The following is a 110,435-nucleotide window of genomic DNA, read 5'->3' as shown; positions in this document are numbered from 1 at the left end:
TCTGCTCGTATGCGGCCAGCAACGCGTCGTCGGCTTCGGGCGAATGCTCGTCGTCCTCGTCGTCCGCGGTCTCGGCTTCAGCTTCTTCGTCGTGGAGACAATCGAGATCGGACGACACTTCGACGCAGAGAGCGCGGATGTCCTTTAGCGAGTCGGTGGCGGCGGCGATTGCAGCTAGGCGTTCTGGGGTCATGCAAGAGGTCCTTTTGCGTTGATGACACTCCCCACGTAATCCGAAAAAACCCGATTCCAAGCGATTGCCCCCAGGAACCGAAAATTATTATGTGTCTGAATTGTTTTGTGAATTTTCATTGTCTTATAAGGCAATAAAAATTCACATGTTCGGATGGCCTGGGGACGTCCGGCTCCTATGCTCTCCATTTGCCCCCAACGATGGGGATCAACTGCATGCTCCCGTCGGGATGCTCGATGCCGAACGAATGCCCCCAGGTGTTAGGCCGCGAGCGTACGGCGGTTCGTCAATGATGTTTCCGAGGCGCACGAGCTGGCGGTGGTTTTCGACACCGTGATTGTCTGCGCGGCGAAATCTAACCCAGACCTTTGCGATTGGTGTTGGAGCCGCGGGCACCGCTGGAACCCTGATCGCCGTGACAGTGATAGAAGTACCTGAAAAGGCACAGAGGGATATCGAGGCTCGACATCCGGAATTCGGCGTCGGACCTGGCGGTCTTCAGGGCATATTCCAATATGTTGAATGCCTTGTCGCCGCGTTCCATGGCTTCGACCTGACGCCTACGGTCTCACGCTGCACACCTACCGCATGCGGAACCAGCTCGTTCCAGGCGAGGTCGCGGTGAAATGCCTGAAGCAGGAGATCGTGGTCTGCGAGAAGCGGGATGACGTTCCGGGCTTCAAACGGCTGATGGTCCAGACAGACGCGAAGCGGAAACGCCAGTCGTTCACCCGTTCCGACGACACGATGACCATGGGCGAGGCCAAAGCTCTCCTGAACATGACCTACGAGACGACATTCATCCTCGTTAAGGAAGGCCATATGGGCGAGGTGGATCGTAGTCCACGCCAGGTCCTGATCTCGAGGAAGGCGGTCGAGGACTTCGCGGCCGGTCATGCCAAGGCACCGGATTTCGGTCACGGCATGGGCATCTCGGGACACGCTGTGACGTGGAAGATGCAGCGCGAAGGCGTGCAGCCTGTCGTCAAGTTCGCCAATGGCGGCAAGCACGTCGACACGGTTTTCCGCCGGGCCGATGTCATGCGGGTCTATGGACTGAAAGCGGACCAGACGGTCCTCGAGGATGCCAGAGTCGACCGTTTCTGGCAAATCATCGTTCCCGAGGTGGCGAAGACCTGCCCATACCTGATCTTTCCGCCGAAGCTTCCGCCGTCAGGCCAGCGTCTGGAACTCCAATCGGGGGATGTCGGCGCATTTCGAGTTCGATCCCTGCCTCGGGGAAATCCACATCAACCTCAGCGCCAGGGGCGAGAAGCATAGGTTCTGGTTCGATCTCAAAACGGAGGACTACGTCACCGCGATAAAGGGCATGCTCGAAGTCTTCGAACGGATGGTGAAGGAGGCCACGGAGCGGCAGAACGCGAAGACGCGGGAGTGGTGGAAGAAGCGGAAGACGACGTAGATAGCAACGGCCTGTAAGGGCTCTTGCCTCGTCCGTTCAGCGGCGAGCACGCTTTCTCCGCCGTTTACGCCGTGACACATTTGGCGCGCCACCTCTTACAGGTGGCTGTGCAATCATCGGTGGCTTCGGCTTCCAGCCGATTGGAAGCGAGGCTATCGTGGGACGAAAATCCCGTTCAAGGCTCGATGTCCAGGTGTCCGCTCGGAGTGCAGAGAGCACCTGGGAAGCCACGTGGCGTTTTAGCGCTTCCCTACGAGCATAAACCTCCCACGGGTTCAGAAAGTGTCCCTTCATCCAGTGATGAAAATATTGTTGGTCGGCCGACGACATGTCTCGGAGAAGGATTTCCATAGCGACAACCCACCTTGGTCCAAGATGCCGAATGAGGCTCCTCGCCAAGATGCTCATCGCTCGTTCTCGACGAAGACGATCCTTGATGCGGTCTTCCAGGGACGCGTTGATGAACTCCCGCACCACGCCGATATGCGATTGGTAGTCCGCGCCTGCGTCACCGATATACCTAGCGATACCCTTGAGAGCTCTTAGCTCGTTGCTCGGGTCCTGTAAGACGACCTCAATCAGCGTCCTGGCGTCCACGGCGACGGTACCATGCCGCAATGCCGCAAGATCAGCGCAAACCGTAGCGTATCTTCCGGGCTCCATCACACCCGTTTCCTTGGCGTACAAAAGCACTGATTGAAGCCAAACGCCCTTCACGTTTACCGCCTGCGAGGCAAACTGGCGATATGACAGGTCTTCGGACAGTAACACGCGTTGCCCCGTGCAGAGGAAGATGGGGTCCATGACCCGCTCGCCACAAAGCTCGAGGATTGTTTCCTCAAGTGAATGTAGGAAGTTAGGCGCGATCGAAGGGACGACGGTACATGTGCGCTTGATCTTTGCGATCTGTTGCTCAACATACTGGATACGAGCATCGACAGTCGCCGCGTCCCGTTCATCTTTAAAAGTCTCACCACCGCGATGAACGAGCGACAGTGAAGATCGACTATCGAAATCGTCAAAGCCTCTGAACGTAATCAGGTCGTCAAGTGTGGACTGGGCAATGGAAACCGGTCCGAGAAGGCTCTCGATAATGTCGAAGATGTCCAGCGTTGCCGCTGTCCAGGCTGCGTATGAATCCAAGACGGTTCCGCGACGGCCGCAGTTTTCAATTACGTTGAACGCGGTCGCACGCTCGGGGTAAGTCCCGAGACAACACCTGATGTCATGATCAAGGTCTCGAATACCGAACGCGTACGCTATCGGGTTCTCGTGGAAAAGACCGGCGGCGAGTTGCATCGGTATGCCAATTTTAGTGTGGAGATCGACGGCCTTTTCGCCACGCTCGCTTAGGAGACGCACCTGCTCGAGAACCGGGCTGATGTCATCGTCTTTCATCGTTAAAGAGAACAGGCCGTTTGCCGTCGGAAATTTCGTCTGAAAGTTTTCGAGAACGTCGTGGAAGGCGTGGACGTACCGGTGTTTGATTTCCGCTACCGTCCAGGATAGGCCGTTTCCGAACGCCTGGGGAACGGAAACCAGCTCACCGACCGTTTTGCCGTGTGCTGCCTCAACGAGGGGATGGCTGCTATCCAGGTAACCCGCCGTAACATCATTCGTACCTTCTTCGAACACGAAGGCGAAGTCCTTGTCGTCTTCGCCCGAAAGTCGAACCCAAGTACCGACCTCGACCGATGTGACCTCGATCAGCGTGCCGAAGTCGTTGGACATGAACACGAGAGACGCATAGGCCAGGTTGACTTCCGCATCGTTCGGGTTTGCACGCAAAACGGGGTAGGCCAGAGCAAAAGCATCCGCAAGCCGTCCAGCCCGTCGAAGTTCGTGCGCGATGGACATCTTCTCCATCGGCGACCCTTCCAATTCCCCAATATCGTACCTCGCGAGCAAAGGTGCGATTTCGGGTTCGCGGTTTGATCGACGGAGCGTCATTGCCAGCATGCTCAGCAACTGGAAATTCGGCGAGGTCTCCAGCTCGCTCCGGAAAATAAGCTCGGCGGCGGGAAGATCACCGAGGTTGAACCGCATGATGCCCTCAAGGTAGCGGTAGCGCCGCGACATCCTGATCTCAGTGGCTAGCGCCCCGAAAAATTCTACCGCTCGCTCTTTGATCGGCCGTTCCTGGACAAGAGCAGAGGAGAGCATTCTCATTTCTTCGTTGTCTTGGTCGGTCGCGATATACCCGTACAATAGCGAGGCGGCGTCGCTCCAAAGTTCGTTTCTAAGAGCATACGAAGCTGCCATCAGCCTCCCAGAGACATGACTGTCCTCATCGATCTCCGAGAGGACATTTTTCCATGCCTTCAGGGCGAACTGAGGATGCTCCTTGCGGCCGCAGAATTGCGCGACAAGCACGCTCGCCCTTATGTCATGGTGGGCCGCGTCGACCAACGCTGCCAACGAAGGTCCGCATTCGTCGTTTGGCTTCTGATCCAGATGAGCCAGCTTGACGGCGATCTGACAAAGGAAGATTTCAGGTTCCGGGTAATTCGCATCATCTGGATCGAAGCCTGCAAGCCCCTTCCAGTCTGCGCGGGCAACCGCCGACTGTATCGTCAGAAGGTTTTTAATGGGGCCGTTGGCAACCTTAGGCAGGATTTCGAGACTGATCGGGTCCCCGGCCTCCATCGCGGTAACCGCCGCGCGCAGGATGAAGTCGTCGTCCAGGTTGTCGAGTGTCAAAGCGTGTCTGACAGTGCCCATCGCAGACCGGAAATCCCCCAGCGCACGGTACGCGAGGATCAAGTTGCCACACAAGGCGATGTCGCCTTCATCGAAATTTCCTTCGGCCTCCTTTTCGGATTCCCAAAGGTCGGCGAGATTCCTCGCAGCGTCTTCAAGCCGCCCCCTATCCGCGAGCGTGAGCGCCGCATGGCTCAGAATGCCGCTATCGTCGACTATTTCTTCAAGGGTGGCTTCGGCTGCCAATTGGCGTGCGCGAGGTTCGTCGGCAAACTGTCGGGCTAATCCCCACGCGGTCGCACGCCATGTCTTATCTCGCCTTGCACGTTGGTAAATCGCAAGCGCGATCTGAACGCCAGCGGTTTCGATGTCCTTCTCGGGAACGAGTGTTAGGGGGTCGTCTTGGAAATCAGTATAGCGGGCTGCTTGGATGACATGCGATGATAGCATCGGGTCGGCCACGGGCGATTGGAGGTTTATCTTTCCCATTTCGAGGACCGTCTCGAAGTCTTCCTGAAGAAGAAGCGCGAGCGCACGATTGGAAATCGCTTTCGGCTCCGTCGGCGCATGCTCGTACGCCTCCAGCAACCACTTAACCCCTTCAGCTGGTTCGTTTAGGTTCAGGTGACACGCACCGATGTTTGCCTTGATCCTGAAAAGTATTCTGCCGCTGGCCTTCTCGCGAACTCGATCAAGCAAGCGCGTGAAGTTCGCCAGGGCCGCGGTCCAGTGACCATCCGATCCGCCATCTCGATAACCGTCGATCTCGGCATCGAGATGTTCCTCTACCGCGAGTGCTAGCTCAGTCGTCGAGTCCCCAACGCCGTGAGAAGCGACCAGTGAGCGAATATCTTCCGTCGCTTGCGCCAGCAAGTCTCTGGTTTCCGTGCTCACATTCCTGACTTCCGTGACAATCAGGGCGGTGGCGCTCACATCCGCGCGCAGACCCCGCCCGAAAAGACCGTAGCTGTCGTCGAACGCAAGCATTGTGTCTTCATGTCTGCCTACCTCGTCGCAAATGGAGTTCCATCCCCAAATCACAAACTGGATTTGGTTGTCCTTTTCGGCCTCCTCGATGCTCATTTCCATCGCGAGCCTCTGCAGCTTCGTGTCGGTGGGTGAAGTCGTGAGGATGTGAAACTCTACGAGTTTAGGTCTAAATTTGAGGGCTTCCTTGAACTCCTTTTTGACTTCGGTGACAGTCAGTTCGGCGTGACCGCTCTTGAGCTTACACTGGACGCCTACGCCCTTTCGAACATCCCCATCTTTGATGCCACGGATGTCTACGCCGTTCTGTCGCTGGCCGTTCCTGCCAAACCTTTGTAGGTTCCTGTCTCCAAGCCTGTGCTCCCACCAGACCGCACACTTGCGCTCGAAGTCTTGGAAGTTATCGGGCTTGTCGATCTGGGTACGGGTCGTCGCGCTCATGTCGTCCTTCGAAATACCACTCCTGACGCACTTCGGTGGCAACGGCTTGATTGTGCCCGAAGAAATATAGTTGTGCCAACCGGAGTTCCTTCTATGTTCCGGATGTCCACAACTGGATTGTGCAATCGACTAGGATTTCGCGTGGCAAGAAATGCCATGGCCCAAGGCAACAGCGCAGATGAAAGAAATAGAGGCCGCGGTATGTCGATGAAGTTGGCCCCCGATCACGTAAGAAGGTGGGTCGGCAGTTAAGCTCGAACGCTAAATTCGCCCGCGGTTATTATTTTAGCGGCCACCAGTTCGATACAATCGATGCTCCTCGCGCACCTTATCATCCGCCAGCCTCATTTGCGCCATCGATACTGTTCTCTGCCCGACCCAAACTTTCGGCAACAGATTGATCACGGGTTCCTCTGGACCATTGTAGACGACTTCGCTTTCGAGGCTTCCGAGATCGAACACGAGTGCCATTTGCGTTCGCGCAGTCGCTCCAGCTCCGGCACCGCGCCGACCATGGCGGGGTACTTGGTGTCCATCAGCCTGTACAGGATCGCGGCCTGCGTTTGTCGGCGTGGAACTAGGAAGGCGGACGGTTGCACGTCATCTAGGTCCATGAATTCGGAAAGCCCGATCTCAACCATCCAGTCGGCAAGTTCGGACGCGCGCTTTGACGTCCCCATGTCCTGATCCCTGAAGACAGCGACTTTGCGTCGGCCTTCCGCAAGCCGGGCTTCCTCACGCCGCCTCTTGTAGTCGGCGAGTTTTGCGACCCTGGCTTTCAAGGCGGCACTCTGCAGGACCTCCCGCGGCGCAAGGTCCAAGACTACCTCGTCAAGGCTGTCGAGTGCATGCGCCCAGTAACCCGAGACGTCGATCTCCAGGCCATCCACGTCCATGCCCACCAGCTTTTCCATTTTCTCCGGTGGGCAACCGTGGGTGTTCTTGATCTCGAGGAAAAGCCGGCGGCCGTCAGGTGTCACGGCGATGATGTCCGGGACAAGCTCTCCCACGGCGATCTCGAGGTGTATGTCCGTGAGATCGATGGAGCGGCGGGGTCACGACAATGCGTTTGCGTCGAGGTCGGCTACCCAGGTCTCTGGCAGGGTGATCCGGCTGTGGCGGGCAATGATCTACTTGCCGAGGATGTGGAGCGCGGTCTCGCCCGCCGTGGCGCATTTCGCCGTGACCTCGTCGGGCTGGTGCGCGAAATGATGACGATTCTGGTCGCCCGTTCTTGGCGACCAGAGCGCGCCCGCATCCGTAGCAGACGGAATCGTAACGGAGGCCGTTCGCAACCTGTGAAATGTGCCGCCGTGATCCGTCAACGGCATCTTTGGCTACGAGGACAGTGCCGTCATCGCAGGCAGTCAGGTCGGCGAGAATTATGCTCTTTGCCATCAGCGCCTTGAACCACGTCTAGGGAGGGAAGCTAGCCCGGAATTCGCATCGCCGGAAGACATACGCTAGCGGTGATGTTCACCAGCTCACACATAAACGGTTCACCTCGGACGTCGCCGGTTGAATTCCTGGGCACACTGGTTGAAGGTCGGGTATTGTCCGCTTGTCCCACAGTAGATCGCTATGCATAGGTTGTGATTGATGTCGAAACGTCCGCTTCTTTCTAAGTCGATCGTCGAACTCGAGGCGATGTACGAAGCCAGTGGCACAGACAAAAAAACAGCTGACCTTCTTAGCGCGGAGTTGAACCACCGAACTACGCAGAAGGCTGCGGCACTCAAGCAGCGCATCGCCAGCGACCAAGGCAAAAACAACTCGCCCATACCGAAAGCAAAGACGACACCGACGGAAACGCCGAGGTCGTCGCCGCCATCTAAGCGCCTGGAGCCTACACCAGTAAGGGCCGCATCGCCGACCAGGCCCGTTGCGTCGCGCCCAATCGAGATGCCGCCAATCACGAACAGAGCTACCGATATTCTCAGCGCCTGGACGGCTCTGGAGGTGCTTTCCCCACAGGGCTTCAAAAAGGAAAAGGACATTGTCGGCAGAGACACTTCCGCACTGGCAATGTTCGAGAAGACCAAACTGCCATGGGAGATCAGCGAAACCTCCCGTCCGGGAAAGCGCCTGTATTTCGAACTCTACCTCGGCACCATCGCCATGGCCCCGGCCGTCAAAGAACTGTTGAAGGTGTACTCAGACCCCAGACCTGAGATGCCGACGATCAAAGGCTTCAGCCCGATAGCCAGCGTGATACTGGACAAGGAAGGAAGGCCTCTCGAGGAAGACGAAAGCGCCTGCATATCCAGTTTTGCGTGGGGCGTGCCAGTGGCGCTGAGGGGCGATCTTAGGAAGCTTGCGGACTGGCCACGGCAACAGCAGCCTCTAACGAAGGCCTTCAGGGAAAAGCTGATATCGCGCGATCGAGACAATGAAATTGAACCCCTTACCAAGGGCCATATTCAGAACCTCTACGCCTGGCTCGTCCAGGCTCTTGATCTTGGGACACAGGAAACCAAGGCGCCATATTTTGCCGTCAAACGCTTCGAGTGGATGTTCAGCAAAGTACCGCCTGAGCCGAGCATCATGAACTCCTTCTACCTAGAGGATTTGGAGGTCGCGCGATCTCTTGCCGCTAGAGACGCGATGCCGAAAAGTCTCTCCTATTACCTCGGTACCCGTTCGCCGAGGACCCGTACAGACTTGTTAGAAGATGTCGTCGGCCTACAGGACTTGCTCCAGCCGAAGCTGACACCTGTCGGTCGCTGGCCAGGCAACGGCCGTCATCCATTGGCTTTGCTTCAGCAGGCCGCGGTCAACGCGACAGGACATGATGCCGACGGAAGACAGCAGCCGATAGTCGGCCCGCTATTCAACCAGTCTACTTTGTGCTTTCTTTCCCCGATCGATGGGGGAAAACATGGATATTGGACTAATTTTCAGAACGTCCGCCCCGCTGGACCGCAAGCACTACCTTGTCGGCAATGCGATCATATGGGGGATTGGGTTTGGGTTCGGCTTCATAGCCCGCGATACGGGGCTGATGGAGACGCAGAAATGGCCGTTAGCCGTCATCATCATTTGGGCCGTCATAGCCGCCGTCTACAGCTTGCTTTTCCGACTTCGGCGGATCGTGGACATAGGCTTTAAGAACTGGAACAGCGCGGGCTTTGCCCTGATCATCTATGCCGCGATCGCATACTTCACCGCGAAGACCTTTGGCCTCTACCCGCAGATTGCCGTTACAGGTGCATTCGAGCTTGCCTTGCTCCTACTGCCTACGGGCTGGAACATCATGAAACAGGACGGCCCGCGCCGTTATAAAGCGCGTGATCCGTTCCAGAGTTAAAGGCTCCATGCCGTCCGTCTACCACGGCCAGCCCGCCGTTGGAGAGCAAGACGAGTTCCGATGGCGGCGCAGAGAAATGATTTACGTAAGGGGGAGCCGCGATGGCGAGGGTGAAATGGCTATTGGTATTGGCGTTCGGGTTTGTTGCCTTTCCAGTCCATGCACAGCAAAATCAACGTGAGGATCAGCTACAGACATGTGAAGCTGTCTTGGGTGATAGCCCTGCCTCAACTGAGTGCGGAAAGATTTTTGCTAGGAATGCGGATTGCTGCATCCAGTATGATGCAAAGCGCCTAGCCAAACTGTGCGTCAAAATGTCGAACACTGAAAACGCACTAACTTGCTTTTCCGAAATCCATGAAGTCGGTTTTTGGAAAACGGACCTGATAGAGGAAAACGAACCTGGTCTTGGTGCTCAATATGCTGAGCAATGGAAGAAGAACGTCATGCGCGAATGCCTGAAGGAGGCTTCAAAGGCTGCTGCCCTGGACTGCGCTATCCTCCAAAAAAGCGGGACCAAGTATGTTTACGGGGAGAAAAATGCAGAGGTGGCACGTCAGGCCGCTGCAGCAGACCCCATCATGAGGTTCTGCAGGCGAGCCTTTGGCGATTACTGGGAAGGTGTAGAGCAGTGCATCACAGACCAGCGAGCGGCGAAGAAGCGGCTAGGGCAATAGGATTGTCGATGACTACCAGTCCCGCCTCTAGCTCTTTTGCGGCCACGAAGGCCGTCGAATGCGAGCGGTAGCAGATCACAGGCAAAACCCATTCGTGCATGCCTCTATCCTCTCTGTGGACGGTATCAGCCGTTTCGAGAGCGGGCGCGATTGCATGTTCGGTGTGTAAGGCGGGCATTTGACGGTATCGTGGCCCCACCGCGCCAATATTGTTCGACGTGATCCACGGCAGAGTCAGTCAGCATTTTGATTTCATTGTTGCAAATGGCGCAGGTATTCTCTTGCTCAAAAAGCTCTTTTTTTAAGGCTGTCGAAAACAGCCTTTTATTATCGAGGCCGTCGACACTCGCCATCAAGGCTTGAAGCCGCCTATTCCATGTATCAAAGGCATATTTGATTTTTTTGGAGTCACCAGTAGATTTTGTGACTGCATCGATCCACTCGCTGTCATCGAGGACATCAAGGTATTCCTCCATAATCATGTCCGCTTTCGATGAAATCTGTGCTGAATCATAGGAGGACAGAGAAGTAGAAATTACTTGAAATATAGCAGCATTGGCTTGGGCAGCCCATTCACCATTGCCGTTTCTATCGTGTTTTCTAATGCGGAACGCATTTCCGCCGAAAACCGTGTAGCAATTGCGCATCGAGCGTTTAAAGCGCTTTTCAAAATCATCGAGGTTATCCTCGCTGGTGTTTCTATAAGTCTCGAAAAAGCGGTTTAAGAAAGACTTGATTCCGGCTGTCGCCCGATCATGCTTGAGCGTATCGAATGCTAGGAACCGCAGGACAAGAGCTCTGTCGAACATTCGGTCTGAAAGGTTCCGAATGTTTACGGCATTCACGAAATCGGGTACTTTGGTAAGTTCTTGAATCTTAGTGTTAAGCTTTCCGCGATAAATACAATTACGTATTTCCATTTCGTTCAGAGACATTCCGCCCGTATTGATGCGTTCAAATGTCGTAAATTTCAAATCTTGAGGCGTATTTGAAGAGAGCTCGAACGACGTAATTACAGAATCTTCGAGTTTTTGTTGAATTTTTTTATCGAGTTGAGAAAATGTCTTTCCGTTTAACTCTGGGAAGGCTTCGAGACCCTTTAGTTTGAACTTTCCGTTAAAGAAATTAAAGATAGTTGTGAGGCGTTGAACGCCATCTATGACCTCAAGTTCTTCGTCTGGAGTTCGCGACATGAAAACAACCGGAATCGGAATTTGCATGAGAAGGGATTCAATCAGGAGCGACGGCCGCTTGCCCTTCCAGACATACTCGCGCTGCCAGTCGGGATTGAGGTTCAATCGGCCCTGCTGATGCAGTCGGTGATATTCAAACAAGGATGTATTGCGTTGGTGCATTACAGCCTGACGCTGGTTTTCAGGAAGGTCTAACCCGCCTTCATCTGACCCGCTTTCATCTACGCTATTGCTGTCCACATCATCAGTCTCGATTGAAAAGCTTGTCAATTCCTGCGGCATTTTTGCCTCGTCCTCTGAGCGTTCAGCAACTATTAATTGATCGTAGCTGCTTGCTCGCCTCTCCGCAATTACCCGGGCCGTTGTTCGAACATGAACCTCGCCAGTGTTGCGGCTACCTGCTTTCCTTCTACGACGGCCAGCCGACACCTCGCAGGATCACAATGGGTTAACCCCGCAGACCGCATTCATTTTCTTGAAGAACTTCTTTCGAAGATCGATGGAATCCGTGTCGCTCAAGACAGCGAGGTAGCCCTTGAATTCCGCCACCAATTCCTTGTGAAACTTGGTGCGGTTCACGATGATATTGCCGTCATCGAACTGCATCAGCGGGCCGCTAATGCCGACCTTCATTTTGTCGGTCGCGGCGCTATGATGGAGGGCGCACCGCCCTTGTATATAGAATTCGCTCGCTTTCGTGTCAGCAACCATGCCCTCGCCAAGGCAGGCCAGGAACGGTTGCCAAGCGCTCAGAAACCCTCTGAACAGCGATCCGCTTTGGCCATCGGTTACGCCCCGCCTAAACCCCTCAATGGTTTCGAGAACGAGGCAATCAAGTGCGAAGATCGCAAAGCCGAAAGTCGGCGGCTTGGTGTCATTGTCGATGAGGGTTTGCGCGGGCTTGATAAACCGCCCTTCTATGCGGTCCCGCAGGACATCGACGGCCTTTAGCCAGTCCTCTTGTTTCGGATTGTCGGCATTGAGGACGAGGCCGCGCCAGTCCGCGACCGTGTATCTCAGGCTGATTTGCAGACTACGGCTTTTTGTCGTGTCGCTCATGTTAATGCCGCCCTTCGCGATCCTCCGATGACGCTCTTACAGTTCGAGAATCCTAAGTTGGGCCTCAAGAATTTGTTCGCGTGGAATGTCCATCGTCTCGAATTTGTCATGCAGGTAGCGGCGGATCGTACCGCTTTCACGTTCCGCAGCGTCTAACATTTCGGGGTCTTGTTGCCCCCAACCCTTCATAATCGAGATCGAGGAAGTCAGTACACCGTCTCGAATGAATGCCTTTTGGTCGAAGTCGGGACATTCGAAAACATACCAGACAAAGAACCGCATCGCTAAACGTTTGCTTTTGTAAACGCCCTTTGTCGCCGTGTGGACGGCTAGGCATTCATCGAAGAATTTTTGCCGCGGGCGATCAGGTAGACGCTTTACGTCTAGGCCAAGGTCAAAGAGATCGCCCGAAACCCTAGCCGTGAAAAGGGACATAGCGTTCCCTTTGAGAAACCCCGTAACGTCTTCCCACAGGAGAGCGCAACCAAAAGCGAATACAGAAATAGGAGCCGCCCAGACTATTAGGGCAACTCTGTCGCTGTTGAAAAGCATGAAAAGGAATCCCCAAGCCCCGCCGATCACCAGTGCTATGCCGAGGGCTATAGAGATAAACTTTCGCATGCCCGCTCCCCTATTATCTCGCATTACATGGAAGCCATAATTGCCCCTATTTCTCTTCTGATCCACCATTCGCGAGCGGATTTGCAGTAAAAATCCATATTCCGGCCGGGATAGCAGAGACGGCGAGGGTAAGGATGCCCTGAACAACACGGCGATGGGTGAAGCCATCCCAAGACAGATACAGCGGAGCGGTCACGACCGCCGCCCCCCCTTGCGAGACAGAACGCAAGCGACTGGATTAAGCCCGCCTGTTAATATTGGCGGCAATTCGTATAAATGCCAGCGCTTATGCACCTGACCTGATCACCGCCAGGACGCGAAAGTGGCATGACGTTTGGTGCGCTGTATTGAGGGATTTGGCGGGCTGACATGGCCTGATTGTTTGCGGCAATCATTCTGTTTAAGTCGGCAGAAGACTGTTGTTGCTGCATTTGCTGAAACTGGAACATTTGAATTTGTTGATCTGTCATGGCATCGCGCCAGCCAGTGTCCTTTCCTTGTGCGTCGGAACACATGATCCTCGTTTGCGATATGCCGCGCAGATTCTTACAGGTTGGATCGCCAGCCATGTAATATCGGCCATTATAGAAATTCGGGGCGGGGCCAGAGGTGCAGCCGACCAGAGCCGCCGCCAAAATAGACATGGTAATTTTCTTCATCAATTATTGCCCACCCCACAGCTATAACGCGAAAATGGCATCAATGATCGCGGGACGCAATGCAAAGGTCAGTCGTCTTTGATCTCAACGGCTACGCGCCGACCGCGAGCGGCCGACCTTGCCGCAAAATGTCCGACGACAGCGGCTTTTCGCGTTTCGCGACGGCGCCTTAGTGAACCTGGGCGGCTTTAGGTACAAAAGCAGGATATGGGTTTCGGCAATGTCTGAGTGCCGATAACCTTCATTATAGGAACCTAGTATCTTTTACGCCATTCCGTATCTGCTTCCTGCCACTGCGCAACCCGCCGCCGCATATCTGCCCCGCATATCAATGAAACTCGATCAAGGATCGCGAACCGAGCGCCCGGGCCAGCCATATAGTCGATCGTGGTTTTGCTTTCGAGCAGTGCGGGACACAGCTTCGCGGCGTTTACGCAATCCTGCTTGATGAGGAACGCCACCATTTCGTCGTCGTGATAATTGCCATTGCCCGGCCCGTCGCGACCGTGAATGCCACCGTTGAAGATATAGCTAGTGGCCCGCATTCCCGACTTGCAACCGAGTGCTACCGTTCGCTTGTCGCCGTTTTTTACGGCCAGACCAAACCGTTCCTCGTCAATCGCGATAATCCGAAGATCGTCAGTATTCACCACGATTTGGGAGGTGTTGTCAGCGATTTTGACGGTTTCCTGATGAATGTCGCCAAGCTTGCTGACGAGCTCGCCTTGCACCTTTTCCAGCACCTGAAAACGGGAGGCGAGATAGCCAGTGTCTTTGTCTTCGGGGCCAGCGGGTTCTTGCGACAGGAAGAACAGGCTTAGCGCGGTCATTATCAAGCCGACCCCAAGCAGCCCTTTCGTTATGTCGCTGTGTCGGCCAAGGGTTGCGGCGGCGAGAAAGCCCAGGACGAGCGCGCCGATGCCCGCCATAACTCCGTAAATGTTCGACCCTGCAAGAGGCGTTGCAATGTCGTTGCAAACCCCTATCAAGCCGCCTATCGCGGTGAACGACAGGTGTTTTTCCATAGGCTGCAAGATTGCGCGCATTTGATCAGACCCCTTTTAAATCCCCAAGGTGTCGTAACAAGTGGGCGTTAGCCGATGCCTAAGAAAAAGGCTTAAAAATCAGCTCCGTCATCATCGCCACAGACCGACAAGCCCGCCTCACGCGCCGCCTCGACAAAAGCCGCCCTCGCGTCTTCGGCCGTGTCGTCCTCGCTACCGCGCAAGACGGCTTCACAGACCATAAGGGCCGTAAGATACGCCTCGCCCACGTCCGAGGCGGGCCATTTCGTCGTCAGGTAAGCCGCCAGATCGTCGACCGTGTTGAGCGGATCGGACCACCCGATTTGCACAGGGGTAATCGCCGTGCCTCTATCGATCACGCTATCAGCTTTCCGAACAGCGACCGAGGGCGGCGCAATGCCAGCCTTGCGGGCGCGTTCGATCGCATCCCTGCCGATCTCCATCAGCTTGTCGCGGTTCTCATGGGTTTTCTGTAATGGCATCACCGTCCTTGTCGATTTCCGTCCGCGATCCGTCAGGCCGATAGAGCCACCGCTTGCCGTCATAGTCGTATGCCGTCACGGAATGACACTCTGACAGGATAGTCACCTTTTGGCCCGAAGCGGACTTGCTATTGGCATCGCAAAGGTCGTTTGCTAGAAATCTCCTATGATAATACGCTCGGAAACCTCCCTCGACATTCCAGAAATCCAAACGCTTGTCGCAAACGCGTTCGAAAACGCGGCTCACAGTGACGGAACAGAAGGAGCGATTGTCGAGGCCTTGCGAGCAACAGGTGCTTTGACAATATCCCTCGTGGCAGAACGGGATGGCGTGATCTCAGGCCATATTGCCTTCTCACCGGTCGAGATCAACGGACAATCTGTCGATTGGTACGGTCTTGGGCCCGTCGCTGTAAAACCTGATCAACAGCGGCAAGGTGTTGGTACTCGACTCATTGAAGCTGGACTTGACGAGATAAAAGCACTGGGTGCGCGGGGGTGCGTTGTTCTGGGTGATCCTGCTTATTATGGTCGCTTCGGGTTTCATCCTGACGCCTCGCTCCAGTTTCCAGGCGTTCCCCAAGAGTATTTCCAACGCCTAGCTTTCTCAGATGACAAGCGTGATGGGGTGGTGCGCTATCATTCTGCATTCTACGGGGAATAGTCGCTTTTGGCGTAGCCCTGCCGAGGCCTTGGTCTGCAGTCGGCCAAACAGGTCATCTGCTTGCTCTAATAGCGGCAGGCGCACGCCGTTCAAGGAAATAGCACTACGCCTGCGGCTCTCCAACCGACAATCCTATCGAGACTTCAAAACGGCATCCCTTGATGGTTTGGCACCTTCGACCAGGATCACGTTGGGAGATGCTGACGCTTCACCCGCATTGACGATCGCGCGTGTGGGGCTGGTTGCGGATGCCATCGCGGCCCCCTTGGCATCGGTCTTGAAGGCGACGATCGGTTCCGGCTGGCCTTCGAAGAGCAGCGTGTAAGTGGTGTCCGGCTTCAGCTTGGAAACGCTGACGTCGACGATATCGATCAAACCGAGATTGCGCGAAACGATCATGCCGCTGCCCTCCATATTCTCTGCGGGCTTGAGCATGAGGGTGATGTTCTCGGGCATATCCTTTCGCGGCTCCAAGTTTTGACGGCCATCACCGCCCACAACTGCGTCGGGAACATAGATCAGGGCCTGCGGAGCTTGGCCGGAGGGGATGTGGGCGATCTTCGTCTGCTTTTCGGTGTCGATGACATCGATCGCATCGCCATTCTCCAGTCCGACATAGATACGGCTGCCGTCTCCGGAGCCCCAGATGCCATGCGGAAGCGCACCGACCGGTATGGTGGAGACCAGTTTGGCTTCATCATCGAGTGTGTAGACTTTCACGACATTCTCGCCGCCAATGGTCACGTAAGCGAGGGTGCCAGCGGGTGTCTTGGCAAAGGCCAGATGGTTTGTGATCGGGCCGGTATCGATAACACCCTTGACCTCGAGGGTTTTGGTATCGATCCGCGTTACCTTGCCGACGTCCTTGTGGGTCAGCCAGGCTTCCTTGCCGTCGGGCGTGACCTGTATGAACGGCGAGAAGGGCGACACGACCGGGATGGCAGCTAGCAGCTTTTTCGACGCCACGTCGAAGACCTGGACGACGGGGTTGAAGCTGTTTGCGACGAAGGCGCGCTTGCCGTCTGGCGCGAAGATCGTCATGCCGGGGCCACTCTCCGTCTTGATCCGATCGGTCTCCTTGAACGTCTTGGCGTCGATGACCGACAGGTAGTCTTCTCCACGCACCGTCACCCAGACATGCTTGCCATCGGGTGTGAAGAAGGCTTCGTGCGGGTTGCGGCCGATATAGGTCACACCCTTCACCTTGTTGGTCGCGGTATCGATGAAGGTCACCGAATTGGTAACGGTGGAGACAGCAACGATTGTTTTATGGTCCGGCGAGAAGCCGAGACCGTGAACATTGACCTCGCCCTTGTAGAGAGGGCTCAGGACGTTCGGCCTTGGATCACCCAGCTTGATCAGACCCAGAAGCGTGTTCGTCGAGGGATCGATGACGGAAACCGTGTTGCTGTTCTGGTCGGCGGCATAGACTCGATCCTTGGCGTCCGGAAGAGCCAGGGCGGGAGATGCTGCGAGTGCGGACATCAGAACCAGGATGGAACGTTTCATTTTACAGTCTCCAGAGGTGCGGCAGGTTGATTTCCCGACTGATCGAGCATCGCGTGCATCAGTTGAATCTCATAGGTCTGCTCGGTGATGATCGATTGAGCGAGGTTTCGAATTTGCGGGTCTTTCGTGCTGACCAGAACCGCCTTGGCCATATCGACAGCGCCCTGATGATGCGGGATCATTTGCGCCAGGAAGTCCCTGTCCGGATTTCCGGTCTCAGGAACCGACATCATGCCGGCATGCATCTTTTCCATTGCAGCCTTCATGCTTGCCGAGAACGCATCTGCTGCTTCAATCTTGCCCGCCGGTTCGGGCTGATGATGCTGGTGCTGCTGTTCTGACAAGGCGGGGCTGAGGGAACAGAGGCCTATGCCGACCGCCGTTGCGATAAGAACTGTGACTTTGGCGCGCATGAGGTCTTCCTTTCGACAATAGTGGGTAAGAACCCCTGGAGGTGGGATTCATTCCCACGTGACGGACAATCCGTGCTCACGTTCCCGTGACTGGGCTCCGGGTGCTCTGCATCGGGCCTTTCTGATCAGCCGGCTTGTGCGGCGGCGACAGCATCGGAGACCTCGTCGAAACTGCGCTTCACTTCGACCCGCTCGGCGTTGACAAAGAACGATGGCGTGCCGGCCACACCGAACTTCTGACTGGCCTCTGTCGTCGCGGCATTGAGCTTGTCCAGATAAGCCTGATCGGCAACAGCGCGATCGAAGCCCGCACGGTCGATGCCCATGCCAGCGGCGATCTCGCGCAGCACATCCTCGGCGTTTAAGGCCGAAGCAATTTCATCGGACTTCGACATAAAGGTCGATACCGTCTCATCGAATCTGTCCTGGCCCCGCGTATTCGCCAGCATGAAGATGACGGCATCCGCCGAATTTCGCACGAAGGGCCGGTAGGCGATCTTCAGCTTGCCCGGTGCCACATACGTCTCCTGCAGCTTCGGCAAGACTTTTCCATGGAAGTCGATGCAGTGACTGCAAGTCGGGGAGGAATAGACGACCAGCGTGACCGGGGCCGTCTTCACTCCAACGATACTGTCCTGGAACACAGCCGGGTTCATCAAGCCCTGCACGGGGTCGGCCTTGGCGGACCCTACACATCCCAACGCAATGCCGCCGACGATCACGGCCATAATACGAAGCGTCATATCTTCTCCTCCTCGGTTCGAGAAAAAACTCCGACATGGGCAGACGCCGGAGTGTTTCGATCATCAGTCTGCCTTGAGGCAGGGCGCGATAAAGAGCGAGCGGTCGAGTGCACCCTTGATCGTCTTGGCCGCAACCAGCAGCCACATGCAGGCAAGGGCAGTTACGAGGACCGCGCCGAAGACAGCGATCGCCGACATCGGCACCACCGTCGACAGACGAAGCGTGGCCACGGAAAACACGCCGAGCGGGAAGGTGTAGCCCCACCAGCCGATGTTGAAGGGCAGGCCCTCGCGAAGGTAGCGCAGGGTGATCAAGACGGCAGTGGCCAGCCACCAGATGCCGTAGCCCCACAGAAGTATCGCGCCCAGGAAACTGGCTCCGCCGAAGGCCGGAGCAACGCTGGCCAATCCATTGGCCGCGAGCACAGCGGGGCCGGTCTGGCTCATCACGAGAAGGCCGAGGGCTCCGGTTCCGATCGGGCCAAGCGCCAGCCAGCTCGAGGCGGCCATGTTGACATGCGGAAGCTTGTGGACGGCCATGCGCAGGAACAGGATGACCAAGACGCTCATGGCGAGCGGGACCGAACAGGCCCAAAGAACCAGGCTGGTCATCAGCACCGTCAACTGTGTCTGGGCGTCGGCGATATGGGGCAGAAGCAGACCACCGCTGACGGCCGCCACCTCGCTGGCCACGATCGGCAGCAGCCAGACTGCGGTCATCTGGTCGATCGAATGCGACTGGCGGGTGAACATCATGAACGGGATGGCGAGGCCGCAGGCAAGCGACATCGAGACGTCAATCCACCACAGCGTCGTTGCGATTGCTACCGCCGTGTCGCCGATATGCGGGATGCCGTAAATCAGAAAGCCATTGACGATCGTGGCGAGGCCCATAGGGATGCAGCCGAAGAACATCGATACGACCGAATGGGAAAAGACCCGGCTTGCCTCATGGAAATAGAGCGTCCACCTTGCAGCGTAGAGCGCCGTGCAGGTGGCGAACAGCAGGATGTTGAACAGCCAGAGCGCCTGGCCCATGGCGAACAGCCACAAATGCCCCGGGAACTGGGCGAGAGCGACAGACAGGATACCGGTGCCCATCGTGGTGGCGAACCAGTTCGGGGTAAAGTTGCGGATGATATTGCCCTGCATAGGCACATCTGCGACGTGTGTGATGGGCTTAGTGGTGGCAACAACCTGTTGCATGGCTTCTCTCCTGATTATTGAGGAGAAAATACGCGACCACGTCAATCAGTTCCAACGCATAGTTCAGGATGTTTCAATCGACATTTTCGATTGATTGAGGATTGTGGACGACGTTTCGAAGGCCTCATGCAGACGGTGACGCTGCGTTATCGAGGTATTGATCAGCGTCGGGCTCGGATGAGGCGACAGGATCACCTTGATACCGAAACTCTCGAGCAGTTCCATCGCTGCACTCGCCACCGATCCCGCGAGAATGGCAACCTCGACGTCCGGCAACAGCGGTAAGAGGCCAGAAAATTTCTCCTTGCCGTCGCGCCGCTCGCTGGCCGTGATCGACTTTCTCGTCGCACGGACCCACGGGACCGCATTCCACAGAACGATGTTATCTCTCGATATCCCGGTCTCAGCCAGCGCCTGTCGCAGGTTCTTCGCCGTGCCGGTCGGGTTATCGATTGAGACGAAGCGGCGGTGGCATTCGACCTCACTTGGCCCGGGTGTCTCGAGGAGGATCAGCAGTCTCGCATGGACGCCGCCATCGAATGGATCGAAGTTCGGTACATCCTGGCCGGATGCAAGCTGAAGGCGGTCTCGGTAGTCATTCAGTGCTCGCGTATGCGGTCTGTCGAGTGCGGCCAACCGCTCGTCGCGACGGTGCTCGTGCCAGAGTGTCTCAGGCCCGCGATAGGTCATCAGACCTCCTCTGATAGCAGCGTCTCAAACGCATCGGCTGCCTTCGAGCGATATCGTTCCTTGTGCCGGATCAGGAAGAACGGACGTGGAAGCGGAGGATGGTTGGCCTCGACCAGCATGTTGCTGTTGAGTTCTGTCTGGGCGGCACTTCGCGAGGTCAGCGTTACCCCCATGCCCGCTTCGACTGCGCCGAGCACAGCTTCATTCCCCGGCAGAACAATCGCAACATCTATGGCCTGGAGCTTCAGCTTCTCTTTGGCCATCATCGCCTCGAAGGCGAGACGCGTGCCCGACCCGGGTTCGCGCAGCACCCATGTCGCATCTGCAAAATCCGCCTTGCCCAGCTTTTTGCCTTTGGCCCAGGGATGGGTTGGTGAAACGACGATGATCATCTCGTCCGTGGCGATCACGCGTGAGGACAAGGTCGAGCGATCGATCACGCCCTCGGCCAAACCGAGCTCGACCCGCCCGGTCTCGACAGCATCCGCCACCGCCTCCGTATTGCCGATTGAGACATCAAGACCGAGACCCGGATAAAACGCATGAAACCTCGCAAGCCGTGACGGCAGCCAATAGGCACCGACGGTCTGGCTGGCCATGACCGACAGATCACCGCGTAACAAACCCGTCAAATCCTTGAGCGCGGTTTCGGCCGCCTTCGCCTCCGCGAGCACCTGAAGCGCGTGTTCGAGAAAGATCGTTCCCGCCTGGTTGAGAACGATCGAGCGTCCGATCCTGTCGAACAGCGCTACGCCATGACGTTCCTCCAGCGCGATAATTGCCGCACTGACGGCCGACTGCGTCATGTGCATCGCCTTGGCGGCTTTGGTGATGTGCTGATGGCGGGCGACTTCGGCGAAGATGCGCAACTGGTCTAGGGTCATGGGGATCGCAGTCTTGAATTCGTCCAGTCCAACAATCGAATTTTCCGAACGTTCGTTATGAATTTAAGCGATGCAAATGATGTTGCACAGTGCTGCTGAATGGCAATCGAGGGGGCATCGGTTCCTGTAATTTTGCCAATTCCCAATCCAGATGCCCGTCCTAAAAAACACCTAACGGATTACACATAAGTCGGACCCGAGATGACCGCTATTGGCGCGAAGCGGCCAAGCGGCGGCGCCATCGTTTAACTTTCGTTGTCGGCCGAGGGTAGAAATACGGAACGAACGCGCGGGGGCAGTCAGTCCCGCGCACCCTTCGGGCCGTTTCACTGCGCTCCTATGGCTACCCTTTGACCGCCCTTGTCGTGGCGCGAATTCCCGAAATCGCGGCAAGCCGCCACTATGTTGATTTCTCCGATGTGCTTCATTGTCCCATAGGGCGATCAGAAGAGATCGTGGGAACACTTGGTTTCGTGACCGTCTCCCAAGCCTCTATGCCCGCCGCGATAGCTTGGACAGACCCGATGATTATCAACACCCGCGTCAGCCACAAAAGGCCGTTTTGGACGTTGAAATTATCCTTGTGCCGCCGTTCTTCTTTCTCGTAGTCGGCAATCGTGTTGAGGGCTTTTGCCCGCATTGTGTAGCCGTGGTCGGCCTTCGCCAGGTCGTGCGAATCTGTCAGGGACGAGAGCAGGAGCGCGTAGTAGGTCATCAACGCCTCCTTATCGGTTCGATGTACCCACCGCACCGAATAGAAGTGCGTCAGCAATTGGGTGTCGCGGGCCTTATAGTTCCGATCCTTGATTGTTTCCGCGAGGATATATTTCAGGATTTTCATGCGGTCATGGCGCGGCAATGGCCGTAGATTGAAGACCTGTTGAACGATCCGATCGAGGCCTACCCGGAGGAACGGGAAACCGACGATGTATTTCCAAATGAATGATGGAACGCTGAGGCTGTAGAAGGACCAACCTCGATAATAGTGCTGAATGTAGAGCCGATATTCCCCAAAGGAGGAATATGGGATCGAGCATTCGTGAACGCAATTTTTGCCATCGTCGGACCACTTGCCTGTCAGGCCAGACGGTTGCATTTCGTTTGCAACAAACCGCATTTCGCCTTCATGGTCGAGCAGGAACACCGCATAGAAATTTGTCCATCTCCCTACCTCTCCCGAGGTTTGAAAAAGTGCGGGGGCGTTCCTCCGTAGGCCGATGTCGATCACCCGCCACATGAAATAGCGTCTAATCCTCGCCGTCAGCTTCATAATGCCCCCGCACTCGCGCTTGCCTCGCAGAAGATATAGCAGGGCGACGAGCGCGATTGCACGGGATGGTTTCACAACATGCCCGCCAAGTGCTCGATCGTCAGGACCATACTTTCACTTCATTGTCGGCCGAGGTAGAAATACGGAACGAACGGGCGGGGGCAGTCATCCCCGCTGACCCTGTGGGCCGCTTCGCTGCGCTCCTATCGCTACCCCTTTACCGCCCTTGTCGTGTCGCGAATTCACGCTTTCTCGCGCGAGGGCGGCGCTATGCTGAAGCTCCGATATGCTTCATTGTCTCAACGTCGTGGAGGTGAATATGCGGCTACTTGGTGAACGGGTTATCGGCCGCTACAGATGGCTTTTCGAGATATCGCGTGATGGTACTAGCCAGCATTTTTGCCGTGTCTCGGCACCCAGTGGGAGTGCGTGCCATGCCAGAGTTTATCTGGGGTGATACCTTTTCCCAGACCAAGTTCGCAGTCTTTTTCGCGATGTTGTTGGCGGAAATTATATCGATAACGACTTGCTCAGATCGTTGCGTATCCTTCGCATTGAAAACCCATCCATGCTCGGAGCAGTCCTTTACAAGGCTCCAAAAAAGATAACCAAAATATAGCTCGTTCTCGGCCTGAGTTGGAACCCTCAGGCTGTGAATTTCCTCGGTTGTAGGGTTGGGTCGAGCGGGAACGGACGCGGTCAAGGAAGGATCGTTTGCGATGTCCAATTTTAGAGACTCTATGCATTCCCTCATTGCTGCTGCGACTACTGGTGAGTAACCTTCTGTAGGCAGATAAAATTGCGGCCCTTCCCAGCGGAAAGTGATTGTGTCGTTAATGAGCATACGCTCAAGCAAGCTGGTGGCGTTCTCCTCACTGACGTAGCGTTCGTAGACATGGGAAGCAGCACCCGTACCTGATATGAACGTGAACTCTACGCCGATGGATTGAGTTATAAGCTTTACGTTGATGGTGTTGCTAGGGGCGGCTGGCCCGATCCCTACAAGATACCAACGATAACTGCGCCCATCGAAAACAAAATTGAACTGGTCCTTGCTTTCGTTGAGCCACTGCATGCCGCAGACTTTAGACGAAGTTAGCTGGACTGATGCGACCGTCCAGTTTCCAATCTGCTTGAGAATTGTAGCATGGGCGGCAAACGCCGAAAGCCACAGCGTGAAACCGCAGAGAAAGAGAAAACGCATCGTGGCATCCCTATTAAATCAAGTAATGCAATAAAAGACAGGCGTTAATTCTAGGTATGGCGATATAGTGAACATCGCTAAGCCTTCTGATTGCCCGCGGTCATGCCGCCATTCCTTTTGTCAGTTGTTCGAAACGACGAGGGCCAAAGCCCATGTCGGCCATTTCGATACCTACATCACGCGAACGGCCGAACGGCTCAAGCTTGCCGTGGGAATGCCCGTAGGAATGTCATGCGCCATAGTGGCTTGCGGGCCAAACTCTGTGTCCGTAGTGGGCTAGGTAAACCCGTTCCCCGACATCCTTTGTCTCGTGCGCCGGCGACGGCGGAATGTCCCATGGCAGACCCGCGAGAGCGGGTTTTAGACGGCCTCGATTATCGAGATCATGATTGCCCGTAATCAAGACCTTGCGGCCTCGCAGCGCGTGGAAGCAGTGCGCCACATACTCCGTATCATTCGACACGGCGAAGTCGCCAAGAATGAACAGGAGATCGGCCGCAGCCATGCGTGCGCTGCGGTCGATTTCGGCCTTGACGCGCAGCGCGAACAGGAGGGCGACGGGAGAGAGGTCGAGGCCGTGGCGGCCTGTCCTGATCGTGTATTCCGTTGCGTCCTTCACGATCCTCACGAACATCGAGTCGGCTTTGAACTCTTCGACAACCTCCGGTTCGATCTTCTTCTTGGAGCGGCGACGCGGCTTCTTCTCCGGCACTGGCTTCTTGGTGGCCGGGAAGAAGTCGTCGGCGGATCGGGTCGGGAGGGTGAGCTGGAGGACGGACAGGAACGCGTGAACGGCGGCCGCATCGCCTTCGCGGCTCTTCCTCAGCTGCTTCTCGGTCATGCCAGTACCGACCGCCGCCATGGCGACGATGGTGGGCATGCCGACGATGGCGACGAGGTCGTCCACGGTTTCCCGAGGGGCTACCGGATCGACGACTTCGGAGAGAGTAGGATGTCCATGAGGGGCATGCCGGGGACGCGGCTGTCGTCGAAGCCTGCGACGGGGGGACCTCGGCTACGAGGATCATCGCGCCTTCAACGTCCGGCTTGTCCGGGTCGGGGATCATCGTCCCGACGGGGGTTTCCGTGGCGATGATGATCGGGAAGGAATGCGCGTCGACATCGATCGTCGCAGGAAGGCCCGCGTAGGACCTCCTGCTCAACCCGATGCTTCTGCGTGTGCCTGGCTTCTTTTTCGCGTTGTCGTCTCAGAGAAATTCATCTGAGACGAGCCTGACAACGGGAGCTGCAAGATTCAGCGCAGGGTCCGCCGCCGGCGAAATCGGCATAAAAAAAGACCCCGAGGATGTCTCCTCGGGGTCTTGTGTCGATTACGAAGTAGCCTTGCGCGGCAAGCCAATGGCGTCGAACAAGGTATGCAGGTTCTTGACCAGCACGACCTTGTTGAACTCGACGTAAGCCTCGTTGCCGTAGTCGCCATCCAACGCCTGCACGACGAGGACCACGGACATCAGCGCTTCCTCGACCTCGTCGCGCGCCGCGACGAAGCGGTTTGCGATCTGATGCGTAGTCTCGCCACCGAGGGCGTTGAGCGTGCACGCATGGAAGAACTGCGACAACGGGTGCACCTCTTCTGCGAACTCCTGCGCAATGTCGGTGGCTTCGCCGATCGATACCAGGTTGGGCGCAACGAGCAGAGTAACGTGATCGATGATCACGGGCTCGGACTCCAGCATCGCGTCGCAGTCGCCGAGGAACTCGGTGACAACGCGATGTGCGCCCTCCATGAGATCGACGATGGCTTCGCCGATCGCCGGGTCGGAGAAGTCCAGCTTGTCAAACTGGACCGCGAGATGCGCATCAGCCTTAGCCTTGCGGGCTTCGGCCTCCGCCTTACGGCGAGCAGCGCGGTTGGGGGCTTCGTGTTCCTTGGCCATGCCAAGTCCTCCAGCCCGAACGAAGAGGTGCAAAGACATCGTCCGGGTCTTTACGAGCTAGGGTGCACCTATCTCGTGAAGGGGGTCGTAAGCCATGTAATTCGTGGCTCATCTCCTGTTGTTTTCGACACCCGGAGATTTAGTGTTGCGGAAATAAGACCAAGTTAAACCAATTGGTTAAACGAAGCTATTTACTGACGACTACAACTTTAACGACCTCGGGGCATCCCCCGGATTCAGCAGAGATATCCGGGAAAGCTAATGGATGGCGGCCGAGAAAAGAATCCGGCCGCCGTGAACATTTTCATGCCAGCTCGATCAGTCCCTCGCGCTCGTCGTCGAGGTCTTCGAGATCGTCGCCGTCGAGGTCCTCGTAGTCGTTGAGCAACGACATCGACAGCGTGGTGTCCGCCGCCTCGCCATTCGCCGCTGGTGCTCCTGCGCCGTAGACCGGATACCTAAGGCCAAGCAGGATTGACCGCGCCATGTCGAGCGCGTTTTCCGTGTCGATACGCGAACCTGATGGTTCAGGCGAAGAAGACAACCCCAGACAACAAGACACTGGGTCGATCCTCGTGGATCAATGTGGTCAGCAAAGCATCGGAAGACAAATGGTCGGCGAGGGAGGGAGAGGTTCTTCTCGATATGTTGCGCCAACTGCGCAATGGTGGCGAGGAACCTGATTTCTATGTCGTCACGCCGTTCAAGATTGTCCAGGACAGCCTTCGGGACATACTTCGACGTAGCGGCATTCTGGATGGCTGGGTCGCCGATCCTTGGGATTGGGCGGAGCAGAGGGTAGGTACCGTCCACACGGTGCAGGGTCGAGAAGCGGGTATGGTGTTCTTTGTCCTCGGCGCGCCGTTGCCCTCACAGAATGGCGCTCGGGCGTGGGCGGGTGGGCGGCCGAACCTCGTGGACGTGGCTGCTACTCGCGCGAAGACGACATTGTACGTCATTGGCAACAGGGCCAACTGGAGAACGGCAGGGTATTTCGCGACCTTAGACCGCTTCTTGCCCGATCGTCCGTCCACCTAAGTGGAATCGGACTGGTAGACTGTCTTGATTTTGGACTTAGTTGAAATCTCCAATCCTGCCGACGCTGAACACGATCTCGGGCTCACCTTCCTCGCCGACAACAGGATTGCCCTCGCGCTTCCACACGACGACACCAGCGTGGCGGCCCTCAAGTTCACGGGCCTGCTCGACGGCGGCCGCCTCGTTGGCGGCCACTCGGGGAGCGAATGCATGTACCGCTTGATCCTGGCCATCCAAGTTAAACGCTACGATGTAGACAGTGGCGAACGTGCCTGGCAATTTGAGGTCTCCTGATTGTTACGGCGGAACTCCCTCACAATCCCAGATGTTCCACTCAGTCCGGGAGCCCTGCCTCTCCGAGAGCTTTTCACCATCAAGGCGGCAGGCAGAAGGGACGTAACAAAAGCTCTGATTGACCCTATTTCCGTCCGACCGCCATTATCTCCCTGACAACCGGATCGTCATCGAGGAATTCAGGCTCGACGGTCGCACCGACCGCGTCGAAGTAGCGACTCATGAAGTTTCTGAACGAGGCCGCCAGAGCAATATCGGCGATGTTGACATCGGTAAGACCAACACCCCGCAACCGCTGTATGTCGGCTTCCGTGATCTTGGAAGCGTCGCGGGTGATCTGCTGCGCGTATGCGAGCATTTCGACCTGCTGATCGCTTAGCTCGGCGTTGCGGTAGTCCTTCCTGATCGCCAGAACCTGATCACGGCCGAGCTCGCCCGAAAGGCTGCGGAAATAGACGTGCGAGCAATAGCTCGATGGCACGTCTCCCGCCACGACGAACGTGATCAGGCGAAAATTGAGGAGGCCGAGGGAAAAGCCGTCGCGTATCTGGTGGAGCAGGTTCTCGATGGGGGCGATGACATCCGGGCGAGCGGACCAGCATTGCGTGGCCTGCATGACCTGGCCCATCGAGTTGATTTCCGCGTCGTAAAGCGCGGCGATTTCGCCCGTCGCCTCGCTTGGTTCGACCGTCTTGATGAACATCGAGTGCCTCCATGTGCCGAGCTTGCGTGAAGATACCCGAAAACCGGGAAGATGCCACAGGCTGTCCCTTGATGCCCCCGACGAGCCACCGCTTCCGCTCTCACCAGGTTCCATCGCTCGAGTTCGAGCAGGGCATCAGGCAGCAAACGATGCGGGGATGCGGACGGCTCGCGCCGCGCTATGACGTCGTTCACCAGGTCTGCGAGTTTCTGTTCCGAAACCTAAGACCCCAGAACCGCTCCCGCGGCGGCCGCGAATGCTTCGTCGGATTTCCGAAGACGTAGTTCGTGCCGGGGATGTCCCTCTGCGTAGCAGAGGGCGCAGCCATTTCCCGTCCCATGACGGCGCGCTGGCATACAGCTGGTCTGCGAGGTCTTAACCACTTCGTCCACGATGACGCAAGCGTCCGCGCCGCTTGCTTTCTTCGTAGCCATTTGGACTGATCAGGTCTGGAGGCAGGGCGTGCGGGGCTTGCGGAACGGAACCCTCCTACTGTTGAAGTACATCAACTCGCAGGTTTCAGGCGACGAGCGAAGGTCGCCGCAACGCAGCTTGCGAACGGCCAGCGGTACGTCGGACCACGTTCCCTATTGAACTCCGGCCTCCTGTGCTATTTAATGACTAATGAGTCATTAAAGAAAAACAACATGCAAAAGACCGACGTCCTCATCGCGGGTGCTGGCCCGACGGGCATTGTCCTCGCTCTCTGGCTTACCAAGCAGGGACTCAAGGTCCGGATCGTGGATAAAAGCAGCGGCCCGGGCGAAACGTCCCGCGCGATGGCGGTGCAGGCCCGTACCCTGGAGTTCTACCGCCAACTCGATATGGCCGACACCGTCGTCGCGGCTGGATACAAGACACCTGCGATGAACATGTGGGCGCGTGGAAAGCGCCAGGCACAGGTCAAACTCGCCGACGCGGGCGAGGAGATTTCGCCCTATCCCTTCGTCCTGGTGTATCCGCAGGATCGTCACGAGCGCATGTTGGTCGAGCGTCTCCAGTCGATGGGCATTGAAATCGAGCGGCAGACCGAACTGCTGTCGTTCGTAGAAAAGGGAGACCAGGTAGAGGCTGTCCTGAGACATCACGACGGCCAGGAAGAAACCTGCACCGCCACTTATCTGGCTGGATGCGACGGCGCACGCTCGCCCGTTCGCCACCAGATCGGGGGCGGTTTCGAAGGCGGCACGTACAAGCAGCTGTTCTACGTCGCCGATGTCGTCGCTCGCGGAGTCGATCCGGCTGGCGACGCGCACGTCGCGCTCGACAAATCCGACTTCGTGCTCGTGATGCCCTACGGCGAGGCCAATCAGTATCGCCTTATCGGCACGGTCCGTGGCGAGCGCGCCGAGCATCCGGAAACCCTCTCGTTCGAAGACGTGGGGCAAGAGGCGATCCGAGGCCTCGGCGTGCAGGTCGACAAGGTCAACTGGTTCTCCACATACCGCGTCCATCACCGGGTCACAGACCGTTTCCGTGTAGGCCGGGTATTCCTGCTGGGCGATGCCGCGCACGTACACAGCCCCGCAGGCGGGCAGGGGATGAACACGGGTATCCTCGACGCGATCAACCTCGCATGGAAGCTGACCGCAGTCGTCAAGGGGCAGGCCCCGGACAGCCTGCTCGACAGCTACGAGATCGAGCGCAAGGCATTCGCGCTGAAGCTCGTGGAGACGACCGACAAGATTTTCACCTTCGCGACGGCTGAAGGCGGCTTCGCCGAGTTCGTCAGGACGCGGATCGCGCCTACCTTCATCAGCGTGGCGTACCGTAGCGAAAACGTCCGCGAATACATGTTCCGTATCGTCTCCCAGACGACGCTCAGCTACGAAGGCAGTCCTCTGAGCGAAGGGAAAGCGGGCAGCGTCCAGGGCGGAGACCGACTTCCCTGGGTTTCAGTGGCGGGGGCCGACAACTACGATCCGCTACGCGAAGTCCGCTGGCAGGTCCACGTCTACGGGCAGGCCGATTCCGATCTCGTGGCATGGTGCGGTGACCACGGGGTTGCCCTACACTTATTCGAATGGCGACCGGAACACGGGAAAGCGGGTCTGGCCCGGGATGCCGCCTATCTGCTAAGGCCTGACACGTACGTCGCCATCGCGGCCTCCGACGGATCGGCGGCTCGACTGGACGGCTATCTTCGCGATCGTGGCATCGCCTTGAAACCCTAACGCTCGTTGCGGAAGCAGAGATGACCGATACGAAACCCAAATGGAGCCGCCGGAAGGAAGATCGTCCAGCGGAGATCGTGGAAGCCGCGATGGACGTATTCGTCGAACACGGCTTCGCGGGCACGAAACTGTCCGAGGTTGCAAAGAGAGCGGGTGTCGCGAAGGGCACTCTGTATCTCTATTTCGACACCAAGGAGAACCTGTTCAGGGCCACCGCCCGGCAGGCTCTCGCGGCCAACCTCGATGCGATGGAGCAGTCGTCCGCGGCGTTTAGAGGATCGGTTGCCGAGTTCGTTCCTGTCCTGCTGAAGCGCGCGGCCGGTCGCATGGGCGACGGAAGGATTCCTGGAATCGTCCGCATGGTGCTCGGCGAAAGCCGGGCCTTCCCAGACCTTGCACGCATCTGGCACGACGAGGTTGTCTCCCGTGTCCTCACCTTGCTTTCGGGGATGATCGCAAACGCGCAGGCCAGGGGAGAAATCCGCCCCGGCGATCCGAACCTGTACGCGTTCTCGGTTATCGGTCCGATGGTTCTTGGCCTTCTGTTCCACGAGTTTTTCGGACAGGATAGTCCTCACGCGCCTGACCTCGAAGCGCTTGCCGCCCAGCATTCGGAAGCAGTTCTGCGCGGGATCGTACTGTGATCCGTGCGAGCGCCCGCATCCACGGCCTCCTGGAATTTGGCGGCCACTTCGGCGGTCGCGTCGTCGATGGCCTTGTAGAGCTTGTCCAGCATCGCGCGCTCCGCCGCCTCTCTGATCTCCATGTACTTGCGTTGTTCGGGTGTCGGGATAGGGCAGCTCTCGGTCATCTCCGTGTCCTTTCTTGTCGGCCTTGGCGATCTCGGCGACCGCACTACCTCCAGCCTGGAATAGGGAGGTAGATATGAAAGTTCAGAAATTCAGCCTGTCCGATGCCAAACTTGAACGCTCTCCGGGTCAGGATGCCGATATCTTTGTCGGAAATCTGGTCGACGAGAGGCACGGCGGCCCGGTCACCATCGGTTACGGCCGCTACGCGCCGGGCCAGTCGCTTACAGAGACAATGGCCGTCCACGACACCATGATCGTCCTGGAGGGCAGGCTCTCGGTTTCCACGGGCGACGGAACCGTGACGGCAGGGGCGGGCGACATCGTCTATATGCCCAAGGGTGAGGCGGTGACGATCACCACGGAAGGCGAGGGCGCGCTGACGGCCTACGTGACCTACCCGCACTGGGCCGAGGCGCACCAGGGATGACGAAAATGCCCGCATCGCCGAAAGGCTGGACGACGCTTGCCTCGCAGTCCGACTAGAGCCAGTTCTATCTCGTAGACCAGGAAGACCAAGCGTTCGAGGCTCCCGTGGAGATCACGGCGGAAATGGAGGCGAGGTGCCTACAAGTTATGCCATCGGATATCACCGTCGACACGCAGTCCTGCCTGCAACAGCATATCCGGATCGCTATCTATGACCGAGAACCGGATTACCCGTCGGCCGCCCCGATGATCGACAAGCCGTGGACGCATGTAGAGACTGTCGAGGTTCGTTTTCCCTCGAAGAGCTTTTTGATTTCCAGTCCGTCGATGCCCGATCCTCTGCCGAACGGACCGATCTTTCTCATTGACACCGTCCCGTGTGCGATGCGGATCAGCTGGAGGGAATTCGAGGGCAGCAGGGAAGACAGCGTTCCCGTAGACCCTGACGTGATAGACATCGCGGTCTGGCCCGCCCGCCCTTCTGAAGAATGAGGTCTCATGCAAAATTCCCGGAACAGTCTGATCCTGGCTTTGGCGTTGATCGTCGCGGGTATCCTGGCCTTTTTCCTTTTTCTCTATCTCACGGGACACGATCCCGACGAGAGTCCGCTTACCCTGGTCGAGTGGGTGATCGCTGGGGTCCTGATAGGACCCGGCTTCGGTTATCTGGTCAGGTGGAGGAGAGCCAAGGACCGATAGGACGCCTGTGACGCAAGGACCGGACAGTTGCGAAGCGGCTCGTAATCGGACCGTGTCCAGCTTGACGTTAATGTCCGGTTTTGGCGCGAGGCCGCCGAAGTCACCTGTCGGCCCAAAGCGGTCACAGCTCCAAATGAGAGTCATCAGCAAAGCGGATCATCGCCCTGTTGCGGAAGAAATCGTCCTGTCGGAGGTGGGTGATTCTTCCGCTTGGCGCGGCATACGAAACAAAGCCGCAAGCGTCGATTGGGATATTCATCCAGGCTGCGATCACCAAACTCAGGGTAAAGCCATGAGTGATAACGATCTGGGTCTCGCAGTCTCGGGCCATCAAGGCATCCATAAACGGATAAACCCGATCCGCAACGTCGCGGCGTGATTCAGCGCCCTCGATATTTCCCCTATGATCGAGCCTGTTTGTGTCTGGTGCGGGGAGATACCGCTTATCCAGCCACTCCTGTGGCTGACCTTCTGCCACGCCGTAACTTAGTTCTCGCAGTGCCTCTGTCTGCGATGCAGGCAATCCGAAACGGCGTGCAATAGGTTCTGCCGTCTGAAGTGCGCGTTTTAGGTCGGATGAGAAAATCTCTATCTCGTTTTGGCCGGTGAGCGTATACAGCCTCTCAGCAATCGCTTTTGCGTCCGCTTGACCATGTTCCGTGAGGTCCGTGTCATACCAACCTCCCACCTTCTTTTCGACATGGTGGATCGACTGGGCATGTGTGACGACGAACAAATTTCTCAAAGCAATCTCCTGCTGACGAAGTTTTCTCACCCCGAACAATACAAGCGCGTGATGCGCACGTCGGCTTATCGTGCATTTGAGCCATGACGGCTAACGGCGTAAAGCGGTCCGCTGCAGTGACAAGAAACTAAGGTGATATGCTTACCGCCGCAGAGGGGAGCGCTGATGACCGCTCTCGTCAAAATTAGTGGGTGCGAGCCAACGAACGAAAGCAGCTTTGTTTGAAGGCCATTCTTCTGCCAACTGCGAATACCAGCTTGTGTCCCGCCACTGTCCCTTGACAAGCTGAGCCCGTCGCCACGTTCCCTCGTATAGGAATCCAAATCTTTCGGCGGCTCGCCGTGAGGGGAGGTTCAGAACGTTGCAACGCCACGCCACGCGGTTGAACCCCTGTCCGAAGGCATGGTCGAGCAGAATGTAAACGGCTTCCGTGGCAGCTCGTGTCCGCTGTAAACCAGGAGCAAACCAGATGCTGCCGATCTCGATGGCGGCATTACGAGGTTCGATATCGCAGTATGATAGCCAGCCGCTCGCCGTCCCGGCTTTCGGGATCACGGCGAAGAAGGGCTGATCGGCGAGAGCTGCTAGCTTCGTTACTTGTCGCCGGAAATCCTGAGGGGTCGCGAACGGGCCGTATCCCAGGTAGGTCCAGCTTTCATCAGCATTCTGAGCTGCATTCCAAAGGTCCTCAGCATGTCGCTCATCGAGCGGTACCAGCTTGACGCTTTCGCCGATATGCTCCTGCTTGCCAGGAACTACGCAAGACAGGTTAGGTCCGTCCGGTTCCCCAGGTAAATTTTCCATTCAGCCTCCAGTTCAACAAGGATGACCTACATCGCATCAGCCGAGGGCTTTGGCGATGCTCTGCAAGCTTAGTCGGCAGGAGGAAGCAAATGAGGGTTCCAGACCACGTCCCATAGATGTCCATCCGGATCACGGAAATAGCCAGCGTAGCCGCCGTAGAATGTAGTCACCGGAGCTTTAATGATCTCAGCTCCGGCTTGCGCTGCGGCGTCCATGACGGCGTCGACCTCTTCCATCGTCGAGACATTGTGGCCAATTGTAAAAGACGTTGGGCTTACAGGCTGTAAAGGCAGGCCAGTGTCATGAGCGATGTCTCCCTGCGACCAGAGAGCAAGCTTCAGACCTCCAGCTAAATCGAAGAATACGACCGCGCCATGTTCAAACTCTCGGCCTATGATGCCGTCTGTTGGTAAGCTAAGTCCATCGCGGTAAAAAGAGACAGCTCTTTCAAGATCAACAACGCCCAGCGTCAAAACGGATATTCTAGCCTTCATGCCCATGCTCCTACAGTCGGCACGCGCACCATGCACATGCCATCGTAGTCTTGGGCCGCTAGATGCCAGCGGAAGGACCCACGTTAGTGGGGGTCGGGCCAACCGTCCCGAGCCTAACCTGTTTTAGACCTTAGGAAACTAGCTTCCAAAGCTTCCATCGTCAAGGAGGTCTGCTTACGGCGCGAAGCTCTCGAGCACTATCCAGGTAACACGAGCTATTAACGCGGCATCTGGCCGTCACTTGTTGAGCTGGCATTGCAATGCAGATGTCGTCTGCTCATCGGCTGGCAGAAAAGTTTCTATCACAAGATCGGACACGGTGATGTCAACGGCCGTACCGAAAACGGTCGTCGCGCTAATGAAGGTCAGTTGTCCATACCGACTGTCAAGAATGAGAGGGATTGCAATGGCGGGCACCTCAGGGGTCGACGACGTAGTTCCTCGAAAAGGGACAGGGTAAGATTTCAGTTCGTCAAGAAGCTCTATCAGTCGGTTATCGCCACTTACATCGATGTCGTGCGAAAGCCTGCACAGAATGTGGTCACGCCAGTTATGGAAGTTGACGATGCGCGACGCTAGGCCGCCTGGATGAAACGTTAGCCGCAGAGCGTTGACCTCACCCTCCAGCAGCGATGGATCAACACCCTCTGTCAGGACGGCGACAGTGCGGTTCCGCGCCAGAATATTCCAGCCGCCGTCCAATGCCAGAGCTGGATGCGGTTGATGTGCGCACAGTATCCGGTCGACCATCTCCCGAATGTGCTTCATGTCAGGAGAAGACAGGGGCCTCTCGGAAAATTCCGGCGCGAGGCCCGACGCTACCAGCATCGCGTTTCGCTCGCGAAGCGGTATTTTCAACGGTTCGGCGAGCCGCAGAATGGTCTCCCGGCTCGGCCGCGAGCGTCCTGACTCGATGAAGCTGAGGTGACGCTGCGAGACGCCAGCATCCAGCGAAAGTTCCAGTTGGCTAAGGCGGCGACGCTTGCGCCACATCCGAAGCAGATCACCAATCGAGGGAGAATGAGCGTCCATATCCAAATGACCTCTCGATGGATCAGTTTGATTACCTCACAGGTAATCGACCCAGCCGTGTCCGTGTCCGATACTCGGCACAGCATCAAAACGGAGATAGTGGGATGACAATACCGAATCTGACAACAGAATCGATTGGAAAAGCGGTTCCGTCCCCTCACGTCAAACCAAAAAGCGGCACGCTGATCGCGCCTTCGATGACCGCCTATGCCGTCGGATTACTCCGCAACGTGCGCCTGAACGATGGGATCGTGGCTTACCTGTGCGGTATAGACGCAACACTGGAACCGTTTGGCGGGCGCTTCATCATCCACGGTGGAAGAAAGGAAATGCTGGAAGGAGCGCCATCCGATGACCTGATCGTCATCGGCTTCCCGACTATGGAGGCTGCGCGTTCCTGGTATGCTTCGCCCGCCTATCAGGCGCTGATTGGCTTCAGGACCCAGGGAGCCGAAGGAGATGTCTTCTTGATCCAGGGTGTTGACGAAGCCCACAAGGCAACCGACATCCTGAAGTAGTTGATCGAACCGGCATCGCAAAACGACGACTCGTATCTAGAGGGAGGTCGCGCTTCCGCGGCATTGCTCGATTGGGTCTGAAGTGGGCATCGGGGCGCTGTCAAAATGACGCGCACGTTGCTAGTGAGACTGGGTGTTTCTAACAGCGAATGTCAGAGCCATGTCGACACTTCCTACATTCACAACCGCTCGTCTCATGCTCAAGCCGCGTAACCTGGCGGACCTTCCCGCCTGCTTGGCAATGGATCGTGACCCGGAAGTGACGAAGTTCATTCCTGGCCCCTGGTCATACCCGGAGCGTCATAACGCATTCGTTAGAGAGCGGATCGTCACTGACTTCGGAAATGGCCTCGGTTACTGGTCTGTTTTCCAGCACGATCACCCTGAACTCTTTCTCGGGTGGATTTTGCTTACTCCCACCGACAAGACGAAATCCGAAATTGAAATCGGCTGGAGATTAAATCGAAGTGCATGGGGAAAGGGTTATGCAACTGAAGCCGCCAAGGCCATATTGGGTTACGCGATGGAAACCCTTGATCTCGATGGTGTCGTCGCAAACATTGATCATGAGAACCTCGGATCGATCCAGGTCGCTCTGAAGATCGGCATGACGGATGAAGGCTTACAGGAGGGTGACGGCGACCCTTGCCGCGTCTTCAGAGCATGGCGCAATACCTGCAAGCAGCTTTGAACAAACAACCTACAAGCGACAACAACGGCCGCAAATGGTGCAAATCTGTCTGAAATCAGCTGTCGGCCCGAAACGGGCTATCGTTGTCGGGAGCCTGAAGTCAAAAACGGCATGATATCCAAGGCATCACCCGGAAACACGGTAATATGGGGATGATCTTGAAATCGCAGCGCGGCTGCCTCAGCCGATTCCGCCTCCACGACCAAGTAGCCGCAAACGTGGTTCACGGCTTTGGCCACGCCGTCCTTCGTCACCCGCCCCGTCTTGCCCACCATGCCGCCGCGATCAAGGGTGAACGCCGAGTTACGCGCCTCCCACGCCGCCCATTGCGCGACACCCTCGGCATCGATTGCATCCTGGTCGGCCTTGGGCAAAGCGCGAAATGACGCGACGTTTGCGGGTCTCATCGTGTAAACGGCAAGAAATCGAGCAATTCGCGCTCCCTCCATCGGCCTAGATAGTGAGAGCTTACATACCGGGTGTGAAAAAGCACTCTTTCTGATCCAACGGAGAAGCTGTGGTCAGGACGACGGTTGGTTTAGTGATCCAGAGATCAAAGCCAAGGCTGATTGATGGCCTATCCATCGTCTGCTTTCCGTACGCAGGCTCCCTCTCGGTTGTGGTCAGGACGTATTGCGCTCTCCGCGCAAAAAGGTAGCATGCGCGGGCTGGGGTAGTGGGGCTATGTATTCAAGTATTCGTTCGCTCGCTTTTGGTGCGATCATTTCGATATCGTTATGCGGATCGGCGCTCGCCGATGTGGTTGTACAGCGCATTCCGTTGGACACTGGTCCGCCTGTTCTCTTGCTCAAAGGCAAGTTCACAGTATTAGACGACCCGCAGGTCCTTGCGCGGGAAGTACCGCCAGCGGCGCGAAGGTCGTGACCTTCGACAGTCCTGGCGGGAATATCGTGTCGGCCATCCTATGGAGCAAAACCTAAGGTGCATTTCCTGCACCACTTTGCTCAATTCGCGGTATACGAGCGACGCCTAAATATAGGCTAAGAGCGACAGCATGGGATGACGGGTGAGATTGTTGGCAAAGAACGCGGATCAAATTATCGATGAAATTCATAGCCTGCGAGCGACGCGGGGCGAGATTATACGTTCGCTTGTTGACGGAAGACTGTTCTTCTACAGAAAGGCCTTTACTTCGGATGATCAGTTTGAGCGCGACAGGCTGACATGGATTCTTCGGGCACATTCTGGGACGCTCGACAAGTTGGACACCTTGTTGAAGACAAAGGCTAGCCCTGAGACTTTCCAACTGCTCGCAAGTGCACGCAATCTTTTCGAGAATTTGGTCTGGATAAGATTATTCAAAGCCAACCTGGAATTCGGTCACGTCTTCTATGAGATGCTGGTTCGACAGCAGGTGGACAGTATAGAGGGCAATATTGCGCAGGTTCAAGCAGAGATTAGCCTTTTCAGGACGTGCGATGATCTGGACCGAGACATAACCGATCGGCTCATTTCTGAAACTAAGAGCGCTAACAGCGAAGAGGAACGCGCCGCAGCAACGCATTCCCAACATGAACGAAGAGAAGAGCTTGACCGCCATGTTCGCCGGTCGTTTACTTTGTACGGTGCTGCTGCGAAGTACAACGGATACAGTTATCAGACGCACCTGTTGCAAACGAAAGCTCTGCCAAAGCTGGAAGAAACCCTCGCCGAATGCCGCCGGTCGCTCTCCGATTTCGAGAAAGAAAAAGCTTCGTTGCTGAGCGGAAAACTTGCGAACGCTGCTAGCAAATGGAATTGGCGTGACAGGGCTCGCGATGTAGGCATGTTGGCCCAGTACGATTTTCTATATCGGTATACGAGCAGACTTTTGCATTCTACACCAATGAACCTGATAACGGAAAAAGGCCTGTCTGAATCAGAACACCTACTAATGCTCGACTACCTCTTCGTCACAATCAGTGATCTCTACGATGAAATCGAAGAGTTTGAGGCGCCAGGGATCGCAGACGTGTTTCTCGTTCGAACAGACGCGTGATCCGAAAAGGAACCCCGCATAGTCCGATGATGCCAAGGATATAGGCCGTTTAATGCGTACTAGAGTAGGCAGGCTTCTGTCGTCTCCTACGGCCCGATGCAGACATTCTGGCAAGCGCCCTAATGTCAGATCGCGCGTCCACTCCGGTTGTTCGGCTGCCTCGGCCGACATCCCGCGCAGACACCCGCCTCCTGCTGTTCGTGCGTGTCGTCCTTTTTCGGCGCTCTCAAGCGGTGTAAGGAGACGTGCCGCTCTGCACTTTCTTAAAAAGTCGGGATTTTGATGATTCCCTTTACGGCTGGCAGGACTTCAAGCTCCGCCGCCGGTAGTGTCACCATCACCTTTGGAGCGGTTACACGGTCTGCGAGGTTGCCCCCCAAGCCTATAATCACCTCTGCGTATCGCTCAACAAGCTCCACGGCTCTCTTGAACAGCTTAGCATCCAAAACGTTCAACTCATCCTGCGTTGCCACATCGTCTAGTGTATCTGTCGTGCTGTGCAGGACGTTGCGGAGGAGGTGGATCAATTCACGCGCCTTCGCATGGTCTTGCTCTGCACCTTCTCCTGGCTTGCAAATAATCTCTATCGCCCGATTCAAGTCGACCCTTTTGAAGGGAGAGTGTTGCTGCGGCAGAGTTTCGGCAGCTCCGCCCGCGTAGAGTACAATCACTCGCCGTTCCAGATAGCTCCGGACCTCGTCAATCGTCCCCGTTGCCTCGGGAAGCGTTATTGCCGCTGTTCCCCTGTGGCCATCGATAGGACCTATAATCTCAATGGACACGTCCCCGGTCCTAAAACCCATGGCGCGTGCAATCACGTAATGGCCTATTTCGTGCTGGGCCACGCGGCGGGCTAAGTCTTTGAGGTGGTCGGGAAGGCGTTGCTTCATAGGAATGGTTTTCCTCAAATCGTTGTAACGATGCGCGGACATGTTCGCTCAAGAATAGATGAGCATTGTGGCCAAGTGGGTGAAGATGCGTTGGCGGGCTTCGTGATATGAGATAGAGGGCATAGACGGTCTCCTGTGTCGACATTGTGTACCGGGATCAGGAGACCGTGTCCGAATGCTATTTGATCCAGCCTGCGAGACCGCCACCTACGAGTGCCACGGCCGCCAGGCCGAGGAAGAACAGCGACGCGCTTAGTAGGAATAGTGACATCGTGAACCTTGCCTCGCCGATGCCGTGCCAGTTCCGAGTCCGGGGACGCGGGGAGACTATGATCAGGCCGTCCAGCGCGCGAGGGGGGCGGGTTGAGGTAGGGATCGGGGTTGTTGGTCTCGCGGCTGTAGAGGTTATCACGTCACCCTCGTTGTTATGCTCGAACTGCTTTGGCTCGGTCATGCCCACGTCCTCACGCTCTCTTGGAGATTATCGATGACCTCCGGCCACGCTCTTCGTCTTCATCGGAATGACCTCGCCAGAGGTCGCTGTCCTCAAGTGCCTGAAGTGCTTGAAGCTCCGCAATAATATCTCCGCACGGTGACGGCGCAGGGTCAGGGCGCGCATTTCGGACTTGGAGGCTTCGAGATCGAGGTGCGCGTCCGAATTCACGGGCGACAAAGGCACTTCAACGTACCCGTCGGGAACGGTGATGGGTTTGATGTCGCCCATTTCTTTCGGTGTCGAGCGTAACCGATATTTGGCATGGCGAATGGCTTGCGTGGCAGGACTTCAGCCGATGACACGGCGCCAAGCTCGGTGTGGCCGAAGACGATGCGCCAAGTCAACGGCTTCGGTCGATCGACATAAGCGGCCAACCATTCCTCGCGGGTTTTGCTTCGAATACCACCGATCGAACACGTGGTGGACGGTCACCTTGAACTCGATGAGCAACTTTTTGAGCCACTCGTTGATGAACCTCCCGTCAGGCCGATACGCCAGGTGATTGGTCCCGGCCAGGTCGTCTTTCATTTCGTACACCCCGACGACGGTGCTGCCGTCCAAGTACTCGACCAAGACACCGCAACGAACAGTGCTAAGGAGTGCGACAATGGTCGGAGCGACAACATCCGTCACGAATTTCGTCACGTCGGCGCGTTCGTAACGGACTTCCAGTTACAGGTTCTCGTGGATTTTCTTATTCTCGGACATCAAAACATCTCTCTTGCTGGTGTCAGAGATGATTGCGTGCTCGGAAATCGCATGCCGCGGCTTCGCCGGCACGAAATCCGTAAAATGCCCGGCAACCGGTCTACCGATATTTCAGGGTCTTCAGATATTCTGCAAGTCTAGGAGAACCCATGGGCGACGTCTTGAAATTCCAGAAGCCGGAACCGCGACCGACCACGACCTCGTCCGGCTTCGGGCGTGTCGTTGCCGCCGCCATGGCACTGGCGTTCCTCGGCGGCGCTGGTGGCTATCATCTGCTCGGTGACGTCCCGATTGCCGAAGCGGCCGCCACGGTGACCAAGCCCCTGACGGCGTACGGACGCTGCGCGAGTGCTGTCCGTGTCCGATGCGTCGTCGACGGGGATACCCTATGGGTCAACGGCACCAAGATCAGGGTTGCCGATATTGATACGCCGGAGGTGTCGGAGCCGAAATGCTCGCGCGAAAAAGCCCTCGGCGAACGTGCGACGGAACGGCTGATTGAACTCGTCAATGCGGGTCCGTTTGAGATGAGGGCATGGGAAGGCCGGGATGAAGACAAGTATGGCAGGAAGCTCCGGGTTCTGATCCGCAACGGCCGAAGCCTCGGAGATATCCTAGTGTCCGAAGGCATGGCAAGGACATGGACGGGCCGACGACAGCCTTGGTGCTGATCTCAGCAGTGCATCTGAGAGAGCAGGCGCTCGAGCTTGTCGATGTCGTCGAGAGTGTCGGCACGCTCGCGGCCCGTCTCATAGCGCAGGCGGTCGAGGAGGTCGCGGACGACGGCTTCGAGGCGGTCGGCAGCGTGGCGGTCGTTGTAGCGCGGCGGGACAGGCGATGTCGTCAAAGATCAAGTCTCCGAATTTATTCACACCATGCTGAAGCACACGGTGCGTGTCGGCAAGGGCCAAACGGCGTTCGGTGTACACGATCTTCTCAAGACGCTTCTTCACGAGCGCCGTTTCGAAATCCAAGACGTTCGACTTCGGACGTCTTGGAGCGGGGCGGCTTGCTTCGTAGGCGCAAAGGCCACGAAGGTGCGGCATGACGACATCGACCTGGGCGGGCGTGTAGAGAACCAAATAGGCCTCGAGAGCGCGAGCCGTCAGAACCATGAGGTCGAGTTCTTCGTCTGGCGCGAGGTGTGTGTCGTCGAGCATGCTGTTCTCCCTGTGCCGCTTCCCATGGCGGTCTGAGACCATGTTGTGGTGTCAGCCCGCCTAACGCAAGTTGCCGCCGCGCATGAAAGCGTTGCGGAGATCGTCATCCGTCGCCGACGTTTTCGAACGGGGCTGGTCGATCCATTTCATTTCCGCCATCGCGCTGATCACTAGATCAACGACGTGGGCTTCAGGCGGCTCGTTGCGCGGTCCCTGGAATTGTCGGATTTGTCCGTAGGTGATCTCGTCGATCAGCCGAGTAGCGGTCTCGATCGTCGCCCGAGGTTGTCCGTGCTCGTCTCGAATGGAAAAATATGAATAGCCGTGTGGGTCTTCGAGTCTCCAGTCGTAGCCACCGTTGCCGATACAGTGGCGCATGCGCATGCCTTCGACGTCGAGCGCCGCGGACGACAAGAGGCGGACGAGCGAGTACCCGGCACCGAGTTCGCGCACGAAAACCTCGTCTTCAGGGCCGAGCAAGACTTCACGGCTGGGACGGCGAGGTCCAGAGTTCGGGCGACGCGCCATGAGCTTGTCAGCCTCCTGGCTCAGCGCTTCCATTGTCGCGCACTTCATGAGTTTCTTCGGGCGACCAAGATCGTCGACGTTGGTGATCCATGGGCGCTGGTGCGCGGCCGCGTCGAGTAGCCAGTCAATCACTTCTACCAACTCGTATTGATGCACCGACACGAAGCTTTCAGCACGGGTGATCCAACGATTTTGGATTGCGTCGAAATTCTTTTCGCGGGCACGCGGTGCGCCGTCGAGCTGGACGCGGTCGAGTGAGCGGCAGTAGGAAATGAAGAACCGGCCGATGCTGAGGTCGAACAGTTGCGGGAAGCCTTCGATGATCTGAGCGTTCGAAACGTCCAGCTCTCTGGCCAAGACGCGGATACCCATCTGTTCGTCGTCACTGTATCTCATCGCGCGTCTCCCGTTCGCCGTCGACATATCCCGGAGATCAGAGTGTGTCCGGCGGAGAAGCATAGAAAAAGGCGGCTTGCCGACCGCCTTCTCGGAGGAGGGTTAACGCCGTGCTCAGGCGGCTTTGGCGACTTCATCGTATGGATGATCGATCAAGGCGCTAAATGTTTCCCAGTCCTCGATTGTCCCGCACATCACTTTATGTGCGGCCGAGGTTGCCTCCCGTTTGATCTTGCACTGGCGCTTGTGATCGATGCCAGCAGCTTCGAGCGCGTTGTATCTCTCGACATTCTCGTGGCACTCGACATCAGCCGCTGGTCTAGAGGTGAGCATGAACTGATACCCTGTCAGGGTATCGTTGAACTCCAGGATGAACACGTAGTCGACCAGGTCGGTGACGGCCGCGGCCTCGTAGACGATAGTCCGATCCTGGGAACGCAGTATCGGTGACAGCTCCTTCTGACGGCGGTGTACATGGCCGAAAATAACGGCAAGCGACGTTTCGTTGTCGAGGATTTCGGCCAGTGTTTTCATTTTGTTTTGCTCCCTGGAGACCTGTTGAAGACGTCTTTAAGTATATGCTTGCTCGGTCGGCGGATTGGGACAGGAAATATGTAGCCCATTTTATATCTTTTTTTGTATGCCCGAGAGCATTTTCCTGAATTCCAGGTTGTCCTGTAGGGTAACGGGAAGTATTTCCCTGTAGGTGGCATGGTTTTTCGCCAATACTTCGGGTGGTCTCGTACCTTGTGCGCCGAGACGGGCGCCGTACATAACAACGGTTGCAGCGTCGGATGCGGCGACTTCGATCCGACGCTGCTCGGCTGGGAATATCCCGCGCATGTACATTGCGGTCCTGAGCGCCTCTTCGAACTCTTCGCGCGCCTCGCTTGCGGCAGTGCCGAAAGAGCCGCTGGCACGCACGAGTAGCTCGCCGAAAACAAGGCAGAAATGGTAGTCGACCATCTCGTCCCGCGTCATCCTGTCGATCATGACGGAGCCGTTGCTGTCCACTGCGAAGCCGTGTAGCTCCAGCTGTCGGCGGTGGACGTGTGCGAAAATCGCGGCCGTCGAGGTCTCGGTTTTGAGGGTCTTTACCAGTGTCATGTCTATCTCCGATAGCATCTGGGTGATGCCGATAATGAAATGGTTGCCGGGATTTCGAGGTCGCGCAAGGCTTTTGTACACCGAACTGTATCTCTATTTGTAGTTTAGTCGTCAGGTTCAATAATCTTGTAGGGCGCTTCGAATTTCAGGCGACCTTTATGATCAATGGTCGAGGGCATTACTTGCATCTGCACGGAGGAGAACGCGTTGATCTCTTCCAACGTCAGACCCTCGGCAAGCTTTGCTTCGATGAATGCCTCAATGGCGGCGTGTTGAGCCGCAAGGCACAGCGTAGGCCTTCCTTCAGTTCGGCCTCGGTGACATGCTGGACCGACGTCACCGTGAAGTGACTAGCAGGGTTACGGACGTAGGTCCTGGCAGTATCGGTGACGACTGCCGGGGTCTCTGTTTCCGCCGCCGCTATTGCTGGGGTCTTTGCTTTAGGGCCTCGTGACATCAGGACATCCTGTATTTCCATTCTGGCTCTTTCGGAGCCAGAAGCCTGTCTACAAGAGTAGGCGTGTAATCCAACCGGCGGCAATCGCGACGGATCATAGGCTGAAGTTCGGTATGGACATCCGTCCAGATCGCGTTGACGTCGATCCACGCGTTACCGAGACCTTTGATAGGTGTCAGCCCCGCAGCGTGATGCTTGTCCCAGGCGGCAGAGCGGTGCGACATGCTGGTCCAGCAGAGGGCTTCGGGCTCCGCTGCGGGTACGGACATCGGGATGCCGCGGTAACGGCAAGTGCGCGCCAGTTCCTCGGCGACGTCGGAGCACTCCAGCCCGTTCCAAAGGTTTCCGTTGGTGACGTCTGCCAAGTACTTCACGTGGAGGTCTGACGATGGCTGCATGAGGATCGCCAACAGGCGCTCGGCGGCGGCAGTGGCGAGGGGCTGCATGTGGAAACGGAAGGCGGGACCGTCCTTGATAATCGAGGGGATTTCCCTTACCGTCACGCCCTTGGGTCTCGAGTCGAGGCCGTTCGCATAGCCGACGTCCAGGTGTGTGTTGGCACGTATAGAGCCGCAGTCGGCGACGATTTCCCAGCGGTCCACAGGCTCGCCGTACTCAAGTGATATTTCCCTTGGTTCCCGCGATACGGACTTTAGCGTTATGCCTTCACGGGCGAGGTCCCTGGCTGCAAGCTTCAGCGCACGCTGCATTTCGCGATTACTGATACGACGAACGCAGACGATGTCCGCATCGGCTGTCGGCCGAACGGCCTGAGGCCAGAGCAAGCCACCTTTGACAAGAAAGGGCGGAACAAAGGTCTCGATAGCGTCGAGGACGCGCTCGGCGACATGACGGCTGGCGGCCTTCGCAACGTCGTGACCCTGGTTGCGTGCGGACTGCTTGAATTTGTCGTTAAGCGCGGCGGCGCTGATCGTGAAGTGGTGCATGACTGTTTCCCCAGACTTGTAGGGGGAGAATGGCCAACGGCGATGCAAGAAACGGATGGCAGAACGAAAAAGGCCCCCGCGAACGAGGGCCTTTCCTTTAGAGCAGCCGGGCTATGAAGAGGACCAGGGAAGCCAAGTTAGGATGCACCGCACATCCGAATTCCAGCTTATAGCGTCGAACATCGCTCGTCTGGTTGGCTTCGAGAACGAAGAATGCCAGCAAAGCCGCACCTCTATCTCTTACGTGTAGGGTCCCTTACGGTAGCCGCCTTACACATCAGGCCAACGCTGTATGAGGGTTTTTACTTTTTACGCCTTGTGTTCCCTCAACACGTCGCGGCTATTTCGGTGTTAGGATTTGAATTGGGGATGACCGGCCGCGCCTTCAATGGGTAAAATTGTAGACACCGAGAATTTTTACGGCGATCCGTTCAGCATCGCATGCCGACGGCGCTGATATTCCATCGACGAATTGAACGCTGCCTCTGTCATGTTCTACGCAACGGTCCGTGCCGAGCGTCGTCTGGACCAAGGGTCGCGTCGCGAACCGGGAGCCGTCTTCCTCGCCGCCGAGCACCGGCTGCACTAGCGGCACCTCGGCCAGCCCGTGGAAAGCGAAGCGTCCATGCCGAGATACAGCAGCTCGCCGTCGGGCATGTCCCATGTGATTGGCTCCTCGGGGAAAGCGACGGCACCTTTCTGCGTAATCTTATAAATCCTGGTGAGCGATGCGGTGACAGTCGTCAGGTCCTGGCCTTCCGGAGGCTGGAATGCCTTGAGCTTCTCCTCCAACAGGTGCAGTCGCAGAGGCACCGTTGCGAGTGTCGTAGGTTTAGTCGGTGTCGCCATCGTCAAGGGTCCCAGTCATTGACACGAGCATGGCACGCCCGGACGCGAAACGGCGGCCGCCGGTCGAAATTGAAACGGCGTTGAACTCCAAAATCGCGATTCCTTTCGAAGGAGTAATGGGGGGAAACGGGACTAACGGCCGGAAACGTAAGGCAGGGAGAGCCGTCAGATGGTGTCGGACGATTAGGATGACCCGAGCATCATCCCTTTTTCGCAGGAGCGGATACATACCGACGGCGCTTGAGGAGCCGAGCAGTCAAAGCAAATCGAGACTGCTGGCGGTCCAGACCCCGAACCTCCTCGAGATGGTCGAGAGCGACATCGAACAAGCCATTGAGGACTGCAGACACCGGAACAGTCTGGTCGCCGTCACGCTTCACGGCCTTGAGGGAAGACCTTACGGCAGCGGACAAGGCTTCGTCGATCACCGACGGCTGTGGTTTACCCACGTCGACGCGACGCTTGCGTGTCCGCTGAGCCGAGGTCCTCTGACGCTCCGAAGTCTTGAAAAAATCCTTAGCCATCCTGCCATCTCCCGAAACGGCGTTTCCGAACCTCATGAAACGGCGTTTCGATGCAAGCGACAAAAAGCGCCCGTGATGGCGGCCGCTAAAACTTCGAAGATTGGAGAATGGGACATCCATGTCCCATTCGTGATTTAAGATGCCTTGGCGGCAATGTGGAGCAACTTCGGCTTCAATTCTCCCGAACGCGCGCGGGCCTTTATCGTGAACGGCGCGCCTGCTTGGTCGTGGTAGACCTTTTCGAGGTACGACATTATCGCCGCCGATCCCTCGGTTCCGGATGCCAAGATGAGGAGAGCGGCATCCGCTAGAGCGTCGCGGGCGGTCGCGCTGTCGAACTTCACGCTTCCTGTCTCTGCACGATCCTTCAGCGCCGCCCGACGTTGCGCCTGTTTCACCGCCTTGTACGCTTTCCGCTCGTCGTCGGGCAGGTCGCGCACCGGGGTCTTAGCCGACGCGGCCCTCCCGAACAGCGGGCTGTCCTCCGCGATCATGGATTCGAGCAACTGCACAGTCAGGCTCTTCGACATCTCGATCCTCTATTCTACATGTAGCACACAAATTCATGTTCTACATGTAGAACAATGCTTGTCGGCCATTCCTTGCACAAGCCCTTTTTCTGATTTCATGTTCTACAGGTAGAACGTGATTTATTTCGGCGCTCTGTGAAACGCCTGGGCTTCGCTCCATCATGATCCAAGGGCTTCCCAAGGGCCTTCGGCCTGAAACCCCTGTATAAGAAGTCAAGGAACCCGGAGGGGCTACGCCGCCACGCTATCCAGTGGCCGCTACGCGTGCCTGGGTGGCTCCACCGACCGCGCCGCTTGCTCGATGCTCCGCCGTCCGGCACTCTTACAAAACCAAGCGAAGCGCCCCGTTCTCCTTTCGGCGAAGCCCCGAGAAACCAGTCACGGAGACAGAACCCGAGGGTGTCTCATGGGCTATCGCCGGGCTTCTCAGACACCAACTTCGGACGCTAAAGAGAGATATAGAGAGTTATCCTATAGTACCACCATGTCCCCGAGTGAAACCATGTAATGAAATCATCAAGATAACCCCATAAATCAAAATAATATCGTAACACTGCTTGCGTTCGGCTTTGTCCCGGACAACCATAGTTTGACAGGGAGCCGACAGATGACCAAGACCGCAGGAATTGCCAGTGTTGTGACAGCCGAGCCATCCGCGCTGGACGGCATCCGTGTCCTGAGGGGCAACAAGATCGTCAGAGCGAAGCCACGCAAGCCTGAGAAGCGCGAAGTCAAGCTTGACGCTGAAGGCAACCCCTACACGACGAAGCACCCCGCCAGCGGCAAGCGCGGCCGTCTGCTGGCGCTCAAATTCCGCGACGGGTCCTCGGAGACATATCTTCGCAAACCCACTACCACGGAAGCCCAGAAGGGTATGCAGCGTCTCGGCGTGCAGGCGAAGGACCTAGCTGTCGAGGCCGTCTACACGAACGAGACGACATCGCCCCGTGTTGAGGTGCCTCGTATCCTCGTCGAGACGCTACAGCTGGACACGAGCAAGCTCCGGGCAACCGACGTTGCGGTCTGGTGGAGGCTGTTCGCCGAGGCCCGTCATGCTGGCATGGCGACCGACACGCACTTCGTCCAGCTTTCCTCTCTCGCGAAGTACCTCGGCATCCGCAGTCTCGACAGGGTAAAGGCGAGCCTGATGCGCCTGTCCGGGGCTAGCCTGTCTTACCACGGCCGTGCCGGCCGTCAGGCCGAGCCCATGCTTGACTGCCCTGATGCGGTCGACCTCGAGCCGATGTCGGGAAGCGACTGGCTGCACTACAGCTTTCCTGAAAATCTCCGTCAGATGGTGCTGGACAGCACCGGATATTGCCGGGTCGATATCAACGCGCTGGCGCGGTTCAAGTCGAAGTTCAGCGCCGCGTTGTACATCCGCCTGTGCTACGAGGCGGGCAAGGCGAAGGCCTTCCGCGACGAGGTCCACCTGTCGCGGGAAGACTTCACGCGGATCGTCGGCTTGGAGGCCGTCCAGGCCGAGGTCGTGACGGAAGCCATCGAGAGGGTCTGTGAAGACCTGACGTCGATTGACGGGCCGCGCCGTCGTTTTCATATCGACCTGTTCGTCGCGCAAAACGGCAAGCTCGTCGTTTCTTTCGGCGGAGCGCAGACACGCCTCCTGGAAACCAAACCCGCCTACATGACCGACGATGGTATCGCGGCCTTGGCTGACCGATCGATGTACCAGTTGCTGAGCCACCAGTACCCGTCCGTTGTCCGTCTCCGGCAGGCCGAGACCATGCTCGGCATTTCCGCCGTCCGCATCTCGGAGCTTTGGCGTATCGACGTGCAGCGTGCGTCCTCGAAACATCCTGAGGCCTGCATCGGTTATCCGGCTGGCAAGTTCCTTGCTCGCATCCGCCGTCGAGGTGCCGACGCGGTTTTCGCGGAGTGGATCGAAACGCGGGACTTCGCAGGCCTCGGTGTGGTCCGTGAAGAGCTACCAGCCGCCGAGCCGTTCGTCCGAAGCAAGCGTCAGCCAAAACGTCCGAAGGCAGTCGTAGAGGCGGTCGTGTCCGTGGCTAAGGTAGCGGCGGTAGAGGGCGAAGACCTTCGCGTCGGCGACGAACTCGTAGGCATTGAGTACGGAGTTCCCGACGCGGCCCCGATGGTTGAAGCGCAAGACATCGACGACTTCGACATCCCGTTCTAACGATCGCACCTTGTTAACCGGAACCGCGGCATCCGCGTTGACGTCAAATTCGGAGCCCGGCATACGTAGTGTCAGAACGGAGACAACCTGAGATGACCAGCACCCTGCGAATAGCCCGATAGCCCCCATCGCCCGCCGTCCTGGCGAGGCGAAAGCTATCCCGTATATTCAGCAGGAGACATCTCAATGTCGCACTTCAAAAAGAAGTTCTATGTGGCCGACACGCATTTTCTGCACGAGCGCTTGCTCTCAATGCAGCCGCGTCCCTTCCTTTCTATCGAAGAACACGACGAACACCTGATCGATCGCTGGAACGCGGTCGTGGACGAGCAGGACATCGTCTACCACCTCGGCGACGTGGGCTTCGCGTTGGCCCGCAACGGCGACCGCATGCGCGAGATTTTCGGCCGTCTCAAGGGTCAGAAATTCCTCGTCTTGGGAAATCATGACTTGGACAAGCGCGGCAACATCCACCCGGCGCTGGCGGGTCTGGAATGGGCCGCACCGCCGACGCACGCACTCCGCACCAAAGACGGCGGTCGCGACGTGTACCTGTCGCATTATGCTGGTCGCACGTGGCCGTCTCAGCATCACGGAGCAGTGCATTTTTACGGCCACAGCCACGGCCGCCTTCCAGGTGTTGGCCTCAGCCGTGATGTCGGTGTGGATGTCGAAGACGTGGATTTCACGCCGCGAACCTTCGCCGAACTCACTCGCGACATGGACTTGGGGGCATGAACATGACGGGACCTGAGTTGAACGCGCTGTACGGCGCGATGATTTCCCCCGATGCCCGCGTCGATATCCCTGACGCGTGGCTCCCTGCCGTCCACACGGCGATGCAGGAACTGGTCGATCTCCCGACCGAGGTGCGAGCTTTCTTCATCGTGTTGGCGATCTACCGGGATAGCGAAGGCGACCTGGCTTTCTCGGTCGGCGGCGCTGTGGATTTCATTGGCACCGCTGGCCTCCGCGAGGTCCGCGCCATCATCGAGAAGGCTCAGGCCGCCGTGGAAGACAAGGGAGTGAAGCACTGATGGATAGCTTGATGAGCCGTTGCTACACGCGCAAGCACCATGACATCGTCGTCCCAGGCGCCGTGGTCGATCTCGCGGTCGGACACATGCCCGCCGCCGACCGCGCGGCCGATGCCTTGCGCGCACTGCACCCGGGTCTCCGTATCGCCGCCGTCCTTCGTGATCGCGGTATGCTCTGGATCGATGTAGCCATGGAGACCGCTGTCTATCAGGACGACATCCTCGATCGCATCCAAGAGATCGTTGCGGATGCGAGAACCCTGTCGGCATGGGCTTGCTCGGTCGACGGCCGCCCTGGCTGGCTTGTGGACACGCCCACCGGTGCCACCGTCCTTTGCCCCGCCTGCCAGACGGCGCAGGGCCTGGAGGTCAAGCGCCATGAAGCGTGAAGCGATCCAGCGCCTCCGCGAAGATTTCCCTGACCTCATCGGGCCGACCTCGGCACTATCAGAAGACATGCCGGAAGCTTGGGAAGCCACGCTGCGCGTCCTTCTTGTCCGCCTTCGTGACATCAAGTTCGGTCGCCGTCCCGGAACCGTTCCGTGCGAAATCACGGTGCGGGCGCTCGGGGCGGCCGTGAAGACATACCTTCGCCGTCCGTCTTACCTCGCTCTCGATGTCGCGCTGTCGGTCAAGGCCAAAACCAAGAGCTCCACGGCGATCAAGTCGGAAATCCGTCACGCAATCTGGTCGTGCCGCGAAGCCGAAATCAAGGCGCTGCGCGAGTCACATGCGCTCGATATCGTCGATCTCGCGGTCATGTACGTCCGCAAGACCGTCAGCGACGGACACTTCCAGGTGCCACGCGACGCGATCCTCACCTCCGCCTACGACACCGACGAGGCCCGTCACATGCTGCCGAGCTGGGTCTTGGATGCAGTCGGGCGGTGGCTCAAAGATCAGCCGCTCGGCGACCTGACCGAGGCCGAGAAGTCCCGTTTTCTGGGCATCAACAAGCGCGAAGTGTAGCTATGGTCGATAAGCTACAAGACCGAGATATGATCTTCCAAGTCCTCACGGAATGGCAACGCGGCGAAATGCGGGGTGCTGAAGCACGTCTGAGGACGGGTTCACGCTCCTACGGCTCTCTATACGGTCTCGCTCGTGACCTCGGCGTGGAAATCCGGTTCTGGCCCAGAGACATCGCGCAGCGGATCGCATCGGGAGACCTGGCCCCGGGCGAGGGGCAGGCGATTCTCGGAATTCAAGACTCCGAAGAAATGTCCGCATTCGTGTCGGCCTGGATGCTCTGACGTTTCCGCCGGCTCGATTCCCGACCCACAATTGATCTCAAGACCCGAGGGGAGAGAGATCAATGGAACGGCGCTGGACGACACAGATGGATGAGCAACTCACGACGATGTGGGTCAGTCATGCCAGCGACGACGAGATCAGCGAGGCCGTCGGGTCGGGAAGCCCATGTCGGCCGTCAGGTCGAGGGCAGCTCGGCTAACCCTTGGGTCGCGGGATATGTCCGTCACCGGGCGGCCCACGGCCGACGGCAAGGTCTACTGGTCCGCCGAGGAGGACCGCCAGCTTCTGCAAATGAAGCGGCGTGGTGTGAAGGCCAGGTTGATCGGCGAAGCGCTCGGGCGGACAGAAGGCGGCGTGACCAGCCGCTTGATGAAGCTTGCGGATCGGAGTCCTGTGCCAAATACCTGGAGCCTGCGGAAATGCATGCGCTGCCAGTCCACATTCCGGTCCGAGGGGATGGGGAATCGCATGTGTTACCCGTGCAAGGAATACGCGGTCATCGCCCGCAGCCAGTGCGATTGAGGCCCAGAATTCAAGACCTCGACGACACGCGGGTAAGTTGAGTTCTTGGATTCAAAATTGCCGGGCATCTTCATTAGTTAAAATGCCGAATATTAATTAAAGTCCTCAATAACGCGTTGTTCCAATTTACAAATGTCGCACGGAATGGGGTATCATGCGACACTTGTAAACTCGTCGCCTGGTTGCAAATTAGTTGTTGACAAGACTGCTCCAGATGCGCTTTTTACCGCCAACAAGACAGGGGCGACGGAGGCTGCATGGAACTGGAAATGGACCCGGAGTGGCTGAAGGGATCGACACCCGTCAACGACAACGAGCCGGACTTCCCGGAGTGGATCGACGAGATGACGGACGAGCTGCGGGCTCAGATGTCGTCATGGGGCTGGGACCCGTGCAGGGCGTACGATCCGCACCCGGAGGCGCCTCTGTCCTTGGCTCAGGCGGTCTGCCTGCCTGAACTCGGCGGAGAGCTGTTCCTCGGGGTTGAGGTGTCCATCCCGTCGCCCGTCATTTCCGTCAAGACCCTCAGGGGCGCTATCGAGCGGGAAGAACTCGCGGTGGTCCGCCCTAATGCCAAAAACCTCTACGTGACACGCACCGCAATCAAGGAGTGGATGACTGCATGCCAAAATTCGCGCAAGGACCGCACCTCATCCAGCGAAAGCCCCGCTACGACAAAGCAGGCAAGCTCACCCACCGCGGCACCTGGATCATCCTCGACGACGGAAAGCAAACTTCGACAGGATGCGGTTTCGGCGATGCTGCGGAAGCTGCGGTAGCGTACGAGGCCGCCCAGCTCAAGCTCCACGAGTACAACGTCGAGCGGTATAGCAAAGTCGAACTCGTCGACGGCCTCCTGGCATCCGAGGTGAAGATCGGTGACCTGATCCACTACTACCTCCAGGAGGAGGCCGAGATCATCGCGGCTATGAAACCTGCCCGACGGAATGAACACCTCGGTCATATCGAGCGCCTTAACGCGTTCTGGGGAGACCTGTTCGTCTCCGAGATCAAGCGCAAGAAGTCGCTCGAGTATCAGAAGGACCGCAAGCAGAGCGTCGTGCGCAACGAACTCATCGAGCTGCGGGCCATCGTCAATTTCTGCGCTTCCGAAGGGAAGGTGCGGAAATACGACGGCGAGCTGAACTACGAGATTCCGCCGGGGTTGAAGTCCAGGATGCACTTCTATTCCATGGAAGAGGCGATCGCGCTCTACAAGGCTGCTCGTCGTAAACGGCACATGTGGCATGGGAAGCCGACTCACCGCGTGACCACGCATGTCGCTCGGTTCATGCTTGTCGCCGCTTTGACTGGGACCCGGACGAACGACATCATCACCGCTTCGTTCTACGAGGAAGAGGGTCGTCCCTGGGTGGATATCGACAATAAGATTTTCTACCGTGCGGCGGACGGCGAGAGGGTGCCCCATAATAAGGGAGCTAATCCGATCCGCATTCCCGACCGTCTCGCGGAGATCATGAAGCGTTGGCGCGACGGTTACGGTAAAGTGAAACCTTCTCGGTACCTGGTTGAGTTCAACGGCTGTGCGGCGGACTGCAGCCAGGCATTTCTCCGCCTGCGCCGAGAGGTCCTTTCCGAGGAGAGGGCGGCACAGCTCAACCGACATTCCTTCAAGCACACGTGCGTCACGTGGCTGTTGCAGGCCGGGGTGCCCATCGGAGATGTCGGCGTGTACGTATCGACCGATCCGGAGACACTGCGGAGGGTGTACTCCCACATCATCCCCGGAGAATACTCGCCCGTCAACAAGGCTTTCGAACGCAAACCCCGCGTCGGATCGCAGACACGGCGCGAGCGCTTCGACGAGGCGAACAAAGCGGCTTGACTCCGGAGGGGAGTCAGTCCATTGAGCAGTTGTTCCGTCGGCGTTCTACCGCCAATTCACCGCCAACGGAACAACGAATTTCAGCGGGAACGAACGGGGATCAACCGACGTTCTCAACCGTATGGAACGAGTGTAGCGTCGCCCGAAGCGCTGGTTTGGGACCAGAGGGTCGGGAGTTCGAATCTCTCCACTCCGACCATTGCCTTCAAAAGAGCGTCGCGCTCAGCAGTTGCCGAAGCGTCACGCTAGCAAAAGTCGGATGTTTCAGTTCATGACGGCCAAGATCTATCGTCCCGCAAAAACTGCAATGCAATCTGGCAAAGCCAAGACGCATCTCTGGCTCATCGAATTCGACCAGGAAGAGCCACGCCGGATCGATCCGATCCTTGGCTATACATCTTCCGGAGACATGAAGCAGCAGGTGCGCCTGACCTTTGAAAGTCAGGAACTTGCCGAAGCCTACGCCAAGCGCGAAGGCATCGAATACCGCGTAGTCCAGCCAAAGGAACCCGCGCGTCAAGCTGCTTCCTACACCGACAATTTCCGCTTCAATCGCTCTCAGCCCTGGACGCACTGACATCCTGTCTGCGTTCTGTTAGAAGCGTCTTAGCAGGCCCCTTAGCTCAGCTGGATAGAGCACCTGCCTTCTAAGCAGGTGGTCGCAGGTTCGAATCCTGCAGGGGTCGCCAAAACCATCTCCCAAAAAATTGCGACTGCCGCTTGAGCGGAGGAATATCGCCTTGAGCAAAGCGCTGCTTCGGAGCTGGATATAGAGACCAAGAATCTCTGGCGTGACGGCAACAAAAAAACCGAACAATGGAGGTCCCATTGTTCGGCGAGTTGAGTGCTGGAACCAAGAGATGGCGTCCGAGCTTTTGGGTACGATCTGGATGTTAACCTGGGGTGAAGACCTCAGGCGAATACTTGAGTGAGAATACCTGCCGGCCAATCGTGCAACGACGTTACCTCATGACCCGACTTGGTTGCATCTCGCAATGCCAGCGATCAGCAAGTGGTAGCAGCGCCGCCGCAGTTCAACTTCTTGCTGAGGTTCGTGAATTGCGTGCTTAGTGCACCGCCGAGCGTCTGTGCACCAGCGATCAGCGCGACAGAGATAAGAGCGGCGATGAGCCCGTATTCGATGGCAGTGGCGCCAGACTCGTCCTTCATAAAGCGTGCAAAAACCGACATGCAAATCCTCCTTGATTCGTGCCGTGGGACAAGGCGTCCCGACGTGCTGTTCTTTTACCGAACGTCAAAAGAGTGTTGCGTTAACAGGATCGGTTAATATGTTCCTATTGGCTAATGTGAGTTCTGAATGGTTAAGAAGTGGTTTTCGTGACCCCCCACGTGTGCTCATCGCCCGCCGGCGACCCGGTCGAACTGGATCCTTTCATTGTAGGATAACGCGTGCTCATGACCAAACCGGGCCTAGCATGCTGCCACCGGTACTCGTGGTGCCAGAGCGTTGCAGTGGGGTAGGACCTACCATTCATTCCTCCGCGTACCCAGCCTCACCACGTCATGTTGCGATGCAGCAACAGCGGGAGTTCACATCTTCGGGAAACTGATCGTGATCCCGCAATCGCATTTCAGCCGCAAAATCGATTCGAAGCTGCCTCATTCGAGCGTATATTCGCGGCGGTCAGTTCCGTTGCATCGGCAGGGGAAGGCACGTGGCGAAAACGGACCATTGGGTCTGACAAACTCGCCTCCATCGCATTGAAACGGGTGTTCCGGGTGACCTCGCGGTTGCTTGCGCCTCAACATTGTCTTGAGCCTTCGAGTGGGGATCAAATGAACAGAAGTCTATTGGCCGGCGGCGTCGCGCTGTTTGCGGCAATCTTTGCGGTTGGCCCGTTTTCGGCATTGAGCGCTCATGCGGCGGACAGGCCGCTGATCTGGCAGCCCGTCAAGAATTCGGACAGAAGCTATTCCGTCAAGCTCGGCTTCAGGTTGCCGACAGAGCTGGAGCCCGAGGCGGGCTTCAACGTCGGTGTCGATGCGAAGAAGGACGGGTCGATGAACACGCCGCTTCGGCTGTGGGGCAGCATGAAGATGAAGTCGATCCAGAGGCCCGCTTACGAGGTCGAACGCAAGATCGGGATCGATTACGACGGATTGGCCGAAACGGCCGCCGTCAGCATGAACTACCACCAAACGCAGATCGTCACGTCGACGATCGATGTCGAGCGCAATGCGAGCTATGTCATGCGCTACGACGGGCTCAATCAGGACTGGAGTGGCCTCGACGCCAACCAGACCCTCAGGCTGTCCCGGGCAAACACCGGCACAGCCGTGGTCGTCCGCGCAACGGCGATCGATACGTTTCGTATCGGCGGCGCGGGGCTGGGACTCGAGCAGAAACTAGGTGACAGCCTGACACTCAGCGGCTCCGTCGATCGCTATTCGGACGCGACCGCAGCAGTAACCAGCGTCAATGCCCGCTACTCATTCCAGTGGTGATGGCGCCCTGACGATTGTTTCGACGGGAAACGGAAAAGGGGCGCTCGCGGCGCCCCTTTTCTATTGCAGGTCATTCGCGTTGGCGCAGTCTGCCTAGTGCAGGATCTGGCTAAGGAACAGTCTGGTGCGCTCGTGCTGCGGATTGTCGAAGAACTCCGCCGGCGAATTCTCTTCCACGATCTGTCCCTGGTCCATGAAGATCACCCGGTTGGCGACCTGGCGGGCAAAGCCCATTTCATGGGTGACGCACATCATGGTCATGCCTTCTTCGGCAAGGCCAACCATCGTATCGAGCACTTCCTTGACCATTTCAGGATCGAGAGCCGAGGTCGGTTCGTCGAACAGCATGATCTTCGGCTTCATGCACAGCGAGCGGGCAATCGCCACGCGCTGCTGCTGACCGCCGGAGAGCTGGCCCGGATACTTATGGGCCTGTTCCGGGATCTTGACACGCTTGAGGTAGTGCATCGCCACTTCCTCGGCTTCCTTCTTCGGCATCTTGCGAACCCAGATCGGTGCAAGCGTGCAGTTCTCAAGGATCGTCAGGTGCGGGAAGAGGTTGAAGTGCTGGAACACCATGCCGACTTCTCGCCGCACTTCGTCGATCTTTTTCAGATCGTTGGTAAGTTCGATATTGTCGACGACAATGCTGCCCGACTGATGTTCCTCGAGGCGGTTGATACAGCGGATCATCGTCGATTTTCCGGAGCCTGACGGCCCGGCGATGACGATGCGTTCGCCTTTCATCACCTTGAGATTGATGTCGCGCAGCACGTGAAAATCGCCATACCACTTGTTCATGCCGATGATCTCGACAGCGACATCCGTGGAGGAGACGGTGAGGTTTTTGGGTTGGGCGTCAGCCATTGTTTTTCCCCTTGTTATCGCTTGTGGCCGGTATCGAGATGCCGTTCCATAAAGGCGGAATAGCGTGACATGCCGAAGCAGAAAATCCAGTAGATAAGACCAGCGAACACGAGGCCGGTAAGCGGCGTCATGGGCGTGATCCAGGTCGTATCCGTAAAGTTGAGCCTGATGATGTTCAAGAGGTCGAACATGCCGATGATGGCAACGAGCGACGTATCCTTGAACAGGCCGATGAAGGTGTTGACGATGCCAGGGATCACGAGCTTGATCGCCTGTGGAAGGACGATCAGGCGGGTTTTCTGCCAGTAGCTGAGGCCGAGCGAATCGGCACCTTCGCCCTGACCTTTCGGAATAGCCTGCAGGCCGCCACGAATGACTTCTGCCATATAGGCGGAGGCAAACAGCGACACACCGATCACGGCGCGCAGGAAGTTGTCGATGCTCCAGCCGGTGGGCAGGAACAGCGGCAGCATCACGTTTGCCATGAAGAGAACCATGACAAGCGGTACGCCGCGGATCACCTCGATGAAGACGACGCAGAGCGTCTTCAATACGCGCATGTTGGAACGCCGTCCGAGCGCCAAAAGGATGCCGACGGGGAAAGAGACCGCGATGCCGACGAAGGAGAGGATCAGCGTCACCATCATGCCGCCCCAGAGCGGGGTCTCGACCCGCTGCAGGCCAAGAACATTGCCATGCATGAGGAAGAACGAGACGACCGGGTAGACGAGAAACAGCAGAACGGCGTTCAGCGCCTTGTACGGCAGTTTCGGAATGAGGAGAGGCACGAGCAGCACGATCATCATGAACCCGACCAGCATGACGCGCCAGCGCTCCTCGATCGGGTAGCGGCCGAACATGAACTGCTGGAACCGGTCACCGACAAACGCCCAGCATGCGCCTTTCCAGCCATCCGGCTGGGTGCCGCCCTGGACGACGGTGGCGCAGACCGAGCGATCGGCACCGACCCAGCTTGCATTGATGAACAGCCAGTTGATGATGCCGGGCAAGGCGAAAGCCAGCAATGCGATGGCGACGATGGTCAGCACCACATCCTTTGGCGTTGCCAGGAGATTGGTCCGGATCCAGCCACTTGCCGAACTGGCGCTGACCGGCGGCGGTTCCGGCGCGATCATGTCATTGCGAACGTAAGAGAGCTTGTGTGTAGACATGTCTTATCTCTCCACCAGAGCCATCTTGGCGTTGAACCAGTTCATGAACAGCGATGTCGCGATGCTGATGCTGAGATAGATGGTGAGCATGATCGTGATCATCTCGACAGCCTGACCGGTCTGGTTGAGTGAGGTGCTTCCGGTCGAAAACAGCTCGGGAAACCCGATCGCAACGCCGAGAGACGAGTTTTTGGTCAGGTTGAGATACTGGCTTGTCAGCGGTGGAATGATGATGCGGAAAGCCTGCGGTACGACAACCAGTCTGGTGATCTTGCCCGGCTGGACGCCGAGTGCAGCGGCGGCTTCCGTCTGTCCCTTGCCGACGCCCTTGATGCCGGCTCGGATGATTTCCGCGATAAACGCTGCCGTGTAGAGCGAAAGCGCCAGATAGAGAGCCACGAATTCCGGACGAATATTGGCGCCGCCGGAAAGATTGAAACGACCTTCGACGGGATAGTCGAAGGTCAGCGGCGAACCCATGGCGATGAATCCGAGAAGCGGCAGACCGATGATGATGGCGGCGGAGATCCAGCCGTTGGGCAATTGCTGCCCGGTTGCCATCTGGCGCTTGACCGACCACGTGCGGAAGACGAACGCGACAACGATGCCGACGAGAATGGCAACCGGAAGGATCCACGCGCCTTCGCCCCAGATCGTTGCCGGAAAGGTCAGGCCACGGTTGCTGAGGAAGGTCGAGAGCGGGCCCTGGATAGCATCACGCGGCTGCGGCAGAATGGCGAGAACGCCGGAATACCAGAAGAAAATGACCAGCAGCGGCGGAATGTTTCTGAACACCTCGACATAGACGGTGCAGAGCTTGGCGATCAGCCAGTTTTTCGACAGGCGACCGATACCGATGATGAAGCCGACGATGGTTGCCGTGATGATGCCGGTGACGGCGACCATCATCGTGTTCAGGAAGCCGACCAGGATCGCCCTGCCATAGGTCGAGTCGCTCGTGTAGGCGATCAGGGATTGCCCGATATCGAAGCCTGAGCGACCAGCGAGGAAGCCAAATCCTGTGGCGGTGTTGCTGCGGGCAAGATTGACACTGACATTGTGTGCGATCGACCAGACGAGCGCAACGAGAATGACCAGCGTCAGCACTTGGAAGAAGATGCTCCGCGCTTTTGGATCGTAAATGAGTGACGTGGACGCGCGCTTGGTTGCAGGCGCACGGATCGAGTTGTCCGTCATGCTTTGCCAATCCCCTGTGGCCCGTTGTGGGCCCTTATTGTTTTTGATTCTTATTGATCGTGGAGAATGTCTCGCCGGGCGGACGGAGCCACCCTGCGAGACGTCAGTCTATCAGTCGATTAACGGATCGGCGGTGCGAACTGCAGGCCACCCTTGCTCCACAGAGCATTCAGGCCACGTGCGATCTTCAGCGGGCTGCCGGAACCGATATTGCGCTCGAAGACGTCGCCGTAGTTACCGACGCCCTTGACGATGTTGTAGGCCCATTCGTTGGTCAGGCCGAGATCGGTACCGACCTTGGTGTCCTTCTCGGTGCCGAGGAAGCGGCGGATATCCGGGTTGGTCGAGTTCTTCATCTCGTCGATATTGGCCTGGGTGATGCCGAATTCTTCGGCCTGAACCAGGGCGTAGCCTGTCCACGAAACGATATCGAACCACTTGTCGTCGCCCTGGCGAACGGCTGGGCCAAGCGGCTCCTTGGAGATGATTTCCGGAAGAATGACGTGTTCGTCAGGGTTCGACAGCGCGAGACGCGTTGCATAAAGGCCCGACTGGTCCGTCGTGTAGACGTCGCAACGGCCGGCCTGGTAGGCGGCGTTTACTTCTTCGAGCTTTTCGAAGACGACCGGGTTGTACTGGAGGTTGTTGGACTTGAAGTAGTCGGCGAGGTTGAGTTCGGTTGTCGTGCCCGACTGAACGCAGACGGCAGCGCCGGACAGTTCAAGCGCCGACTTCACGTTCAGGCTCTTCGGAACCATGAAGCCCTGGCCGTCGTAGTAGTTGACGTAGCGGAAGTTGAAACCGAGCGCGGTATCGCGGCTGATGGTCCAGGTGGTGTTACGTGCGAGCACGTCGACTTCACCCGACTGCAGTGCCGTGAAGCGGCTCTGGGCCGTGGTCGGCGTGTACTTCACCTTCGTTGCATCACCGAAAACCGCAGCTGCGACGGCCTTGCAGAAATCGACGTCGAAGCCTTTCCAAGCGCCGGCCGAATCCGGCTGCGCGAAGCCGGCCAGACCGGTGTTGACGCCGCACTGAACGAAGCCCTTCGCCTTGACATCATCAAGCGTGGCCGCGGAAGCTGCCGAGGCAAAGCCAAGGACCGCTGCGCCAAACGCGGCAGACAAAAGCGTCTTTTTCATTTTCCCAACCTTATCTGTTGTTTTGTGTGATCTCTCGACACAGGCCGTTCCCCTGATTTTATGAATACGACCGGTCCCCCGCTGACCTCCCGGCGCGGGTGTTTATATCTCATTCGGAAACGAAGGCAGGGTCAAGGGCCACCCGTTCAAATTGCGTCCAAATTACGGTGTATTAGACTTTTCCGCCTACGCGCTGGGCAAATGCTCAAGCTGTGTGCGAGTTGTGGCGGTTTTTATACCGAACGAGCATGCTAATATTGCACCGGTACTGGGAATTGGGCAGCGGGGTTGACCAGCCTGGAGGGCGGCGGCAAAACTGGCGCTATCGTCAACGAAAGTGCATTCCGGACATGTCCCAGAAAGATAAACTGATCGAAGAAGCGGGTCAGAATACGCGCCTTGCGCATATCGGAAACGATCCACGCGCGTATCATGGCTTCGTCAACCCGCCTGTCGTCAAAGGTTCCACGGTCCTTTTCCCGAATGCCGAAGCGATGGAAAAGCGCAGCCAGCCATACACCTATGGAACCCGCGCGACCCCGACGACGGACGCCCTGTGCGCTGCGTTCGACCAACTCGAGGGTTCTGCGGGTACGATCCTCGTTCCATCGGGACTGGCTGCGATCTCAATCCCTTTCCTGGCTTACCTGTCATCGGGCGATCACGCGCTGATCGTCGACTCAGTCTACACGCCCTGCCGGACTTTCTGTGACACGATGCTCACGAGACTGGGGATCGACGTCGAGTACTATGATCCGGAGATCGGGGCAGACATCACCAAGCTGATGAGGCCGAACACCAAACTCGTTCATACGGAAGCGCCCGGCTCGAATACGTTCGAGATGCAGGACATCCGCGCAATTACGGACGCTGTGCACGCCTATTCCGCAGACGTCGTGGTGACGTTGGACAACACCTGGGCGACACCGCTTTATTTTCGTCCGCTCGACTTCGGCGTCGACGTCTCGATCCATGCGACCACGAAGTACCCGTCCGGGCATTCGGATATCGTCATGGGTTCGGTGTCGGCCAATGCGAAGCATTTTCCGGCACTTGAGGCGGCGAGGATTGCAATGGGCATCTGCGGTGCGCCGGAAGATTCCTACCTGATCCTGCGTGGCCTGAGAACGATGGGTCTGCGGCTGGACCAGCATCAAAAAAGCGCCCTTGAAATCGCCGAGTGGCTGGACGGTCGCGACGGCGTTGCGCGCGTCCTGCATCCGGCATTGCCAAGCTTTCCTGGCCACGAGATCTGGAAGCGTGACTTCAAGGGATCGAGCGGGATCTTCTCCTTCGTGCTGCAGGCCGAGCCTGAGAGGGCCAAGGCCAAGGCGCACGCCTTCCTCGATGCCCTGAGCTTTTTCGGCCTCGGTTACTCCTGGGGAGGATACGAAAGCCTTGCTCTGGTCGTAAATCTTTCCGACCGCACCATCCGCAAGCAGCCCATCGAGGGTGCAGTCATCAGGCTTCAGATCGGTCTCGAAGACGTGCCTGATCTCAAGAAAGATCTTGAAGCGGGGTTTGCCGCGGCGGCCGCGGTCTGATCGCGTCGCTACTCGGCGTCGAAACCGTAGAGCCAATCCAGATCCGCCGCGAGCGATTGCGGCGGACGCATTGAGAGAACGAAGTTGCGACCGAGCTTCAGCGGGCCGCGCGCATGATAGGCAAACCGGTTGAATTCCCCGCGTGCTCGCACCTTGGCGACACGACCGGCCCGTTCGGTCTCGTAGGCCGATAGCGCCTGCGCGAGCGAGGGCAGGGCGGCCACGCGGTTTGCCAGGATGAACGCGTCTTCGATCGCCATCGCCGCGCCTTGGGCCGCAAAGGGCAGCATCGCATGGGCGGCGTCGCCGATCAGAACAAGATCGCGGCCATTGTGCCAACGGCCCGGGGTCACCTGATACAGCGGCCAGAACGTCGGCTTGTCAGACGCGGCCAGTGTTTCGGCTATGCTCGGATGCCATCCTCTGAAATGACGCAGCAGCAGGTCTTTCTGGGCGGCGCTCGCCTCCGTATTCCAGCGATTGCCGGTGTTGCCGCCGGACGCGATGGCGACGATGTTGAAACTATCCTTCTCCTTGAGCGGATAGGCCACAATGTGTGCCGAAGGTCCGAGAAATGCACTGACGGCATTCGGCTTCAGCCAGGAAGGTGCCGCGCTCTTTGAAACCATGAAGCGCCAGGCGACACTGTTGGAAAAAACGGCTTCCGGACTTTTGGGAATTGCGGAGCGAATGCCAGACCAGACTCCATCTGCGGCGACGATCAGGTCATGGTGGCGTCCGGAGATCTCCGCCATTTCGTCTCGAACGGCGCTCCCAATCTTCGAGCCCAGCCGAAGCGTGCAGAGCGGGTTGGCGTTCACGGCGTGGAGAAGCGCGTCTTGCAGCGTTGCCCTATGGAGGACGCCATAGGGCGATCCCCACCGCTCGCGGGCGAACCGGCCGGATGGCACATAGGCTCGCCGCTGCAGCGAACGGCCCGAAACGAGCTGCACTTCGTCAGGTTCTGTCCACAACCGTTCCAGATCGCCGAGTACGCCAAGCTTGCTCAGCACGCGCGAAGCGTTCGGCGACAGCTGGAGCCCAGCGCCGACTTCCTGAAGGGAAGGCGCCTGCTCGAAGATGTCGCAGGTGATGCCATGGCGCGCAAACGCGAGCGCAGCGGTGAGACCCGCCATGCCCGCACCCACGATCGCTACTGTCTCGACAGCCATTTCTGGCTGCCGATCAGGCGGCCTTGACGTTGAAGACGCAGCCCGGAGGGTCGGTCTGTTCGGCCTTCAGGGTAGGGTTGTATTTGTACAGAGTGGAACAGTAGGAGCAGACTTTTTCGACTTCGTCGCCCATGTCGATAAAGATGTGCGGATGATCGTAAGGAACGGATGCACCAGTGCACATGAATTCCTTCACGCCGATCTGGATCGACGGGAAACCGCCGTCGTTCTGGAAATGGGGAATGCTGTGGCCGGCCATGGTCGTCTCCAATGCGTACAATAGGGCACGTCTGATTTGGCGCGGACATTACCGCCGCCGCTTTCAAAAGTGTAGTGCAAAAACCGCGATGCGAGGTGTCTTTCAGGGTTCAATCGCAAGCACCGATATCTTATGGTCCGCCGCCAAAACAGGATATCCCAGATGAACCTCAATGCCCCGGCCTTTTCCACCTTCAGCCATGACGGCCTGAGCCTCTCCTATCTGGATGAGGGGGATCCGGCAGGCGATCCTGTCCTGCTCATCCACGGTTTCGCTTCCAGCGCGACCGTGAACTGGGTGCATCCGGGATGGGTAAAGACGCTCGGCGATGCCGGTTACAGGGTGATCGCCATGGACAATCGCGGCCATGGCGGCAGTGACAAGCCGACCGATCCGGACGCCTATCGCCCTTGGGTGATGGCAGCGGATTCGGTTGCTCTGCTCGATCACCTGCGCATCCCGGCAGCGCATCTGTTCGGCTATTCGATGGGCGCGCGCATCTCGGTGTTTGCAGCACTCAACGATCCGGACAGGGTCCGGTCGCTGGTGCTCGGCGGTCTCGGTATCGGCATGACGGACGGGGTCGGGGACTGGGATCCGATCGCGGATGCGCTCTTGGCGCCCTCGCTTGAGAGCGTCAGCCATGATCGCGGCCGTATGTTCCGCGCCTTTGCCGACCAGACGAAAAGCGACAAGCAGGCACTCGCCGCCTGTATCCGCGGTTCGCGCGATCTGGTCGAACGCAGCGATATGGGCAAGATCGACGTTCCCACGCTGATCGGCGTCGGGACGAAGGACGATATCGCGGGTTCACCGCAGGACCTGGCCGATCTGATGCCGAATGCGACAGCGCTCGATATTCCCGGTCGTGACCACATGCTTGCGGTCGGCGACAGGGTTTTCAAGAAAGCGGTACTGGAGTTCTACGCGGCGCAGGCCTGAGCCTCGCACGACCGTAGACTGGCAAGACTTCAGCTTCCCTTGATTTAACGATCAACGAAATGCGATTTCGCCGGCGTTGGTGTTGTCGTAAATCTAATCTATATATCGTGGCTTACGCCAAAGAGGAGACGGCCATGGCCGCGAGAACCGAAGTTCGCCAGACCGAGGACATTCGCCAGACCGATAGTGTCGCTAGCGTCGACCCCATATGGGACACGCTGCGGCAGGAAGCACGCGTCGCAATCGACCAGGACCCGTTGCTGGCCGCCTTCCTCTATTCAACCGTCCTGAACCACCGTTCGCTGGAAGAATGCGTCGTTCATCGGATCTGCGAACGGCTCGATCATCCCGATCTGCAGGCCGTCCTGTTGCGGCAGACATTCATGGAAATGCTGGACGAATGGCCGGATTGGGGTGCTATTCTGCGCGTCGATATCCAGGCCGTCTACGACCGCGACCCTGCCTGCCTGCGTTTCGTCGAGCCAGTCCTCTACTTCAAGGGATTTCACGCCATCCAGACGCATCGCTTGGCGCACTGGCTGTTTTACCGCGGCCGTCGCGACTTCGCGCTCTATCTGCAAAGCCGCGCCTCAAGTGTCTTCCAGACAGACATCAATCCGGCGGCTCAGATCGGTAAGGGGATCTTCCTCGACCACGCGACCGGCCTTGTCGTCGGCGAAACCGCGATCATCGGGGACAATGTCTCCATCCTGCATGGGGTCACTCTCGGTGGAACCGGTAAGGAGGGCGCAGATCGTCATCCGAAGATCGGCAACGGCGTGCTGATCGGCGCAGGCGCAAAGATCCTCGGCAATATCGAGGTTGGTGCCTGCTCGCGTGTGGCGGCGGGCTCCGTCGTCCTCAAAGCTGTTCCGGAAAAATCCACCGTCGCCGGTGTTCCGGCAAAGGTCGTCGGGACCGCGGGTTGCTCCGAGCCGGCACGCCTGATGGACCAGCTTCTGCGCGCCGAGGACTAGTTCGCGCCCGGACCTACTTGTTCCAGGAAAACTCGGGGCAGGGTCGTGCGGTGGAGAGAACGGCGGCTTTACTTTCGCCTTTCTCCCGTGCCAAAAGCGCATCGATTTGATCGCAAAATCTGACGGAGAAGATCGTGAACCCCGACGAAATCAAGAAGATCGACGACTATTTCAAGCGCCTTCTGAACCCCCAGATCGTCGTCAAGGCGCGTCCCCGCAAGAACGATTCTGCCGAAGTCTATCTTGGTGATGAATTTCTCGGCGTCGTCTATCTGGATGACGAAGATGGCGAGCGTTCCTACAATTTCTCCATGGCGATCCTCGACGTCGATCTTTGATCGCAGGATCCGACTGGTTTTCAAGAAAAGTTGTCGAGAGGCCCTCCGTGGGCCTCTTTTGTTTTGGACGTAAGCCTCGAGCATGCAAGCTTCATTAGCATCTACTCTTCGACGGAATTGTGAGCGACAGGCGATCGCCGTTTTCGCGTCGGATCCGTACGCATGAAGCTGCAGCGTCTGAGGCTATGGCCATGATGCCGCCCGCCTTTTGGGTCAGTATGGCGGCAGAATTTGAGTTGCCGAATGTGGTGCTTTTGGCTCGTCGCGAGCCCCTCTCGGCGGAATAGTGATTGCACAGCGGGAAAGGGGGCTTAAAATCCTTTCCCAAAGAACTACCTTTAGCAAGACTGAAGTCCTGTCGACCGGTTGTTCGCTATACCGCCGCTGGATGACTAGGGAATGAAAGACGATGATCGCACTGCCGATCTTGATGGAAAATGAAAAGAACGGCGACGGAGACAACGCGGGCCGCGGAACCTCCGTCATCACGCGAACGAAACCGAAAACCAAACGGCCTAACCTGTACCGCGTTCTCCTTCTGAATGACGACTACACGCCAATGGAGTTCGTCATCCATATTCTGGAGCGTTTTTTCCAGAAGGACCGCGATGCGGCAACGATTATCATGCTCCACGTCCATAACCATGGCGTCGGAGAATGCGGAATTTTCACCTATGAAGTAGCGGAAACCAAGGTGTCCCAGGTCATGGACTTCGCCCGGCAACACCAGCATCCGCTGCAATGTGTCATGGAAAAGAAGTGAGGAACCCGACGTGCCAACATTTTCGCCTAGTCTTGAAAAGGCTCTGCACCAGGCACTGACCTTCGCGAACGAGCGGCATCACGAATATGCCACACTCGAACATCTGCTTCTGGCGTTGATCGACGACGCCGATGCGGCGGCGGTCATGGGAGCATGCAGCGTCAACCTGGATACGCTCCGCAAAACCGTGTCTGAATATGTCGACAATGAACTCGCAAACCTGGTGACAGGCTATGACGAGGACTCCAAACCGACATCCGGCTTTCAACGCGTCATCCAGCGCGCTGTGATCCACGTCCAATCCTCCGGTCGTGAAGAAGTGACCGGAGCAAACGTGCTCGTCGCAATCTTCGCAGAACGTGAGAGCCACGCAGCCTTCTTCCTGCAGGAGCAGGAAATGACCCGCTACGACGCGGTCAACTATATCTCTCACGGCATCGGCAAGCGTCCGGGTTCCTCCCAGGCCCGGACCCCGCGTGGTGCTGATGAGCCCGATCCAGACGCCAAGCCTGTTTCGCGCAACGAGGAGGAAGGTCCCGGCAAGAAGCAGCAGGATGCCCTCAAGGCATACTGTGTCAATCTGAACGAAAAGGCCAAGAATGGCCGTATCGATCCGTTGATCGGTCGTCATTCCGAGGTCAACCGCACGATCCAGGTCCTGTGCCGCCGCTCCAAGAACAACCCGCTTTACGTGGGCGATCCGGGCGTTGGCAAAACTGCGATCGCCGAGGGACTGGCAAAGCGCATCGTCGAGGGCAAGGTGCCCGAAGCGTTGGCCGATGCGACGATCTTCTCGCTCGATATGGGCACCCTGCTTGCAGGCACCCGCTATCGCGGCGACTTCGAGGAACGTCTGAAGCAGGTCGTCAAGGAACTGGAAGATTTTCCAGGTGCTGTCCTGTTCATCGACGAAATCCACACCGTCATCGGTGCGGGTGCAACGTCGGGCGGTGCCATGGATGCGTCCAACCTGCTGAAGCCGGCTCTGTCCTCTGGCCAGATCCGCTGCATCGGTTCGACGACCTACAAGGAATACCGCCAGTTCTTCGAAAAGGACCGGGCTCTGGTTCGACGCTTCCAGAAAATCGACGTCAATGAGCCGTCGATCGATGATGCGATCGAAATCATGAAGGGCTTGAAGCCTTATTTCGAAGAGTATCACAAGCTGCGCTACACCAACGACGCGATCAAGTCGGCGGTGGAACTGTCGGCCCGCTATATCTCGGACCGCAAGCTGCCGGACAAGGCGATCGACGTGATCGACGAGACCGGTGCAGCCCAGATGCTGCTGCCCGCTTCCAAGCGTCGCAAGCTGATCACGGAAAAGGAAATCGAGGCGACAATCGCCACGATGGCCCGCATCCCGGCGAAAACGGTTTCCAAGGATGACGAGATGGTTCTCGCCAACCTTGAGAAGGAACTGCGTTCTGTCGTGTACGGCCAGGACGTCGCGATCGACGCACTGTCGACCGCGATCAAGCTGGCACGTGCAGGTCTGCGCGAGCCGAACAAGCCGATCGGCTCCTATGTCTTCTCCGGTCCAACCGGCGTCGGCAAGACCGAAGTCGCAAAGCAGCTTGCCGCCTCGCTCGGCGTCGAGATGCTGCGTTTCGACATGTCGGAATACATGGAACGCCACACGGTCTCGCGACTGCTTGGCGCACCTCCCGGCTATGTCGGCTTCGACCAGGGCGGTCTCCTGACCGATGGCGTTGATCAGCACCCGCACAGCGTGGTTCTGCTCGACGAAATCGAGAAGGCGCATCCGGATATCTACAACATCCTGTTGCAGGTGATGGACCACGGATCGCTGACTGATCACAACGGCAAGAAAATCGACTTCCGCAACGTCATCTTGATCATGACGACGAATGCGGGTGCATCCGAGATGGCCAAGTCTGCGATCGGCTTTGGATCATCAAGACGCACCGGCGAAGATGAGGAGGCGATCAATCGCCTGTTCACACCGGAATTCCGCAACCGTCTCGATGCGATCATTCCGTTCGCACCGCTGCCGACCACGGTTATCCACCAGGTCGTCCAGAAGTTCGTGATGCAGCTGGAAAGCCAGCTGTCGGAGCGTAACGTGACGTTCGATCTGCATGAGGACGCGATCGCCTGGCTGGCGGAAAAGGGTTATGACGAGAAGATGGGCGCAAGACCTCTGTCTCGCGTGATCCAGGAATACATCAAGAAGCCGCTCGCCAACGAGATCCTCTTTGGCAAGCTTCGCAAGGGTGGCATCGTCCGCGTCACGGCCGGCAAAAAGGAAGATGGCACCGACGGTCTTCTTCTGGAGTCCATTTCGGAAACGGCCCGGGTAAAGCCAAAGCCTGAAGCGGAAGTGGAAGAGGCTGCCGACGAGATCAAGGCCAAGACGACGAAGTCAAAGCCTTCGAAGAAGTCTGCGCCGAAGGCCAAGGACAAGGACGGCGGTTCCGCCAAGGCAAATGTCGTCGACGACGGCGACGTGATTGCCGAGGAAGCTCCGGCAAAGTCCGCGCCCCGCAAGGGTAGCACCGTTCCACGCGTTCCAAAGAGCAAGTAGCGCTCTTTTCCATCCGAGAAATCGATGCCGGGCTTGTCCCGGCATCGTCGTTTTTGTAGGTCCCGTAACGTCAACCATTTACGGGCATGCCAATGACCACCGAAAGCTCCGAGCGCAGCGGCCTTGCGTGGTTTCTTAAGGGCATGCGCGGCATCTTCTCCTTGCCGGCTCTGATCCTGATGACGTCCTATGTCGGTTTCAGCGCATTTGCGGTCGAAGCCGGCCTGACACGAGGTCAGGCTGTCGCGATGACGCTCGGTATCTGGGCCCTGCCGGCACAGATGATCCTGGTGGGTTCGATGTTGGGCGGCGCCAACATCGCCGCGTCCTTCCTCGCCGTGACGCTGTCGTCGATCCGGATGATGCCGATGGTGGCGTCGATCATGCCGGAGATGCGCACGAAGAAGACACCGCTGCCGGTTCTCCTGTTTCTCTCGCATTTCATCGCCATCACGTCCTGGGTCTTTGCGAGCCTCAATCTCCGCCATGTGCCGAGAGAGCGCCGGGTTGCCTTCTTTGCAGGTTTTGGCATCACGCTGACCTGCACCAATGCGCTGATCGTCGGCGTCAGCTTTGGTGTCGTGTCTCAGTTTCCGCCTGTTGTGGCGGGTGCCTTGTTCATGCTGACCCCGGTCTATTTCATATCCTCGATCTGGGCGAGTGCAGCGCAGCCGGTCGTCCGGATCGCCTTCGTGATCGGCATCGTCTTAGGACCGGCGCTGGCGCTGGTAGCGCCGCAGTTCGACGTGCTTCTGGCTGGGATCGGCGGTGGCACGGTGGCCTATCTGATCGACCGCTATCGCCGCAAGCGCGGATCTGATCGGGGTGCCGCATGATGTTCGATGGGTACTGGACCTATATCGTCATCGCTGTCGCGGGTTTTCTCGCAACCGATATCTGGCGCTGGCTCGGCGTGATCGCAGGCCACCGGCTGAAGGAGGATTCCGAAACGCTTTACTGGGTGAGGGCGGTTGCCACGGCATTGGTCATGGCGGTGACGGCAAAGCTGATTGTATTCCCGACGGGAACGCTGGCGCTCTCGCCACTCTGGCTGCGGCTTGCAGCGGCTGGTATCGGCTTTGCCGTGTTTCTCCTGACCGGCAAGCGGGTCGCGATCGGCGTGCTGACACCGATCGCCATTCTCGTCGCAGGACTGCTCCTGCTTCAACCCTGATCAGAAGCCAAGTTCGCCGATGATCTTCTCGGCATTGGCAGCGAGGACTTCCTTGTCCTCCATCTTGCCCGTATGCGGCTTCAACGGCTGGTTCTCGTAGCGCGGGATGACATGAAAGTGAAGGTGAAAGACGGTCTGTCCGGCCGGCGCTTCGTTAAACTGCGTGATGGTAATTCCATCAGCATCAAACGCATCCTTGACGGCGCGCGCGAGCTTCTGAACCACCGGAATGACCTTCGAAAGCACCGCCGCATCCGCATCGAGCAAATTGCGTGAGGGCGCTTTCGGAACCACCAGAACGTGACCCGGCGTCTGCGGCATCACATCCATGAAGGCGAGCGTGTCGTCGTCCTCGTAGACGCGGTGGCAGGGAATTTCGCCTTTGAGGATCTTGGCGAAGATGTTGTTCGGATCGTAGTCGTGACCGGTCATCGGTGGCGTCTCCCTTTCTGCTGCTCAGTCTTGTTCTTGCCGTTCACCCTTGCGGAAAGGGCTGTGCTCGGAGAGGTACTCATTCATGTATTCCACATCCTCCCGCTCTCGCTTCAGGTAGTCAGCAATCGCGCTACGAAGGCCGGGATGGGCGATGTAATGCATCGAGTGGGTGGTGACGGGCAGGTAACCGCGCGCAAGCTTGTGCTCGCCCTGTGCGCCCGCCTCGACCCGCTTTAGCCCATGGGCAAGCGCATAGTCGATCGCCTGATGGTAGCACACCTCGAAATGCAGGAAGGGATGGTCTTCGATACAGCCCCAGTGGCGCCCGTAAAGCGCGTCACCGCCGATGAAGTTGATCGCACCGGCGACGTACCGCCCCTCGCGCTTGGCCATGACCAGAAGAATGTCGTCCGCCATGCGTTCGCCGATCAGCGAATAGAAGGCACGGGTAAGGTACGGCCGGCCCCATTTGCGCCCGCCCGTATCCATGTAGAACGTGTAGAACTGGTCCCAGATGTCCTCGGTCAGGTCCTTGCCTGTCAGCCAGTCGATCGTGATACCGTTCTCGAGCGCGGCTCGCCGTTCCTTCTTCAACGCCTTGCGCTTGCGAGACGCGAGCGTTTCCAGAAACGCATCGTGATCGGCATACCCGTCGTTGATGAAGTGGAACTGCTTGTCGGTTCGGTGCAGATATTCAGCCTCTTCGAAAGCGATGACTTCATCATCCGGCACGAAGGTGACATGCGCAGACGATATGCCGAGCTGCCGTGTCACTTCCTGGAGACCTTCCGCAAGCGTGGTCTGTACCATGTCGCGATCATAGCCCGAGGCAACAAGAAGGCGCGGACCGGTTGCGGGTGTAAATGGGACCGCACACTGCAGTTTGGGGTAGTAACGGCCGCCGGCGCGCTCGAAGGCGTCGGCCCAGCCATGGTCGAACACGTATTCGCCCTGACTATGGCTCTTGAGATAGCCCGGCACGGCGCCGATCAGTTTACCCTTGTCATCTTCCAGCAGGAGATGTTGGCCGTGCCAGCCTGTTTTTGCCGTTGCCGAACCGGATTCCTCCAGTGCGGACAGGAAGGCATGTGACAGGAACGGATTGTAGGGAACGGAAGACGTCCCTAACGGATCGGCCTCCTTGGAGGCGCCGGAAAGCCGCGACCAGCTTTGTGGGCTGATCGCGGCAATGGATTTTTCGATGCGGATTGTCAGGTTGCCGGTCATTGGATCCAATTATGCGGCAGGGTTCTCCCGTGGGTCGAACCCTTCGAAGGTCATCTGCTTTGCATATTTATAGGTATGTTCGACGGCCTTTGCATCCCTTACCGTCCAGGTAATGATCGGAATTCCGGCATCAGCCTGCGCAGTGACGAACGAGTTGGGAAGATGCGCCCAGTGATAGGAGATGAAATCGAGGCCGAGCTGCATCGCTTCGTCGTGATTGAAGAACTCCTCCGGCTTTGAGCCTTCGGCGGTGAGGCCCAGCGGGTAGGGCGCCTCGGCCTGCTTCAGTGCACGCAGAATGTGGTAGTCGAAGCTCATCAGGGCAACCTTGCCCTCATACCCTTCCAATACGTCGAGAACGTCGTCAACGAAGCCGTCGTCCTCATCCGCTTGGCGACCCTTGATCTCGATGACAAGAGGAACGCGACCGGCGACATGCGTGAGCATCTGCTTGAGCGTCGGTATCTTGTCCGCGGTGCCACCAATCGAAAGCATTCCGAGTTCTGCCGCGGTCCGTTCGCGAACGTCGCCCTTGATGCCGCAAAGGCGCTCCAGCTTGTTGTCGTGGAACACGACCGGGACGCTGTCTGCGGACAGCTGTATGTCGCATTCGATCGCGAAACCTGCATCAATGGCCCGGGAAAACGCTGACAGCGTATTTTCCCAAACCGTCTTGTTCATGTCGTGATAGCCGCGATGCGCGACCGGAACGTCCTTGATCCAGTCTGCAGATGTCATGCGGAGATCTCGATGATAGCCTCGATCTCGACCGCGGCGTTAAGTGGAAGTGCTGCCATGCCGACGGCAGCGCGGGCGTGCTTGCCGGCTTCCCCGAGCACGTTCGCAATGAGGTTCGAAGCGCCATTGGTGACGATATGCTGTTCCGTGAAGCCCGGTGCAGACGCAACGAAGCTCGACAGCTTGACGACGCGCTTGATCCTGGTGAGATCTCCGCCAAGAGCAGCCTTCGCCTGCGACAGAATGTTGATGGCGCAGAGTTCCGCGGCACGCTGCGCTGCCGGGACGTCGACATCTGCACCGACCAGGCCGCTGACGGCTATCTTGCCGTTTTCGGTGGGCAGCTGACCGGAGATATAGAGCATGTTGCCGCTGATCACGTAGGACACGTAATTGGCGGCGGGCGCTGCTGCCTCAGGCAGAACGATGTCCAGTTCCTGCAGGCGCGTCTCGATCGGGTTCGACATTTCGGTCTCCGGTTTTATTGTAAATTGCCCAAAAATCCTGCATCAAGGTCATAACCTCGGCTGATGGCGTTCTTACAACATCATGCATTGAGTCCAATAGGAGAATGTGAATGCTGCGCACGAGCCTTGGGATGTTCCTTGCCGGCGTGATGAGCGTGCCAGCGGCCTCCGCTGCCCCTATGAGCGCCGATACGGCGGCCCGCCTGCTCATTCCGCATCGCGCCGTCTACGACTTGAAGCTCAAGGATGCGTCCGAGCGGTCCGGAATCGAAGGGATGGTCGGACGAATGGTCTACGAGTTTACCGGCTCGGCCTGCACGGGGTTCACGACCAACTTCCGTCTCGTCACAAAGATAGATACTGGCGAGCAAACCCGCGTCAGCGACCAACAGACCAACACGTTCGAGGATGTATCGGCGCAGCAGTTTCACTTCGAGACCAAGTCGTTTACCGACGAACAGTTGGACAAGGAGGTCGCCGGTGACGCGACGACCGGCGAAACCGGCGTCAAAGTGGACCTGACCGGTCCCGAGGGGCGCGAGGTCGACCTTCCAGCCAGCGCGTTCCCAACTAATCACATGCTTGAAGTGATCAAGAATGCGAAGGATGGCAACCGGTTTTTCGAGGCACGCGTGTTCGACGGTTCCGAGGATGGCGACAAGTCGCTTCTGACCACGACAGTCATCGGAAAGCAGCAGGACCCGCAGAAGGAAGATCTTGATGCAGCCAAAGCCGGCGAGTTCTCCAAGGCAGCGTATTGGCCTGTGACCATTGCCTATTTCAACGAGGCGGCCGCGGGCGATCCGACGCCCGTCTACAACATGTCGTTCAAGCTTTATGAGAACGGCATCACGCGCGACCTGACCATGGACTACGGCGACTTCGTGCTTAGCGGAAGTCTGAGCAAGCTTGAGCTTTTGCAAAAGAGCGACTGCCAGGCAGATCAACGACCCGTTACCAGGTGACGACGGGGTGAATTTGCTGCCGTCCTTCTCTATATAAGCGGTAGTCGAGTATGCACGTCCACCGAGGCGTGGAGAGGAGCGGTGTCTATGAGTTCGATTGGTACCATTCTTTCTGTCGCGATCCTGACAGGAGCCGCCGCGCTGACACTCGCGCCGACGACGGTCTCGGCGCAGGAGTGCCGTACCGATCCCTATCCGGGGATCAACTGGTCGAGTTGCGCCAAGCGCAATCTGATGCTGAGCGGATCCGATTTCTCCAAGGGTAGTCTTGCGGAGGCGGACTTAAGCTTTACCGATCTGCGCGATTCGAATTTTGCAGGTACCAATCTCACCAAGGCGAAGCTTATCCGCACCTGGATGGCAGGCAGCAACGCCGAGGGGGCGAATTTTTCAAAGGTCGAAGCATATCGGTCCGACTTCCAGAAAGTACGCGCCAACGACGCGAATTTCACGAGCGCGGAGTTGGAGAGGTCCAATTTCTCGAAAGCGGAGTTGAACAACGCACGCTTCGAGAAAGCCGAACTCGGCAGGTCGAACTTCGACGGGGCCGTCCTGACCGGCGCAAGTTTCGCCTTCGCAAACCTGGCACGCGCCGACCTGACGAAGGCCGAATTCAAAGGTCCGCTCAATTTCCAGAGCGCCTTCTTCTTTCTGACGCGCATCGAAGGAGTGGACCTGTCGTCTTCGATCGGGCTCGATCAGCACCAGCTGAACGTGGCCTGCGGCGACCGGCGCACGAAACTGCCGGCCGGCCTGACACTGCCGGAAAGCTGGCCCTGCGGCGACCGCGAAATGGACTAGGGCTTCGGCCAGTCCCGCTCTTCCCAAAGACAGGCAGCGTCGAAAAACGCTTGCCTTTGTGGCCGATGCCTAGTATGGGCACGGGCATTCCACACGCAAGGCATGGGATGGTCCGGGAGAAATCCGGTCCGTTCCGCCCGGTGGCAGCCTCGACGAGGTTGCTGTTCGTCTTGCGGAGGTTCAACCGGAAAAGGATAACTAGGCATGGCATTGCCCGATTTCTCTATGCGCCAGCTTCTCGAAGCAGGCACCCACTTCGGCCACCAGACACACCGCTGGAACCCGAAGATGAAGCCGTACATCTTCGGCGATCGTAACAACATCCACATCATCGATCTGGCTCAGACCGTTCCGATGCTGTCGCGCGCCCTTCAGGTCGTGTCCGACACCGTCGCTCGTGGCGGCCGCGTTCTGTTCGTTGGCACCAAGCGTCAGGCTTCCGAGCTGATCGCTGACTCCGCCAAGCGTTCGGCCCAGTACTATGTCAACTCCCGCTGGCTCGGCGGCATGATGACCAACTGGAAGACCATTTCGAACTCGATCGCCCGTCTCCGCAAGCTCGACGAGATCCTGAACTCGGAAGCTTCCGGCTACTCCAAGAAAGAGCGTCTGAACCTCGAGCGCGAACGCGAAAAGCTGGACAAGGCTCTTGGCGGTATCCGTGACATGGGCGGCGTTCCGGACCTGATGTTCATCATCGACACCAACAAGGAAAAGATCGCAATCGACGAAGCGAAGCGCCTGGGCATCCCGGTCGTCGCCATCATCGACTCGAACTGCGATCCGGACCTGATCGACTTCCCGATCCCCGGCAACGACGACGCTTCGCGCGCCATCGCTCTCTACTGCGACCTGATGGCACGCGCTGCCATCGACGGCATTGCCCGTCAGCAGGGCGCTTCGGGCCGTGACCTCGGCGCGATGATGGAGGCTCCTGAAGAGCCTGCTCTCGAAGCTGAAGGCGCAGCCGAAACGGAAGCTCAGGCTTAATTGTCTGAGTCTGGAGCGTTCTGAGACGCTCCGTCTTTTCGAATTCGACCAAGGCCAGAGATATTAATCCCTGGCCTTGGTCGTTTAAGACGATACGTCGCCGTCTACCGTCAGGTGGACGTGGAGACGGTCGCAACCGTGATGGCTTCATCACGATGTCATATTTCCGGGTACATTCGTCCCAATCTTTGGTATCGCCGACGGTTTTCCGGCGACACGCAACTTGAACCGACAAGAGGCACGAAAATGGCTGAAATCACCGCTGCACTGGTGAAGGAACTGCGCGAAAAGTCCGGCGCGGGCATGATGGATTGCAAGCGCGCGCTTGCCGAAAACAACGGCGACATCGAAGCTGCGATCGACTGGCTGCGCGCCAAGGGTATCGCCAAGGCTGACAAGAAGTCCGGCCGCACCGCAGCCGAAGGCCTGATCGGCGTCGCCTCCAACGGCACGTCCGCTGTCGTTGTCGAAGTGAACTCCGAAACCGACTTCGTAGCGCGCAACGATGCGTTCCAGACCATGGTTCGCGGCATTGCCGATGTTGCCCTGACCACCGACGGTACCGTCGACGGCGTCAGCGCAGCAATCTATCCGGCTACCGGCAAGACCGTCTCCGACACGATCAAGGATACGATTGCCACGATCGGCGAGAACATGAACCTGCGCCGCTCCGCGCTTCTGTCCGTCGAGGACGGCGTTGTTGCGACTTACATCCACAACGCAGCGGCTGACCGGCTCGGAAAGCTCGGCGTACTCGTTGCCCTGAAGTCGACCGGCAACAAGGAAGCGCTGAACGCCATCGGCCGCCAGGTTGCCATGCACATCGCAGCCACCAACCCGCTCGCCATCCGTTCGGAAGAAGTCGATGCCGCTGTCGCCGAGCGCGAGCGCAACGTCTTCATCGAACAGGCCCGCGAATCCGGCAAGCCGGAAGCCATCATCGAAAAGATGGTCGACGGCCGCATGCGCAAGTTCTTCGAGGAAGTTGCTCTTCTGTCGCAGGCTTTCGTCATCAACCCTGACCTCACCGTCGGTGACGCCGTCAAGGCTGCCGAAAAGGAAGTCGGCGCGCCGATCGAAGTCACCGGCATGGCACGTCTTCTCCTCGGTGAAGGCGTCGAAAAGGAAGAAAGCGATTTCGCAGCAGAAGTTGCAGCAGTCGCCAAGGGCTGATTGCTGCCTTCACGCGCATCGCAAGGCGCTGTAGTCGTTGAAAACCTGAAGGGCACCGGTGACAAGCCGGTGCCCTTCGTGTATCCGCATCCCGTTTGATCACTCCGTCCGTTTCGCTTTCAAGGAGCCACCATGTCGCAACCGATCTACAAGCGTGTTCTGCTCAAGGCCTCCGGTGAAGCACTGATGGGAAGTCAGGGCTTCGGCATTGACGTCGAGGTTGCCGACCGGATCGCATCCGATATCGCCGATGCCTGCGCCATGGGCGTCGAAGTCGGTGTCGTCGTCGGCGGCGGCAACATTTTTCGTGGCGTGGCCGTAGCCTCCAAGGGTGGCGACCGGGTGACCGGCGACCACATGGGCATGCTCGGCACCGTCATCAACGCACTGGCGCTCGCAACCTCGCTGCGCAAGCTCGACATCGAGACGGTCGTCCTGTCGGCTGTCGCCATGCCGGAGATCTGCGAAAGCTTCTCGCAGCGTCGCACGCTGCATCATATGGCGCAGGGCCGTGTGGTGATCTTTGCCGGCGGTACCGGCAACCCGTTCTTCACCACCGATTCTGCTGCGGCGCTGCGTGCTGCCGAGATCGGCGCAGAAGCGATATTCAAGGGCACGCAGGTCGACGGCATCTATTCCGCAGACCCGAAGAAGGACCCGACCGCGACCCGTTTCGAAAAGCTCACCCACAGTGAAGTGCTCGACAAGGGTCTTGCCGTCATGGACGTCGCAGCCGTTGCGCTGGCGCGTGAAAATTCCATTCCGATCGTCGTCTTCTCTATCCACGAGAAGGGCGGTTTCGCACAAATCTTGACCGGCGGCGGTCGCAAGACCATCGTATCCGACAACTGACACGCGGTTCGTTGCCAAGAACCGACCGCCAAGAACAATAGGGAGTTCCTGCTGATGAGTGGAGTAGATCTCAACGACATCAAGCGCCGTATGGACGGCGCGATCACGGCCTTCAAGAGCGACATCTCATCGCTGCGGACGGGCCGTGCTTCCGCAAACATCCTCGACCCTGTCACGGTCGAAGCCTATGGTTCGCGCGTGCCGCTCAACCAGGTTGCAAACGTGACGGTTCCCGAGCCGCGCATGCTGGGCGTCTCGATCTGGGACAAGTCAATGGTGGGTGCTGTCGATCGTGCAATCCGCGAATCGAATCTCGGCCTCAACCCGATCGTCGATGGCCAGAACCTGCGTATTCCTTTGCCGGAGCTCAACGAAGAGCGCCGCAAGTCGCTGGTGAAGCTTGCCCACGAATACGGCGAAAAAGCCAAGGTTGCGGCTCGCCATGTCCGTCGTGACGGTATGGACGGGCTCAAGAAGGCTGAGAAGGACGGTTCCATCGGGCAGGACGAAAGTCGCGCCCAGTCGGAAAAAGTGCAGAAGATGACGGATGACACGATTTCCGAAGTCGACCGCTTGCTTGCCGACAAGGAAAAGGAAATCATGCAGGTATAACCTGCTCCGCGACGCCGCAACGTTGCGGCTGCGAAAGGAACGGCATCGATTATGGCGACCCCCGAACTTGCGATCATCCCTCGGCATGTCGCCATCATCATGGATGGCAACGGACGGTGGGCCAACAAGCGTGGGCTTCCCCGTACCGTTGGTCACAGCAAAGGGATGGAAGCCGTTCGCGAAACGGTGAAGGCGGCAGGCGAGGCGGGTGTGGAGTATCTCACCCTTTTCGCCTTTTCGTCGGAGAACTGGAGCCGTCCGGAAGCCGAGGTGAACGACCTGATGGGGCTTCTGCGCCGCTTCATCCGTCGCGACCTCGCCGAACTGCATCATTCCAATGTTCGCATCCGCATCATCGGCGACCGCGTCAAGCTGCGCGGCGATCTTCTTCCTCTGCTTCTGGAGGCCGAGGAGACGACGCGCAACAACACCGCGCTGACACTTGTGATCGCGTTCAATTATGGCTCGCGTGACGAGATCGTCCGTGCGACGGTGAGCCTTGCAAAGGACGTGCGCGCAGGCCTTCTCGATCCGGAGGCGATCGATGCGGCGATGATTTGCGGGCGTCTGGACACCGCCGATATTCCAGACCCGGACCTGATCATCCGCACCAGCGGCGAGGAGAGGCTTTCGAACTTCCTGCTTTGGCAGGCAGCCTATTCCGAGTTCCTGTTCATTCCCGAATATTGGCCGGATTTCGACAAGCAGCTCTTCTTCCAGGCCCTCAAGGTCTACGCCTCTCGCGACCGCCGGTTCGGCGCCGTGTCGGCCACTCCCACCGCGGTCGTCGGCTGATGTCGGGAGAATTGAAGAATCGTCTTCTGTCGGCAATCGTGCTTGCCATCGTGGTCCTGGCCGCGACCTGGGCAGGTGGTCTCCCATTCCGGGCCGTCGCAGCCGTGATCGGCGTACTCGTCTATTACGAATGGTCCACGATCACTCGATTGAAGGACGTGGATTTCCAGGGCAACGCCTTCGGTTGGCTGATCGTCGTCCTTGTCGCTTTGAATGTTCTCGGCGGTGACGACCAGATGTCGATGCCGCTCCTTGGCGGCGGCGTGATAACAGCCATGCTGTTTGTCGTTCTGCGCAAGCGTAGCTGGTGGCTGCCATCAGGCATCCTCTACGCAGGCTTGAGTACGATCGCCATTGCCGCGATCCGGGGTGAAAACCAGATCGGCCTGATGGCGATGCTGTTTCTGTTCGCCGTCGTCTGGTCCACGGACATTCTCGCCTATTTCATCGGCCGCAAACTGAAGGGGCCGAAACTCGCGCCACGAATCTCGCCCGGCAAGACATGGTCCGGCGCGATCGGCGGTACTGTTTCCGCCGTTATCGCGGGATCTGCGCTGAGTGGTGTTGTGTTCTCGGACTTCTCGCTTTGGACGGCGTTCATGGCGCTCATCCTGTCTGTCGCGAGCCAGATCGGTGACCTGTTCGAATCCTTCATCAAGCGCCGATTCGGCGTGAAGGATTCCAGTCATCTCATCCCCGGCCACGGTGGTGTGATGGATCGCGTCGACGGTCTCGTTTTTGCCTGTTTCGCGGCGTTTCTTCTCACACTTGCGCACGCCGCCTGGACAAGCCATGTTGACGCAAGCGTCGCGGCCTATCTTTTCGGCCTCTGATAAATGTCGGTCCTTGCGACCGCTGGAAACCGGAAACTGAAATGGCCATCCTGACCTTCGTTACGGGTTACATCATCCCCTTCATCCTCGTCCTGTCGCTGCTCGTCTTCGTGCACGAAATGGGCCACTACCTTGTCGGCCGCTGGTGCGGCATCCGCTCGACTGCGTTTTCCGTCGGCTTCGGACCGGAACTGATCGGGTTTACGGACAAACGCGGCACACGCTGGAAGATCTCTGCGATTCCGCTTGGTGGGTATGTGAAATTCTTCGGCGACGACGATGTCGCGAGCATGCCCGATGCCAAAAGCGTCTCACATATGACCGAGGCGGACAAGGCGCACACGCTGGCCGGAGCCAAGCTGTGGAAACGCGCGGCGACCGTGGCTGCCGGACCGATTGCCAATTTCATTCTGGCGATCGCAATCTTCGCCGTCCTGTTCAGCGTTTACGGAAAGGTCATCGCCGATCCCGTGGTCGCCGAAGTGAGGCCTGACAGCGCCGCGGCAGAAGCCGGTGTGCAGACGGGGGACCGTCTGGTCGCGCTCGATGGCAGTCGCATCAAGACGTTCGACGACGTCCGCCGCTATGTCAGCGTGCGTCCGGAAACCCCGATCACCGTCACCGTTGAACGCAACGGGCAGGACATCGACCTGCCTATGGTGCCAAAGCGCAGTGAGATCACCGACCAGTTCGGCAACAAGGTCGAGCTCGGCCTGATCGGCATCGTCACCAACGAACAGCTGGGTAATTTCAGGACCGAAACCTTCTCGCCCCTCGAGGCAGTGGCGGAAGGCGTCAAGGAAACCGGAAATATCGTCACCGGCACATTCCGCTACATCGGCAACCTCGTGACCGGTCGCATGAAGGCTGATCAGCTGGGCGGTCCTGTCCGGGTCGCACAGGCATCTGGCCAGATGGCGAGCCTCGGCTTTGCCGCCGTTGTGCAGCTGGCAGCCGTACTGTCAGTTTCCATTGGATTGTTGAACCTGATGCCGGTTCCTGTTCTGGACGGCGGGCATCTGGTATTTTATGCAATCGAGGCCATCAGAGGCAAGCCGCTGGGGTCTGGTGCTCAGGAGATCGCATTCCGGATCGGACTGGCCATGGTGCTTAGCCTGATGGTGTTTGCGACATTCAACGACATCAGTAATCTCATCGGTTAACCCCGTGAGATCGTTGAAATAACCCTTTATTTACCATGTTTGCATGTGGTGCGTGGCGATATGGCCACGCATCGAAAGGAAGTAAATAGAAATTAACGCGATATCTTGCTTGTAGGGCAAAAGCAGGTAAAACGACACACGTGGCCGGAGTCGGGTTCACCCGCCAAGGGACAACGGGAAAAGGTAAGAAGTGAAAATGAAGGCTGGTTCAAAGTTCTTGAACGCAGTGTCGGCGGTTGCGCTGTCTGCTAGTGTTGTTGCGTCGGGCGCCGGTGTGCTGGTGCTTGCCTCTGCTCCCGCTGCCGAGGCAGCTACCATTCGTAGCGTACAGGTCCGCGGCGCTCAGCGCGCCGGCGAAGAAGCTGTCCGTTCGAACCTTACAATCCGTCCCGGCGTTGCATTCGCCGCGAGCGACATCGACGAGTCTGTGAAGCGTCTCTATGCGACCGGATTTTTCTCCGATGTCCGCATCAGCGTTTCCGGTAGCGCGCTTGTCGTTACCGTCAGCGAAAACAAGCTGATCAACCAGGTCGTCTTCAACGGCAACCGCAAGATCAAGGACGACAAGCTCGCTGGCGCCGTTCAGACGCAGCCACTTGGCCCTTACAACCAGTCCATGATCAACGCCGACATCGAGCGCATCCGCGAATCGTATCGCGCGATTGGTCGTAGCGACGTTGAAGTCACGACGCAGACCGCCGATGTCGGCCAGGGCCGCGTCAACCTTGCCTTCGTCATCAACGAAGGTGACCGCACCAAGATTGCCAACATCACCTTTGTTGGAAACCAGGCCTATGGCGACGGTCGTCTGAAGTCGACGATCATCACCAAAGAATCCGGTCCTCTGTCTTTCCTGACCCGCAAGGATGTCTACAGCGAAGACAAGCTGCGCGCCGACGAAGACACGCTCCGCCAGTTCTACTACAATCACGGCTATCCGGATTTCCGGGTCGTGTCGTCGCAGGCGGTTCTTGATGAGTCGACTAACCAGTACAACATCACCTTCACGGTTGAGGAAGGTGCTCGCTACCAGTACGGCAACATTGCCGTTGAATCGACGGTAGAAGGCATCTCCGGTCAGGACCTGGAGGGTCTCGTCGAGACCAATTCCGGCAGCACCTACGATGCCCGTGAAATCCAGAAGACGATGGATGCGATTTCGAAGCGCGTCTCGTCTGCCGGCTATCCGTTTGCGCGTGTCACGCCACGCGGCGATCGCAACTTTGAAAACCACACGATCGGCGTCTCCTACATGGTCGACCAGGGCGAGCGCGCCTATGTCGAGCGTATCGAGGTTCGCGGCAACACCCGCACCCGCGACTATGTTATTCGCCGCGAGTTCGACTTCTCCGAAGGCGATGCGTTCAATCAGGGGATGATTGCCCGCGCCAAGAAGCGTCTTGAGGCGCTTGGCTACTTCACCACCGTCAACGTGACGACGCAGCAGGGCAGCTCTGCCGACCGTGTCGTCGTGATCGTGGACGTCGAAGATCAGCCAACCGGTTCGTTCGGTATCGGTGCAGGTTACGCTGCTGGCGGTGACGGCTTCCTTCTCGAAGCATCCATCGAAGAAAAGAACTTCCTCGGTCGTGGCCAGTACATCCGCGTTGCGGCAGGTGCCGGTACGGACGACGCGCGCAGCTACAGCATCTCGTTCACCGAGCCTTACTTCCTCGGTTACCGTCTTGCTGCAGGCTTCGACATCTTCAAGAGCACGACCTCTTCGAACGATTACTACGACTATAGCGAACAGGGCATCACCCTGCGCGTAACGGCGCCGATCACTGAAGAGCTGGCGACGACGTTCCGCTACACCTACAAGACGATCAAGTACGAAGAAGACGGTGCTTTTGGTGGTGACGGCCTGCCGTTTACGCTTGATGACAAGGTGTCGCAGACCTACGCGAACCTGATCGACGAAGGCAAGTATACGCAGTCGTCAGTGTCGCAGTCGCTTGTCTACAACTCGCTGGACAGCCAGACGCTTCCACGTGAAGGTCTGTTTGCATCCTTCACGCATGAATATGCCGGCCTCGGTGGCGACTCCGACTTCTACAAGGTCACAGCCCGCGCCCGTTACTTCCACCTTCTTTCGACCGAAGCCGATCTGGTTGGTTCGATTGCCGTCGGTGGTGGTCATGTGTTCAAGACCGGTGATGATCTGAACGTCTTCGATCAGTTCACGATCGGCGGTCGTCAGATCCGTGGCTTCAAGAACGACGGTATCGGTCCGCGCACGGACGACCACGGCGATGCTCTCGGTGGCACAAGCTACTTCAATGCCTCGGCTGAAATGACGATGCCGATGCCGCTCATCCCGGAAGATGTCGGTTTCCGTGCCGCTGTCTTTGCTGACGCCGGTTCGCTGTTCGGCAATGAAACCAAGACTTTCGGTGACAAGGTCAACGGCACCGACATGTCGATCCGCGCCTCGGTCGGCGTTGGTGTCATGTGGGCTTCGCCTTTCGGCAACCTGCGCGTCGATTACGCCGAGCCGGTCGTCAAGGAAGACTTCGACGAGAAGCAGCAGTTCCGCTTCAGCATGGCGAACCAGTTCTGATCGTCTCCGGCCGCGAAAGCGGCCGGAAACCTGTTCTGGAGCTCAGGGTTCATGGACCATAACGAATTTTTCCCGCCTCATGATGGCGTGAGCCTGCGCGAGCTGGCCGCCCATCTTGGGGTTGAACTGCTTGACGAGCGTGCCGGTGACGAACTGGTACGGTCTGTCTCGCCCGTCGCGCGTGCGCGCAAAGGCGATATCTGCTACATCCTCTCCAGGAAAAGCAGCGCCGATCTCGAGACCTGCGAAGCGTCGGCAATCCTTTGCGATCCGGGCCTGAAATCCATCATTCCAGATCACATTCCGGTGCTTGCGACGAAGAAGCCGCATACGGCTTTCGCAGAGGCCGGCGCGCTTCTGCATCCCATAGCGCTTCGTCCATCACCGGTAACATCGCAGTCCGGCATTTCTCCGGCGGCCTTTGTCGATCCGACGGCGAGGCTCGAGGCTGGTGTCGAGATCGAGCCCATGGCGGTGATCGGTGCGCGTGTCGAAATCGGCAGCGGCACACGGATTGCTGCCGGCGCCGTGATCGGTGCTGACGTGAAGATCGGCCGCGACTGCACGATTGCCTCGGGCGCCAGCGTGCTGTCGGCACTGATCGGCAACAACGTCATCATCCACAATGGCGCCCGGATCGGTCAGGACGGCTTCGGCTATGCGCCCGGCCCGAAAGGCATGCTCAAGATCGTGCAGGTCGGTCGCGTCATCATCCAGGATCATGTCGAGGTTGGCGCCAATACGACGATCGACCGCGGCACGATGGATGACACTGTGATCGGCGAGGGCACCAAGATCGACAATCAGGTTCAGGTTGGCCATAACGTCCGCATCGGTCGCCATTGCGGTATCGTGTCGGGCGTCGGCATTGCCGGATCGACCCGTATCGGCAATGGCGTGATGATCGGTGGTGCGAGCGGCGTTAACGGTCACATCTCGATCGGTGATGGCGTGCAGATCGCTGCAATGAGCGGCGTGGTCGCCGATATCCCGGCCGGGCAGACCTATGGCGGAATTCCGGCGCGGCCGATAAAAGACTTTTTGAGAGACATGGCGGAGATCATGTCGCGTTCCGATGACCGGGCGAAACGCCGAGGAGATAAGAAAAATGACGGATGAGACCAAGCCGGAGCTCGGCGCGGCCGACATTCAGGAAATCATGCGCCTTCTGCCGCATCGCTACCCGTTTCTCCTGGTCGACAAGATCATCGAGATCGATGGCGACAGCTCGGCCGTTGGCATCAAGAACGTGACGGCAAACGAGCCGCATTTCACCGGTCATTTTCCCGAGCAGCCGATTATGCCGGGCGTTCTTCTCGTCGAGGGTATGGCACAGACTGCCGGCGCGATCTGTGCGCGCAAGCAGGGTGGGGCCGGCAATCTCGTCTACTTCATGACGATCGACAACGCGCGTTTCCGCAAGCCGGTCGTGCCGGGTGACCGCGTGGAATTTCATGTCGTGAAGCAGAAGCAGCGTGGCAACATCTGGAAGTTCCATTGTGACGCCAAGGTCGATGGTCAGCTGGTTGCGGAAGCCGATATCGGCGCCATGATGCGCAAGGAAAGCGAATGAGCATGATCTCGGCCAGCGCGCGCATCCACCCTTCGGCCGTGGTCGAGGATGGCGCCGTGATTGGCGAGAACGTCGTCGTTGGACCGTTCTCCCATGTCGGCCCGCGCGTGGTGCTGAAGGACAATGTCGAGCTCATTTCGCATGCGGTCGTCAGTGGCAATACCGAGATCGGCAAGGGATGTCGGATCTTCCCGATGGCGGTCATCGGTGGTGTGTCGCAGAGCCTTCACGAAGCTGGTGAGGATTCGAGCCTGACCATTGGCGACAACTGCACGATGCGCGAAGGCGTGACGATGAACACCGGTACGACGGGCGGTGGTGGCAAGACGGTCGTTGGTGACAATTGCCTCTTCCTTGCAAATTCGCACGTCGCGCATGATTGCCAGCTCGGCAGCCATATCATCATGTCCAACAACGTGATGCTGGCTGGTCACGTGCAGGTCGCCGATCGTGCGATCCTGGGCGGTGGCTGCGCCGTTCACCAGTTTACCCGCATCGGTCGGCAAGCCTTCATCGGTGGACTTTCCGCCGTCAACTACGACGTCATTCCGTTCGGCATGCTGAACGGCAATCCCGGTCTTCTGGGTGGCCTGAACGTCGTCGGCATGACCCGCGCCGGCATTGATCGCGCAACGATCCATATCGTTCGTCGCGCATTCAAGAAGATCTTCGAAGGCGAGGCAAATGTTCGCGCCAATGCCGCAGCGATCCGCGACGAGTTTGCCGATTGCCCGGAGGCCATGGAAATCATCGATTTCATCACAGCCGATAGTGACCGCGCGATCTCATCGCCTTTCCGCAGGAAGGGCTGATGGTCGCGGCCGGCGCCCCTGGCCAAGCGCGAGAGGGCCGGCTGGCGATTATCGCCGGTAAAGGCTTTTTGCCAGCCTACCTGGCGGATGCCGCACGTGTTGCAGGCGAAGATCCGTTCATCATCCAGCTGAAGGATGAGGCGGATCATCGCTTTGACGGGTTCGACCATGTGTCGCTCGGCGTCGGCGATCTTTCAGGGATCGAGAAGAGTTTTCGCGAAAGAGGCATCCGTCGCGTCGTGATGTCGGGCGGCGTCGCAAGGCGCCCCGAATGGCGCGACATCCATCCAACCTTCAAGACCCTGATCAAATTGCCCTCCGTCGTGCGCACACTGCTATCAGCCGGCGATGACGCAGTGCTGCAGATGGTTATCAAGTTGATCGAGGCCATGGGTTGCGAAGTTCTGGGTGCCCACGACATCGCGCCGGGCCTGCTGGCGAAGGTCGGTCCGCTTGGCCAAGTGTCTCCAGGCGGTGACGATCTGCGTGACATCGAACGCGGTGTCGAGGCTGCGAGCGCACTCGGCAATCTCGATATTGGCCAGGGCGCTGTCAGCGTCGGCGGCCGCGTTGTGGCACTCGAAGGTGTCGAGGGAACCGACCGGATGATGCAGCGCGTTGCCGAACTGCGCGCCGAGGGGCGTATCTCCACGCGCCGCAAGGGCGTGCTCGTCAAGCTCTGCAAGCTCCACCAGGATATGCGCGCGGACCTGCCCACCATCGGGCCATCCACCGTCGAACATGCCGTCGCGGCCGGGCTGGCGGGCATTGCCGTGGAAGCGGGCAGGGCGCTGGTGCTGGAAGAAGCAAAGCTGATCAAAGCTGCTGATGCCCACGGCATTTTCGTCTGCGGCATCGATCAGGCCCTTCCGTCGAGAGGATTGTGATGAACCAAGGTTTGAAGGTTGCGATCATCGCCGGCGAAGTGTCGGGCGATCTCTTAGGGGCAGACCTCATCGCAGCACTGAAGGCGTCCTACGGCGGTCCCGTCGAACTGATCGGGGTGGGCGGTGATGCACTGTCGGCCCAAGGCCTTCAGTCGCTGTTCGATTTCTCCGAATTGTCGATCATGGGCATCACCCAGGTGCTCGCGCGTCTTCCCAACCTGATCCGTCGCATCAACCAGACGGCGGCTGCGATCGTCGCCGCAAAGCCCGATGTGCTTGTCATCGTCGATAGCCCTGACTTTACCCACCGAGTGGCAAGAAAGGTGAGGGCGGCACTGCCGGATCTGCCGATCGTTGATTATGTCTGCCCGAGCGTCTGGGCCTGGAAGGAATATCGTGCCAAGGCGATGCTCTCCTATGTCGACCTCGTTCTTGCCGTCCTTCCGTTCGAGCCGGAAGCGATGCGGAGGCTGGAGGGTCCGAAGACAGTGTTCGTCGGTCACCGGCTGACCAATGATGCGGATCTCCTGAGGGTCCGTGCTGCTCGCGCCGAGAGGCCGGTCAAGACCTCCGCCGACAAGAAGACGATCCTCTTGCTTCCGGGCTCCCGGTCAGCCGAAATCAAGGCACTCCTACCCGTGTTCGGCGAGGCTGCGCGCGAGTTTGCGGATCGCAATGGTGAGACCCGGTTCCTGCTTCCGACGGTACCGCGCCGGGAAGAACTGGTGCGTAAGATGGCCGCAGATCTGCCGGTTCATGTCGAGATTACCGCGGATACAGCCGGAAAATGGGCTGCCTTCGCAGAGGCGGACGTGGCGCTGGCGGCTTCAGGGACGGTTATCCTGGAACTGGGGCTTGCGACGGTTCCTGTTGTCTCGGCTTACAAAACGGACTGGCTGATCAAGCTTCTGGCCGGCCGCATCAAGATCTGGACCGGCGCACTTCCGAACCTGATCGCCGACTACCCGGTCGTTCCCGAATATGTCAACGAGGTCGTGCGACCCGGAAGCCTCAGCCGCTGGGCGGAACGTCTGTCCGCCGACACGCCGGAGCGCCGTGCGATGCTCGACGGTTTCGCACTTGCCTGGCAGAGACTGGACGTCCCTGTTCCGCCTGGAGAGGCCGCAGCAGGTGCGGTACTTGAACTGTTGGACAACAAAAAACCCGTTCATCGCTGAACGGGTTTTTCTTTTCGCAAAGCCTAATTCAGCGCCTAGCGCTTCGAAACGGGCGTGTAGTCACGCTGCGCTTCGCCGGTATAGAGCTGGCGCGGACGACCGATACGCTGCTGCGGATCTTCGATCATTTCGGCCCACTGGGCGATCCAGCCGACGGTACGCGCAAGCGCGAACAGAACGGTGAACATCGTCGTGGGGAAGCCCATCGCCTTCAAGGTGATGCCCGAATAGAAGTCGATGTTCGGGTACAGCTTCTTCTCGATGAAGTAGGGGTCCGTCAGAGCAATCTTCTCGAGTTCCATGGCGACCTGCAGAAGCGGATCGTCCTTGTGACCGAGTTCCGCCAGCACTTCATGCGTGGTCTTCTGCATGATCTTGGCGCGCGGATCGTAGTTCTTGTAGACGCGGTGACCAAAGCCCATCAGACGGAACGGATCGTTCTTGTCCTTGGCACGGGCGATGTATTCCGGAATCTTGTCGACAGTCCCGATCTCGGTCAGCATGTTGAGCGCTGCTTCGTTGGCGCCGCCATGAGCGGGGCCCCAGAGGCAGGCAATGCCGGCAGCGATACAGGCGAACGGGTTTGCACCCGAGGAACCTGCGAGGCGAACCGTGGAGGTCGACGCGTTCTGTTCGTGATCCGCGTGCAGGATGAAGATGCGATCCATGGCGCGCGACAGGACCGGGTTGACCTTGTATTCTTCGCACGGCACGGCAAAGCACATGCGCAGGAAGTTGGAGGCGTAATCCAGGTCGTTCTGCGGATACACGAAGGGCTGGCCGATATGGTACTTGTACGCCATGGCGGCGAGCGTCGGCATCTTGGCGATCATGCGCAGCGACGCAACCATCCGCTGGTGCGGATCGGTGATGTCGGTGGAATCGTGATAGAAGGCCGAGAGAGCGCCCACGCAACCGCACATGACGGCCATAGGATGCGCATCGCGGCGGAAGCCGGTGAAGAAGCGGCTCATCTGCTCGTGAACCATGGTGTGCATGGTTACGCGATGATCGAAGTCCTTCTTCTGGGCAGCCGTCGGCAGTTCTCCGTAGAGAAGCAGATAGCAGGTTTCCAGAAAGTCACCCTGTTCAGCAAGCTGCTCGATCGGGTAGCCGCGGTGCAGGAGAACACCCTTGTCGCCGTCGATATAGGTGATCTTGGATTCACAGGATGCAGTCGACGTGAAGCCGGGGTCGTAGGTGAAGGCACCGGTTTGCTTGTACAGGGCTGCGATATCGATAACATCCGGCCCAATGGTGCCCGATCGCACCGAGAGGTCGACTGTCTTATCACCAAGTACGAGATTTGCGCTTTGTTCCGTCATTCTGATCCTCCAACCTGTTGGCGGCATGGCGCCCAGAAAGCGCCATAAGAGTTAAGCGTCGCAAGTTAGCTATATGATCCTAAAGGTGATGCCAAGCGCTCCTGCGACATTTTGTGCAGCGCGAAAATAATTTAGGCAGGCCACGTTTAAAAGATGCCCAACCTCATGGTGTAAGAGGCCGTAACGTGAAGGAAAACCGCAGCTTGGCGAATGTGTTGACGAGGAGAATATAAACGCGCAGGTTGCGTTTATCAATCACCGTCTCTGCAGCGGAGCCGGCGGGATAAACCATCATGGCGAATGGCGGAGCGATTTTTGAGGCAGCCAGCAGCAAGCCGGTGATGCTTGCTTCGACACCCCACGCAATCGCACTCTGGATGCCCGAATCGGCATCGCAGACAATGCCCGCGGAAGTCCGGAATGATGGTCGAAACGACCATCATTCCGAGGATGTTTTCAGGGTATACGTGGTCAGAGACCGGCCCGTTTCCAAATGGCTGTGCACGTCGTTGAGCGAGGAGGTTTCCCACGGTCATGGGTTCCTCTTCCTGCCTGTCTTGCTGGGTGCCGGCGCTGCGATCTGGTTCGCACTTCCTTGGACGCCATCGCCATTCATTCTCGCAACCATGCTTGCGATCTCGATGGTGACCGCAGGGCTGACACGGTATCGCGCGCATCCGCTGTCTCGTGCCAACCTTGTACTCTGCATGCTTCTCTCCGGTTCTGCGCTGGCAGCGCTCGAAACCTGGCGGTGTTCGACGGTCGTGCTCGATTCGCCCGTCACGACGACCATCAGCGGGATTGTCGAACGACGCGAAGCGGATGCACAGCGCCGCTGGCGCTATATCGTGAGGATCGAGCAGACATCTGAGCCCACGCTCGCTCGTCCCCCGCAGCGGGTGTCGCTTCTTGCCAGAAGCCAACACGAACCTGCAGACATCGGAGAGCGCGTTTCCGGCCGTGCCCGTCTGTCGCCACCCTCTGGCCCGGCGCTTCCCGGATTGAACGATTTCGCCTTCTCCTCCTACTTCGATCAAATCGGGGCCGTTGGCTTCTTTTACGGCGCGCCTAGCGTACAACCGGCGATCGATGACCAACCCGGGTTATGGTCGGACATGCAGCGAGGGCTTTTTGCGCTTCGCAGCGCAATCGGCAATCGCATCCGCGATACGGTCAAGGGGGATGCGGGCGCTTTTGCTGCCGCAATCGTGACCGACGAGCGCCGTGCAATTTCCCGTGAGACGACCGAGGCGCTTCGTCTGTCCGGGCTGGCCCATATCGTCGCGATCTCAGGCCTGAACATGGCGCTGGCAGCCGGTATCTTCTTCGTCGGCGTCCGCTCCGTCCTGTCGCTGTTTCCAGGCTTTGCGCAGGCCTATCCGATCAAGAAGTTTGCCGCGTTCGGTGCGCTTGTCATGGCGACCGCCTATTACCTGATTTCCGGGTTCGGGGTTTCCGCCGAGCGGGCCTATATCATGATGGCGGTGATGCTGGTCGCCGTGCTCGTCGATCGACCCTCCATCAGCCTTCGCAACGTCGCCCTTTCGGCAATCATTATCCTCGCCATCTCGCCGTCGGAGATTTTGGGTCCGAGTTTCCAGATGTCGTTTGCGGCAACCGCGGCACTGGTGGCAGGGTTCGCCCTCTGGACGCGATATTTCGCGAAAGGTAAGGAGGATACAAAAGGTAGCAACCGGTGGATAACGGGTGTCGCGGCGACGTTCCATTTCATTGCCGGGATCGTGGTGACGTCGCTGATCGGCAGTACTTCGACGTCGATCTATTCGATCGAGCATTTCCACCATCTGACCACCTACGGCGTCGCGGCCAATCTCGCGGCCATGCCGATCATTTCCTTCGTGGTGATGCCGGCAGGGCTTGTTGGCATGTTGCTGATGCCGTTCGGGCTGGATGCTCCCTTTCTGTTCATCATGGGCGAGGGGTTGCGGATCGTCATTCGCATTGCCGAGATCGTCGCCGCATGGGGCGGCGATATTGCCATCGGCCGGCAGAACCCGCTTTTCCTGCCGCTGGCGACGGCAGGCTTTCTGCTTCTGACGCTGCTGCGCACGCAGATGAGGCTGAAAGGCGCGCTGTTCATGGCGGTGGCTTTGGTCTTTGCGGTCCGCTCAGGCTCGGCGCCGAGGCCTGATATCGTCATATCCGAAGACGGCGCATCGGTCGGCGTGATCAAGGACGACAAGATCACCCTCAATCGAACCCGACCGCCGGGATTTATCTTCGATCAATGGCGGCGAGCGCTGGTGCTTGAGACCGGAGAACAACCGCTCGCCTTGCCGGTTCTTGCCTCTTCGGAACCAGCGGGAGGTGCCAGCCTTGCGAAAAGCGATGACAAACGCCCTAGACCACATTCGCGACCGGATTTGACGGGCCGGGAAATCGAATATGTCAGGGGCTTTCTTCAAGCATTCACGCCCGGACGATTTGCCTGTCTGCCGAAAATCCTGTGCGCGGTGCAGACTGCTCAGGACATCCGGATCGTCACTGTCGAAGACAACCGATACACCGGTCTTGCCTGCGATTTCGGTCGGATCATCGTCTCGCCCGGCGCACGCTTCGATACTTGCCGCTCCGGCGCCTTGCTTCTCAGCGGGCGGACGTTGCGCCGGACTGGCGCACTGGAAATCACCATTATTCCGAACGCGACAGCGCCAGACATCAAGATTACGGCGGCGATGCGAGACAGCGCACAGACCTCAAGCCGTCCGTGGAGCGTCCACCGGTTCTATGACTGGCAAACGCGACAATTCGACTTTGGCATCCCGGAGGCTGTTGCTGCGCATCTCCGGGATGACAGCGTTCTCAATGATAGCGGCGAATAAGGCCGACAAGCTTGCCCTGGACCTTCACCCGGTCGGGCGGGAAGATGCGGGTCTCGTAAGCGGGGTTTGCCGCTTCCAGTGCGATCGAGGCACCCTTGCGGCGAAACCGCTTCAGGGTCGCTTCTTCCTCATCGACCAGGGCAACGATGATATCGCCTGGACTTGCGGTGCTGGTATTCTTGATGATGACGGTATCGCCATCGAGGATGCCAGCATCGATCATCGAATCGCCCTTCACTTCGAGCGCGTAATGATCGCCGGAACCCAGCATCTCGATCGGAACGGCGATGTCATGGGTGTTGTTCTGGATCGCGGAGATCGGCACGCCGGCAGCGATTCGACCCATGACCGGGATGTTTGTCGAGAACGGATTGTCCGCCATGACCGGCGCCGGCTTCTGAGCGACGACCGGTTGCGTTTTGCCAAGGCTTCCCTCGATGACACTGGGAGAAAAACCCCGTCGCGGATGAAGGTTCGCCACATAGGCGTCAGGCAGCTTGATCACTTCGAGCGCGCGTGCTCTGTTCGGCAGACGGCGAATAAAGCCACGCTCCTCGAGCGCGGTGATCAGCCTATGGATGCCGGACTTCGATGCAAGGTCGAGAGCGTCCTTCATTTCGTCAAACGACGGCGGCACGCCTGATTCTTTCATCCGCTCGTGGATGAACAGAAGTAACTCCTGTTGCTTGCGTGTCAGCATGGATGGGACCCTCAGAATTGGAAACAAATGCAGAACGGACGCTATATGTTCTATCTGTGTTCCGCAAGCCCCAAATTTTTGCTCAAGAATAGTCTCATTTCAGCGTTCGATCACGTATTCAGTTCGTGCGCAGCACTTGCCGAGTTTCCCGCGATAGCCAATGTTCTGCGGAATAAGACTTTGGGGGTGTAAGTGGGTAACAAGTCAGTCGATCATTTGGTTCTGCCCGTTGCAGATCTGGCGTCAGCGCGGGGGAGGTTGACCGCTCTCGGCTTTACTGTGGCACCTGAAGGTGTTCACCCTTTCGGCACAGCCAATGCCTGCATATTCTTCGCGGATGGCTCGTATCTCGAGCCGCTGGCCATTGTGAACCGTCGGCAAGCCTCGCTTGCGGCAAAACGAGGCAACGTGTTCACCGATCGCGACATCCGCTTCCGCGGCCAGCGGAAAAGGGAAGGTCTATCGGCGGTGGTCGTCGGGACGCAGGATGCAGCGGCCGATCATATCCGTTTTGTGGACGGGCACATGTCTGCGGGCGAGATGCTTCAATTCTCCCGCCCGATGCAGTTGCCCGATGGTGGGGAGAGCGAAGTCTCATTCCGTCTGGCGTTCGCGGCAGTCCCCGAGGTCGATGACATCTTGCTGTTTTCCTGCCAGCGAATGGCCGCATTACCGGCAGATCGCGGTGGTCTTGATGAGCACGCAAACGCCGTTACAGGCCTTCGAGAGATCGTATTTTCTGCAGATGACCCGCTGGAGTTTCTGCCGCTTTTCGAAACCGTGTTCGAGACGCAACCCGAGCAAGGGAAAGACGGTCTGTGGATCGCAGCTGCCAATGCCGGCATCCGCATTCAATCCAACGACACGTTCAGCGACGAGTTCCGGTCTTCGATGAAGCCCTTGTTATCGTCGCGCCTCGCTGCGCGCGGGATCATCTTCAAGACCACCGATCTCGCCGTGACAGAGATCACCCTTGCTGCTAATGACGTCGCATTCATCCGCAGGGATGGCCGCGTGATCGTGTCGGCAGCCCCGGGGCAAGGTGTGGTTTTCGGTTTCGAGGAATAGTGAAATGACAGTCTCCGCCAATTCTGAAGTGTCCGTGGGCGAGGGGAGTTCGAAAGTCGTTTTCTCAAACACGGCAAAGCTCTCGCTGATTGCCGGTCCCTGCCAGATGGAAAGCCGTGATCATGCTTTCATGATCGCCGGCACGCTTGTCGAACTCTGCAAGAAACTCGGCATCGGCCTCGTCTACAAATCCTCCTTCGACAAGGCCAACCGCACGTCGATCTCCGGCAAGCGCGGCATCGGCTTGGACAACGCGATGGCGATCTTTGCCGATCTGAAGACGGAATTCGGCTTTCCCGTTCTGACCGACATTCACACTGAAGAGCAATGCGCTCTCGTGGCGGATACGATCGATATCCTGCAGATCCCCGCCTTCCTGTCGCGCCAGACGGACTTGCTCGTCGCGGCCGCAAAGACGGGTTGCGCGATCAACGTGAAGAAGGGCCAGTTCCTGGCACCCTGGGACATGAAGAACGTCCAGGCGAAGTTCCTCGAAAGCGGCAATCCCAATGTGATGCTGTGCGAGCGCGGTGCCTCGTTCGGCTACAACACGCTTGTCTCCGACATGCGCTCGCTGCCGATCATGGCGGCTCTCGGAAGCCCCGTTATTTTTGACGCAACCCATTCCGTGCAGCAGCCCGGCGGCCAGGGCGGTTCTTCCGGCGGCCAGCGCGAATTTGTCGAAACGCTGGCGCGGGCAGCCGTCGCCGTCGGCGTTGCTGGCGTCTTTATCGAAACCCACGAAGACCCTGACAACGCACCGTCCGACGGTCCGAACATGGTCCACCTGAAGGACATGCCGCGCCTTCTGGAAAAGCTGCTGGCCTTCGACGCCATCGCAAAAGGCTGACGGCGTCGAAAAACCGCCGAATTGACTGGATTGTAATCCGCGTGTCATCGACGATCGCACAATGTCGATGACACGCCTGTTCGCTGAGCCTGCGAATTCAGGCTCGCACATTAACCGAGGAGAGACCCTTGACCGCCATTACCGACATCATCGCTCGCGAAATTCTGGACAGCCGTGGCAATCCGACCGTCGAGGTGGATGTTTATCTGGAAGACGGCTCGATGGGCCGCGCCGCCGTTCCGTCCGGTGCCTCCACGGGTGCGCATGAAGCCGTCGAACTTCGCGATGGTGGCAAGCGCTATGGTGGCAAGGGCGTCGAAAAGGCTGTCGAAGCCGTCAACACCGAGATCTTCGACGCGATCGGCGGCTTCGATGCCGAAAGCCAGATCCACATCGACAAGACCCTGATCGCGCTCGACGGCACCCCGAACAAGTCGCGCCTGGGTGCAAACGCCATTCTCGGCGTCTCGCTTGCCGTTGCCAAGGCCGCAGCCGAATCGTCCGGCCTGCCGCTCTATCGCTATATCGGCGGCGCCTCCGCCCATCTTCTTCCGGTCCCGATGATGAACATCATCAACGGCGGCGCTCACGCAGACAACCCGATCGATTTCCAGGAATTCATGATCATGCCTGTCGGCGCCGAGACGCTGAAGGATGCCGTGCGCATGGGCGCGGAAATCTTCCACGTCCTCAAGAAGGAACTGGCAGCGCAGGGTCACAACACCAATGTCGGCGACGAAGGCGGTTTCGCACCGGGCCTGAAGAGCGCTCCGGAAGCGCTCGATTTCATCATGAAGTCGGTCGAAAAGGCTGGCTACCGGCCGGGCGACGACGTTCACCTGGCGCTTGATTGCGCAGCCACCGAGTTCTTCAAGAACGGCAAGTATGAGCTGGAAGGCGAAGGCCGTTCGCTCGAGCCGGAAGCAATGGCCGATTACCTGGCAGAACTTGCCGGCAAGTACCCGATCATCTCGATCGAAGACGGCATGTCGGAAGACGACTGGACCGGCTGGAAGTATCTGACTGACAAGATTGGCTCCAAGGTGCAACTGGTCGGCGACGATCTGTTCGTGACCAACTCGGCCCGTCTGCGCGATGGTATCCGCCAGGGCACAGCCAACTCGATCCTCGTCAAGGTCAACCAGATCGGATCGCTCACCGAGACGCTCGATGCTGTCGAAACAGCGCATAAGGCGAGCTACACGGCCGTCATGTCCCACCGTTCGGGTGAGACGGAAGACTCGACGATTGCGGATCTCGCCGTCGCCACCAACTGCGGACAGATCAAGACCGGTTCGCTGTCGCGCTCTGATCGTCTGGCCAAGTACAACCAGCTGATCCGTATCGAGGAAATGCTTGGGCCGCAGGCCGCCTACGCGGGCCGCTCGATCCTCAAGGCCTGATCATTCCGGTCGACTGAGGCAGACTATCCGAGAGCCCGCGCCATCTGCGCGGGCTTTTGCGTTTTACAATTCGTGATCGCACCGTACCAAAAACCGATAGGTCAGCATTGTTGACCTGTCGAAACTTATGTAAACCAAAGCCAAGAATATTGAAATAAAAGGAAACGCCCGTGCTTGATTGGGACCATATTTTCGCGACACGCTCCAGCCGCATGAAAGCGTCCGAAATCCGCGAACTGCTGAAGCTTCTGGAGCAGCCGGATATCATTTCCTTCGCCGGCGGCATTCCGGATCCGGCATTGTTTCCGGCCGAGGAATTCCAGAAGGCCTATGCGGATATCTTCTCCGGCGCTCAGGTGAACTCGGCGCTGCAGTATTCGGTCAGCGAAGGCTACAAGCCGCTGCGTGACTGGATCGTTGCCGATGTCGCCAAGATCGGCATCGACTGTACCGCCGACAACGTCTTCATCACGTCAGGATCCCAGCAGGCGCTCGATTATCTCGGCAAGCTGTTCCTGTCGCCCAACGATACGGCGCTCGTCACATGGCCGACCTATCTCGGTGCGCTCTCGGCATTCAATGCCTATGAGCCGACCTACGATCAGCTCTCGGTCAACGGCAACCGCACGCCGGAAGCCTATCGCGAGACGGCGTCGAAAGCCGGTGGCTCCGTGAAGTTTGCCTATCTGTCCGCCGACTTCTCCAATCCGACCGGCGAGACGATTGATCTTGCAGGCCGTGAAAGGCTTCTGGCACTCGCCGACGAACTCGACATTGCGATTCTCGAAGATGCCGCATACCAGAACCTGCGCTTCGACGGCGAACCGGTTTCGCCGATCCTTGCGCTCGACATCGCCCGCAGCGGCGGTATCGAAAAGACCCGCACGATCTACAGCGGCAGCTTTTCCAAGACGCTGGCACCTGGCCTGCGCGTCGGCTTCGTCATCGGAGCGATGCCGGTCATCCGCAAACTGGTGTTGTTGAAACAGGCGGCCGATCTGCATTCGTCGACGATCAACCAGATCGCCGTCGAGCATGTCGCTTCGCGCGGTTTCGATGAACAGGTTGCCAAGATCAAGCGGGTCTATAGCGGTCGCCGCGATTCCATGCTGGCGGCACTCGCGAAATACATGCCGAAGGGAACGACATGGACAAAGCCCGAAGGCGGTATGTTCGTGTGGCTGACGCTGCCGGAGGGCATGGACGGTGCCGAGCTTCTGGCGAAGTCGCTGGCAACCGAAAAGGTCGCCTTCGTGCCCGGCAAGGCGTTCTACGCCGACGGCAGCAACGCCAACACGCTGCGCATCAGCTTCTCCTGCGCCAACGACGAGATGATCGACGAGGGTATCAAGCGGCTCGGAAGACTGATCGGCAATGCCGAGACCCGCGAGCACGAAGCGCTCCCGATCATCTGAATATCGGTGTACTGAGAAAGGCGAACCAGCGATGGCTCGCCTTTCTCACATACTGTTGGCGACCTGTTCACCTGCAGGTGACGCTCGGCTTGGGGCGCCGCCTATCGTGCCGACGCGGCCTTCTCCGAGGCGCCCAGCACGTCCGACCGTAAACGACGCCAATCAAATCACCAGGCGGTGACGTTGATCAGGGGTTGCGCCACGGGACGCCGTCGGGCAGTTTTGCGCCCGGTATATGAGGAGGAGTTTGCATTGGCGCGTCCCTATAGCATCTATGACGTTTTCACCGACGCTAAGCTTTCCGGCAACCCGCTTGCGGTCATCTTCGATGCAGACGGTCTCGACGATGGCGCAATGCAGGCCATTGCCAAGGAGATGAACCTCTCGGAGACGGTGTTCGTCCAGACGTCGACAAACACTACCCATTCAGCAAAGCTGCGAATCTTCACACCGGGCCGGGAGCTCCCGTTCGCGGGACATCCGACGGTCGGGACGGCCATCGCCCTTGCCGAGCGCACCCACGGGCGCGACAGCGATCTCGATCTGGTCTGTGTCCTTGAAGAGGCGGTCGGTCCGGTTCGGTGCGCCGTGCGTCTGCGCCAGGGGGAGGTGGGGTTCGCCGAGTTCGATCTGCCAAAGAAGTCGCAGCGGATCGACCTCGCCCTGAACCGTCAGGGCATCGCGGACGCGCTCGGCGTCGAGCTGACGGATATCGGGTTCGAAAACCACGTCGCGTCGATCTGGAGCGCCGGTGTGCCCTTCCTGATGATCCCGCTGCACAATCTCGCAACTGTCCAGGACATGGAATTCGATGCGCCGCTTTGGGAGAAGGTCGCTCCCTTCGTCGAGGGTGCGCTCGCTTCGGCCTATGTCTATTGCCGCGGCGGCGTTCATCATCAGGCGAAATTTCATGCCCGAATGTTCTCGCCGGATATGGGCATCGCTGAAGACCCAGCCACGGGTGGGGCGGTAGCGGCATTGTCCGGCGCGATCCATCATTTCGACGGCCTGCCGGATGGGCATCACCCCCTTCTTATCGAGCAAGGCGTCGAGATGGGACGTCCGTCCTTTATCCATCTCCATATCGATGTGCAGGAAGGGGCCATTGCAAAAGCCCGGATCGGCGGACAAGCGATCCGACTTGCCGAAGGCGTTATCGAAATCTAGGCGATATTTTTCAACCCGTTGATTTTGTTACCATAAGTCCGGATATCCTCGCAAAGGCAGTTCGCTCGCGCAAAAAAGAAGCTGCTGATCCAACAAATTTCGCGGGAGGTGCTGGACAAGCCCAAACTTCCTCTTTATACGGCCCTCACACCGGCGGAAACGACGCTTCGCCAAACCGGTTACGGGTGATTAGCTCAGTTGGTAGAGCAGCTGACTCTTAATCAGCGGGTCGTAGGTTCGAGCCCTACATCACCCACCAAATCAATCCTTTACATCGAAATGTTCAAATGCCGGTTTCACCGGCAGATGGCGTTTCCGTTACCGTCGACGACGCAGTTTCGCTGCGTCGCGCCGACGCTTCCGGGGCGTGGTGAGGGCCGTTCCTCGATGACACCGGGTCTGCGTCCACCCATATGTCCCGAGACGCCATCGCCTCGTGGCGTTACCTCGAAATTCTCGTTTCCATAGGTGCCGTAATATCCGCCCGTCCCATCCGGCTGGATTTCGGTATTGCGAAATTGCTGTGCTTCAGCGGGTAAGGCGGCGAGCGTGAGCGCCAAGGCAGCGATCAGGGTTCTCATCGGAATCTCCTTCCGTATGATAGTCTATCACAATCTGAATAGTGCAATCTGGGGCTTCCTGCCGAGCAAATGTCGGCTTTTTTGTACCACCTTGCATTTGTCTCGGGCGAGGTTGCAATTCGTTCGGAACCCTCTGCGCGCGCATGCATTTTGTCCGCATGTTGAAAATCTGCGGAGCATCCTCGTCGTGAAAGCGATCCTTCTACTTCTGAGCGGGCTTGTCTTGGCCGTCACGGTCTTCTTGAGTGGCGTTGCGGCTACGGCCTATCTCATTGCCGAGCCGGCGCCTCATCGCTTTTCCAACGTTGACCATCCTGATCTCTGGACCTCGACACCCGTGGTCGTGAGCAGCGGCGATCAGCGTTACGAGCGGATTGCTGCTGTGACCGCAAAGATCGATTTGCCGGCGTCGGATGCGCAGGGGCAGCCCGTAGCTGCCCAGGACCAGGCGACGGATGCGGTGGACGGCGTCCAGACGGCTTCCTTGGATGAGGCAGACCAGGCGTCGGTAGATCCTGTGTCCGATGCATCGGTTAACCAGGCGCATGCCGACTGGTGCTTCGCGCGCTACCGTTCCTACAGGCTCGAGGACAACACCTACCAGCCTTACAGGGGTGGCCAGCGTCGGGCTTGCCAGTCACCGGTCGCCATGTCGCATGGTCAGGACAACATTGTTTCTGGCAACGAAGACACCGGCATCGAAGAGCAGGGGCTGGTTCAGCAGGTCAGCGCCACGAGCACGATGATCGGGCGTGGTCAAGACGGCCGTCTTGTGCGTGAAACTGACCGCTCGTCTTCGCCGCAAAACGCCTCATACGACGCAACATCCATGGGGAACCCGGCGCACGAGGAGTGGTGCCTGTCGCGATATCGTTCATACCGCGCCAACGACAACAGCTACACGTCCTACGGCGGCATGCGCCGCACGTGTCAGTCCCCCTACGGATGAGACCTAACTCAGCCCGTTTTCAGCAATGTGACCTTCGGCTGTTCGTCTTCCTTCAAGCCTTGAACCAGTTTGGCGAGCCAATCCACGAAGACCCGGACCTTGTTGGAAAGGTGCCGGGTTTGCGGGTAGACGATGTATAGCGGCAGCGGTTCGCACTCCCATTCGGCGAAGATCTCGATGAGTTCGCCCCTCTTCACGTGCTCCTGGACCATGAACCGCGCTGCCTGTGCGATCCCGAGACCCGCGACCGCCGCGTTGACGTAGGAGCGCGCATCATTCACCGAGACGACGTAACGCGGCATGATCTCCAGCGTCTCGTCCTCTTTGCAAAAGTCGAAGGTCATGATCCGGCCGGCCGTCGCGTTGAGGTAACCGACAGAGAAATGGTCGGTCTCCAGATCTCGCGGATGGGTCGGCATACCGAATCGCTCAAGATAGTTCGGGGATAGGTAATTGCGCATGCGAAGCTCGCCGACTTTGCGCGCAATCAGCGACTGGTCCTTGGGCGTGCCGCCTCGAAGAGCACAGTCGACATTTTCAGCAATGTAATCGACCAGCCGGTCGCCCACCCCGATATCCAGCTGGATCTGCGGGTAGCGCTGGTAGAATTCGCACAAATTGGGGATTACGACGAGGTCGGCGAACGCCCCTGCCATCTCGACACGCAGTCGGCCCGTGGGCTGGTTCTGCGATTTCGACATCGTGCCGTCGAGTTCTTCAAGTTCCGACAGGATCTGTACGGCGCGCTCGTAGTAGAGTGCTCCATCGGTCGTGACCATGACCCGACGTGTCGTGCGGTTGAGGAGCTTCGTGCGCAGATGCGCCTCTAGACCCTGGACCATGTTGGTGGCCGTGGTCTTGGGAATATTGAGGGTCGCGGCAGCACGCGTGAAATTGCCCGTTTCGACGACGCGCACGAAGACGCGCATAGAGGAAAGCTGGTCCATCGTTGATCCCGTTCGAAAAGTTGTATTATTCGCCTATCCGGAACAGTGTTGCCGATATCAGCGACTTGTGAGTTCTGTCAGGAACAATAATATCAGGGTCAAGTTATTCGGCAAGATGCCTTTCGCCAATGTGGCTTTTTGGCTCCATAGCGAGGAGGACTGGATGACGGACTGGAACAAGAACGCGGATATCGAATGGGCAGGCCTGCCCGTTTCCATACACCGTTACGAAGGCCAGCCGGCAGCCAAAGTCGCGCCGATTCTACTCTATCTGCGCGGATCCGCATTCCAGCAAGGTGGCCTGCGGGACCGTGAAGTGCCGATCGGAAAAGTCTTCTCGGAGGCGGGTTCGATCGTTGTCGAGGCGGATTATGGTGCCGCCTCGGGCAACCTGTTTCCGCAGGCAATGGAATGCGCCTTCGCGGCGCTGACCTATCTCAGCAGCAACCGCAAGCGCTTCGGGTCCGCCCGTTCCCCGCTTTTCGTTGCGGGCGATGAGGCAGGCGGCAACGTGGCGGCGGGTGTGGCTTTGAAGGCGCGAGACCAATTGCCGGGCGAGCTTCGGGGACAGATCCTTCTGTCGCCGATGATCGATCCGATGATGGCCTCGAAATCGTTTCGTCGAGCCGACGAGATCGGCATGCGCGAGAAATGGTCCGACGGTTGGAGCCATTATCTGCGTTCGGCCTGCGGTTTCCAGCATCCCTATGCTGCGCCCTGTCTGTGTTCGCGGCTATCCGGTCTTGCGCCGGCTCTGGTCGTGAGCTCGGAAGACGATCCGCTGCATGACGAGGTTGTCAACTATGCGGACCGGCTCGAAGCCTCGGGCGTCTCGGTCAGGCAGAAAATATTCCCGAAAGGCGCAGGCTGGACGGGTGTCTACAAGGGCGGGCAGGGGAACTGGATGGCGGGTCTATCCGCCGAGTTCAAAGGCTTCGTCGAAACGTTGAGTGAATAAGCAGACGTCGATTTCTAGCGTTTGACAACGGTTTTCTCCTCCTCCCTGGGGCAGGACCGTCAGGAGATTATGATTATGTTGAAGATCAAAAACTGGGCCCCGTGGGGCGCCGGAATAAGTGTTGCTGCGCTCATTGCAGGCGCTTCGCTCTCTATCGATACGCCGACAGGCGCCCATGCGGCGCCCGCGGAAGCGGCGGCTCAGCCGGCGGTGCCGGTCACGGTTGCCGCCGTGCAGCCGAAGAACGTCACCACCTGGCAAGAGTTTTCCGGCCGTCTGGAAGCTGTTGATCGCGTCGAGGTTCGCCCAAGGGTGGCCGGCGCAATCCTGTCCGTGCATTTCCGTGAAGGCGGTCTCGTAAAGGAAGGCGATCTTCTGGTCTCGATCGATCCCGAGCCCTACAAGGCAGCCGTCGCTCAGGCGGAGGGACAGATGGCATCCGCCCAGGCAAGGCTCGATTATGCCGAGACCGAGCTCGAACGGGGCAAGACGCTCGCCTCGCGCAACACCATTTCGCAGAGCGATCTTTCGCAGCGTCAGAGCGCCCGCGCCGAAGCGATTGCCAATGTCCAAGCAGCAAGGGCAACGCTGAAATCGGCGCAGATCAATCTGGATCATACCCAGATTCGTGCCCCGATCTCCGGGCGTGCAGGTCGCATTGAAGTCACCGTCGGCAATCTCGTGGCGGCAGGCTCTGCCTCGGCGGTGCTGACGACGCTCGTGTCGAGCAGCCCGATCTATGCAAGCTTCGATGCAGCCGAAGAACTGGTGGCCCGCACACTGGCCCAGGTCGACGTCAAGGACGGCGTGCCGGCGATTGGCGACGTTCCGGTTGAGGCCAGCACGCTCGCGTCAACGACGCCTGTCCGCGGCAAGCTGCAGCTGATCGACAACGAGGTCAACGCGGCAAGCGGCACGATCCGCGTCCGCGCCGTCTTCGACAATCCGGGCGGGCGCTTGATCCCCGGTCAGTTCGTGCGGGTCCGCATGGGTGAACCCAAGGCCGAAGATCGCCTTCTGGTCAGCGAAAAGGCCATCGGGACCGATCAGGACAAGAAGTTCGTGCTGGTTGTCGAGGCGGGCGACAAGGTCGGCTACCGGCAGGTTCAGCTCGGATCGGTGATCGATGGTCAGCGGATCGTCGAAAAGGGCCTTTCTGCCGGCGATCGTGTCGTCGTCAGCGGGCTACAGCGCATCCGCCCGGGCGCGATCGTGGCGCCGCAGGACGAAGTCGCCACCAAGTGACTTGATGCGGTCTGCTTCTCCCTAACTGGAGGGGCGGGCCGCAACCACAACTACAATTGCGAGACACGGTAAGCACTCGCGGCCTGCACAGGCCGCGAGAGGGGAGCCTGTTGTTTCTGTTCGACCCTGGAGAGAGGGCTTAGACAATGAATATTTCAAGATTTTTCATCGACAGACCGGTTTTTGCTGGCGTCCTGTCGATCCTGATTGTGGTCGCCGGCCTGCTTGGCATGCGCGCACTTCCGATTTCCGAATATCCGAACGTGGTTCCGCCTTCGGTCGTGGTGAAAGCGACCTATCCCGGCGCCAATCCGGTCGTGATTGCCGAGACGGTTGCGACGCCGCTAGAAGAGCAGATCAACGGCGTCGAAGACATGCTCTACATGTCGAGCCAGGCCACATCGGACGGCGTCATGACGCTGACGGTGACCTTTAAGCTCGGCACAGATCCGGACAAGGCGCAGCAGCTGGTGCAAAACCGCGTCAGCCAGGCTGAACCGCGCTTGCCATCCGAGGTGAGGGCGCTCGGCATCACCACGATCAAAAGTTCGCCCGACTTCATCATGGTCGTCAACCTTGTCTCGGATAGTGACCGTTATGACCTCACCTACCTTCGCAACTACGCGACGCTGAACGTCAAGGATCGGCTGGCACGGATCGAAGGCGTCGGCCAGGTGCAGGTTTTCGGTGCCGGCGACTATTCCATGCGCGTCTGGATCGATCCGCAAAAGGCTGCCGAGCACAATCTCGCGGCAAGCGATGTGACGGACGCGATCCGCGCGCAGAACGTCCAAGCCGCAGCCGGCATTATCGGCGCCTCGCCGAACCTGCCGGGCACCGACCTCCAGCTCAACGTCAATGCCCAGGGACGTTTGCAGTCGCCCGAAGAGTTCGCCAACATCATCGTCAAGAGCGGCGCCAATGGGGAGATCACAAGGCTCCGCGACGTCGCACGCGTCGAAATGGGCGCGGCCGACTATACGCTGCGGTCGCTTCTAGACGGACGCCCGGCCGTTGCCATTCCCGTCCTGCAGGCTCCTGGCTCGAATGCGATCGAGATCGCCGATACGGTCCGCGCGACCATGGATCAGCTCCAGCTGGCGATGCCGGAAGGCGTCAAATACGAGATCGTCTACGACACCACGCAGTTCGTCCGCTCGTCGATCGAAAAGGTCGTCGATACGCTTCTCGAAGCCATTGCGCTGGTCGTCATCGTCGTCATCGTCTTCCTGCAGACCTGGCGTGCCTCGATCATTCCGCTGATCGCGGTTCCGGTCTCCATCATCGGCACTTTCGCCGTGATGTATGCGCTCGGCTTCTCGATCAACGCGCTGACGCTGTTTGGCCTCGTGCTTGCGATCGGTATTGTCGTGGATGACGCGATCGTCGTCGTCGAGAATGTCGAGCGCAATATCGAAAACGGGCTCAATCCGCGTGATGCCACCTATAAGGCGATGCGCGAAGTCTCCGGCCCGATCATCGCGATCGCGCTCGTTCTTGTCGCCGTGTTCGTGCCGCTCGCCTTCATCTCCGGCTTGTCCGGCCAGTTTTACCGGCAGTTCGCGCTCACCATCGCCATCTCGACCGTGATCTCGGCGATCAATTCGCTGACCTTGTCCCCGGCACTGGCAGCTCTTCTGCTCAAGGGGCATCATGCGCCGAAGGACCGGCTGACGCGGGCTATGGACTGGCTGTTCGGCTGGTTCTTCCGCGGCTTCAACCGCGTCTTCGGTTCCGCCTCCAACGCTTATGGCCGCACGGTGGGCGGCCTTCTGTCGCGCAAGAGCATTGTCATGGTGATCTATCTCGCCCTGATCGGTGCAACCTACAGCGTGTTCAACGCGGTGCCGGGCGGCTTCGTACCGGCGCAGGACAAGCAGTATCTGATCGGCTTTGCACAGCTGCCGGATGGGGCAACGCTTGACCGTACCGAAGATGTGGTGAAGCGCATGAGCGACATCGCCCTGAAGCAGCCGGGCGTCGAGCATGCGATTGCATTTCCGGGCCTGTCGATCAACGGCTTCACGATCGGATCCAATTCCGGCATCGTCTTCGCAGTACTTGACGACTTCGAGAACCGCACGACGCCGGAGCTTTCGGGCGGCGCCATCGCCATGGCACTGAACCAGAAATTCGCCGGTATCCAGGATGCGTTCATCGCGATGTTCCCGCCGCCGCCGGTCAACGGTCTCGGCACCACGGGCGGCTTCAAGCTGCAACTCGAAGACCGCGCCGGTTACGGTTACCAGGCACTGGACGATGCAACCAAGGCCGTGATTGCCAAGGCCATGCAGGCGCCGGAACTGGCAGGCATCTTCTCCAGCTTCCAGATCAACGTCCCGCAGCTGTTCGCCGATCTCGACCGCGCCAAGGCCGAACAGCTGGGCGTATCCGTCACCGACGTGTTCGAGACGCTGCAGATCTATCTCGGCTCACTCTACGTCAACGACTTCAACGCGTTTGGCCGTACCTACAGCGTGAGGGTGCAGGCGGATGCGCAGTTCCGCGCCAAGCCCGAGGATATCGGTGCATTGAAAGTTCGTTCGCAATCGGGCCAGATGATCCCGCTTTCGGCGCTCCTCAAGGTGGACGCCCAGACGGGTCCGGAACGCACGACGCGCTACAACGGCTTCCTCGCCGCGGATATCAACGGAGCGCCGGCACCTGGCTTCTCCTCCGGTCAGGCGGAAGCGGCGATCACCAAGATCCTCGACGAAACACTGCCGTCAGGCGTTGCCTTCGAGTGGACCGATCTCACCTACCAGCAGATCCTTGCCGGCAATTCGAGCATCATCGTGTTTCCGCTCGCCCTGCTGCTGGTCTATCTCGTGCTGGCGGCCCAGTACGAAAGCCTGACGCTGCCGATTGCGATAATCATGATCGTGCCGATGGGCGTGCTGGCGGCACTGACGGGTGTCTGGCTGACGGGAGGCGACAACAACATCTTCACCCAGATTGGGTTGGTGGTGCTGGTCGGATTGTCGGCGAAGAACGCGATCCTGATCGTGGAATTCGCCCGCGAGCTGGAGTTCGAAGGCCGAACGCCGTTCGAGGCTGCAGTCGAATCCAGCCGCCTTCGCCTTCGCCCGATCCTGATGACGTCGATGGCCTTTATCATGGGCGTGGTGCCGCTGGTCGTGTCCACCGGTGCCGGTGCGGAAATGCGCGTCGCCATGGGTATCGCGGTATTCTCCGGCATGATCGGGGTGACCTTCTTCGGCATCTTCATGACGCCGGTCTTCTATATGCTGGCGCGCCTGATGACCGGAATGCGGCCCCTGCGGCAGCACGGTTTGGAGGCGCCGCCCGCTCTCTCTCCAGCGGAGTAGCTGGCCTCCAGGCCCTGCGGGTTCTTCCTCTGGAAGGATCCGCAGGGCATTTTCAATTGTGCCAAGCCATAATGGGCCAGGGTTAACCTTACCCCGTAACCATTGGTAAAGGCTGTGATTGCGCTGCTTACCAATCGGTGGCAATCAGTTCGCACGCCCCTCGTAGCTCAAAGCCAGAGCAGCTGCTTCGTTTGCAGCCGATCCAGGTTCAATTCCTCGGCAGGGGCACCATCTTCCTTTCTCGCTAGATCGCGCCACCATCGATCACCAGTGTCTGCGCAGTTATGGCAGCCGCGGCGCTCGACGCGAGAAACAGACACGGGCCCACGACATCCTGCGCCACCAGGCTGCGTTTGAGGCACTGGCGCCCAATCATCGCGGCGATGTCCTCATCCTTCAGCCACAGGTCCTTTTGCCGCTCGGTGACGATCATGCCGGGCAGGATGGCATTGACCCGGATATTTTCCGGCCCAAGCCTGCCGGCGAGGCTTTTGGTCAGACCGACGATACCGGCCTTGGCGGTTGTGTAGGATGGCATGCCACCCATGTTGAGCATCCAGGCGATCGATGAGAAATTGACGATCGCACCACCGCCCGCCAACCGCATATGCGGCACGGCGGCTTGCGATGTGAAGAACACCTGCTTCAAATTGATCGCCTGGCTGAGGTCCCAGTAATCTTCGGTGATATCATCGAGATCCCGGCGATCGTCCCAGGCGGCATTGTTCACGAGCACCGAGAGTGACCCCAGGCTTGCTGCCGCATCATCGACCGCATGTTTGATGGCGTCGGTATCGCGCAAGTCCGCCCTTATATATCGGACTGGATGATCGTTGATCGCGGAAAGCCGGTCCGCCAGTGCTGTGCTGGGTTCGTCGGCAATGTCGATAAACGAGACCTTCGCGCCATGGGCCGCGAATCCCTCGACAAGCGCCGCTCCAATGCCGGATCCGCCGCCCGTGATCAGCACGCCGCGGCCGCGCAGATCCGCGTGCCCCATCAAATCCTCATTCATAGGGTTTTCTCCATTCCCATTCTCAGTTCTAACGCTTCGAACCTCGCCGTCAATTGCGCCGGCTCCCTCCTATCTGTAGTCCGGATGCGTATCCGGTCCTGCAAATCCCGTCAGTCTCTCCAAAAGGAATTCCGCATTGTCAGTCTCCCAAAACGTCATCGTCCTGCCGACCAGAGGTTATCGCGGCTTTCTCTTCGACATGGACGGAACGATCCTCAATTCGATTGCTTCCGCCGAACGTGTCTGGGGACGCTGGGCGGCAGAGCAGGGGCTCGACGTGGAGAAATTCCTGCCCTTCATGCACGGCAAGCGCGGCATCGACACGATTACGAGCCTCAACCTGCCGGGTCTTGATCCGGCAGTGGAAGCGGAGAAGGTTCTGCGCGGCGAGATCGACGATGTCGAGGGTATCGTTCAGATACCGGGCGCTGCTGAATTCTTGGCGAGCCTGCCCGCGGGGCAATGGGGTGTCGTGACGTCGTCGCCGCTGGAACTCGCAAAGGCAAGACTTGCCGCAGCTGGCCTTGCGATACCGTCCATGCTGGTCACTGCCGAGGACGTCACGATCGGCAAACCGGACCCGCAGGGCTACAGGCTCGGCGCGAAACGGCTTGGCGCAGACCCTTCCAACGTGATGGTGTTCGAGGACGTCCCTGCCGGCATCAAGGCAGGCGAGGCGGCGGGTGCCGATGTCATGGTGATCACCGCCACCCATACCCACGAGGTTGAGGGCGGGCACTTCCGGATCCCGGATTACACCGGAGTTTCCGTGAGCGTCGCCAACGACGGCCTTATCACCTTTCAGTCCAGAACCTGAGAAGCATGACGCCGGTCATCTGATGACGGTCAGGCCGCACTGCTGGATGTCTTCATGAACTGGACGGTGGCGATCCACAGTATGACGCCGAGGCCAAGCAGGGCGGCGGCAATGGCATACTGGACCGGATCGCGACCGGCCCAGGGACCCGCCAGAAACACGCAGGAGATAACACCGAGAACCGGCAGGATCGTTGGGGTCCGGAAGTGCTTGTGGTCGACCTTGTCCTTGCGCAGGACCAGCACGGCGACATTGACGATCGCAAAGACGCAAAGCAACAGTAGTGCAGTCGTCCCGCCAAGAGCGGGCACGCCGCCGGCAAAGAGAATCAGACAGACGGCGAGAAGCGATGTGAAAACGATTGCGATATACGGCGTGCGGCGTGTTGCGTGCACCTTGCCGAGCATGGCGGGAAGGACATTTTCGCGGGCCATGCCGTAAATCAGCCGGCTTGCCATCATCATGTTGATCAGCGCCGAATTGGCGACGGCAAACATCGTGATGATCGCAAAGATGCTGATCGGGAACGCGGGCGCTCCGGCCTGGATGACTTTCAGAAGCGGTGTTTCCCCTTCGCCCAGTTCGTTCGCCGGCACCAGAGTAATCGCAGAGATTGCCACGAGAATGTAGATCACGCCGGTGATCGCGAGACCGGTCAGCAGCACTTTCGGGAAGAGACGGCTTGGCTCCTTGCACTCTTCGGCCATGTTGACCGAGTCCTCGAACCCGACCATCGCGAAGAAGGCGAGACCGGTTGCGGCGACGACTGGCCAGAACGTTCCGCTGCCTTCCGGTGTGGCGAACGTCCAGGCACGCGACACATCGCCCTCGCCACCAGCAATCGCCCAGAGGCCGATGCCGATGATGATGAGAAGGCCGGTCAGTTCCACAACGGTCAGCACGACGTTGAGCTTTACGCTTTCACCGACACCGCGGAAATTGACCGCTGCCACCAGCGCAATGAAGCCGACGGCGATCAGCGGTACGCCCCAGACCCCGAGATCCAGGCCGAGCGACGTCGAGAAGTTGGCGGCAAACGCCCGCGATGCGGTCGCCGCAGACGTGATGCCTGAGGACATCACGGCGAAGGCGACAAGGAACGTGACGAAATGGACGCCGAAGGCTTTATGGGTGTAGAGCGCAGCACCAGCTGCCTGCGGATATTTGGTGACGAGTTCGAGATAGGAGCAGGCGGTGAGCAGGGCGACAAGAAAAGCGATGAGGAATGGAAGCCAGACAACGCCTCCAACTTCAGCGGCCACTTGTCCGGTCAGTGCGTAGATCCCCGTTCCGAGAATATCGCCAACGATGAACAGCAGCAGCAGGCCGGGGCCCATCACGCGCTTAAGTTCAGGTGTTTCTTCTTTCGCGCCGAACGCCTCTGCCATGACTGCCTCCCAACATGGTCCTACATGGCAACACTAATGGGAACATCACACGATTGTTCCATGTTTGGTATGGTTTAACCGATCACGCCGAGCGTTACAGCCGCGACGACGCCATAGCGAAGCGTCTTGCCGATGAAGACCAAAACAAGAAACGTTGGCAGCGGTTCTTTAAGAACACCCGCGACAACGGTGATGGCATCGCCGCCGATCGGTAGCCAGCTCAGGAGCAGCGACCACTTTCCGTATTTACGATACCACGTCTTCGCCTTCTCGAGCTTGTCAGGCTTGACGGGGAACCAGCGTCGGTCCCGGAACCGCTCCACGCCCAATCCCATCAGCCAGTTGACGACCGAGCCGAGCGTATTGCCGACGGAGGCCGTGAGCACAAGGGCCGCAAGCGCATAGCGATCGGACAGGATGAGGCCGACAAGGACCGCTTCCGACTGCATCGGAAAGATCGTGGCAGCGATGAATGCAGCAAAGAACAGGCCCGCAAAGGCGGCAAGATCGACCATGGAAAACCGGGCTTAAAACGTGGAAATGAAAAAGGGCGGGAAACGACCCGCCCTTTTGTCCGGATGGTGAAACGCCTCAGACGTTGCCGATCTGCTTGGAATCGACGGCTGTGTCGTCTGCAACAGGCTTTTGTGCCTGATGGCGGGTACGCCAGTCGCCAAGGAACAGCAGGATCGGCGCTGCGATGAACACCGACGAGAGGGCAGCGACG

The 110,435-nt window shown here is 58.4% G+C and carries 116 protein-coding genes, 3 tRNA genes and 1 pseudogene (2 of these 120 cut by a window edge); 65 read left to right on the top strand and 55 right to left on the bottom strand.

The window, feature by feature from the left end:
* A protein-coding gene (locus AC0JZ8_RS15235; RefSeq protein WP_471892884.1) for a hypothetical protein crosses the window boundary here: on the bottom strand, positions 1–193 show its 5' portion. The gene continues 68 nt to the left of window position 1, outside the view; 193 of the gene's 261 nt are visible here — the first part of the coding sequence; the start codon lies at positions 191–193; its stop codon lies off the left edge, out of view.
* 588 nt (positions 194–781) lie between these two features.
* Between AC0JZ8_RS15235 and AC0JZ8_RS15230 the strand changes: the two genes are divergently transcribed.
* Positions 782–1,474: a MerR family transcriptional regulator gene (locus AC0JZ8_RS15230; RefSeq protein WP_471892883.1), complete on the top strand. Its 693-nt coding sequence runs from the start codon at positions 782–784 to the stop codon at positions 1,472–1,474.
* A gap of 178 nt (positions 1,475–1,652) precedes the next feature.
* Here the strand turns inward: AC0JZ8_RS15230 and AC0JZ8_RS15225 are convergent, their stop codons facing one another.
* The 3 genes and pseudogenes from AC0JZ8_RS15225 to AC0JZ8_RS15215 form a co-directional block, all read right to left on the bottom strand.
* Positions 1,653–5,744 carry a tetratricopeptide repeat protein gene (locus tag AC0JZ8_RS15225; protein ID WP_471892882.1) on the bottom strand — a complete coding sequence of 1,364 codons (4,092 nt, stop codon included), beginning with the start codon at positions 5,742–5,744 and terminating at the stop codon, positions 1,653–1,655.
* Positions 5,745–6,029: 285 nt separating this feature from the next.
* Positions 6,030–6,254, bottom strand: a pseudogene (locus AC0JZ8_RS15220) (DUF6998 domain-containing protein); the annotation flags it as partial.
* Positions 6,146–6,754, bottom strand: coding sequence for a hypothetical protein (locus AC0JZ8_RS15215; RefSeq protein ID WP_471892881.1), 609 nt, complete (start codon positions 6,752–6,754; stop codon positions 6,146–6,148). The pseudogene AC0JZ8_RS15220 and the gene AC0JZ8_RS15215, both read right to left, overlap by 109 nt.
* A gap of 589 nt (positions 6,755–7,343) precedes the next feature.
* Between AC0JZ8_RS15215 and AC0JZ8_RS15210 the strand changes: the two genes are divergently transcribed.
* The 3 genes from AC0JZ8_RS15210 (at position 7,344) to AC0JZ8_RS15200 (ending at position 9,728) form a co-directional block, all read left to right on the top strand.
* Positions 7,344–8,852 carry a hypothetical protein gene (locus AC0JZ8_RS15210; RefSeq protein ID WP_471892880.1) on the top strand — a complete coding sequence of 503 codons (1,509 nt, stop codon included), beginning with the start codon at positions 7,344–7,346 and terminating at the stop codon, positions 8,850–8,852.
* Positions 8,836–9,051 (top strand): hypothetical protein, encoded by a 216-nt coding sequence (locus AC0JZ8_RS15205; RefSeq protein WP_471892879.1) that lies wholly within the window; start codon positions 8,836–8,838, stop codon positions 9,049–9,051. The genes AC0JZ8_RS15210 and AC0JZ8_RS15205 overlap by 17 nt, the downstream gene beginning before the upstream one ends.
* 101 nt (positions 9,052–9,152) lie before the next feature.
* Positions 9,153–9,728 carry a hypothetical protein gene (locus AC0JZ8_RS15200; RefSeq protein WP_471892878.1) on the top strand — a complete coding sequence of 192 codons (576 nt, stop codon included), beginning with the start codon at positions 9,153–9,155 and terminating at the stop codon, positions 9,726–9,728.
* Positions 9,729–9,853: 125 nt separating this feature from the next.
* Here the strand turns inward: AC0JZ8_RS15200 and AC0JZ8_RS15195 are convergent, their stop codons facing one another.
* The 6 genes from AC0JZ8_RS15195 to AC0JZ8_RS15170 form a co-directional block, all read right to left on the bottom strand.
* Positions 9,854–11,203 carry a GmrSD restriction endonuclease domain-containing protein gene (locus AC0JZ8_RS15195; RefSeq protein WP_471892877.1) on the bottom strand — a complete coding sequence of 450 codons (1,350 nt, stop codon included), beginning with the start codon at positions 11,201–11,203 and terminating at the stop codon, positions 9,854–9,856.
* A 156-nt stretch (positions 11,204–11,359) separates the two neighbouring features.
* Positions 11,360–11,980 carry a hypothetical protein gene (locus AC0JZ8_RS15190; RefSeq protein WP_471892876.1) on the bottom strand — a complete coding sequence of 207 codons (621 nt, stop codon included), beginning with the start codon at positions 11,978–11,980 and terminating at the stop codon, positions 11,360–11,362.
* A 36-nt stretch (positions 11,981–12,016) separates the two neighbouring features.
* Positions 12,017–12,601 (bottom strand): hypothetical protein, encoded by a 585-nt coding sequence (locus AC0JZ8_RS15185; protein ID WP_471892875.1) that lies wholly within the window; start codon positions 12,599–12,601, stop codon positions 12,017–12,019.
* A gap of 251 nt (positions 12,602–12,852) precedes the next feature.
* Positions 12,853–13,260, bottom strand: a complete 408-nt coding sequence (locus tag AC0JZ8_RS15180) for a hypothetical protein (protein ID WP_471892874.1) — start codon at positions 13,258–13,260, stop codon at positions 12,853–12,855.
* Between the two features lie 254 nt (positions 13,261–13,514).
* Complete coding sequence (locus tag AC0JZ8_RS15175) at positions 13,515–14,306, bottom strand: hypothetical protein (RefSeq protein ID WP_471892873.1); 792 nt, start codon at positions 14,304–14,306, stop codon at positions 13,515–13,517.
* A gap of 71 nt (positions 14,307–14,377) precedes the next feature.
* Positions 14,378–14,767: a DUF982 domain-containing protein gene (locus tag AC0JZ8_RS15170; protein WP_471892872.1), complete on the bottom strand. Its 390-nt coding sequence runs from the start codon at positions 14,765–14,767 to the stop codon at positions 14,378–14,380.
* A 166-nt stretch (positions 14,768–14,933) separates the two neighbouring features.
* Between AC0JZ8_RS15170 and AC0JZ8_RS15165 the strand changes: the two genes are divergently transcribed.
* On the top strand, positions 14,934–15,431 hold the full coding sequence (locus tag AC0JZ8_RS15165; RefSeq protein ID WP_113110902.1) for a GNAT family N-acetyltransferase: 498 nt from the start codon (positions 14,934–14,936) through the stop codon (positions 15,429–15,431).
* A gap of 132 nt (positions 15,432–15,563) precedes the next feature.
* Here AC0JZ8_RS15165 and AC0JZ8_RS15160 read toward each other — a convergent pair whose 3' ends face one another.
* From AC0JZ8_RS15160 to AC0JZ8_RS15110, 11 genes are all read right to left on the bottom strand, one after another.
* Positions 15,564–16,940 carry a YncE family protein gene (locus AC0JZ8_RS15160; protein ID WP_113166465.1) on the bottom strand — a complete coding sequence of 459 codons (1,377 nt, stop codon included), beginning with the start codon at positions 16,938–16,940 and terminating at the stop codon, positions 15,564–15,566.
* Entirely contained in the window at positions 16,937–17,353 is a 417-nt protein-coding gene (locus tag AC0JZ8_RS15155; RefSeq protein ID WP_113110900.1) for a DUF305 domain-containing protein, read from the bottom strand. The genes AC0JZ8_RS15160 and AC0JZ8_RS15155 overlap by 4 nt, the downstream gene beginning before the upstream one ends.
* 125 nt (positions 17,354–17,478) lie before the next feature.
* Entirely contained in the window at positions 17,479–18,081 is a 603-nt protein-coding gene (locus tag AC0JZ8_RS15150) for a thioredoxin domain-containing protein (RefSeq protein WP_162734856.1), read from the bottom strand.
* Between the two features lie 78 nt (positions 18,082–18,159).
* Positions 18,160–19,302 (bottom strand): TDT family transporter, encoded by a 1,143-nt coding sequence (locus AC0JZ8_RS15145; RefSeq protein ID WP_113110898.1) that lies wholly within the window; start codon positions 19,300–19,302, stop codon positions 18,160–18,162.
* Between the two features lie 63 nt (positions 19,303–19,365).
* Positions 19,366–19,992, bottom strand: a complete 627-nt coding sequence (locus AC0JZ8_RS15140; protein WP_113110897.1) for a uracil-DNA glycosylase — start codon at positions 19,990–19,992, stop codon at positions 19,366–19,368.
* Entirely contained in the window at positions 19,992–20,876 is an 885-nt protein-coding gene (locus AC0JZ8_RS15135) for a LysR family transcriptional regulator (protein WP_113110896.1), read from the bottom strand. The genes AC0JZ8_RS15140 and AC0JZ8_RS15135 overlap by 1 nt, the downstream gene beginning before the upstream one ends.
* Before the next feature lie 424 nt (positions 20,877–21,300).
* On the bottom strand, positions 21,301–22,146 hold the full coding sequence (locus tag AC0JZ8_RS15130) for a hypothetical protein (protein WP_471892871.1): 846 nt from the start codon (positions 22,144–22,146) through the stop codon (positions 21,301–21,303).
* Positions 22,147–22,471: 325 nt separating this feature from the next.
* Positions 22,472–23,350 (bottom strand): hypothetical protein, encoded by an 879-nt coding sequence (locus AC0JZ8_RS15125; RefSeq protein WP_471892870.1) that lies wholly within the window; start codon positions 23,348–23,350, stop codon positions 22,472–22,474.
* Positions 23,351–23,579: 229 nt separating this feature from the next.
* On the bottom strand, positions 23,580–24,257 hold the full coding sequence (locus tag AC0JZ8_RS15120) for a hypothetical protein (protein WP_471892869.1): 678 nt from the start codon (positions 24,255–24,257) through the stop codon (positions 23,580–23,582).
* A 424-nt stretch (positions 24,258–24,681) separates the two neighbouring features.
* A complete protein-coding gene (locus AC0JZ8_RS15115) occupies positions 24,682–25,248 on the bottom strand; it encodes a hypothetical protein (protein ID WP_471892868.1) in 567 nt (188 codons plus the stop codon).
* 304 nt (positions 25,249–25,552) lie between these two features.
* Positions 25,553–25,735, bottom strand: a complete 183-nt coding sequence (locus AC0JZ8_RS15110; RefSeq protein ID WP_471892867.1) for a hypothetical protein — start codon at positions 25,733–25,735, stop codon at positions 25,553–25,555.
* A gap of 35 nt (positions 25,736–25,770) precedes the next feature.
* On the opposite strand from AC0JZ8_RS15110, the gene AC0JZ8_RS15105 reads away from it, so the two are divergent.
* Positions 25,771–26,286 (top strand): AAA domain-containing protein, encoded by a 516-nt coding sequence (locus AC0JZ8_RS15105; RefSeq protein WP_471892866.1) that lies wholly within the window; start codon positions 25,771–25,773, stop codon positions 26,284–26,286.
* A 24-nt stretch (positions 26,287–26,310) separates the two neighbouring features.
* Entirely contained in the window at positions 26,311–26,580 is a 270-nt protein-coding gene (locus tag AC0JZ8_RS15100; RefSeq protein ID WP_471892865.1) for a hypothetical protein, read from the top strand.
* Positions 26,581–26,704: 124 nt separating this feature from the next.
* On the opposite strand, the gene AC0JZ8_RS15095 is transcribed toward AC0JZ8_RS15100, so the two are convergent.
* Entirely contained in the window at positions 26,705–27,283 is a 579-nt protein-coding gene (locus tag AC0JZ8_RS15095; protein ID WP_471892864.1) for a carboxymuconolactone decarboxylase family protein, read from the bottom strand.
* Between the two features lie 647 nt (positions 27,284–27,930).
* Here AC0JZ8_RS15095 and AC0JZ8_RS15090 point away from each other — a divergent pair.
* From AC0JZ8_RS15090 to AC0JZ8_RS15075, 4 genes are all read left to right on the top strand, one after another.
* A complete protein-coding gene (locus AC0JZ8_RS15090; RefSeq protein ID WP_471892863.1) occupies positions 27,931–29,457 on the top strand; it encodes an FAD-dependent monooxygenase in 1,527 nt (508 codons plus the stop codon).
* Between the two features lie 20 nt (positions 29,458–29,477).
* Positions 29,478–30,101 carry a TetR/AcrR family transcriptional regulator gene (locus AC0JZ8_RS15085; protein WP_209900300.1) on the top strand — a complete coding sequence of 208 codons (624 nt, stop codon included), beginning with the start codon at positions 29,478–29,480 and terminating at the stop codon, positions 30,099–30,101.
* Positions 30,102–30,342: 241 nt separating this feature from the next.
* Entirely contained in the window at positions 30,343–30,696 is a 354-nt protein-coding gene (locus AC0JZ8_RS15080) for a cupin domain-containing protein (RefSeq protein WP_471892862.1), read from the top strand.
* 146 nt (positions 30,697–30,842) lie between these two features.
* Complete coding sequence (locus AC0JZ8_RS15075) at positions 30,843–31,187, top strand: hypothetical protein (protein ID WP_471892861.1); 345 nt, start codon at positions 30,843–30,845, stop codon at positions 31,185–31,187.
* Between the two features lie 328 nt (positions 31,188–31,515).
* Here AC0JZ8_RS15075 and AC0JZ8_RS15070 read toward each other — a convergent pair whose 3' ends face one another.
* From AC0JZ8_RS15070 to AC0JZ8_RS15055, 4 genes are all read right to left on the bottom strand, one after another.
* Positions 31,516–32,139, bottom strand: a complete 624-nt coding sequence (locus AC0JZ8_RS15070) for a histidine phosphatase family protein (RefSeq protein ID WP_471892860.1) — start codon at positions 32,137–32,139, stop codon at positions 31,516–31,518.
* Between the two features lie 141 nt (positions 32,140–32,280).
* Positions 32,281–32,943, bottom strand: a complete 663-nt coding sequence (locus AC0JZ8_RS15065; RefSeq protein WP_471892859.1) for a GNAT family N-acetyltransferase — start codon at positions 32,941–32,943, stop codon at positions 32,281–32,283.
* Between the two features lie 68 nt (positions 32,944–33,011).
* Positions 33,012–33,437: a VOC family protein gene (locus tag AC0JZ8_RS15060; RefSeq protein WP_471892858.1), complete on the bottom strand. Its 426-nt coding sequence runs from the start codon at positions 33,435–33,437 to the stop codon at positions 33,012–33,014.
* A 237-nt stretch (positions 33,438–33,674) separates the two neighbouring features.
* Complete coding sequence (locus AC0JZ8_RS15055; RefSeq protein ID WP_471892857.1) at positions 33,675–34,469, bottom strand: helix-turn-helix domain-containing protein; 795 nt, start codon at positions 34,467–34,469, stop codon at positions 33,675–33,677.
* Between the two features lie 104 nt (positions 34,470–34,573).
* On the opposite strand from AC0JZ8_RS15055, the gene AC0JZ8_RS15050 reads away from it, so the two are divergent.
* The gene (locus tag AC0JZ8_RS15050) at positions 34,574–34,987 is read left to right on the top strand and encodes a DUF1330 domain-containing protein (protein ID WP_471892856.1); all 414 of its coding nucleotides are present in this window, start codon (positions 34,574–34,576) and stop codon (positions 34,985–34,987) included.
* Positions 34,988–35,147: 160 nt separating this feature from the next.
* Entirely contained in the window at positions 35,148–35,678 is a 531-nt protein-coding gene (locus AC0JZ8_RS15045) for a GNAT family N-acetyltransferase (RefSeq protein WP_471892855.1), read from the top strand.
* Between the two features lie 77 nt (positions 35,679–35,755).
* On the opposite strand, the gene AC0JZ8_RS15040 is transcribed toward AC0JZ8_RS15045, so the two are convergent.
* Entirely contained in the window at positions 35,756–36,112 is a 357-nt protein-coding gene (locus AC0JZ8_RS15040) for a hypothetical protein (protein WP_471893381.1), read from the bottom strand.
* Positions 36,113–36,714: 602 nt separating this feature from the next.
* Between AC0JZ8_RS15040 and AC0JZ8_RS15035 the strand changes: the two genes are divergently transcribed.
* The gene (locus tag AC0JZ8_RS15035) at positions 36,715–37,677 is read left to right on the top strand and encodes a hypothetical protein (RefSeq protein WP_471892854.1); all 963 of its coding nucleotides are present in this window, start codon (positions 36,715–36,717) and stop codon (positions 37,675–37,677) included.
* A gap of 263 nt (positions 37,678–37,940) precedes the next feature.
* Here the strand turns inward: AC0JZ8_RS15035 and AC0JZ8_RS15030 are convergent, their stop codons facing one another.
* Entirely contained in the window at positions 37,941–38,567 is a 627-nt protein-coding gene (locus AC0JZ8_RS15030; protein ID WP_471892853.1) for a hypothetical protein, read from the bottom strand.
* A 481-nt stretch (positions 38,568–39,048) separates the two neighbouring features.
* The gene (locus AC0JZ8_RS15025) at positions 39,049–39,291 is read right to left on the bottom strand and encodes a hypothetical protein (protein ID WP_471892852.1); all 243 of its coding nucleotides are present in this window, start codon (positions 39,289–39,291) and stop codon (positions 39,049–39,051) included.
* A 192-nt stretch (positions 39,292–39,483) separates the two neighbouring features.
* Here AC0JZ8_RS15025 and AC0JZ8_RS15020 point away from each other — a divergent pair, with 192 nt between their 5' ends.
* Both AC0JZ8_RS15020 and AC0JZ8_RS15015 read left to right on the top strand, forming a co-directional pair.
* Positions 39,484–39,912: a hypothetical protein gene (locus AC0JZ8_RS15020; RefSeq protein WP_471892851.1), complete on the top strand. Its 429-nt coding sequence runs from the start codon at positions 39,484–39,486 to the stop codon at positions 39,910–39,912.
* Positions 39,913–39,920: 8 nt separating this feature from the next.
* Positions 39,921–40,442, top strand: coding sequence for a thermonuclease family protein (locus AC0JZ8_RS15015; protein WP_471892850.1), 522 nt, complete (start codon positions 39,921–39,923; stop codon positions 40,440–40,442).
* 2 nt (positions 40,443–40,444) lie between these two features.
* Here the strand turns inward: AC0JZ8_RS15015 and AC0JZ8_RS15010 are convergent, their stop codons facing one another.
* The gene (locus AC0JZ8_RS15010; RefSeq protein WP_471892849.1) at positions 40,445–40,618 is read right to left on the bottom strand and encodes a hypothetical protein; all 174 of its coding nucleotides are present in this window, start codon (positions 40,616–40,618) and stop codon (positions 40,445–40,447) included.
* A 28-nt stretch (positions 40,619–40,646) separates the two neighbouring features.
* Here AC0JZ8_RS15010 and AC0JZ8_RS15005 point away from each other — a divergent pair, with 28 nt between their 5' ends.
* Positions 40,647–40,967, top strand: a complete 321-nt coding sequence (locus tag AC0JZ8_RS15005; protein ID WP_471892848.1) for a hypothetical protein — start codon at positions 40,647–40,649, stop codon at positions 40,965–40,967.
* Positions 40,968–40,991: 24 nt separating this feature from the next.
* Here AC0JZ8_RS15005 and AC0JZ8_RS15000 read toward each other — a convergent pair whose 3' ends face one another.
* From AC0JZ8_RS15000 to AC0JZ8_RS14980, 5 genes are all read right to left on the bottom strand, one after another.
* Positions 40,992–41,831 carry a PcfJ domain-containing protein gene (locus AC0JZ8_RS15000; RefSeq protein WP_471892847.1) on the bottom strand — a complete coding sequence of 280 codons (840 nt, stop codon included), beginning with the start codon at positions 41,829–41,831 and terminating at the stop codon, positions 40,992–40,994.
* A 138-nt stretch (positions 41,832–41,969) separates the two neighbouring features.
* Positions 41,970–42,389, bottom strand: coding sequence for a hypothetical protein (locus AC0JZ8_RS14995; protein ID WP_471892846.1), 420 nt, complete (start codon positions 42,387–42,389; stop codon positions 41,970–41,972).
* Between the two features lie 90 nt (positions 42,390–42,479).
* A complete protein-coding gene (locus tag AC0JZ8_RS14990) occupies positions 42,480–42,962 on the bottom strand; it encodes a hypothetical protein (RefSeq protein WP_471892845.1) in 483 nt (160 codons plus the stop codon).
* Between the two features lie 456 nt (positions 42,963–43,418).
* The gene (locus AC0JZ8_RS14985) at positions 43,419–44,366 is read right to left on the bottom strand and encodes a nucleotidyl transferase AbiEii/AbiGii toxin family protein (RefSeq protein WP_471892844.1); all 948 of its coding nucleotides are present in this window, start codon (positions 44,364–44,366) and stop codon (positions 43,419–43,421) included.
* A gap of 585 nt (positions 44,367–44,951) precedes the next feature.
* On the bottom strand, positions 44,952–45,215 hold the full coding sequence (locus AC0JZ8_RS14980; protein ID WP_471892843.1) for a hypothetical protein: 264 nt from the start codon (positions 45,213–45,215) through the stop codon (positions 44,952–44,954).
* 188 nt (positions 45,216–45,403) lie between these two features.
* On the opposite strand from AC0JZ8_RS14980, the gene AC0JZ8_RS14975 reads away from it, so the two are divergent.
* The gene (locus AC0JZ8_RS14975; RefSeq protein ID WP_471892842.1) at positions 45,404–45,877 is read left to right on the top strand and encodes a hypothetical protein; all 474 of its coding nucleotides are present in this window, start codon (positions 45,404–45,406) and stop codon (positions 45,875–45,877) included.
* Here the strand turns inward: AC0JZ8_RS14975 and AC0JZ8_RS14970 are convergent.
* Complete coding sequence (locus tag AC0JZ8_RS14970) at positions 45,874–46,269, bottom strand: hypothetical protein (RefSeq protein WP_471892841.1); 396 nt, start codon at positions 46,267–46,269, stop codon at positions 45,874–45,876. The two genes, AC0JZ8_RS14975 and AC0JZ8_RS14970, sit on opposite strands and share 4 nt — an antisense overlap.
* 607 nt (positions 46,270–46,876) lie before the next feature.
* Here AC0JZ8_RS14970 and AC0JZ8_RS14965 point away from each other — a divergent pair.
* From AC0JZ8_RS14965 to AC0JZ8_RS14920, 10 genes are all read left to right on the top strand, one after another.
* Positions 46,877–48,427, top strand: a complete 1,551-nt coding sequence (locus tag AC0JZ8_RS14965) for a hypothetical protein (protein WP_471892840.1) — start codon at positions 46,877–46,879, stop codon at positions 48,425–48,427.
* A gap of 186 nt (positions 48,428–48,613) precedes the next feature.
* Positions 48,614–49,165, top strand: coding sequence for a hypothetical protein (locus AC0JZ8_RS14960; RefSeq protein WP_471892839.1), 552 nt, complete (start codon positions 48,614–48,616; stop codon positions 49,163–49,165).
* Positions 49,162–49,464 (top strand): hypothetical protein, encoded by a 303-nt coding sequence (locus tag AC0JZ8_RS14955; protein ID WP_471892838.1) that lies wholly within the window; start codon positions 49,162–49,164, stop codon positions 49,462–49,464. Before AC0JZ8_RS14960 ends, AC0JZ8_RS14955 begins: the two co-directional genes overlap by 4 nt.
* A gap of 11 nt (positions 49,465–49,475) precedes the next feature.
* Positions 49,476–49,853, top strand: coding sequence for a hypothetical protein (locus AC0JZ8_RS14950; RefSeq protein WP_471892837.1), 378 nt, complete (start codon positions 49,476–49,478; stop codon positions 49,851–49,853).
* Positions 49,843–50,433 carry a hypothetical protein gene (locus AC0JZ8_RS14945; RefSeq protein ID WP_471892836.1) on the top strand — a complete coding sequence of 197 codons (591 nt, stop codon included), beginning with the start codon at positions 49,843–49,845 and terminating at the stop codon, positions 50,431–50,433. Before AC0JZ8_RS14950 ends, AC0JZ8_RS14945 begins: the two co-directional genes overlap by 11 nt.
* Before the next feature lie 29 nt (positions 50,434–50,462).
* Positions 50,463–50,717 carry a hypothetical protein gene (locus AC0JZ8_RS14940; RefSeq protein ID WP_471892835.1) on the top strand — a complete coding sequence of 85 codons (255 nt, stop codon included), beginning with the start codon at positions 50,463–50,465 and terminating at the stop codon, positions 50,715–50,717.
* Between the two features lie 217 nt (positions 50,718–50,934).
* Entirely contained in the window at positions 50,935–51,240 is a 306-nt protein-coding gene (locus AC0JZ8_RS14935) for a hypothetical protein (RefSeq protein WP_471892834.1), read from the top strand.
* 622 nt (positions 51,241–51,862) lie between these two features.
* Positions 51,863–53,086 carry a hypothetical protein gene (locus AC0JZ8_RS14930; protein WP_471892833.1) on the top strand — a complete coding sequence of 408 codons (1,224 nt, stop codon included), beginning with the start codon at positions 51,863–51,865 and terminating at the stop codon, positions 53,084–53,086.
* 271 nt (positions 53,087–53,357) lie between these two features.
* A complete protein-coding gene (locus AC0JZ8_RS14925; protein WP_471892832.1) occupies positions 53,358–53,663 on the top strand; it encodes an ETC complex I subunit in 306 nt (101 codons plus the stop codon).
* 35 nt (positions 53,664–53,698) lie between these two features.
* Positions 53,699–53,775, top strand: a tRNA-Arg gene (locus AC0JZ8_RS14920).
* Between the two features lie 316 nt (positions 53,776–54,091).
* Here the strand turns inward: AC0JZ8_RS14920 and AC0JZ8_RS14915 are convergent.
* Positions 54,092–54,277, bottom strand: coding sequence for a Flp family type IVb pilin (locus AC0JZ8_RS14915; protein WP_062457386.1), 186 nt, complete (start codon positions 54,275–54,277; stop codon positions 54,092–54,094).
* A gap of 606 nt (positions 54,278–54,883) precedes the next feature.
* Here AC0JZ8_RS14915 and AC0JZ8_RS14910 point away from each other — a divergent pair.
* The gene (locus AC0JZ8_RS14910) at positions 54,884–55,552 is read left to right on the top strand and encodes a hypothetical protein (RefSeq protein ID WP_471892831.1); all 669 of its coding nucleotides are present in this window, start codon (positions 54,884–54,886) and stop codon (positions 55,550–55,552) included.
* A gap of 93 nt (positions 55,553–55,645) precedes the next feature.
* On the opposite strand, the gene AC0JZ8_RS14905 is transcribed toward AC0JZ8_RS14910, so the two are convergent.
* The 4 genes from AC0JZ8_RS14905 to AC0JZ8_RS14890 all read right to left on the bottom strand — a co-directional run bounded on the left by AC0JZ8_RS14905 (position 55,646) and on the right by AC0JZ8_RS14890 (position 59,930).
* On the bottom strand, positions 55,646–56,419 hold the full coding sequence (locus AC0JZ8_RS14905) for an amino acid ABC transporter ATP-binding protein (protein ID WP_062457380.1): 774 nt from the start codon (positions 56,417–56,419) through the stop codon (positions 55,646–55,648).
* Positions 56,420–56,433: 14 nt separating this feature from the next.
* Positions 56,434–57,591 (bottom strand): amino acid ABC transporter permease, encoded by a 1,158-nt coding sequence (locus AC0JZ8_RS14900; RefSeq protein WP_471892830.1) that lies wholly within the window; start codon positions 57,589–57,591, stop codon positions 56,434–56,436.
* Positions 57,592–57,594: 3 nt separating this feature from the next.
* Complete coding sequence (locus tag AC0JZ8_RS14895; protein WP_062457374.1) at positions 57,595–58,788, bottom strand: amino acid ABC transporter permease; 1,194 nt, start codon at positions 58,786–58,788, stop codon at positions 57,595–57,597.
* 119 nt (positions 58,789–58,907) lie between these two features.
* Entirely contained in the window at positions 58,908–59,930 is a 1,023-nt protein-coding gene (locus AC0JZ8_RS14890; RefSeq protein ID WP_062457371.1) for an amino acid ABC transporter substrate-binding protein, read from the bottom strand.
* A gap of 350 nt (positions 59,931–60,280) precedes the next feature.
* Between AC0JZ8_RS14890 and AC0JZ8_RS14885 the strand changes: the two genes are divergently transcribed.
* Entirely contained in the window at positions 60,281–61,474 is a 1,194-nt protein-coding gene (locus tag AC0JZ8_RS14885) for a cystathionine beta-lyase (protein WP_471892829.1), read from the top strand.
* An 8-nt stretch (positions 61,475–61,482) separates the two neighbouring features.
* On the opposite strand, the gene AC0JZ8_RS14880 is transcribed toward AC0JZ8_RS14885, so the two are convergent.
* Both AC0JZ8_RS14880 and AC0JZ8_RS14875 read right to left on the bottom strand, forming a co-directional pair.
* Positions 61,483–62,646 carry an FAD-dependent monooxygenase gene (locus tag AC0JZ8_RS14880; protein ID WP_471892828.1) on the bottom strand — a complete coding sequence of 388 codons (1,164 nt, stop codon included), beginning with the start codon at positions 62,644–62,646 and terminating at the stop codon, positions 61,483–61,485.
* Positions 62,647–62,659: 13 nt separating this feature from the next.
* On the bottom strand, positions 62,660–62,905 hold the full coding sequence (locus AC0JZ8_RS14875; RefSeq protein WP_062580399.1) for a zinc-finger domain-containing protein: 246 nt from the start codon (positions 62,903–62,905) through the stop codon (positions 62,660–62,662).
* A 162-nt stretch (positions 62,906–63,067) separates the two neighbouring features.
* Here AC0JZ8_RS14875 and AC0JZ8_RS14870 point away from each other — a divergent pair, with 162 nt between their 5' ends.
* The 7 genes from AC0JZ8_RS14870 (at position 63,068) to AC0JZ8_RS14840 (ending at position 69,647) form a co-directional block, all read left to right on the top strand.
* Complete coding sequence (locus AC0JZ8_RS14870) at positions 63,068–63,847, top strand: alpha/beta fold hydrolase (protein WP_062580401.1); 780 nt, start codon at positions 63,068–63,070, stop codon at positions 63,845–63,847.
* 134 nt (positions 63,848–63,981) lie between these two features.
* Positions 63,982–64,824: a serine O-acetyltransferase gene (gene cysE / locus AC0JZ8_RS14865; protein WP_092662168.1), complete on the top strand. Its 843-nt coding sequence runs from the start codon at positions 63,982–63,984 to the stop codon at positions 64,822–64,824.
* 134 nt (positions 64,825–64,958) lie between these two features.
* Positions 64,959–65,162 carry a DUF3126 family protein gene (locus tag AC0JZ8_RS14860; RefSeq protein WP_062457352.1) on the top strand — a complete coding sequence of 68 codons (204 nt, stop codon included), beginning with the start codon at positions 64,959–64,961 and terminating at the stop codon, positions 65,160–65,162.
* Positions 65,163–65,571: 409 nt separating this feature from the next.
* Entirely contained in the window at positions 65,572–65,925 is a 354-nt protein-coding gene (gene clpS, locus AC0JZ8_RS14855; RefSeq protein WP_062457349.1) for an ATP-dependent Clp protease adapter ClpS, read from the top strand.
* Between the two features lie 10 nt (positions 65,926–65,935).
* Complete coding sequence (gene clpA / locus AC0JZ8_RS14850) at positions 65,936–68,473, top strand: ATP-dependent Clp protease ATP-binding subunit ClpA (protein WP_471892827.1); 2,538 nt, start codon at positions 65,936–65,938, stop codon at positions 68,471–68,473.
* A 92-nt stretch (positions 68,474–68,565) separates the two neighbouring features.
* Positions 68,566–69,309: an AzlC family ABC transporter permease gene (locus AC0JZ8_RS14845; protein WP_062580406.1), complete on the top strand. Its 744-nt coding sequence runs from the start codon at positions 68,566–68,568 to the stop codon at positions 69,307–69,309.
* The gene (locus tag AC0JZ8_RS14840) at positions 69,306–69,647 is read left to right on the top strand and encodes an AzlD domain-containing protein (protein WP_062457341.1); all 342 of its coding nucleotides are present in this window, start codon (positions 69,306–69,308) and stop codon (positions 69,645–69,647) included. Before AC0JZ8_RS14845 ends, AC0JZ8_RS14840 begins: the two co-directional genes overlap by 4 nt.
* Here the strand turns inward: AC0JZ8_RS14840 and AC0JZ8_RS14835 are convergent, their stop codons facing one another.
* The 4 genes from AC0JZ8_RS14835 to AC0JZ8_RS14820 are packed head-to-tail and all read right to left on the bottom strand — an operon-like array spanning position 69,648 to position 72,514.
* Positions 69,648–70,079 (bottom strand): HIT family protein, encoded by a 432-nt coding sequence (locus tag AC0JZ8_RS14835; protein WP_062580407.1) that lies wholly within the window; start codon positions 70,077–70,079, stop codon positions 69,648–69,650.
* 24 nt (positions 70,080–70,103) lie between these two features.
* Positions 70,104–71,309: a GNAT family N-acetyltransferase gene (locus tag AC0JZ8_RS14830; protein WP_471892826.1), complete on the bottom strand. Its 1,206-nt coding sequence runs from the start codon at positions 71,307–71,309 to the stop codon at positions 70,104–70,106.
* A 9-nt stretch (positions 71,310–71,318) separates the two neighbouring features.
* Entirely contained in the window at positions 71,319–72,047 is a 729-nt protein-coding gene (locus AC0JZ8_RS14825) for a glycerophosphodiester phosphodiesterase (RefSeq protein WP_471892825.1), read from the bottom strand.
* Positions 72,044–72,514 carry a RidA family protein gene (locus AC0JZ8_RS14820; RefSeq protein ID WP_062457326.1) on the bottom strand — a complete coding sequence of 157 codons (471 nt, stop codon included), beginning with the start codon at positions 72,512–72,514 and terminating at the stop codon, positions 72,044–72,046. The genes AC0JZ8_RS14825 and AC0JZ8_RS14820 overlap by 4 nt, the downstream gene beginning before the upstream one ends.
* Before the next feature lie 110 nt (positions 72,515–72,624).
* Between AC0JZ8_RS14820 and AC0JZ8_RS14815 the strand changes: the two genes are divergently transcribed.
* The 15 genes from AC0JZ8_RS14815 to lpxB all read left to right on the top strand — a co-directional run bounded on the left by AC0JZ8_RS14815 (position 72,625) and on the right by lpxB (position 87,708).
* Positions 72,625–73,479, top strand: coding sequence for a cell envelope integrity EipB family protein (locus tag AC0JZ8_RS14815; protein WP_062580412.1), 855 nt, complete (start codon positions 72,625–72,627; stop codon positions 73,477–73,479).
* Between the two features lie 87 nt (positions 73,480–73,566).
* On the top strand, positions 73,567–74,280 hold the full coding sequence (locus tag AC0JZ8_RS14810) for a pentapeptide repeat-containing protein (RefSeq protein ID WP_082476302.1): 714 nt from the start codon (positions 73,567–73,569) through the stop codon (positions 74,278–74,280).
* A 204-nt stretch (positions 74,281–74,484) separates the two neighbouring features.
* Entirely contained in the window at positions 74,485–75,270 is a 786-nt protein-coding gene (gene rpsB / locus AC0JZ8_RS14805; RefSeq protein ID WP_062457320.1) for a 30S ribosomal protein S2, read from the top strand.
* A gap of 246 nt (positions 75,271–75,516) precedes the next feature.
* Entirely contained in the window at positions 75,517–76,443 is a 927-nt protein-coding gene (gene tsf, locus AC0JZ8_RS14800) for a translation elongation factor Ts (RefSeq protein WP_062580415.1), read from the top strand.
* A 132-nt stretch (positions 76,444–76,575) separates the two neighbouring features.
* Positions 76,576–77,295 carry a UMP kinase gene (gene pyrH, locus AC0JZ8_RS14795; RefSeq protein WP_471892824.1) on the top strand — a complete coding sequence of 240 codons (720 nt, stop codon included), beginning with the start codon at positions 76,576–76,578 and terminating at the stop codon, positions 77,293–77,295.
* Positions 77,296–77,349: 54 nt separating this feature from the next.
* Positions 77,350–77,907 carry a ribosome recycling factor gene (gene frr, locus AC0JZ8_RS14790; RefSeq protein WP_062457309.1) on the top strand — a complete coding sequence of 186 codons (558 nt, stop codon included), beginning with the start codon at positions 77,350–77,352 and terminating at the stop codon, positions 77,905–77,907.
* 51 nt (positions 77,908–77,958) lie between these two features.
* Positions 77,959–78,702 carry an isoprenyl transferase gene (locus tag AC0JZ8_RS14785; protein WP_062457306.1) on the top strand — a complete coding sequence of 248 codons (744 nt, stop codon included), beginning with the start codon at positions 77,959–77,961 and terminating at the stop codon, positions 78,700–78,702.
* The gene (locus tag AC0JZ8_RS14780; protein WP_471892823.1) at positions 78,702–79,535 is read left to right on the top strand and encodes a phosphatidate cytidylyltransferase; all 834 of its coding nucleotides are present in this window, start codon (positions 78,702–78,704) and stop codon (positions 79,533–79,535) included. Before AC0JZ8_RS14785 ends, AC0JZ8_RS14780 begins: the two co-directional genes overlap by 1 nt.
* 41 nt (positions 79,536–79,576) lie before the next feature.
* Complete coding sequence (gene rseP / locus AC0JZ8_RS14775) at positions 79,577–80,698, top strand: RIP metalloprotease RseP (RefSeq protein WP_062457300.1); 1,122 nt, start codon at positions 79,577–79,579, stop codon at positions 80,696–80,698.
* A 196-nt stretch (positions 80,699–80,894) separates the two neighbouring features.
* Positions 80,895–83,258 (top strand): outer membrane protein assembly factor BamA, encoded by a 2,364-nt coding sequence (gene bamA / locus AC0JZ8_RS14770; RefSeq protein WP_062580420.1) that lies wholly within the window; start codon positions 80,895–80,897, stop codon positions 83,256–83,258.
* A gap of 51 nt (positions 83,259–83,309) precedes the next feature.
* On the top strand, positions 83,310–84,377 hold the full coding sequence (gene lpxD / locus AC0JZ8_RS14765; RefSeq protein ID WP_471892822.1) for a UDP-3-O-(3-hydroxymyristoyl)glucosamine N-acyltransferase: 1,068 nt from the start codon (positions 83,310–83,312) through the stop codon (positions 84,375–84,377).
* On the top strand, positions 84,367–84,831 hold the full coding sequence (gene fabZ / locus AC0JZ8_RS14760) for a 3-hydroxyacyl-ACP dehydratase FabZ (protein ID WP_062457291.1): 465 nt from the start codon (positions 84,367–84,369) through the stop codon (positions 84,829–84,831). Before lpxD ends, fabZ begins: the two co-directional genes overlap by 11 nt.
* Positions 84,828–85,643, top strand: a complete 816-nt coding sequence (lpxA, locus tag AC0JZ8_RS14755) for an acyl-ACP--UDP-N-acetylglucosamine O-acyltransferase (RefSeq protein ID WP_113110933.1) — start codon at positions 84,828–84,830, stop codon at positions 85,641–85,643. The genes fabZ and lpxA overlap by 4 nt, the downstream gene beginning before the upstream one ends.
* The gene (locus AC0JZ8_RS14750; protein WP_209900738.1) at positions 85,643–86,530 is read left to right on the top strand and encodes an LpxI family protein; all 888 of its coding nucleotides are present in this window, start codon (positions 85,643–85,645) and stop codon (positions 86,528–86,530) included. The genes lpxA and AC0JZ8_RS14750 overlap by 1 nt, the downstream gene beginning before the upstream one ends.
* Positions 86,530–87,708: a lipid-A-disaccharide synthase gene (gene lpxB / locus AC0JZ8_RS14745; RefSeq protein ID WP_471892821.1), complete on the top strand. Its 1,179-nt coding sequence runs from the start codon at positions 86,530–86,532 to the stop codon at positions 87,706–87,708. Before AC0JZ8_RS14750 ends, lpxB begins: the two co-directional genes overlap by 1 nt.
* A gap of 35 nt (positions 87,709–87,743) precedes the next feature.
* Here lpxB and gltA read toward each other — a convergent pair whose 3' ends face one another.
* Positions 87,744–89,033: a citrate synthase gene (gene gltA, locus AC0JZ8_RS14740; protein ID WP_062457278.1), complete on the bottom strand. Its 1,290-nt coding sequence runs from the start codon at positions 89,031–89,033 to the stop codon at positions 87,744–87,746.
* A 293-nt stretch (positions 89,034–89,326) separates the two neighbouring features.
* On the opposite strand from gltA, the gene AC0JZ8_RS14735 reads away from it, so the two are divergent.
* Positions 89,327–91,876, top strand: a complete 2,550-nt coding sequence (locus tag AC0JZ8_RS14735; RefSeq protein ID WP_471892820.1) for a ComEC/Rec2 family competence protein — start codon at positions 89,327–89,329, stop codon at positions 91,874–91,876.
* On the opposite strand, the gene lexA is transcribed toward AC0JZ8_RS14735, so the two are convergent.
* Positions 91,857–92,576 (bottom strand): transcriptional repressor LexA, encoded by a 720-nt coding sequence (gene lexA / locus AC0JZ8_RS14730; protein ID WP_062457274.1) that lies wholly within the window; start codon positions 92,574–92,576, stop codon positions 91,857–91,859. The two genes, AC0JZ8_RS14735 and lexA, sit on opposite strands and share 20 nt — an antisense overlap.
* Before the next feature lie 192 nt (positions 92,577–92,768).
* Here lexA and AC0JZ8_RS14725 point away from each other — a divergent pair, with 192 nt between their 5' ends.
* The 6 genes from AC0JZ8_RS14725 to AC0JZ8_RS14700 all read left to right on the top strand — a co-directional run bounded on the left by AC0JZ8_RS14725 (position 92,769) and on the right by AC0JZ8_RS14700 (position 98,738).
* Positions 92,769–93,644 (top strand): VOC family protein, encoded by an 876-nt coding sequence (locus AC0JZ8_RS14725; protein WP_471892819.1) that lies wholly within the window; start codon positions 92,769–92,771, stop codon positions 93,642–93,644.
* Positions 93,645–93,648: 4 nt separating this feature from the next.
* Positions 93,649–94,494, top strand: coding sequence for a 3-deoxy-8-phosphooctulonate synthase (gene kdsA, locus AC0JZ8_RS14720; protein WP_471892818.1), 846 nt, complete (start codon positions 93,649–93,651; stop codon positions 94,492–94,494).
* A gap of 128 nt (positions 94,495–94,622) precedes the next feature.
* Entirely contained in the window at positions 94,623–95,897 is a 1,275-nt protein-coding gene (eno, locus tag AC0JZ8_RS14715; RefSeq protein WP_113110927.1) for a phosphopyruvate hydratase, read from the top strand.
* A gap of 170 nt (positions 95,898–96,067) precedes the next feature.
* The gene (locus AC0JZ8_RS14710) at positions 96,068–97,312 is read left to right on the top strand and encodes an aminotransferase-like domain-containing protein (protein ID WP_471892817.1); all 1,245 of its coding nucleotides are present in this window, start codon (positions 96,068–96,070) and stop codon (positions 97,310–97,312) included.
* Between the two features lie 252 nt (positions 97,313–97,564).
* A complete protein-coding gene (locus tag AC0JZ8_RS14705; RefSeq protein ID WP_471892816.1) occupies positions 97,565–98,479 on the top strand; it encodes a PhzF family phenazine biosynthesis protein in 915 nt (304 codons plus the stop codon).
* Between the two features lie 183 nt (positions 98,480–98,662).
* Positions 98,663–98,738, top strand: a tRNA-Lys gene (locus tag AC0JZ8_RS14700).
* Positions 98,739–98,775: 37 nt separating this feature from the next.
* Here AC0JZ8_RS14700 and AC0JZ8_RS14695 read toward each other — a convergent pair.
* Complete coding sequence (locus AC0JZ8_RS14695; protein ID WP_471892815.1) at positions 98,776–99,060, bottom strand: hypothetical protein; 285 nt, start codon at positions 99,058–99,060, stop codon at positions 98,776–98,778.
* A gap of 187 nt (positions 99,061–99,247) precedes the next feature.
* Here AC0JZ8_RS14695 and AC0JZ8_RS14690 point away from each other — a divergent pair, with 187 nt between their 5' ends.
* Entirely contained in the window at positions 99,248–100,009 is a 762-nt protein-coding gene (locus AC0JZ8_RS14690) for a BA14K family protein (protein WP_430251855.1), read from the top strand.
* 8 nt (positions 100,010–100,017) lie between these two features.
* Here AC0JZ8_RS14690 and AC0JZ8_RS14685 read toward each other — a convergent pair whose 3' ends face one another.
* Positions 100,018–100,956: a LysR family transcriptional regulator gene (locus tag AC0JZ8_RS14685; protein WP_471892814.1), complete on the bottom strand. Its 939-nt coding sequence runs from the start codon at positions 100,954–100,956 to the stop codon at positions 100,018–100,020.
* Positions 100,957–101,119: 163 nt separating this feature from the next.
* Between AC0JZ8_RS14685 and AC0JZ8_RS14680 the strand changes: the two genes are divergently transcribed.
* From AC0JZ8_RS14680 to AC0JZ8_RS14665, 4 genes are all read left to right on the top strand, one after another.
* The gene (locus tag AC0JZ8_RS14680) at positions 101,120–101,914 is read left to right on the top strand and encodes an alpha/beta hydrolase fold domain-containing protein (protein ID WP_471892813.1); all 795 of its coding nucleotides are present in this window, start codon (positions 101,120–101,122) and stop codon (positions 101,912–101,914) included.
* 72 nt (positions 101,915–101,986) lie between these two features.
* Positions 101,987–103,159, top strand: a complete 1,173-nt coding sequence (locus AC0JZ8_RS14675; RefSeq protein WP_471893380.1) for an efflux RND transporter periplasmic adaptor subunit — start codon at positions 101,987–101,989, stop codon at positions 103,157–103,159.
* A gap of 146 nt (positions 103,160–103,305) precedes the next feature.
* Positions 103,306–106,488, top strand: coding sequence for an efflux RND transporter permease subunit (locus AC0JZ8_RS14670; protein ID WP_471892812.1), 3,183 nt, complete (start codon positions 103,306–103,308; stop codon positions 106,486–106,488).
* A 155-nt stretch (positions 106,489–106,643) separates the two neighbouring features.
* Positions 106,644–106,719 (top strand) — tRNA-Thr (locus AC0JZ8_RS14665).
* A gap of 13 nt (positions 106,720–106,732) precedes the next feature.
* Here the strand turns inward: AC0JZ8_RS14665 and AC0JZ8_RS14660 are convergent.
* Entirely contained in the window at positions 106,733–107,503 is a 771-nt protein-coding gene (locus AC0JZ8_RS14660) for an SDR family NAD(P)-dependent oxidoreductase (RefSeq protein ID WP_471892811.1), read from the bottom strand.
* A 199-nt stretch (positions 107,504–107,702) separates the two neighbouring features.
* Here AC0JZ8_RS14660 and AC0JZ8_RS14655 point away from each other — a divergent pair, with 199 nt between their 5' ends.
* On the top strand, positions 107,703–108,320 hold the full coding sequence (locus AC0JZ8_RS14655) for an HAD-IA family hydrolase (protein ID WP_471893379.1): 618 nt from the start codon (positions 107,703–107,705) through the stop codon (positions 108,318–108,320).
* Between the two features lie 29 nt (positions 108,321–108,349).
* Here the strand turns inward: AC0JZ8_RS14655 and AC0JZ8_RS14650 are convergent, their stop codons facing one another.
* From AC0JZ8_RS14650 to secD, 3 genes are all read right to left on the bottom strand, one after another.
* Positions 108,350–109,708, bottom strand: a complete 1,359-nt coding sequence (locus AC0JZ8_RS14650; RefSeq protein WP_471892810.1) for an APC family permease — start codon at positions 109,706–109,708, stop codon at positions 108,350–108,352.
* A 74-nt stretch (positions 109,709–109,782) separates the two neighbouring features.
* The gene (locus tag AC0JZ8_RS14645; RefSeq protein ID WP_471892809.1) at positions 109,783–110,223 is read right to left on the bottom strand and encodes a YqaA family protein; all 441 of its coding nucleotides are present in this window, start codon (positions 110,221–110,223) and stop codon (positions 109,783–109,785) included.
* 76 nt (positions 110,224–110,299) lie between these two features.
* Positions 110,300–110,435: the end of a protein translocase subunit SecD gene (gene secD / locus AC0JZ8_RS14640; RefSeq protein WP_174196709.1), read on the bottom strand. It continues 2,399 nt past the right edge of the window; 136 of the gene's 2,535 nt are visible here — the last part of the coding sequence; the start codon falls outside the window, past its right edge; its stop codon occupies positions 110,300–110,302.

Source organism: Velazquezella soli (assembly GCF_977018685.1).
Note: the sequence above shows the minus strand (reverse complement) of the source record. Positions and strands in the feature narration are given on the sequence as shown.

Excerpts from the sequence above, each read along its gene's own strand:
- AC0JZ8_RS14895 (WP_062457374.1), bottom strand. The coding sequence starts at position 58,788 with ATGACGGACAACTCGATCCGTGCGCCTGCAACCAAGCGCGCGTCCACG.
- AC0JZ8_RS14660 (WP_471892811.1), bottom strand. The coding sequence starts at position 107,503 with ATGAATGAGGATTTGATGGGGCACGCGGATCTGCGCGGCCGCGGCGTG.
- AC0JZ8_RS14900 (WP_471892830.1), bottom strand. The coding sequence starts at position 57,591 with ATGTCTACACACAAGCTCTCTTACGTTCGCAATGACATGATCGCGCCG.
- AC0JZ8_RS15170 (WP_471892872.1), bottom strand. The coding sequence starts at position 14,767 with ATGCCATTACAGAAAACCCATGAGAACCGCGACAAGCTGATGGAGATC.
- AC0JZ8_RS15135 (WP_113110896.1), bottom strand. The coding sequence starts at position 20,876 with ATGACCCTAGACCAGTTGCGCATCTTCGCCGAAGTCGCCCGCCATCAG.
- gltA (WP_062457278.1), bottom strand. The coding sequence starts at position 89,033 with ATGACGGAACAAAGCGCAAATCTCGTACTTGGTGATAAGACAGTCGAC.
- AC0JZ8_RS15025 (WP_471892852.1), bottom strand. The coding sequence starts at position 39,291 with ATGGGCGACATCAAACCCATCACCGTTCCCGACGGGTACGTTGAAGTG.
- AC0JZ8_RS14915 (WP_062457386.1), bottom strand. The coding sequence starts at position 54,277 with ATGTCGGTTTTTGCACGCTTTATGAAGGACGAGTCTGGCGCCACTGCC.
- AC0JZ8_RS14980 (WP_471892843.1), bottom strand. The coding sequence starts at position 45,215 with ATGGCGACACCGACTAAACCTACGACACTCGCAACGGTGCCTCTGCGA.
- AC0JZ8_RS14835 (WP_062580407.1), bottom strand. The coding sequence starts at position 70,079 with ATGACCGGTCACGACTACGATCCGAACAACATCTTCGCCAAGATCCTC.
- AC0JZ8_RS15165 (WP_113110902.1), top strand. The coding sequence starts at position 14,934 with ATGATAATACGCTCGGAAACCTCCCTCGACATTCCAGAAATCCAAACG.
- AC0JZ8_RS14830 (WP_471892826.1), bottom strand. The coding sequence starts at position 71,309 with ATGACCGGCAACCTGACAATCCGCATCGAAAAATCCATTGCCGCGATC.
- AC0JZ8_RS15185 (WP_471892875.1), bottom strand. The coding sequence starts at position 12,601 with ATGCGAAAGTTTATCTCTATAGCCCTCGGCATAGCACTGGTGATCGGC.
- AC0JZ8_RS14815 (WP_062580412.1), top strand. The coding sequence starts at position 72,625 with ATGCTGCGCACGAGCCTTGGGATGTTCCTTGCCGGCGTGATGAGCGTG.
- rseP (WP_062457300.1), top strand. The coding sequence starts at position 79,577 with ATGGCCATCCTGACCTTCGTTACGGGTTACATCATCCCCTTCATCCTC.
- AC0JZ8_RS14735 (WP_471892820.1), top strand. The coding sequence starts at position 89,327 with ATGGCGAATGGCGGAGCGATTTTTGAGGCAGCCAGCAGCAAGCCGGTG.
- AC0JZ8_RS14995 (WP_471892846.1), bottom strand. The coding sequence starts at position 42,389 with ATGAAAACACTGGCCGAAATCCTCGACAACGAAACGTCGCTTGCCGTT.
- AC0JZ8_RS15210 (WP_471892880.1), top strand. The coding sequence starts at position 7,344 with ATGTCGAAACGTCCGCTTCTTTCTAAGTCGATCGTCGAACTCGAGGCG.
- pyrH (WP_471892824.1), top strand. The coding sequence starts at position 76,576 with ATGTCGCAACCGATCTACAAGCGTGTTCTGCTCAAGGCCTCCGGTGAA.
- bamA (WP_062580420.1), top strand. The coding sequence starts at position 80,895 with ATGAAGGCTGGTTCAAAGTTCTTGAACGCAGTGTCGGCGGTTGCGCTG.
- AC0JZ8_RS15080 (WP_471892862.1), top strand. The coding sequence starts at position 30,343 with ATGAAAGTTCAGAAATTCAGCCTGTCCGATGCCAAACTTGAACGCTCT.
- AC0JZ8_RS14670 (WP_471892812.1), top strand. The coding sequence starts at position 103,306 with ATGAATATTTCAAGATTTTTCATCGACAGACCGGTTTTTGCTGGCGTC.
- lpxD (WP_471892822.1), top strand. The coding sequence starts at position 83,310 with ATGGACCATAACGAATTTTTCCCGCCTCATGATGGCGTGAGCCTGCGC.
- AC0JZ8_RS14810 (WP_082476302.1), top strand. The coding sequence starts at position 73,567 with ATGAGTTCGATTGGTACCATTCTTTCTGTCGCGATCCTGACAGGAGCC.
- AC0JZ8_RS14750 (WP_209900738.1), top strand. The coding sequence starts at position 85,643 with ATGGTCGCGGCCGGCGCCCCTGGCCAAGCGCGAGAGGGCCGGCTGGCG.
- AC0JZ8_RS15125 (WP_471892870.1), bottom strand. The coding sequence starts at position 23,350 with ATGCGTTTTCTCTTTCTCTGCGGTTTCACGCTGTGGCTTTCGGCGTTT.
- AC0JZ8_RS15190 (WP_471892876.1), bottom strand. The coding sequence starts at position 11,980 with ATGAGCGACACGACAAAAAGCCGTAGTCTGCAAATCAGCCTGAGATAC.
- AC0JZ8_RS14930 (WP_471892833.1), top strand. The coding sequence starts at position 51,863 with ATGCCAAAATTCGCGCAAGGACCGCACCTCATCCAGCGAAAGCCCCGC.
- AC0JZ8_RS14890 (WP_062457371.1), bottom strand. The coding sequence starts at position 59,930 with ATGAAAAAGACGCTTTTGTCTGCCGCGTTTGGCGCAGCGGTCCTTGGC.
- AC0JZ8_RS15090 (WP_471892863.1), top strand. The coding sequence starts at position 27,931 with ATGCAAAAGACCGACGTCCTCATCGCGGGTGCTGGCCCGACGGGCATT.
- AC0JZ8_RS15050 (WP_471892856.1), top strand. The coding sequence starts at position 34,574 with ATGACAATACCGAATCTGACAACAGAATCGATTGGAAAAGCGGTTCCG.
- AC0JZ8_RS14785 (WP_062457306.1), top strand. The coding sequence starts at position 77,959 with ATGGCGACCCCCGAACTTGCGATCATCCCTCGGCATGTCGCCATCATC.
- AC0JZ8_RS14840 (WP_062457341.1), top strand. The coding sequence starts at position 69,306 with ATGATGTTCGATGGGTACTGGACCTATATCGTCATCGCTGTCGCGGGT.
- AC0JZ8_RS15140 (WP_113110897.1), bottom strand. The coding sequence starts at position 19,992 with ATGACCTATCGCGGGCCTGAGACACTCTGGCACGAGCACCGTCGCGAC.
- AC0JZ8_RS15085 (WP_209900300.1), top strand. The coding sequence starts at position 29,478 with ATGACCGATACGAAACCCAAATGGAGCCGCCGGAAGGAAGATCGTCCA.
- AC0JZ8_RS15110 (WP_471892867.1), bottom strand. The coding sequence starts at position 25,735 with ATGGCGCGGTCAATCCTGCTTGGCCTTAGGTATCCGGTCTACGGCGCA.
- AC0JZ8_RS15130 (WP_471892871.1), bottom strand. The coding sequence starts at position 22,146 with ATGAAGCTGACGGCGAGGATTAGACGCTATTTCATGTGGCGGGTGATC.
- AC0JZ8_RS14695 (WP_471892815.1), bottom strand. The coding sequence starts at position 99,060 with ATGAGAACCCTGATCGCTGCCTTGGCGCTCACGCTCGCCGCCTTACCC.
- AC0JZ8_RS14975 (WP_471892842.1), top strand. The coding sequence starts at position 45,404 with ATGACCCGAGCATCATCCCTTTTTCGCAGGAGCGGATACATACCGACG.
- AC0JZ8_RS14880 (WP_471892828.1), bottom strand. The coding sequence starts at position 62,646 with ATGGCTGTCGAGACAGTAGCGATCGTGGGTGCGGGCATGGCGGGTCTC.
- AC0JZ8_RS14885 (WP_471892829.1), top strand. The coding sequence starts at position 60,281 with ATGTCCCAGAAAGATAAACTGATCGAAGAAGCGGGTCAGAATACGCGC.
- AC0JZ8_RS14820 (WP_062457326.1), bottom strand. The coding sequence starts at position 72,514 with ATGTCGAACCCGATCGAGACGCGCCTGCAGGAACTGGACATCGTTCTG.
- AC0JZ8_RS15225 (WP_471892882.1), bottom strand. The coding sequence starts at position 5,744 with ATGAGCGCGACGACCCGTACCCAGATCGACAAGCCCGATAACTTCCAA.
- AC0JZ8_RS15065 (WP_471892859.1), bottom strand. The coding sequence starts at position 32,943 with ATGGAAAATTTACCTGGGGAACCGGACGGACCTAACCTGTCTTGCGTA.
- AC0JZ8_RS15030 (WP_471892853.1), bottom strand. The coding sequence starts at position 38,567 with ATGAAGCAACGCCTTCCCGACCACCTCAAAGACTTAGCCCGCCGCGTG.
- frr (WP_062457309.1), top strand. The coding sequence starts at position 77,350 with ATGAGTGGAGTAGATCTCAACGACATCAAGCGCCGTATGGACGGCGCG.
- AC0JZ8_RS15160 (WP_113166465.1), bottom strand. The coding sequence starts at position 16,940 with ATGAAACGTTCCATCCTGGTTCTGATGTCCGCACTCGCAGCATCTCCC.
- AC0JZ8_RS15060 (WP_471892858.1), bottom strand. The coding sequence starts at position 33,437 with ATGAAGGCTAGAATATCCGTTTTGACGCTGGGCGTTGTTGATCTTGAA.
- cysE (WP_092662168.1), top strand. The coding sequence starts at position 63,982 with ATGGCCGCGAGAACCGAAGTTCGCCAGACCGAGGACATTCGCCAGACC.
- AC0JZ8_RS14950 (WP_471892837.1), top strand. The coding sequence starts at position 49,476 with ATGAGCCGTTGCTACACGCGCAAGCACCATGACATCGTCGTCCCAGGC.
- AC0JZ8_RS14825 (WP_471892825.1), bottom strand. The coding sequence starts at position 72,047 with ATGACATCTGCAGACTGGATCAAGGACGTTCCGGTCGCGCATCGCGGC.
- AC0JZ8_RS14655 (WP_471893379.1), top strand. The coding sequence starts at position 107,703 with ATGGACGGAACGATCCTCAATTCGATTGCTTCCGCCGAACGTGTCTGG.
- AC0JZ8_RS14925 (WP_471892832.1), top strand. The coding sequence starts at position 53,358 with ATGACGGCCAAGATCTATCGTCCCGCAAAAACTGCAATGCAATCTGGC.
- AC0JZ8_RS15195 (WP_471892877.1), bottom strand. The coding sequence starts at position 11,203 with ATGCCGCAGGAATTGACAAGCTTTTCAATCGAGACTGATGATGTGGAC.
- tsf (WP_062580415.1), top strand. The coding sequence starts at position 75,517 with ATGGCTGAAATCACCGCTGCACTGGTGAAGGAACTGCGCGAAAAGTCC.
- AC0JZ8_RS15180 (WP_471892874.1), bottom strand. The coding sequence starts at position 13,260 with ATGAAGAAAATTACCATGTCTATTTTGGCGGCGGCTCTGGTCGGCTGC.
- lpxA (WP_113110933.1), top strand. The coding sequence starts at position 84,828 with ATGAGCATGATCTCGGCCAGCGCGCGCATCCACCCTTCGGCCGTGGTC.
- AC0JZ8_RS15055 (WP_471892857.1), bottom strand. The coding sequence starts at position 34,469 with ATGGACGCTCATTCTCCCTCGATTGGTGATCTGCTTCGGATGTGGCGC.
- AC0JZ8_RS15045 (WP_471892855.1), top strand. The coding sequence starts at position 35,148 with ATGTCGACACTTCCTACATTCACAACCGCTCGTCTCATGCTCAAGCCG.
- AC0JZ8_RS14945 (WP_471892836.1), top strand. The coding sequence starts at position 49,843 with ATGAAGCGTGAAGCGATCCAGCGCCTCCGCGAAGATTTCCCTGACCTC.
- AC0JZ8_RS15095 (WP_471892864.1), bottom strand. The coding sequence starts at position 27,283 with ATGTTCATCAAGACGGTCGAACCAAGCGAGGCGACGGGCGAAATCGCC.
- AC0JZ8_RS14870 (WP_062580401.1), top strand. The coding sequence starts at position 63,068 with ATGAACCTCAATGCCCCGGCCTTTTCCACCTTCAGCCATGACGGCCTG.
- AC0JZ8_RS15175 (WP_471892873.1), bottom strand. The coding sequence starts at position 14,306 with ATGCGCGCAATCTTGCAGCCTATGGAAAAACACCTGTCGTTCACCGCG.
- AC0JZ8_RS15230 (WP_471892883.1), top strand. The coding sequence starts at position 782 with ATGCGGAACCAGCTCGTTCCAGGCGAGGTCGCGGTGAAATGCCTGAAG.
- AC0JZ8_RS14955 (WP_471892838.1), top strand. The coding sequence starts at position 49,162 with ATGAACATGACGGGACCTGAGTTGAACGCGCTGTACGGCGCGATGATT.
- AC0JZ8_RS15150 (WP_162734856.1), bottom strand. The coding sequence starts at position 18,081 with ATGGCCGTGATCGTCGGCGGCATTGCGTTGGGATGTGTAGGGTCCGCC.
- kdsA (WP_471892818.1), top strand. The coding sequence starts at position 93,649 with ATGACAGTCTCCGCCAATTCTGAAGTGTCCGTGGGCGAGGGGAGTTCG.
- AC0JZ8_RS14960 (WP_471892839.1), top strand. The coding sequence starts at position 48,614 with ATGTCGCACTTCAAAAAGAAGTTCTATGTGGCCGACACGCATTTTCTG.
- AC0JZ8_RS15015 (WP_471892850.1), top strand. The coding sequence starts at position 39,921 with ATGGGCGACGTCTTGAAATTCCAGAAGCCGGAACCGCGACCGACCACG.
- AC0JZ8_RS14910 (WP_471892831.1), top strand. The coding sequence starts at position 54,884 with ATGAACAGAAGTCTATTGGCCGGCGGCGTCGCGCTGTTTGCGGCAATC.
- AC0JZ8_RS14875 (WP_062580399.1), bottom strand. The coding sequence starts at position 62,905 with ATGGCCGGCCACAGCATTCCCCATTTCCAGAACGACGGCGGTTTCCCG.
- AC0JZ8_RS15000 (WP_471892847.1), bottom strand. The coding sequence starts at position 41,831 with ATGGGTATCCGCGTCTTGGCCAGAGAGCTGGACGTTTCGAACGCTCAG.
- fabZ (WP_062457291.1), top strand. The coding sequence starts at position 84,367 with ATGACGGATGAGACCAAGCCGGAGCTCGGCGCGGCCGACATTCAGGAA.
- lpxB (WP_471892821.1), top strand. The coding sequence starts at position 86,530 with ATGAACCAAGGTTTGAAGGTTGCGATCATCGCCGGCGAAGTGTCGGGC.
- clpS (WP_062457349.1), top strand. The coding sequence starts at position 65,572 with ATGATCGCACTGCCGATCTTGATGGAAAATGAAAAGAACGGCGACGGA.
- AC0JZ8_RS14985 (WP_471892844.1), bottom strand. The coding sequence starts at position 44,366 with ATGCACCACTTCACGATCAGCGCCGCCGCGCTTAACGACAAATTCAAG.
- AC0JZ8_RS15155 (WP_113110900.1), bottom strand. The coding sequence starts at position 17,353 with ATGCGCGCCAAAGTCACAGTTCTTATCGCAACGGCGGTCGGCATAGGC.
- AC0JZ8_RS14940 (WP_471892835.1), top strand. The coding sequence starts at position 50,463 with ATGATCTTCCAAGTCCTCACGGAATGGCAACGCGGCGAAATGCGGGGT.
- AC0JZ8_RS14965 (WP_471892840.1), top strand. The coding sequence starts at position 46,877 with ATGACCAAGACCGCAGGAATTGCCAGTGTTGTGACAGCCGAGCCATCC.
- AC0JZ8_RS14780 (WP_471892823.1), top strand. The coding sequence starts at position 78,702 with ATGTCGGGAGAATTGAAGAATCGTCTTCTGTCGGCAATCGTGCTTGCC.
- AC0JZ8_RS14905 (WP_062457380.1), bottom strand. The coding sequence starts at position 56,419 with ATGGCTGACGCCCAACCCAAAAACCTCACCGTCTCCTCCACGGATGTC.
- AC0JZ8_RS14935 (WP_471892834.1), top strand. The coding sequence starts at position 50,935 with ATGTCCGTCACCGGGCGGCCCACGGCCGACGGCAAGGTCTACTGGTCC.
- AC0JZ8_RS15005 (WP_471892848.1), top strand. The coding sequence starts at position 40,647 with ATGCTGAAGCACACGGTGCGTGTCGGCAAGGGCCAAACGGCGTTCGGT.
- AC0JZ8_RS14650 (WP_471892810.1), bottom strand. The coding sequence starts at position 109,708 with ATGGCAGAGGCGTTCGGCGCGAAAGAAGAAACACCTGAACTTAAGCGC.
- lexA (WP_062457274.1), bottom strand. The coding sequence starts at position 92,576 with ATGCTGACACGCAAGCAACAGGAGTTACTTCTGTTCATCCACGAGCGG.
- AC0JZ8_RS15200 (WP_471892878.1), top strand. The coding sequence starts at position 9,153 with ATGGCGAGGGTGAAATGGCTATTGGTATTGGCGTTCGGGTTTGTTGCC.
- rpsB (WP_062457320.1), top strand. The coding sequence starts at position 74,485 with ATGGCATTGCCCGATTTCTCTATGCGCCAGCTTCTCGAAGCAGGCACC.
- AC0JZ8_RS15105 (WP_471892866.1), top strand. The coding sequence starts at position 25,771 with ATGGTTCAGGCGAAGAAGACAACCCCAGACAACAAGACACTGGGTCGA.
- AC0JZ8_RS15075 (WP_471892861.1), top strand. The coding sequence starts at position 30,843 with ATGCCATCGGATATCACCGTCGACACGCAGTCCTGCCTGCAACAGCAT.
- AC0JZ8_RS14990 (WP_471892845.1), bottom strand. The coding sequence starts at position 42,962 with ATGACACTGGTAAAGACCCTCAAAACCGAGACCTCGACGGCCGCGATT.
- AC0JZ8_RS14680 (WP_471892813.1), top strand. The coding sequence starts at position 101,120 with ATGACGGACTGGAACAAGAACGCGGATATCGAATGGGCAGGCCTGCCC.
- AC0JZ8_RS14845 (WP_062580406.1), top strand. The coding sequence starts at position 68,566 with ATGACCACCGAAAGCTCCGAGCGCAGCGGCCTTGCGTGGTTTCTTAAG.
- AC0JZ8_RS15115 (WP_471892868.1), bottom strand. The coding sequence starts at position 25,248 with ATGGCCAAGGAACACGAAGCCCCCAACCGCGCTGCTCGCCGTAAGGCG.
- AC0JZ8_RS15145 (WP_113110898.1), bottom strand. The coding sequence starts at position 19,302 with ATGCAACAGGTTGTTGCCACCACTAAGCCCATCACACACGTCGCAGAT.
- AC0JZ8_RS14645 (WP_471892809.1), bottom strand. The coding sequence starts at position 110,223 with ATGGTCGATCTTGCCGCCTTTGCGGGCCTGTTCTTTGCTGCATTCATC.
- AC0JZ8_RS14970 (WP_471892841.1), bottom strand. The coding sequence starts at position 46,269 with ATGTCGAAGAGCCTGACTGTGCAGTTGCTCGAATCCATGATCGCGGAG.
- AC0JZ8_RS14685 (WP_471892814.1), bottom strand. The coding sequence starts at position 100,956 with ATGGACCAGCTTTCCTCTATGCGCGTCTTCGTGCGCGTCGTCGAAACG.